This is a genomic window from Mixta tenebrionis (assembly GCF_006517625.1).
Taxonomy (GTDB): domain Bacteria; phylum Pseudomonadota; class Gammaproteobacteria; order Enterobacterales; family Enterobacteriaceae; genus Mixta; species Mixta tenebrionis.
The window spans coordinates 115,344-230,686 of the sequence record NZ_VHQI01000005.1; the positions used below are offsets into that span (position 1 = coordinate 115,344).

General features: G+C 58.1%; 101 protein-coding genes and 1 other RNA gene (2 of these 102 cut by a window edge). 31 read left to right on the plus strand and 71 right to left on the minus strand.

Annotated elements, in window-relative coordinates; translation table 11 throughout:
* The 6 genes from ypfH to dapA form a co-directional block, all read right to left on the minus strand.
* Positions 1-67, minus strand: partial view of an esterase gene (gene ypfH / locus FKM52_RS09610; protein ID WP_141175984.1) — the start only. 629 nt of this gene lie to the left of the window's left edge; only the first 67 of its 696 coding nucleotides appear in the window; the start codon lies at positions 65-67; the stop codon falls past the left edge of the window.
* Between the two features lie 195 nt (positions 68-262).
* The gene (locus tag FKM52_RS09615) at positions 263-2,251 is read right to left on the minus strand and encodes a tRNA(Met) cytidine acetyltransferase TmcA (RefSeq protein WP_141175985.1); all 1,989 of its coding nucleotides are present in this window, start codon (positions 2,249-2,251) and stop codon (positions 263-265) included.
* A 6-nt stretch (positions 2,252-2,257) separates the two neighbouring features.
* Positions 2,258-3,115: a KPN_02809 family neutral zinc metallopeptidase gene (gene ypfJ, locus FKM52_RS09620; protein ID WP_141175986.1), complete on the minus strand. Its 858-nt coding sequence runs from the start codon at positions 3,113-3,115 to the stop codon at positions 2,258-2,260.
* Positions 3,116-3,282: 167 nt separating this feature from the next.
* On the minus strand, positions 3,283-3,996 hold the full coding sequence (gene purC, locus FKM52_RS09625; protein WP_141175987.1) for a phosphoribosylaminoimidazolesuccinocarboxamide synthase: 714 nt from the start codon (positions 3,994-3,996) through the stop codon (positions 3,283-3,285).
* 126 nt (positions 3,997-4,122) lie between these two features.
* Positions 4,123-5,157, minus strand: coding sequence for an outer membrane protein assembly factor BamC (gene bamC, locus FKM52_RS09630; protein WP_141175988.1), 1,035 nt, complete (start codon positions 5,155-5,157; stop codon positions 4,123-4,125).
* A gap of 14 nt (positions 5,158-5,171) precedes the next feature.
* A complete protein-coding gene (dapA, locus tag FKM52_RS09635; protein ID WP_141175989.1) occupies positions 5,172-6,050 on the minus strand; it encodes a 4-hydroxy-tetrahydrodipicolinate synthase in 879 nt (292 codons plus the stop codon).
* A gap of 157 nt (positions 6,051-6,207) precedes the next feature.
* Between dapA and FKM52_RS09640 the strand changes: the two genes are divergently transcribed.
* Entirely contained in the window at positions 6,208-6,801 is a 594-nt protein-coding gene (locus tag FKM52_RS09640; RefSeq protein WP_141175990.1) for a glycine cleavage system transcriptional repressor, read from the plus strand.
* A complete protein-coding gene (gene bcp / locus FKM52_RS09645; protein ID WP_141175991.1) occupies positions 6,779-7,246 on the plus strand; it encodes a thioredoxin-dependent thiol peroxidase in 468 nt (155 codons plus the stop codon). The genes FKM52_RS09640 and bcp overlap by 23 nt, the downstream gene beginning before the upstream one ends.
* A 35-nt stretch (positions 7,247-7,281) precedes the next feature.
* Here the strand turns inward: bcp and FKM52_RS09650 are convergent, their stop codons facing one another.
* The 3 genes from FKM52_RS09650 to FKM52_RS09660 form a co-directional block, all read right to left on the minus strand.
* Positions 7,282-8,343, minus strand: a complete 1,062-nt coding sequence (locus FKM52_RS09650; RefSeq protein WP_141175992.1) for an AI-2E family transporter — start codon at positions 8,341-8,343, stop codon at positions 7,282-7,284.
* 192 nt (positions 8,344-8,535) lie between these two features.
* Positions 8,536-9,141: a DsrE family protein gene (locus FKM52_RS09655; RefSeq protein ID WP_141175993.1), complete on the minus strand. Its 606-nt coding sequence runs from the start codon at positions 9,139-9,141 to the stop codon at positions 8,536-8,538.
* Positions 9,142-9,191: 50 nt separating this feature from the next.
* Positions 9,192-9,467 (minus strand): hypothetical protein, encoded by a 276-nt coding sequence (locus FKM52_RS09660; protein WP_141175994.1) that lies wholly within the window; start codon positions 9,465-9,467, stop codon positions 9,192-9,194.
* A 707-nt stretch (positions 9,468-10,174) separates the two neighbouring features.
* Between FKM52_RS09660 and bepA the strand changes: the two genes are divergently transcribed.
* Both bepA and arsC read left to right on the plus strand, forming a co-directional pair.
* On the plus strand, positions 10,175-11,641 hold the full coding sequence (bepA, locus tag FKM52_RS09665; protein ID WP_141175995.1) for a beta-barrel assembly-enhancing protease: 1,467 nt from the start codon (positions 10,175-10,177) through the stop codon (positions 11,639-11,641).
* Positions 11,642-11,653: 12 nt separating this feature from the next.
* Entirely contained in the window at positions 11,654-12,007 is a 354-nt protein-coding gene (arsC, locus tag FKM52_RS09670) for an arsenate reductase (glutaredoxin) (RefSeq protein ID WP_141175996.1), read from the plus strand.
* 3 nt (positions 12,008-12,010) lie between these two features.
* On the opposite strand, the gene FKM52_RS09675 is transcribed toward arsC, so the two are convergent.
* The 3 genes from FKM52_RS09675 to upp all read right to left on the minus strand — a co-directional run bounded on the left by FKM52_RS09675 (position 12,011) and on the right by upp (position 14,938).
* On the minus strand, positions 12,011-12,712 hold the full coding sequence (locus tag FKM52_RS09675; RefSeq protein WP_220446292.1) for a DnaA inactivator Hda: 702 nt from the start codon (positions 12,710-12,712) through the stop codon (positions 12,011-12,013).
* A 253-nt stretch (positions 12,713-12,965) separates the two neighbouring features.
* A complete protein-coding gene (gene uraA, locus FKM52_RS09680) occupies positions 12,966-14,249 on the minus strand; it encodes a uracil permease (RefSeq protein ID WP_141175998.1) in 1,284 nt (427 codons plus the stop codon).
* A 62-nt stretch (positions 14,250-14,311) separates the two neighbouring features.
* Positions 14,312-14,938, minus strand: coding sequence for a uracil phosphoribosyltransferase (gene upp, locus FKM52_RS09685; RefSeq protein WP_141175999.1), 627 nt, complete (start codon positions 14,936-14,938; stop codon positions 14,312-14,314).
* 233 nt (positions 14,939-15,171) lie between these two features.
* Here upp and purM point away from each other — a divergent pair, with 233 nt between their 5' ends.
* On the plus strand, positions 15,172-16,209 hold the full coding sequence (gene purM, locus FKM52_RS09690) for a phosphoribosylformylglycinamidine cyclo-ligase (RefSeq protein WP_141176000.1): 1,038 nt from the start codon (positions 15,172-15,174) through the stop codon (positions 16,207-16,209).
* Entirely contained in the window at positions 16,206-16,844 is a 639-nt protein-coding gene (gene purN / locus FKM52_RS09695; protein WP_141176001.1) for a phosphoribosylglycinamide formyltransferase, read from the plus strand. Before purM ends, purN begins: the two co-directional genes overlap by 4 nt.
* Before the next feature lie 88 nt (positions 16,845-16,932).
* Here purN and pstB read toward each other — a convergent pair whose 3' ends face one another.
* The 3 genes from pstB to FKM52_RS09710 are packed head-to-tail and all read right to left on the minus strand — an operon-like array spanning position 16,933 to position 21,493.
* Positions 16,933-17,700: a phosphate ABC transporter ATP-binding protein PstB gene (pstB, locus tag FKM52_RS09700; RefSeq protein WP_141176002.1), complete on the minus strand. Its 768-nt coding sequence runs from the start codon at positions 17,698-17,700 to the stop codon at positions 16,933-16,935.
* 11 nt (positions 17,701-17,711) lie between these two features.
* On the minus strand, positions 17,712-19,364 hold the full coding sequence (gene pstA, locus FKM52_RS09705; RefSeq protein ID WP_141176003.1) for a phosphate ABC transporter permease PstA: 1,653 nt from the start codon (positions 19,362-19,364) through the stop codon (positions 17,712-17,714).
* A complete protein-coding gene (locus FKM52_RS09710) occupies positions 19,361-21,493 on the minus strand; it encodes an ABC transporter permease subunit (protein WP_141176004.1) in 2,133 nt (710 codons plus the stop codon). The genes pstA and FKM52_RS09710 overlap by 4 nt, the downstream gene beginning before the upstream one ends.
* 152 nt (positions 21,494-21,645) lie before the next feature.
* On the opposite strand from FKM52_RS09710, the gene ppk1 reads away from it, so the two are divergent.
* From ppk1 to tehB, 3 genes are read left to right on the plus strand one after another with little or no spacing between them, the layout of a single operon-like run.
* The gene (gene ppk1, locus FKM52_RS09715) at positions 21,646-23,706 is read left to right on the plus strand and encodes a polyphosphate kinase 1 (RefSeq protein WP_141176005.1); all 2,061 of its coding nucleotides are present in this window, start codon (positions 21,646-21,648) and stop codon (positions 23,704-23,706) included.
* A gap of 6 nt (positions 23,707-23,712) precedes the next feature.
* Positions 23,713-25,242 (plus strand): exopolyphosphatase, encoded by a 1,530-nt coding sequence (gene ppx, locus FKM52_RS09720; RefSeq protein ID WP_141176006.1) that lies wholly within the window; start codon positions 23,713-23,715, stop codon positions 25,240-25,242.
* Between the two features lie 52 nt (positions 25,243-25,294).
* Entirely contained in the window at positions 25,295-25,903 is a 609-nt protein-coding gene (gene tehB, locus FKM52_RS09725; protein ID WP_141176203.1) for a tellurite resistance methyltransferase TehB, read from the plus strand.
* Here tehB and FKM52_RS09730 read toward each other — a convergent pair whose 3' ends face one another.
* Positions 25,904-28,057 (minus strand): EAL domain-containing protein, encoded by a 2,154-nt coding sequence (locus FKM52_RS09730; protein ID WP_141176007.1) that lies wholly within the window; start codon positions 28,055-28,057, stop codon positions 25,904-25,906. It abuts the gene before it with no gap.
* Positions 28,058-28,421: 364 nt separating this feature from the next.
* Between FKM52_RS09730 and FKM52_RS09735 the strand changes: the two genes are divergently transcribed.
* Entirely contained in the window at positions 28,422-28,562 is a 141-nt protein-coding gene (locus FKM52_RS09735; RefSeq protein ID WP_377090212.1) for a YfgG family protein, read from the plus strand.
* Positions 28,563-28,671: 109 nt separating this feature from the next.
* Entirely contained in the window at positions 28,672-30,099 is a 1,428-nt protein-coding gene (gene mgtE, locus FKM52_RS09740) for a magnesium transporter (protein ID WP_141176009.1), read from the plus strand.
* 252 nt (positions 30,100-30,351) lie between these two features.
* Here the strand turns inward: mgtE and guaA are convergent, their stop codons facing one another.
* Complete coding sequence (gene guaA / locus FKM52_RS09745; protein WP_141176010.1) at positions 30,352-31,932, minus strand: glutamine-hydrolyzing GMP synthase; 1,581 nt, start codon at positions 31,930-31,932, stop codon at positions 30,352-30,354.
* A gap of 73 nt (positions 31,933-32,005) precedes the next feature.
* Positions 32,006-33,472 carry an IMP dehydrogenase gene (gene guaB, locus FKM52_RS09750; protein ID WP_141176011.1) on the minus strand — a complete coding sequence of 489 codons (1,467 nt, stop codon included), beginning with the start codon at positions 33,470-33,472 and terminating at the stop codon, positions 32,006-32,008.
* Between the two features lie 169 nt (positions 33,473-33,641).
* Here guaB and xseA point away from each other — a divergent pair, with 169 nt between their 5' ends.
* The gene (gene xseA, locus FKM52_RS09755; RefSeq protein WP_141176012.1) at positions 33,642-35,012 is read left to right on the plus strand and encodes an exodeoxyribonuclease VII large subunit; all 1,371 of its coding nucleotides are present in this window, start codon (positions 33,642-33,644) and stop codon (positions 35,010-35,012) included.
* A gap of 96 nt (positions 35,013-35,108) precedes the next feature.
* On the opposite strand, the gene FKM52_RS09760 is transcribed toward xseA, so the two are convergent.
* Together FKM52_RS09760 and FKM52_RS09765 are read right to left on the minus strand one after the other, a co-directional pair.
* Positions 35,109-37,481 carry a glycoside hydrolase family 31 protein gene (locus FKM52_RS09760; RefSeq protein WP_141176013.1) on the minus strand — a complete coding sequence of 791 codons (2,373 nt, stop codon included), beginning with the start codon at positions 37,479-37,481 and terminating at the stop codon, positions 35,109-35,111.
* A 14-nt stretch (positions 37,482-37,495) separates the two neighbouring features.
* Positions 37,496-38,794, minus strand: a complete 1,299-nt coding sequence (locus FKM52_RS09765) for an MFS transporter (RefSeq protein WP_141176014.1) — start codon at positions 38,792-38,794, stop codon at positions 37,496-37,498.
* A gap of 362 nt (positions 38,795-39,156) precedes the next feature.
* On the opposite strand from FKM52_RS09765, the gene FKM52_RS09770 reads away from it, so the two are divergent.
* The 3 genes from FKM52_RS09770 (at position 39,157) to FKM52_RS09780 (ending at position 41,723) form a co-directional block, all read left to right on the plus strand.
* On the plus strand, positions 39,157-40,266 hold the full coding sequence (locus tag FKM52_RS09770) for a LacI family DNA-binding transcriptional regulator (RefSeq protein WP_141176015.1): 1,110 nt from the start codon (positions 39,157-39,159) through the stop codon (positions 40,264-40,266).
* A gap of 99 nt (positions 40,267-40,365) precedes the next feature.
* A complete protein-coding gene (locus tag FKM52_RS09775; RefSeq protein WP_141176016.1) occupies positions 40,366-41,394 on the plus strand; it encodes a M4 family metallopeptidase in 1,029 nt (342 codons plus the stop codon).
* The gene (locus FKM52_RS09780) at positions 41,391-41,723 is read left to right on the plus strand and encodes a protealysin inhibitor emfourin (RefSeq protein ID WP_141176017.1); all 333 of its coding nucleotides are present in this window, start codon (positions 41,391-41,393) and stop codon (positions 41,721-41,723) included. Before FKM52_RS09775 ends, FKM52_RS09780 begins: the two co-directional genes overlap by 4 nt.
* A gap of 593 nt (positions 41,724-42,316) precedes the next feature.
* On the opposite strand, the gene FKM52_RS09785 is transcribed toward FKM52_RS09780, so the two are convergent.
* The 13 genes from FKM52_RS09785 to FKM52_RS09850 all read right to left on the minus strand — a co-directional run bounded on the left by FKM52_RS09785 (position 42,317) and on the right by FKM52_RS09850 (position 62,892).
* Positions 42,317-44,764: a glucose/quinate/shikimate family membrane-bound PQQ-dependent dehydrogenase gene (locus FKM52_RS09785; RefSeq protein ID WP_141176018.1), complete on the minus strand. Its 2,448-nt coding sequence runs from the start codon at positions 44,762-44,764 to the stop codon at positions 42,317-42,319.
* A gap of 499 nt (positions 44,765-45,263) precedes the next feature.
* Positions 45,264-45,488 carry a zinc ribbon domain-containing protein gene (locus tag FKM52_RS09795; protein WP_141176020.1) on the minus strand — a complete coding sequence of 75 codons (225 nt, stop codon included), beginning with the start codon at positions 45,486-45,488 and terminating at the stop codon, positions 45,264-45,266.
* Between the two features lie 138 nt (positions 45,489-45,626).
* Positions 45,627-47,123: a ribosome biogenesis GTPase Der gene (der, locus tag FKM52_RS09800; protein WP_141176021.1), complete on the minus strand. Its 1,497-nt coding sequence runs from the start codon at positions 47,121-47,123 to the stop codon at positions 45,627-45,629.
* A gap of 168 nt (positions 47,124-47,291) precedes the next feature.
* On the minus strand, positions 47,292-48,473 hold the full coding sequence (bamB, locus tag FKM52_RS09805) for an outer membrane protein assembly factor BamB (protein ID WP_141176022.1): 1,182 nt from the start codon (positions 48,471-48,473) through the stop codon (positions 47,292-47,294).
* A gap of 19 nt (positions 48,474-48,492) precedes the next feature.
* A complete protein-coding gene (locus tag FKM52_RS09810; RefSeq protein WP_141176023.1) occupies positions 48,493-49,110 on the minus strand; it encodes a YfgM family protein in 618 nt (205 codons plus the stop codon).
* 36 nt (positions 49,111-49,146) lie between these two features.
* Positions 49,147-50,421, minus strand: coding sequence for a histidine--tRNA ligase (gene hisS, locus FKM52_RS09815; protein ID WP_141176024.1), 1,275 nt, complete (start codon positions 50,419-50,421; stop codon positions 49,147-49,149).
* 140 nt (positions 50,422-50,561) lie between these two features.
* On the minus strand, positions 50,562-51,683 hold the full coding sequence (ispG, locus tag FKM52_RS09820) for a flavodoxin-dependent (E)-4-hydroxy-3-methylbut-2-enyl-diphosphate synthase (protein WP_141176025.1): 1,122 nt from the start codon (positions 51,681-51,683) through the stop codon (positions 50,562-50,564).
* Between the two features lie 39 nt (positions 51,684-51,722).
* On the minus strand, positions 51,723-52,778 hold the full coding sequence (gene rodZ / locus FKM52_RS09825; RefSeq protein ID WP_141176026.1) for a cytoskeleton protein RodZ: 1,056 nt from the start codon (positions 52,776-52,778) through the stop codon (positions 51,723-51,725).
* Positions 52,768-53,505, minus strand: a complete 738-nt coding sequence (pilW, locus tag FKM52_RS09830; protein ID WP_141176027.1) for a type IV pilus biogenesis/stability protein PilW — start codon at positions 53,503-53,505, stop codon at positions 52,768-52,770. Before pilW ends, rodZ begins: the two co-directional genes overlap by 11 nt.
* 95 nt (positions 53,506-53,600) lie before the next feature.
* Positions 53,601-54,770 (minus strand): dual-specificity RNA methyltransferase RlmN, encoded by a 1,170-nt coding sequence (gene rlmN, locus FKM52_RS09835; RefSeq protein WP_141176028.1) that lies wholly within the window; start codon positions 54,768-54,770, stop codon positions 53,601-53,603.
* A 184-nt stretch (positions 54,771-54,954) separates the two neighbouring features.
* The gene (gene ndk, locus FKM52_RS09840) at positions 54,955-55,386 is read right to left on the minus strand and encodes a nucleoside-diphosphate kinase (RefSeq protein WP_141176029.1); all 432 of its coding nucleotides are present in this window, start codon (positions 55,384-55,386) and stop codon (positions 54,955-54,957) included.
* A 177-nt stretch (positions 55,387-55,563) separates the two neighbouring features.
* Positions 55,564-57,888, minus strand: coding sequence for a peptidoglycan glycosyltransferase PbpC (pbpC, locus tag FKM52_RS09845; protein WP_141176030.1), 2,325 nt, complete (start codon positions 57,886-57,888; stop codon positions 55,564-55,566).
* Positions 57,889-57,921: 33 nt separating this feature from the next.
* Complete coding sequence (locus FKM52_RS09850) at positions 57,922-62,892, minus strand: alpha-2-macroglobulin family protein (RefSeq protein ID WP_141176031.1); 4,971 nt, start codon at positions 62,890-62,892, stop codon at positions 57,922-57,924.
* A 319-nt stretch (positions 62,893-63,211) separates the two neighbouring features.
* Between FKM52_RS09850 and sseA the strand changes: the two genes are divergently transcribed.
* Entirely contained in the window at positions 63,212-64,054 is an 843-nt protein-coding gene (sseA, locus tag FKM52_RS09855; protein WP_141176032.1) for a 3-mercaptopyruvate sulfurtransferase, read from the plus strand.
* Between the two features lie 226 nt (positions 64,055-64,280).
* Here the strand turns inward: sseA and sseB are convergent, their stop codons facing one another.
* The 11 genes from sseB to trmJ all read right to left on the minus strand — a co-directional run bounded on the left by sseB (position 64,281) and on the right by trmJ (position 72,874).
* A complete protein-coding gene (gene sseB / locus FKM52_RS09860; protein WP_141176033.1) occupies positions 64,281-65,069 on the minus strand; it encodes an enhanced serine sensitivity protein SseB in 789 nt (262 codons plus the stop codon).
* A 49-nt stretch (positions 65,070-65,118) separates the two neighbouring features.
* Complete coding sequence (gene pepB / locus FKM52_RS09865; protein WP_141176034.1) at positions 65,119-66,405, minus strand: aminopeptidase PepB; 1,287 nt, start codon at positions 66,403-66,405, stop codon at positions 65,119-65,121.
* Positions 66,406-66,451: 46 nt separating this feature from the next.
* Entirely contained in the window at positions 66,452-66,652 is a 201-nt protein-coding gene (iscX, locus tag FKM52_RS09870) for a Fe-S cluster assembly protein IscX (protein WP_141176035.1), read from the minus strand.
* A gap of 58 nt (positions 66,653-66,710) precedes the next feature.
* Positions 66,711-67,046: an ISC system 2Fe-2S type ferredoxin gene (gene fdx / locus FKM52_RS09875; RefSeq protein ID WP_141176036.1), complete on the minus strand. Its 336-nt coding sequence runs from the start codon at positions 67,044-67,046 to the stop codon at positions 66,711-66,713.
* A gap of 3 nt (positions 67,047-67,049) precedes the next feature.
* Positions 67,050-68,900, minus strand: a complete 1,851-nt coding sequence (gene hscA / locus FKM52_RS09880) for a Fe-S protein assembly chaperone HscA (RefSeq protein WP_141176037.1) — start codon at positions 68,898-68,900, stop codon at positions 67,050-67,052.
* Positions 68,901-68,914: 14 nt separating this feature from the next.
* Entirely contained in the window at positions 68,915-69,433 is a 519-nt protein-coding gene (gene hscB / locus FKM52_RS09885) for a co-chaperone HscB (protein WP_141176038.1), read from the minus strand.
* Positions 69,434-69,514: 81 nt separating this feature from the next.
* A complete protein-coding gene (gene iscA / locus FKM52_RS09890; protein WP_141176039.1) occupies positions 69,515-69,838 on the minus strand; it encodes an iron-sulfur cluster assembly protein IscA in 324 nt (107 codons plus the stop codon).
* A gap of 10 nt (positions 69,839-69,848) precedes the next feature.
* Complete coding sequence (iscU, locus tag FKM52_RS09895; protein WP_141176040.1) at positions 69,849-70,235, minus strand: Fe-S cluster assembly scaffold IscU; 387 nt, start codon at positions 70,233-70,235, stop codon at positions 69,849-69,851.
* A gap of 24 nt (positions 70,236-70,259) precedes the next feature.
* Entirely contained in the window at positions 70,260-71,474 is a 1,215-nt protein-coding gene (locus FKM52_RS09900) for an IscS subfamily cysteine desulfurase (protein ID WP_141176041.1), read from the minus strand.
* Between the two features lie 37 nt (positions 71,475-71,511).
* Positions 71,512-72,009 (minus strand): Fe-S cluster assembly transcriptional regulator IscR, encoded by a 498-nt coding sequence (gene iscR / locus FKM52_RS09905; protein WP_141176042.1) that lies wholly within the window; start codon positions 72,007-72,009, stop codon positions 71,512-71,514.
* Positions 72,010-72,145: 136 nt separating this feature from the next.
* Positions 72,146-72,874, minus strand: coding sequence for a tRNA (cytosine(32)/uridine(32)-2'-O)-methyltransferase TrmJ (gene trmJ, locus FKM52_RS09910; RefSeq protein WP_141176204.1), 729 nt, complete (start codon positions 72,872-72,874; stop codon positions 72,146-72,148).
* 120 nt (positions 72,875-72,994) lie between these two features.
* On the opposite strand from trmJ, the gene suhB reads away from it, so the two are divergent.
* Positions 72,995-73,798, plus strand: a complete 804-nt coding sequence (suhB, locus tag FKM52_RS09915; RefSeq protein ID WP_141176043.1) for an inositol-1-monophosphatase — start codon at positions 72,995-72,997, stop codon at positions 73,796-73,798.
* 57 nt (positions 73,799-73,855) lie between these two features.
* On the opposite strand, the gene FKM52_RS09920 is transcribed toward suhB, so the two are convergent.
* Together FKM52_RS09920 and FKM52_RS09925 are read right to left on the minus strand one after the other, a co-directional pair.
* Positions 73,856-74,854, minus strand: coding sequence for a nickel/cobalt transporter (locus FKM52_RS09920; RefSeq protein WP_141176044.1), 999 nt, complete (start codon positions 74,852-74,854; stop codon positions 73,856-73,858).
* Positions 74,845-75,504 (minus strand): DUF1007 family protein, encoded by a 660-nt coding sequence (locus FKM52_RS09925; RefSeq protein ID WP_141176045.1) that lies wholly within the window; start codon positions 75,502-75,504, stop codon positions 74,845-74,847. The genes FKM52_RS09920 and FKM52_RS09925 overlap by 10 nt, the downstream gene beginning before the upstream one ends.
* Before the next feature lie 125 nt (positions 75,505-75,629).
* Here FKM52_RS09925 and csiE point away from each other — a divergent pair, with 125 nt between their 5' ends.
* The gene (gene csiE, locus FKM52_RS09930) at positions 75,630-76,898 is read left to right on the plus strand and encodes a stationary phase inducible protein CsiE (RefSeq protein WP_141176205.1); all 1,269 of its coding nucleotides are present in this window, start codon (positions 75,630-75,632) and stop codon (positions 76,896-76,898) included.
* Here the strand turns inward: csiE and FKM52_RS09935 are convergent.
* Both FKM52_RS09935 and glyA read right to left on the minus strand, forming a co-directional pair.
* On the minus strand, positions 76,881-78,041 hold the full coding sequence (locus FKM52_RS09935) for a 3-phenylpropionate MFS transporter (RefSeq protein WP_141176046.1): 1,161 nt from the start codon (positions 78,039-78,041) through the stop codon (positions 76,881-76,883). The genes csiE and FKM52_RS09935 overlap by 18 nt on opposite strands.
* 125 nt (positions 78,042-78,166) lie before the next feature.
* Entirely contained in the window at positions 78,167-79,420 is a 1,254-nt protein-coding gene (gene glyA / locus FKM52_RS09940; protein WP_141176047.1) for a serine hydroxymethyltransferase, read from the minus strand.
* A 323-nt stretch (positions 79,421-79,743) separates the two neighbouring features.
* Here glyA and hmpA point away from each other — a divergent pair, with 323 nt between their 5' ends.
* Positions 79,744-80,928: an NO-inducible flavohemoprotein gene (hmpA, locus tag FKM52_RS09945; protein ID WP_244316912.1), complete on the plus strand. Its 1,185-nt coding sequence runs from the start codon at positions 79,744-79,746 to the stop codon at positions 80,926-80,928.
* A gap of 36 nt (positions 80,929-80,964) precedes the next feature.
* Positions 80,965-81,657 (plus strand): aspartate/glutamate racemase family protein, encoded by a 693-nt coding sequence (locus FKM52_RS09950; protein WP_141176049.1) that lies wholly within the window; start codon positions 80,965-80,967, stop codon positions 81,655-81,657.
* Between the two features lie 94 nt (positions 81,658-81,751).
* Here the strand turns inward: FKM52_RS09950 and glnB are convergent, their stop codons facing one another.
* From glnB to purL, 5 genes are all read right to left on the minus strand, one after another.
* Positions 81,752-82,090: a nitrogen regulatory protein P-II gene (gene glnB / locus FKM52_RS09955; RefSeq protein WP_038624670.1), complete on the minus strand. Its 339-nt coding sequence runs from the start codon at positions 82,088-82,090 to the stop codon at positions 81,752-81,754.
* A gap of 134 nt (positions 82,091-82,224) precedes the next feature.
* A complete protein-coding gene (gene glrR / locus FKM52_RS09960) occupies positions 82,225-83,559 on the minus strand; it encodes a two-component system response regulator GlrR (protein WP_141176050.1) in 1,335 nt (444 codons plus the stop codon).
* Positions 83,559-84,269 (minus strand): two-component system QseEF-associated lipoprotein QseG, encoded by a 711-nt coding sequence (gene qseG / locus FKM52_RS09965; protein ID WP_141176051.1) that lies wholly within the window; start codon positions 84,267-84,269, stop codon positions 83,559-83,561. Before qseG ends, glrR begins: the two co-directional genes overlap by 1 nt.
* A 5-nt stretch (positions 84,270-84,274) precedes the next feature.
* Positions 84,275-85,699, minus strand: coding sequence for a sensor histidine kinase (locus FKM52_RS09970; RefSeq protein WP_141176052.1), 1,425 nt, complete (start codon positions 85,697-85,699; stop codon positions 84,275-84,277).
* A 625-nt stretch (positions 85,700-86,324) separates the two neighbouring features.
* A complete protein-coding gene (gene purL, locus FKM52_RS09975) occupies positions 86,325-90,215 on the minus strand; it encodes a phosphoribosylformylglycinamidine synthase (protein ID WP_141176053.1) in 3,891 nt (1,296 codons plus the stop codon).
* A gap of 269 nt (positions 90,216-90,484) precedes the next feature.
* Here purL and mltF point away from each other — a divergent pair, with 269 nt between their 5' ends.
* Positions 90,485-91,942: a membrane-bound lytic murein transglycosylase MltF gene (gene mltF / locus FKM52_RS09980; protein WP_141176054.1), complete on the plus strand. Its 1,458-nt coding sequence runs from the start codon at positions 90,485-90,487 to the stop codon at positions 91,940-91,942.
* Positions 91,943-91,952: 10 nt separating this feature from the next.
* Here mltF and tadA read toward each other — a convergent pair whose 3' ends face one another.
* Positions 91,953-92,456 (minus strand): tRNA adenosine(34) deaminase TadA, encoded by a 504-nt coding sequence (tadA, locus tag FKM52_RS09985; RefSeq protein ID WP_377090247.1) that lies wholly within the window; start codon positions 92,454-92,456, stop codon positions 91,953-91,955.
* Between the two features lie 70 nt (positions 92,457-92,526).
* Positions 92,527-93,162 carry a phosphatidylglycerophosphatase C gene (yfhb, locus tag FKM52_RS09990; RefSeq protein WP_141176056.1) on the minus strand — a complete coding sequence of 212 codons (636 nt, stop codon included), beginning with the start codon at positions 93,160-93,162 and terminating at the stop codon, positions 92,527-92,529.
* A 240-nt stretch (positions 93,163-93,402) separates the two neighbouring features.
* On the opposite strand from yfhb, the gene FKM52_RS09995 reads away from it, so the two are divergent.
* Both FKM52_RS09995 and FKM52_RS10000 read left to right on the plus strand, forming a co-directional pair.
* Positions 93,403-94,242 carry a MurR/RpiR family transcriptional regulator gene (locus FKM52_RS09995; protein WP_141176057.1) on the plus strand — a complete coding sequence of 280 codons (840 nt, stop codon included), beginning with the start codon at positions 93,403-93,405 and terminating at the stop codon, positions 94,240-94,242.
* A gap of 59 nt (positions 94,243-94,301) precedes the next feature.
* A complete protein-coding gene (locus tag FKM52_RS10000) occupies positions 94,302-94,559 on the plus strand; it encodes a YfhL family 4Fe-4S dicluster ferredoxin (protein WP_141176058.1) in 258 nt (85 codons plus the stop codon).
* A 12-nt stretch (positions 94,560-94,571) separates the two neighbouring features.
* Here the strand turns inward: FKM52_RS10000 and acpS are convergent, their stop codons facing one another.
* The 11 genes from acpS to rpoE all read right to left on the minus strand — a co-directional run bounded on the left by acpS (position 94,572) and on the right by rpoE (position 103,902).
* On the minus strand, positions 94,572-94,952 hold the full coding sequence (acpS, locus tag FKM52_RS10005) for a holo-ACP synthase (protein WP_141176059.1): 381 nt from the start codon (positions 94,950-94,952) through the stop codon (positions 94,572-94,574).
* Positions 94,952-95,683, minus strand: coding sequence for a pyridoxine 5'-phosphate synthase (pdxJ, locus tag FKM52_RS10010; RefSeq protein ID WP_141176060.1), 732 nt, complete (start codon positions 95,681-95,683; stop codon positions 94,952-94,954). Before pdxJ ends, acpS begins: the two co-directional genes overlap by 1 nt.
* Before the next feature lie 61 nt (positions 95,684-95,744).
* Complete coding sequence (recO, locus tag FKM52_RS10015) at positions 95,745-96,482, minus strand: DNA repair protein RecO (protein ID WP_141176061.1); 738 nt, start codon at positions 96,480-96,482, stop codon at positions 95,745-95,747.
* A 7-nt stretch (positions 96,483-96,489) separates the two neighbouring features.
* Positions 96,490-97,395 carry a GTPase Era gene (era, locus tag FKM52_RS10020; RefSeq protein WP_141176062.1) on the minus strand — a complete coding sequence of 302 codons (906 nt, stop codon included), beginning with the start codon at positions 97,393-97,395 and terminating at the stop codon, positions 96,490-96,492.
* Positions 97,392-98,072 carry a ribonuclease III gene (gene rnc, locus FKM52_RS10025; protein ID WP_141176063.1) on the minus strand — a complete coding sequence of 227 codons (681 nt, stop codon included), beginning with the start codon at positions 98,070-98,072 and terminating at the stop codon, positions 97,392-97,394. The genes era and rnc overlap by 4 nt, the downstream gene beginning before the upstream one ends.
* A 131-nt stretch (positions 98,073-98,203) precedes the next feature.
* Positions 98,204-99,178: a signal peptidase I gene (lepB, locus tag FKM52_RS10030; RefSeq protein WP_141176064.1), complete on the minus strand. Its 975-nt coding sequence runs from the start codon at positions 99,176-99,178 to the stop codon at positions 98,204-98,206.
* A gap of 10 nt (positions 99,179-99,188) precedes the next feature.
* Complete coding sequence (lepA, locus tag FKM52_RS10035; RefSeq protein ID WP_141176065.1) at positions 99,189-100,988, minus strand: translation elongation factor 4; 1,800 nt, start codon at positions 100,986-100,988, stop codon at positions 99,189-99,191.
* Between the two features lie 237 nt (positions 100,989-101,225).
* On the minus strand, positions 101,226-101,693 hold the full coding sequence (rseC, locus tag FKM52_RS10040; protein WP_141176066.1) for a SoxR-reducing system protein RseC: 468 nt from the start codon (positions 101,691-101,693) through the stop codon (positions 101,226-101,228).
* Positions 101,690-102,646: a sigma-E factor regulatory protein RseB gene (gene rseB, locus FKM52_RS10045; protein ID WP_141176067.1), complete on the minus strand. Its 957-nt coding sequence runs from the start codon at positions 102,644-102,646 to the stop codon at positions 101,690-101,692. Before rseB ends, rseC begins: the two co-directional genes overlap by 4 nt.
* Positions 102,646-103,296, minus strand: coding sequence for an anti-sigma-E factor RseA (rseA, locus tag FKM52_RS10050; RefSeq protein WP_141176068.1), 651 nt, complete (start codon positions 103,294-103,296; stop codon positions 102,646-102,648). Before rseA ends, rseB begins: the two co-directional genes overlap by 1 nt.
* Positions 103,297-103,326: 30 nt before the next feature.
* A complete protein-coding gene (gene rpoE / locus FKM52_RS10055) occupies positions 103,327-103,902 on the minus strand; it encodes an RNA polymerase sigma factor RpoE (RefSeq protein WP_103060111.1) in 576 nt (191 codons plus the stop codon).
* Positions 103,903-104,344: 442 nt separating this feature from the next.
* On the opposite strand from rpoE, the gene nadB reads away from it, so the two are divergent.
* Entirely contained in the window at positions 104,345-105,964 is a 1,620-nt protein-coding gene (gene nadB, locus FKM52_RS10060; protein WP_141176069.1) for an L-aspartate oxidase, read from the plus strand.
* Here nadB and trmN read toward each other — a convergent pair.
* Complete coding sequence (trmN, locus tag FKM52_RS10065; protein WP_141176070.1) at positions 105,949-106,686, minus strand: tRNA(1)(Val) (adenine(37)-N(6))-methyltransferase TrmN; 738 nt, start codon at positions 106,684-106,686, stop codon at positions 105,949-105,951. The two genes, nadB and trmN, sit on opposite strands and share 16 nt — an antisense overlap.
* 132 nt (positions 106,687-106,818) lie before the next feature.
* Here trmN and srmB point away from each other — a divergent pair, with 132 nt between their 5' ends.
* Positions 106,819-108,168, plus strand: coding sequence for an ATP-dependent RNA helicase SrmB (gene srmB / locus FKM52_RS10070; protein WP_141176071.1), 1,350 nt, complete (start codon positions 106,819-106,821; stop codon positions 108,166-108,168).
* 228 nt (positions 108,169-108,396) lie between these two features.
* Here the strand turns inward: srmB and grcA are convergent, their stop codons facing one another.
* Positions 108,397-108,780, minus strand: a complete 384-nt coding sequence (gene grcA, locus FKM52_RS10075) for an autonomous glycyl radical cofactor GrcA (protein WP_141176072.1) — start codon at positions 108,778-108,780, stop codon at positions 108,397-108,399.
* Positions 108,781-109,055: 275 nt separating this feature from the next.
* Here grcA and ung point away from each other — a divergent pair, with 275 nt between their 5' ends.
* A complete protein-coding gene (ung, locus tag FKM52_RS10080; RefSeq protein ID WP_141176073.1) occupies positions 109,056-109,733 on the plus strand; it encodes a uracil-DNA glycosylase in 678 nt (225 codons plus the stop codon).
* 38 nt (positions 109,734-109,771) lie between these two features.
* Here ung and grpE read toward each other — a convergent pair whose 3' ends face one another.
* Positions 109,772-110,365, minus strand: a complete 594-nt coding sequence (grpE, locus tag FKM52_RS10085) for a nucleotide exchange factor GrpE (protein WP_141176074.1) — start codon at positions 110,363-110,365, stop codon at positions 109,772-109,774.
* Between the two features lie 122 nt (positions 110,366-110,487).
* Between grpE and nadK the strand changes: the two genes are divergently transcribed.
* The 3 genes from nadK (at position 110,488) to bamE (ending at position 113,655) form a co-directional block, all read left to right on the plus strand.
* Positions 110,488-111,366, plus strand: a complete 879-nt coding sequence (gene nadK, locus FKM52_RS10090) for an NAD(+) kinase (protein WP_141176075.1) — start codon at positions 110,488-110,490, stop codon at positions 111,364-111,366.
* A gap of 87 nt (positions 111,367-111,453) precedes the next feature.
* Entirely contained in the window at positions 111,454-113,115 is a 1,662-nt protein-coding gene (gene recN, locus FKM52_RS10095; protein ID WP_141176076.1) for a DNA repair protein RecN, read from the plus strand.
* A gap of 183 nt (positions 113,116-113,298) precedes the next feature.
* Entirely contained in the window at positions 113,299-113,655 is a 357-nt protein-coding gene (gene bamE / locus FKM52_RS10100; RefSeq protein ID WP_141176077.1) for an outer membrane protein assembly factor BamE, read from the plus strand.
* 39 nt (positions 113,656-113,694) lie between these two features.
* On the opposite strand, the gene FKM52_RS10105 is transcribed toward bamE, so the two are convergent.
* Both FKM52_RS10105 and FKM52_RS10110 read right to left on the minus strand, forming a co-directional pair.
* Positions 113,695-113,982: an RnfH family protein gene (locus FKM52_RS10105; protein WP_141176078.1), complete on the minus strand. Its 288-nt coding sequence runs from the start codon at positions 113,980-113,982 to the stop codon at positions 113,695-113,697.
* Positions 113,975-114,409, minus strand: a complete 435-nt coding sequence (locus FKM52_RS10110) for a type II toxin-antitoxin system RatA family toxin (protein WP_141176079.1) — start codon at positions 114,407-114,409, stop codon at positions 113,975-113,977. The genes FKM52_RS10105 and FKM52_RS10110 overlap by 8 nt, the downstream gene beginning before the upstream one ends.
* 158 nt (positions 114,410-114,567) lie before the next feature.
* Between FKM52_RS10110 and smpB the strand changes: the two genes are divergently transcribed.
* Positions 114,568-115,050 carry an SsrA-binding protein SmpB gene (gene smpB / locus FKM52_RS10115; RefSeq protein ID WP_141176080.1) on the plus strand — a complete coding sequence of 161 codons (483 nt, stop codon included), beginning with the start codon at positions 114,568-114,570 and terminating at the stop codon, positions 115,048-115,050.
* A 44-nt stretch (positions 115,051-115,094) separates the two neighbouring features.
* Positions 115,095-115,343: a transfer-messenger RNA gene (gene ssrA, locus FKM52_RS10120) on the plus strand (it continues 115 nt past the right edge of the window).

A 115,343-nucleotide genomic window follows, 5' to 3' on the forward strand; every position in this document is an offset into this window, starting at 1 on the left:
GATAAAGCAGAAACAGCTGCGCCGGCGGCATGGACGGACGCTGTACCACAAAGTGATGCGTTATCATAATTTTTTCCCCCTCGCCTTTAAGCGTAGATGATTAGCCGCAGCCGAGAGTCAGAGGCAATTATCGTTGCCCGCGCGTTAGCATCCCGCAGCCCCGCAGCCCCAGCCGGAGAAAGTAATAACAGATGGATCTAACGACAGGCGTGCGTGGTTAACAGATGCTGAATAATCAAAGGGATAATAGAATATGCTCTTACTATAACAGCGCAGCCAGCGCCTGGCGCCAGCGCTGGCTGCGCGCCTCGTCCAGCTGCTGCATAAGTTTTTGCGCCTCTTCACGCCACTGCGTCAGCAGCGCCTTACGCCCGCTGAGGCCCAGCGCGGCGGCTATCTCGCCCGGCGGCCGGCGTTGGATAACCGCCTGATGCAGCGCCAGCCCGCGGCTTTCCGTCGCCAGCAGCAGCCTGCCCAGCGCGGGCAGGCTTACCTCAAAAGCGCGGTGGAGAAAAGCAAAACCCGCCAGCGCCTGCCAGTCAGCCTCGTTCAGCCGGTAATCCTCATCCGCCGTCAGCGGTATCGTCTCATCGATCAGCGGCTGTAGCCAGCAGAGATCGCGCGCCAGCTGCCGTTCCGCCTGCAGGCTGAGCCGCTGGCCCGCCTGGCTCAGCGGCAGTATCGCCATCGCGCTGTAGCAGCCGCTGCTCGCTTCGCGCTGCGTGGAGAGACGCGCGAGGGTAAAGCCGCAGCGCTGCCAGAAACGCCACAGCTCGTCGGTAAAGCCGAAGCTGACGGAGAGGTAATCCAGCCCCTGCGCCTGCGCGGCGGCGAAGCTAATAAGGCGGCTGCCGACGCGCCGACGCCGCTGGCCTGGCGCCACGGCGATGCGGCTGATGCGGCGGGAGCGCAGCTGCGCCGCCTGCGGCAGACCGGCATGCGCCGCCAGCGACTGAGCGACCAGGCTGCCGCGCGGACGACGCAGCCCGGCCCAGACCTGCTGCGCCAGCAGATCGGACAGGCCGCCCTCCGCTACCAGCCACAGCGCGCCGGCTATGGCGCCGCACTGGCTTTCCGCCGCAATCAGCTGCTGGCCCGGCGCATCCAGCAGGCGGCGGAAATCGAGCGGCGTGGTGCGATAGTGCGCGCTGGTCAACAGTTGATAGAGTTTTAACAGGCGTTCAGGATGACGAGCGCGATCGCACAGGATAAAAGCGAGCGCCTCCTGCGGCAGCGCCGCGCTTTCTCCCTGCGCCTCCGTCAGCAGCAGCGCATCGTCAACCACGCGCTCCAGCGGATCGCCCTGACGCCAGCGCTGCGGCTCATCCAGCTGGTAAAAATGCGCCTGCGGCAGCGCCGCGCAAAACTTCAGCAGGAAGCCGCGGCCGGTGCCTTCGTAGCCCTGCACGGTGGTGGTAAGCAATACGCGCGGAAAACGCCTCAGCAGACGATGCAGCATCGGGGTGGGTATCGCCGCCGCTTCATCGATAATCAGCCAGTCGGCGGCGGGCGGCGCCTCGGCGGCCAGCAGCGCATCGGGGGCGATAAAACTGAAGCGCTCGCCGGCGAAGCGCGCCAGCACCGCGGTAGAGACTTTGGCGGGCGCCGTGACCAGGCAATTTCCCGCCCATTGCTGAATCAGCATTCCAGCCAGCGCCGATTTGCCGCGCCCGCGGGCGGCGGTGAGGATATGTATGCCGGGATGCGCGCTCAACAGCTGCGCCAGCAGCCTGCGCTGCTGCTGCGCGCCGCCTGGCCGCCAGCTGTTCAGCCCCAGCGCGGCAGGCCACCGACACGGCTGATGCTGTAGATGGATAAGCGCCTGCTCATCCGCCAGCAACCGTTGCTGCAGATGGTGAATAAAGTGCGGGGTGGCGATCGGCGTTTCGCTTTCGCTCCAGCGCAGCGAATCATTATCGGGCGCGCGTGGCCATGTGGCCCAGGGCGGCGCCAGCAGCAGCAGCCAGCTTCCGGCGCTCAGCGTACCGGCCAGCGCGGCGAACGCCTCGCTGTGAAACCCATCGCGCGCGTCAAAAATAGCGTGCAGAAATTCCTGCCCCAGCAGGTTGCGCAGGGCGGCCGGCGGCTGCGCAGCCGGCAGATCGTCCCGCTCGCCGAGCGTGATCCAGTCGCCCGGCAGAGTCGCGCGCCAGCGCTGCGCCTGTTCGCAACACCAGCGCGCCTCGCCGCTGATAACCGCCAGCCGCCGGATACCGCTGCGGCGCATCTCAGCGCTGAGGTTTTCCAGCATCAGACTTTAGCGGCTGGCGAAGGTATCGCACTGGCCAGGATCGCCGCCGTCGAAGCCGCGCTTAAACCAGCTGTAGCGCTGCCCGGAGGTGCCGTGGGTAAAGCTGTCGGGCGTAACGCGCCCCTGGCTCTGCTGCTGCAGACGATCGTCGCCAATCGCCTCGGCGGCGTTTAGCGCCTCCTGCAAATCGCCCGGCTCCAGAATCTGCTGCTGCTGCATATAGTGCCCCCAGACGCCGGCAAAGCAGTCCGCCTGCAGCTCCATTTTCACCGACAGCTGATTGACCTGGCGCTGCGACGCGCCCTGCTGCATCTGACGCACCTTCGGCTCAATGCCAAGCAGCTTCTGCACATGATGGCCTACCTCATGCGCGATCACATAGCCCTGGGCAAAATCGCCGTCGGCGCCCAGCTTGTTCTTCAGCTCATCATAAAAAGAGAGATCGATATATACGGTAGCGTCAGCCGGACAGTAGAACGGCCCCATCACCGACTGCCCGGTGCCGCAGCCGGTACGCGTCGCGTTGCGATACATCACCAGGCGCGGCGGCTGATACTGTTTGCCCATCTGGTTAAACAGTTTTTGCCAGGTATCCTCGGTGGTGGCGAGAATTACCGAGGTAAATTTCGCCGCCTCATCATCCTGTGGGCTGATGCTTTGCGAGCGGCTCTGCTGGGTAACCGGCTCGCCGCCGGTGAGCAGCGGCGTTAAATCATAGCCGTAATAGCCGGCGACCATAACGATCGCCAACAGGATAAGTCCGCCCTTGCCGCGCGGAATACGCATACGCCCGCCGCCCATGGAGGGTGACTGTCTGCGACGATCCTCTACATTGTCGCTTTCGCGACGCCCTTGCCAACGCATAACTTTCCCCTGTTGTTCACTGACTGGCGGATACGGCAAATTCTAGTCGCGGCAACGCTGAATAACCAGAGCGCGCTGCGCGGGATGGGAGGGTAACGGAAAAAAGTAGCGGGCACAACGTCAGGAAACCGGTCGACGGCGCCTGCCTGCCGACCGGTACGGAGGAGTTAGTCGAGCTTCACGCCCAGGCGCTGAGCCACCTCTTCATAGGCTTCAATCAGGCCGCCAAGGCTTTGACGGAAACGATCTTTATCCATTTTGTCCATGGTTTTTTTATCCCACAGGCGGGCGCCGTCCGGCGAGAACTCATCGCCCAGCGTCACTTCGCCCTTAAACAGGCCAAACTCCAGTTTGAAATCCACCAGAATCAGACCCGCCTCATCAAACAGCTTGCTCAGTACCTCGTTGGCTTTATAGGTCAGCTCGCGCATGCGCGCCAGATTCTCTTTGCTGACCCAGCCGAAGGTTTCGCAGTAGGATTCGTTTACCATCGGATCGTGTTTGGCGTCATCTTTTAAAAACAGATCGAACAGCGGCGGGTTCAGCACCATTCCCTCTTCCACGCCCAGACGCTTCACCAGCGATCCGGCCGCGCGGTTGCGCACCACGCATTCAACCGGCACCATCTCCAGTTTTTTTACCAGCGCTTCGTTGTCGGAGAGCAGCGCTTCCATCTGCGTTGGAATGCCCGCTTCTTCCAGCTTGCGCATAATGAAATAGTTGAACTTATTGTTCACCATGCCTTTGCGATCGAACTGTTCGATACGCGCTCCATCCCCTGCTGACGTATCGTTGCGGAATTCGAGTACCAACAGATCCGGGTTTTCGGTGCTGTAAACGGTTTTCGCTTTGCCGCGATACAACTCAGCTAGCTTTTGCATCTTGATAAACTCCAAACATGGTAGATAGTGAAGGGCCATAACCGGGTGACGCAATCGTTTACGTCGCTGCACGCTATTATGCCAAAGATAAAATAAAAAAGGCCGGAATTTTCCGGCCTTTTTTTGTTATTTGTTCATCGTGGCCTGAAAGACCGCCACCAGCGCGTCGTTTTGCGACTGCGTCAGAACATGCCCTTTAGGATCGATAAACTGCAGGCTGCTGCGGTTATCCAGATCGCCGACCTGCAGCGTGTAGTCGCCGTTCGGCAGCTGCGGATCTTTAGCGCCAACTTCATCCCAGACGCTGTCGCCCGGCGCTTTGTAAGCGAGCTTCATGCTGCCCTGCGGGCGATTGCTGTCGGTCACTTCCATGCAAATGCGCTGCAGCGCGCCAGGCAGTTTCTGCCAGACGACGTTAAACGGCGCACGCAGGATCAGCGTCGGCAGGCCGGTATCGTCCGCTCCGCTTTGCACATTAATCTGCGAGGCGCTGCGGCTGGCGGCGGCATCGGCGGCGGCGCTTTCCATCTTATCCAGGCCGGTGCTGATATCGTTCAGCATCTGCGCGGTATAGCGCTGGATCTGCGTCGGCGAGGTAACGTCGTTGCCCGCCTGCTGCAGCTGCACCAGCTTCACGGTAAGCGCCTGCTGATAGCCCTGCTGCTGCACGCTGATCTCATAGCGCCCGCGATACTGGTTATCTTCATCTGCGCGATTCCACTCCACCCAGTCGGTGGTCAGCTGCTGGCTGGCGTCCTGACGGCTGGCGATCGGGAAATGATAAGACTGCAGCACGTTCACCACCTGCGGCCAGATGGAGCCGCTGCGGCTGTTTTCCATCATCAATACGCCGCTGTTGCCGTTAAACTGCGCGCGCGCGCCGTTCAACAGCGCCAGCGGCTGCGCTGGCGGACGAATATCCAGCTCTTTGCCAACCGCGCCGTTGCCGGCGACGCGCGGTACGTCATAGTCCCCGTTTTGCAGCGGCAAAATCATGCCTGCCGGCGCGCGCAAATCCTGCAGCTCAGCCGCCTGCAGATAGGATTCATCGCCGCTGACCTGGCGCTTATAGCGCTGATCGCTGGAGCAGCCTGCAAGCAGCATCGCCGTGGATAGCCCTACGATAGTCGCTAGCGTGGACTTGTTTACTGAATAAGCCATCAATTCTCCCTAAATTACAGCAGACCCGCGTTTTTCAGCGCCTGCTCCACAACCGGACTCGCCGCCCCGGATAACGGAACCATTGGCAGACGCAGGGTATCGGTCGCGATTAATCCCAGTTTCTTCGCGGCCCATTTCACCGGAACAGGATTAGGTTCAACAAACAGTTTCTGATGCAGATGCATCAGGCGCTGGTTAAGTCGACGCGCCGCAGCGAATTCGCCCGCGCGCGCCAGCCGGCACAGCTCCGCCATTTCACGCGCGGCGATATTCGCCGTAACGGAAATCACGCCGTGGCCGCCCAGCTGCATAAAATCGAGCGCGGTAGCGTCATCGCCGCTGACCAGTACGAACGTATCATCAACCAGCTCTTGGATCTGGCTAACGCGCGATAAGTTCCCGGTTGCCTCTTTGATTCCGATAATATTTTCGATCTGCGCCAGGCGCGCCACCGTTTCGGGCAGCATATCGCAGCCGGTGCGCGACGGCACGTTATACAGCATCTGCGGCAGGCTGGTGCTTTCCGCGATAGCTTTAAAGTGCTGGTACAGCCCTTCCTGAGTAGGACGGTTGTAGTACGGCGTTACGGTCAGACAGCCGATAACGCCGCTGTTCTCAAAGCGTTTAGTGAGAGAGATGCCTTCGGCGGTAGCATTAGCGCCGGTGCCGGCAATCACCGGAATACGGCCGTCGGCGAGGTCAAGCGTCATCATGACCACGTCGCCGTGTTCGTCATGGCTCAGCGTCGCGGATTCGCCGGTGGTTCCCACAGAAACGATAGCGGAAGTTCCGCTCTCGACATGATAATCAATCAGTTTTTTCAGGCTCGTACGGCAGACATTACCTTTATCATCCATTGGCGTAACGAGCGCAACAATACTTCCCGTGAACATTGGCCATCCCCTCGACAAACAAGTAGTTCATGGTACGTTTGACCGGCGTGGAAAAGCAAGCAAACAGAGGCCGGGAGCGCTTGGCAGAGGGTATTTTTTATGTTTTCCTACGCGTTATAACTATTACTTATCATCTTATCCGACAGGAAAATTAATTTTGCCGCAGTCACCGCAACACTTTCTGGTCATTACGGCGCTGGGCGTTGATCGTCCAGGCATTGTCAATGCCATTACCCGCCATGTCAGCAGCTGCGGCTGTAATATTGAAGATAGCCGCTTGGCGCTATTGGGCGATGAGTTCACCTTTATTATGCTGCTTTCCGGCAGCTGGAACGCCATCACGCAGATCGAATCGACGTTGCCGCTGAAAGGCGCCGAAATGGAGCTGCTGATTGTGATGAAGCGCACAAATGCCGCTATCCGTCCCGCCATGCCGGAAACCGTCTGGGTACAGGTAGAGGTAAATGATTCGCCACACATTATTGAGCGATTTACCGATCTGTTTGATTCACATCAAATGCATATCGCAGAGCTGGTCTCACGTACGCAGCCAGCGCAAGAAAATCGCCCGCCGTTGCTTTATATTCAGATCACCGCCCACAGTCCGGCGCACCGGGACGCAACATTAATTGAGCAGGCGTTTCATGCCCTATGTACAGAACTTGATGCACAGGGCACTATTAGCGTTGTGAATTATCCACAGCATGACGAAAAAATGGAGAGTAGTAATGAATCCACTGAAAGCCGGTGATACCGCACCGAAATTTAGCTTGCCCGATCAGGATGGCGAACAAGTAAATTTGACCGACTTCCAGGGACAGCGCGTACTGGTCTATTTCTACCCCAAAGCGATGACGCCCGGTTGTACCGTGCAGGCATGCGGTCTGCGCGACAATATGGATGAGCTGAAAAAAGCAGGCGTCGATGTGGTGGGAATCAGTACCGATAAGCCGGAAAAGCTGTCGCGCTTCGCTGAAAAAGAGCTGCTGAACTTTACGCTGCTGTCTGATGAGGATCATCAGGTCAGCGAGCAATTCGGCGTCTGGGGAGAAAAAACCTTTATGGGCAAAACCTATGACGGCATCCATCGCATCAGCTTTTTGATCGATGCCGAAGGTAAAATTGAAAAAGTCTTCGATGATTTTAAAACCAGCAACCATTACGACATCGTCATGGATTATCTGAAATCGGCCTGAAGCAACGCGTGGCGTCCCGGACGCCACCACGTCTGTTACTCTTCTACGCGCGGCGTATCCGGCCAGGCGTGCACTACCGCCTTAATTAGCGTCGCCAGCGGAATAGCGAAAAAGACGCCCCAGAAGCCCCACAGGCCGCCGAAAATCACTACCGCCAGGATAATCACCAGCGGATGCAGATTAACCGCTTCGGAAAACAGCACCGGCACCAGCACGTTGCCGTCCAGCGCCTGGATAATCAGGTACACCGCGATCATCGTCCAGAAATCGCTGCCCAGCCCCCACTGAAACAGCCCGACGCAGATAACCGGCAGCGTTGCCGCCAGCGCGCCGATATAGGGGATCAGCACCGAAAACCCTACCAGCACCGACAGCAGCAGCGCATAGTTAAGGCCCAGCACTAAAAAAGCGATCCAGGTCGCGACGCCGACCACCACCATCTCCAGCACCTTGCCGCGGATATAGTTAGTAATTTGCTGATTCATCTCGCTCCAGACCTGCCCCGCCAGCCCACGGTTGCGCGGCAGGATGCGGCGCACCGCATCCAGCATCTGCTGCTTATCCTTCAGCAGAAAGAACAGCATCAGCGGCACAATAACCAGGTAGATCGCCAGCGTAATCAGGCCGACCAGCGAGGCCAGCGAATATTTCACTACCGATTCGCCGACGCCGGAGAGGCGGCTGCGCAGGTTATCGATAACGATATCGACAATGCCGGCGTCGGCCAGCGCCGGAAAGCGCGCCGGCAGCCCGGCGGAAAAGAGATACAGCTTATTCAGCATGTTGGGCATATCGTGCAGCAGATTAATTCCCTGCTGCCAGGCAACCGGCGCCACCACCAGCACAAAAAGCAGCAGCACGCCGACAAAAAGCGCCAGCACGATAGTGGTCGCCCAGCTGCGCGAACAGCCAAGCCGCTCAAGGCGCACCGTCGGCCACTCCAGCAGGTAGGCCAGCACCAGCGCCACCAGCAACGGCGCCAGCAGATCGCTAAAAAAGAATAGTATAAAAAAAGCCGCCAGCAGAATTACCAGCAGAGCAATGGCCTCCGGATCGCTAAAGCGACGGCGATACCACTGAATCAGAAGAGCCAGCATGGCGTTCCCTTCCCTGTTTTAACAAGGCTGATGATTGTACTGAATTGCACGAGAGAAGACAGGATTACCTGAATGCGAACTATTCGCCGGAGCAAATTAATGGATTATTTGCGCAAAAATAACACGCCCGCAGGCGTGTCATTCTCTGGGCGCCGACAGGCAGGCGGCATGAATCAGGGGCGTCGCTGTAACTCAGAGCATCAGCAGCGCGTAGCCCTGGTTTTGCAGCGTCGCTACCGTCGTACCGCTGGAAATGGTATGGGTAACGGATTTATCAATCCACTCACGATCAATATGGTGGAAAGCGACCGACTGATCGCAAACCGATACCTTCACGCCCGCCTTTTCCAGCTCGCTAATCATTTTCAGATTCGGGTTATCAATACCGTAAGCCTTGTGGAACTGCTCGTTATTCAGCGCGGCGATCACCGCATCGCCGTTCATCGACACGACAAAATCAAGCTTCTTCAGCGGAATACCGGCGGCATAGTAAAGATTTACCACGCGCGCGACGCGCTCCAGCCCCAAATGCGGATCTTTAATGTCGCCATCGTTTTTATTCAGCTGAAAAACAATTTTATTGCTGAGATTAGGATCGTTACGCGGATTATAAGCAGGCGTATCGACATAATGAATTTTGCCATAACCGCTAATCGCCGGCGTTGACCAGAAATCAGCTGGCTCCGGTTTTTCACTCAAGTGATGCGTGACTTTATCGTAAAGCTCTGGCGCCTGAAGCACGTTGCCGCCAATAAAACCGGCCAGTGCCGCGACGACGATATAAGAAACGGGACGCATAAAAAAGCACTCCTTTAAAAGAGGGTATTAGTGATAAAAAACTGAACCTGTTACATTTGCCGCAGGGCATGACCCAGGGTTGATACCGTCGCAGGGCGGAACAAGGCATACACGACTGAACGGATCCCGTCATGTTGAAAATTGTGGAAACGGAAATCTATTTTTCCAGCGCCGCTGACGGCGGAAACCGGCCGCAAGCCGGCAGGCTCCCTGACAAAATAAAAATGCGCGGCGGCTTGAGCGATAAACGCCAGACCTGTAGCCAGCCCAACGCCTGTCACGCCGCCAACGACAGCAATGAAAAAACAGCTTACTGCAGCACGCATTTTTACGTCTCTCCGGATGAATATTCAGCAGGCGGCCGGCAGAGGGTTGACTCTGGTTCCTCGCGGCCTTTTTCATCTATATCACAGAGTCGCAGGCGGGAAATACTGCTTACGCAGCGCTCTTAACGCCATCATTACCGGCGGAAATAATGCCGCAAGACAACTGGCGGCTTTTTCTTTAGTAAGCTGTCGTAAAGGCCGATTTATTAATGGCGATAAGCATTAAGAATAAACTGAGAGAAAACGGCCGGCGCCAACGCCAGCCAAAAAAAGAATAACGGCGCCCAACGGCCGTTTTAATCACCTTAACTGCAATCAGAGACGGAACTAATTTAACGAAGCGCTTATTAGAAATAACGTCAGTTCGCGATCCGCCTTCAGCTAAAACCGTCAGGGCAGAAAATAGCGTTAACAGCAATTTCTCTGAAGTTTGTAAAAATAGCGCTGGTTAACCGCCGGCATATTTTCAGAACTTACCTAAACAAATAACGTGCCACTTTCAATTTCTCTGAATAAGTTTACAGAACTTTGAAATTTACCTCACATTTTCGCCGCGGTTTTTACCTGCGTGCGCCCTGCTAAAACAGCCATTCCTTTATGTAGTTCAGACCGCTAAGATAGCGCCCTGAGCGCCCGCATTGCGCCAGCGTCGGAACAATCGCAGCCGCGCACGGTCGAAACTTTACTCTCTGGTCTGGGGAAGAAGTATGTTCAATCGCTTGAAGAAAAATGTCATCGCCTCGCTGATCGTCACGCTGCTGGCGGGCAACGTGCTTCCTTCCCAGGCTGATGTCGCCGATTCGCTGCCGGATATCGGGACTACCGCTGGCGGCACCCTCTCCATCAATCAGGAACTGCAGATGGGCGATTTTTACGTGCGCCAGCTGCGGGCCAGCGCGCCGTTAATCAACGATCCCTTGCTTAACCAGTACATTAATCAGCTGGGAATGCGTCTGGTGGCCCATGCCGATTCGGTGCGCACGCCGTTTCATTTTTATCTGATCCGCAACGACGATATCAACGCCTTTGCCTTCTTCGGCGGCAACGTGGTGCTGCATTCGGCGCTGTTCCGCACCAGCGATGATGAAAGCCAGCTGGCTTCGGTAATGGCGCACGAGATTTCGCACGTTACCCAGCGCCATCTGGCGCGCGCGATGGAAGATCAGCAGCGCAACGCGCCGCTCACCTGGGTAGGCGCGCTCGGTTCGATTCTGCTGGCGATGGCTAACCCGCAGGCAGGCATGGCGGGGCTGACCGGTACGCTGGCCGGAGCGCAGCAGGGTATTATTTCCTTTACCCAGAATAATGAGCAGGAGGCGGACCGCATCGGCATTCAGGTATTGCAGCGCGCCGGTTTCAGCCCGCAGGCGATGTCTGATTTTCTGCAAAAGCTGGCGGATCAGTCGCGCTTCACCTCTAAACTTCCCGAAATTCTGCTGACCCACCCGCTGCCCGACAGCCGCCTTGCCGACGCGCGCAACCGCGCTAACCAGATGCGTCCCGTTGTGGCGCACTCGTCGCTGGACTATTACATGGCGAAGGCGCGCGCGCTGGGCATGTACGCTACCGGAAAAAATCAGCTGGGCGACGATCTGCTGAACGAGTGGTCAAACGGCAACGAGCGCCAGCAGCAGGCGGCGCAGTACGGGCGGGCGCTGCTGTTTCTGGAGGCGAAAAGCTTCGCCAATGCGAAAAAAATCATCGAGCCGCTGCTGGCCAAAACGCCGGGCAACGTCTGGTATCTCGACCTGATGACCGATATCGATATCGGGCTGAATCAGCCGCAGCTGGCGGTGCAGCGGCTGTCGGCGCTCAAAGCCAGCGGCAGCGATCCGGTGATACAGCTCAATCTGGCGAACGCCCTGCTGCAAGCAAAACAGCCCGCCGCCGCCAGCCGCATTCTACATCGCTATACCTGGGCGCACCCGGATGACGGCAACGGCTGGGAACTGCTGGCGCAGGCGTCGGCGGCGCAAAACCTGCGCGATGAAGAGCTTTCAGCGCGGGCCGAAAGTCTGGCGCTGGCTGGGCAGCTCGATCAGGCGATCAGCACGCTGGGCAGCGCCGGCGCGCTGGTGCCGCTCGGCAGCCTGAAGCAGGCGCGCTATGACGCGCGCATCGATCAGCTACGCCAGCTGCAGCAGCGCTTTCGCCAGTATCAGAAAGGACGTTAATAAGGGGAAATTATGAGTAAGGTAACCATCTATCACAACCCGCGCTGCTCCAAAAGCCGCGAAACGCTGGCGCTGCTGCAACAGCACGGCATTGAGCCTGAGGTGGTGCTCTATCTGCAACAGGCGCCCGACGTCGCTACCCTGCGCCATCTACAGCAGGCGCTTGGCATGAGCAGCGCGCGCGAGCTGATGCGCAGCAAAGAGGCGGAATATCTGACGCTGGGGCTGGACGATCCGGCATTAAGCGAGGAGCAGCTGCTGGCGGCGCTGGCGGCGCATCCCAGGCTGCTTGAACGGCCTATTGTGGTGAAGCAGGATCGCGCGCGGCTGGGGCGCCCGCCGCAGCAGGTGCTGGAGATCCTGTAAGCTTTACAGCGCCAGGATCTCTTTAACGAAGGGAATGGTCAACTTACGCTGGGCGGTAATCGAGGCGCGATCGAGCCGATCCAGCGTGGTAAACAAGGTGCGCATTTCACGATCGAGTCGCTTCAGTAAAAAGCGCCCCACATCTTCCGGCAGTTCGAAACCGCGCAGGCTGGCGCGCAGCTGCAGCGCCTGCAGCTTATCTTCATCCGACAGCGGCTGGAGCTTATAGATCTGGCCCCAGTCGAGACGCGACGCGAGATCGGGGAGCTTCAGATTAAGCTGGCGCGGCGGACGATCGCCGGTGATCAGCAGGCGCGCCTTGCCGGTTTCAAGGATGCGGTTATAGAGATCGAAGATCGCCATCTCCCACTCTTCATCGCCGGCGATGCACTCGATATTATCGATGCAAACCAGCGCCAGCTGCTCCATGCCATCCAGCACTTCCGGTACGAACCAGGTACGTTTATCCAGCGGCACATAGCCGACGGCATCGCCGCGGCCGGACATTTCGGCGCAGGCGGCATGAAGCAGGTGGCTGCGTCCGCCGCCCTCACGCGACCAGAAATAAAGGTAGCTGCCGTGTTCCTGCGTCAGCGCGCCCTGGAGCGCGGCCAGCAGGGACGCATTCTCGCCGGGCCAGAAACTGGCGAAGGTTTCATCATCCGGTAAATAGAGTGGCAGTGAAAGTTGTGCCGGCGTGTTCAGAAGCACCTCAAGCGTGAACGGGCTAAAAACGGCGCCAGTTTAACACATCTTTTCACGCGATATGAAATGGCGGCGCTGCGCCGGCTGCCGCTGCCGGACGCCTGTCGCGCATCAGTAAAAGGATGCTTCATCTGTCGTCCGGTTAGCGGATATTTACCGCCAGCGGCTGAAAAATACGCCCCGCAGGCGCCGCTGATAAACCATCAGGGCGTCGACGCCTGGGGGCGCATCGCCACGACGCGCCCCGGCAGGTTTACTCTGCGCGCTCTTCGTCAGGCTCCAGCACCGTCTCTTCCGGGCGCAGCACGTTGATCAGTTTGAAGATCAGGCTTAACGCCACGCCGACGATAGTTGCCAGCGCCATCCCTTTCAGTTCGGCGGCGCCGATATGCACTTTCGCCCCGCTGACGCCGATGATTAGAATCACCGAGGTCAGGATCAGGTTTTGCGCCTTGCTGTAGTCCACTTTTGATTCAATAAGCACGCGGATACCGGAAGCGCCGATCACCCCGTACAGCAGCAGCGAAACGCCGCCCATTACCGGCACCGGAATCGCCTGAATCGCCGCCGCCAGCTTGCCGATGCAGGAGAGCAGGATAGCCAGAATCGCCGCGCCGCCGATAACCCAGGTGCTGTAAACGCGGGTAATCGCCATCACCCCGATGTTTTCACCATAGGTGGTATTCGGCGTAGAGCCGAAGAAGCCGGAGATAATGGTGGAAAAGCCGTTGGCAAACATCGAACGATGCAGGCCCGGCTCGCGGATCAGATCTTTTTTCACGATGTTCGCGGTCACCACCAGATGACCAACGTGCTCGGCGATCACCACCAGCGCGGCGGGCAGAATGGTCAGCATCGCATACCATTCAAAGCGCGGCGAATAGAAGGTTGGCAGCGCGAACCAGTGCGCGCTCTCTACCCCGCTCCAGTCCACAATCCCCATCATCCAGGAGAGCAGGTAGCCCGCCAGCACGCCGATCAAAATAGGGATAATCGCCAGGAACCCGCGAAACAGCACGGAGCTGAACACCGTTACGCCCAGCGTCACCAGCGAAATGGTGATAGTAGTGCTGTCAACCGCCGCGCCATCGGCGGGCAGCAGCCCGGCCATATTGGCCGCCACGCCCGCCAGCTCCAGACCGATAACCGCCACGATCGCCCCCATCGCCGCCGGCGGGAACATTACATCCAGCCATCCGGTACCCGCTTTTTTCACAATCAGCGCCACCAGGCAGAACAGCACGCCGCAGAGAATAAAGCCGCCCAGCGCCAGTTCATAGCCCAGCGGCAGCAGCAGCAGTACCGGCGAAATAAAGGCGAAGCTGGAACCGAGGTAGGCGGGGATTTTGCCCTTGCAGATAAACAGATAGAGCAGCGTACCGAAACCGTTAAACAGCAATACCGTGGCCGGATTGATATGAAACAGGATCGGCACCAGCACCGTCGAGCCAAACATGGCGAACAGGTGCTGCAGGCTAAGCGGAATCGTTTGCAGGAGCGGTGGGCGTTCGTTAACGCCAATCGCGCGACGAGTCATGAAGTATCCCCTTGAGATGTTTTTGGCAAAAAAAAGCCGACTCTGGCGGTCGGCTGAATAGGTTATTTGGTTCCGAAAATCTTGTCGCCGGCGTCGCCCAGGCCGGGAATAATGTAGCCCTTACTGTTCAGGCCCTGATCGATAGAGGCGGTGTACAGCTCCACATCCGGGTGCGCTTTCTCCAGGGCGGCGATGCCTTCCGGCGCCGCTACCAGCACCAGCACCTTAATGGTGCTGCATCCCGCCTTTTTCAGCAGATCGATAGTGGCGATCATCGAGCCGCCGGTCGCCAGCATCGGGTCAACCACCAGCGCCATACGCTCTTCAATATTGGAAACCAGCTTCTGGAAATAGGGCACCGGCTCCAGCGTCTCTTCGTTACGGTAGACGCCGACCACGCTGATGCGCGCGCTTGGCACGTTCTCCAACACTCCTTCCATCATGCCGAGGCCGGCACGCAGAATAGGCACAACGGTAATTTTCTTACCTTTGATCTGGTCAACTTCCACCGGGCCGTTCCAGCCTTCGATGGTGACTTTTTCCGTTTCCAGATCGGCGGTAGCTTCGTAGGTCAGCAAACTTCCCACTTCCGACGCCAGCTCGCGAAAACGCTTGGTGCTTATATCTTGCTCACGCATCAGGCCCAGTTTATGTTTGACGAGCGGGTGTTTGACTTCCACGATCTTCATTGTTGTACTCCCGGAGTGTTGAGCTGAAAAAAAAATCGCGGGATTATACCGCCTTTTCTTAAAAGCGCCATATGCGATCGGGTAAGAAAGCGCAAAAGAGCAGTGCAGTGTAAGCATCAGCCAAAAAGGCGTAATCCGCAACGCCGGCCGCAGATGGCGCTCGCAAACGTTTGCCTGCGCTGTTAGAATTGCCGCGCTTTAATTTAAACAGCAAACCGCGTGGGGAAACCGCTGTGACCGACAAGACCTCTCTCAGCTATAAAGACGCCGGCGTTGATATCGATGCAGGCAATGCGTTAGTCGATCGTATTAAAGGTGTGGTGAAACAGACTCGCCGTCCCGAAGTTATGGGCGGGCTGGGCGGTTTCGGCGCGCTGTGCGCGCTGCCGCAAAAGTACCGCGAGCCGGTGCTGGTGTCCGGCACCGATGGCGTAGGCACCAAGCTGCGTCTGGCGATGGATCTGAAACGCCATGACACTATCGGCATCGATCTGGTAGCGATGTGCGTTAACGATCTGGTAGTTCAGGGCGCTGAGCCGCTTTTCTTTCTCGACTATTACGCTACCGGCAAGCTGGATGTGGATACCGCTTCCGCCGTTATCGCCGGCATTGCTGAAGGGTGCCTGCAGTCAGGCTGCGCGCTGGTCGGCGGCGAAACCGCTGAAATGCCGGGTATGTATCACGGCGAAGATTATGACGTGGCGGGGTTCTGCGTCGGCGTGGTGGAAAAAGCGGAAATTATCGACGGCAGCAAGGTTAAGGATGGCGACGTGCTGATTGCGCTCGCCTCCAGCGGCCCGCACTCCAACGGCTACTCGCTAATACGCAAAATTTTAGCGGTCAGCCAGACCGATGCGCTCAGCGCACAGCTGGAGGGCAAGCCGCTGGCCGATCACCTGCTGGCCCCAACGCGCATCTACGTAAAAAATATTCTCAGCCTGATTGAACAGATCGACGTGCACGCTATCGCCCACCTTACCGGCGGCGGCTTCTGGGAAAATATTCCGCGCGTGCTGCCGGAAAATACCCAGGCGGTGATAGATGAAACAAGCTGGCAGTGGCCCGCTATCTTCAGCTGGCTGCAGCAGGCGGGCAACGTCAGCCGCCACGAGATGTATCGCACCTTCAACTGCGGCGTCGGCATGGTGATCGCCGTCAGCGCCAGCGAAGCGGATAAGGCGGTAGCGCTGATGAACGCCGCAGGCGAGCAGGCGTGGAAAATCGGCGCGATTCACGCTTCCAGCAGCGAAGAGCGTGTGGTTATCCAATGAAGCGGCTGGTAGTGCTGATTTCCGGCAACGGCAGCAACCTGCAGGCGATTCTGGATGCCTGCCGGCAGGGGCGCATTAAGGCCGGCGTGGCGGCGGTGTTCAGCAACCGCGCCGCGGCCTTTGGCCTTGAACGCGCTCGCGCGGCCGGCATTGCGGCGCATGCGCTGTCGGCAACGCACTACGCCAGCCGCGAGGCGTTCGATCGTCAGCTGATGGCTGAGATCGATGAATATCAGCCCGATCTGGTAGTGCTGGCGGGCTATATGCGTATCCTCAGTCCGGCCTTCGTCGCGCACTATCATGACCGTCTGCTCAATATCCACCCTTCCCTGCTGCCGAAATATCCCGGCCTGCATACCCATCGCCAGGCCATTGAAAATGGCGACGGCGAGCATGGCACCTCGGTGCATTTCGTGACGGATGAGCTGGATGGCGGGCCGGTAGTGTTACAGGCTAAAGTGCCGGTGTTCGCCGGCGACAGCGAAGAAGAGGTCGCCGCGCGCGTGCAGCATCAGGAACATGCCATCTACCCGCTGGTCATTAGCTGGTTTATCGACGGGCGGCTGACAATGCGCGACAACGCCGCCTGGCTGGATGGCCGGCGGCTGCCCGCTCAGGGTTACGCAGGCGAGTAACCGATCGGACAGGGCCGCCCGACGCGCTCTTTTTCGCGCGCAGCCCTTTCCTTCCGCTTAGCCGGCAACTCTCGCTGCTTCCCTCCGCCTAACCAAAACGTCCGGTAATATAATCCTCGGTGCGGCGCTGTTTTGGCGTGGTAAACAGCGTATCGGTATCGGCGAACTCCACCAGCCGCCCCTGGTGCATAAAGGCGGTATAGTCGGAGACGCGCGCCGCCTGCTGCATATTGTGCGTCACCAGGATCAGCGTAAAGTGCTGCTTCAGCGTGGCCATCAGCTCCTCAATCACCAGCGTGGAGATTGGATCGAGCGCCGAGGTTGGCTCGTCGAGCAGCAGTACCTCCGGCTCGATCGCAATCGCTCTGGCGATCACCAGCCGCTGCTGCTGGCCGCTGGAGAGCGTCAGGGCGTTTTGTCGCAGGCTGTCTTTCACTTCCGGCCACAGCGCCGCCGCCCGCAATGCCCGTTCTACCGCCTCATTCAAAATGCGCCGGTCGCGCACGCCCTGCAGGCGCAGACCGTAAACCACATTTTCATAGATCGATTTGGGAAAGGGATTAGGACGCTGGAACACCATCCCTATGCGGCGGCGCAGCGCGGAAAGATCGCTCTCTTCCTGCAGAATATTGCGCCGATCCAGCCAGATCTCTCCTTCGGTGCGGCAGTTATCGATCACATCGTTCATACGGTTGCAGCAGCGCAGCAGGGTCGATTTGCCGCAGCCGGAGGGGCCTATCAACGCGGTAATACGATGTTTCGGGATCGGCAGGCTGATGTCGTCAAGCGCCTGCTTGTCGCCATACCAGAGGGAAAGATGATTTATTGTCAGCGCGGTTTCGATATCAGCCGTCATGGTTCTCACCGTTATTGCACCAGCGAGCGATAGCGCTCGCGCAGACGATGGCGTAACCCCATCGCCGTTAAATTCAGCCCAAGAATGATCATCACCAGCAGCAGCGCGGTGGCGTAAACCACCGGGCGATCGGCCTCGGCGTTAGGGCTCTGAAATGCCAGATCGTAAATCTGAAAGCCGAGATGCATAAACTTGCGGTCAAGATGCAGCCAGGGAAAGACGTTGTCTACCGGCAGCTCCGGCGCCATTTTCACCACGCCGACCAGCATCAGCGGCGCCGTTTCGCCCGCGGCGCGCGCCACCGCCAGGATTAGCCCGGTCAGCATCGCCGGCGCCGCCAGCGGCAGCGTAACGTGCCACAGCGTCTCCGCTCGGGTGGCGCCCAGCGCCAGCGAACCGTGGCGCAGCGCGACAGGAATGCGCGCCAGCCCCTCTTCGGTAGCGACGATCACTACCGGCAGCGTCAGCAGCGCCAGCGTCAGCGCGGCCCACAGCAGACCCGGCGTGCCAAAAGTGGGATTCGGCAGCGCGGTGGCGTAAAACAGCTGGTCGAGCGTGCCGCCAATCAGCCAGACAAAAAAGCCCAGCCCGAAAACGCCATACACGATCGACGGCACTCCCGCCAGGTTGACCACCGCAATACGCACCAGCCGGGTAAGCGTGTTCTGCCCGGCATACTCGTGCAGCCAGACAGCGGCGATAACGCCCAGCGGCATTACCACTACCGACATCAGCAATACCATCAGCACCGTGCCGAAAATAGCCGGAAAGGCGCTCTCCTCGCCGTGCGAAGCGTTGCCGGGCGAATCGGCCACGAAGCGCCACAGCTGATGCAGGAAATGACGGAATTTCTGCGCCAGGCTCATCGCGTTGGGATGCCAGGCATCGACGATCTGCACCAGCGGGATCCGGTGCAGCTGTCCGCTGGCATCGCGCAGCGCCAGCGTGCTGCGGGCGCTCTCCTGCAGCAGCGAGGCGCGGCGCTCCGCCTGGATAGCGAACTGCCGCTGTAATTCCGCGCGATTAGCCGCCAGCAGCGAGCGGCTCTGCTCATTCTCTTCGCCGGCAGCCTTGCGCTTCAGCTCCTCTACCTCCAGCGCCTCAAGCTGCGCCGTAATGCGCGCCATCTCATTGCGCCGCACCTGCTCAGCCAGCGCCAGCTGCTGGTGCGTCTGCTGCAAACGCTGCTGCAGCGCGTGCTGCATATCCTGCGCGATCAGCGGCTGTTGATTTTCAAACAGCCCGGCAAACCAGCCCAGCGCCACGCCGCCGACGCGGCGCTGCACCATCAGCACGTCGCGCGGCTGCTCGCGCCGCTGAATATCGCTCTCCAGCAGGGTACGAAAATCGGGCGCGGCGAAATCGCGGTTGCCGGTTTTAATCAGGTAGCGGGTAAGCTGTTCCGGCAGCTGTCGCGCCTGCGGCAGGCCGGCTTCGATCAGCTGCTGACGCGACAGCGATTGCCGGTCGATCACCTCGCCCAGCACGCGCACCTCGCCGGCGGCAGGCTGCGCCAGGGTAAACAGCGTGACCGGCTGCGGCCAGAAATGGCGTAGCCCCTGCCAGGCCAGCAGCCCCAGCAGCAGCAGAAACGCCAGCAGGCTGAAGGCTACCGCGCCCGCCGTCAGCCAGCGCCAGCGATCGTTTTGACGTAATGCGTTCATCCCTGTCCCTCATACTGACCGTAGCGACGGCGCAGACGCTGCCGCACGACTTCCGCCAGCGTGTTGAGCGCCAGCGTAAAGATCAGCAGCACCAGCGCGCTGAGGAACAGGATGCGGTAATGGGCGCTGCCCGCCGCCGCCTCCGGCATTTCCACGGCAATATTGGCGGAGAGCGTCCGCACGCCGTGGAACAGCCCGCCTTCCGTCAGCGGCGTATTGCCGGTCGCCATCAGCACAATCATGGTTTCTCCTACCGCGCGCCCAAAGCCGATCATCACGGCGGCAAAGATACCGGAAGCTGCGCTGGGCAAAATAACGCGCGACAGCGTCTGCCAGGCGGTGGCCCCCAGCGCCAGCGAACCCTGCCCCAGCGCGCCGGGCACGCTGAAAATCGCATCCTCCGCCAGGGTAAAAATCAGCGGCACCAGCGCAAAGCCCATCGCCGCCGCCGCAATCAGCAGATTACGCTGCTCATAGCCGCCGGGCAGCCGATCGGCCAGCGGCGCGCCCCACAACAGGCGATCCGCCAGCGGCGCCAGCCACAGGCAGAGCAGGCTGACCAGCAGCAGCAGCGGGATCAGCAGCCAAATTTCACCTCCCGGCGTCGCCAGCCGTCGCCAGCGCGGCGGCAGGCGACGCAGCAGCGGGCCGCACAGCAGCAGCGTCGCGCCCAGCGCAAAAGGTAACAGCAGCACGCCGGAAAGCATCGAGGCGATGTGCGGCGCCAGCCACAGGCTGGCAAACAGCCCAACCACCACGCTCGGCAGCGCGCCCATCATCTCAATTGCCGGTTTGATCCAGCGGCGCAGCGCGGGCGACATAAACCAGGCGGTATAGATCGCCGCGGCAATCGCCATCGGCGTAGCGAACAGCATCGCCAGCGCCGCCGCCTTCAGGGTTCCGGCCACCATCGGCACCAGGCTGAACTTGGCCTGGAAAGGCTCCTCCACCGCCGTCGATTGCCACACCCAGTCCGGCTGCGGATAGTTCTCATACCATACTTTTTGCCACAGGCTGCGCAGGCTGATATCTGGCCAGGGATTGTCAACGCGCCAGTATTGCCAGCCGTCGCGGCGCTCAATCAGCAGCCCGTCGCCCTGCGGGGCGAAGCTGGCTGCGCGCGCATCCTTTCCGATCGATTTGCGGTAAAAGGCGCCGTCGCGCTTGCTGGCATAGAATTGCATCTCGCCTGCAGCGCTCAGCGTGGCGAAAACGCGGCGCTGCGGTTCAGTAATCAGCAGCGCCTGCGCACGCGCGCCGGCAAAATCGCGAATGCGGTGCAGATGCACCCCTTTTTCGTCGGCGATATCAAACCACTGGCTGATGCCGCTCTCATCGGCGATCAGCAGCGAACGCCCGCCGCTCAGCAGCGCCATCTGCCGCGGCGGATGCGGCAGCGGCAGCGTATCGCGCAGCGTGATCTGTTCGTCCTCAATGCGCCAGACGCGCAGCTGGCCGCCGCCGCTGGCAAACAGCAGCCTGCCGTTCGGCGACAGCAGCAGATGATCTACCGGACCGCTGGCCAGCGTGTCGCTAAGCACCGGCCGCCCCACCTGCAGACGCAGCAGGCGGATATGCCGCCCATCGCTCAGCGCCGCCAGCCAGCTATTCCCGGCAACGGCCGCCAGCGCCGCCTGGGTAAGCTGCCCATTCACGCCGGTAATAAATCCGTCGCCTAACGGAAACGTCCAGCGCGGCGGCTTATCCGGCGCGCTGAAATCAGGTTGGACCAGACGGAAATTGCCATTGGGCTGCAACAGCAGTACGCTGCTGTTATCGGCGCTTGTCGCGCTCACCAGCGGTCCCTGCGCCAGTTTTAGCGCCGGTTCAGGCTGAGCGCCGCTTAACGGGAAGAAACGGCCCGCGCCCTGCGCATCGATACGCCAGCCCCAGCGGCCGTTAACGCCAAGCGCCACCGCGGGCTGAGCGGAAAGCGCAGGCTGAATCGTTCCGGGCTGCATGGATGGCGTGGCGAACAGCGGCATCACTACCCACAGCAGCCAGACAAACAGCAGCATCATGACCAACAGCACGCCGATACCGCAGGCACCAATCGCGCGCGCGGTCAGGCGATCGACAAGGCGCCGGGAGCGATTGCTGTAATGAACGGGGATATGGTTATCGATCATCGTGCCTGCGGATTCCTCTCAGGTGAATCCGCTATGTTGCCCGTAGCTCTCTGATATGACAACTGTTGAGGTTAGACATTGCTGCCATACTCTCGCCATAATGAACACGGAAAATGGATACCCTCGCCTTTAATCAGCACAACGGAGCCATAATGGGTCAGGAAAAACTATATATTGAAAAAGAACTGAGCTGGTTATCCTTTAACGAACGCGTATTGCAGGAAGCGGCGGATAAAAGCAACCCGCTGATTGAGCGGATGCGCTTTCTTGGTATCTATTCCAACAACCTGGATGAGTTTTATAAAGTTCGTTTCGCCGACCTGAAAAGGCGCATCTTAATCGGCGAGGAGCAGGGTTCGCCCAGTACGCCGCGCCACCTGCTGAAGAAAATTCAGCAGCGGGTAATGCGCGCCGACCAGGAGTTTGACGGCCTGTATAACGATCTGCTGCTGGAGATGGCGCGCAACCAGATCTTCCTGATCAACGAGCGCCAGCTGTCGCCAAACCAGCAAAGCTGGCTGCGTCACTACTTTAAGCATCAGCTGCGGCAACACGTGACGCCGATTCTGATCAACCACGACACCGACCTGACCGAATTCCTTAAGGATGACTACACCTACCTGGCGGTAGAAATTATTCGCGGCGAGGAGATTCGCTACGCGCTGCTGGAAATCCCCTCCGATAAGGTGCCGCGTTTCGTCAACTTGCCGGCGGAGTCGCCGCGCCGCCGCAAGCCGATGATCCTGCTGGATAACATCCTGCGCTACTGCCTGGACGATATCTTCAAAGGCTTTTTCGACTACGACGCGCTTAACGCCTATTCAATGAAAATGACGCGCGACGCCGAATACGATCTGGTCACCGAGATGGAATCGAGCCTGCTGGAGCTGATGTCCTCCAGCCTGAAACAGCGCCTGACGGCGGAGCCGGTACGTTTTGTTTATCAGCGCGATATGCCGAATGCGATGGTTGAGCTGCTGCGCGGCAAGCTCAGCATCTCCAACTACGACTCGGTGGTGCCGGGCGGGCGCTATCACAATTTTAAGGATTTTATTAGCTTCCCTAACGTTGGTAAAACCAACCTGGTCAATAAGCCGCTGCCGCAGCTGCGCCATATCTGGTTTGACGGCTTCCGCAACGGTTTCGATGCCATCCGCAATCACGACGTGCTGCTCTACTATCCCTACCATACCTTTGAGCACGTGCTGGAGCTGCTGCGTCAGGCCTCGTTCGATCCCAGCGTGCTGGCGATCAAGATTAATATTTACCGCGTGGCGAAAAACTCGCGCATTATCGATGCGATGATTCATGCCGCCTACAACGGCAAGAAGGTCACGGTGGTGGTGGAGCTGCAGGCGCGCTTTGATGAAGAGGCCAATATCCACTGGGCCAAGCGGCTGACCGAGGCGGGCGTACATGTGATCTTCTCCGCGCCGGGCCTGAAAATCCACGCCAAGCTATTTCTTATCTCGCGGCGCGAAGGCGACGAGGTGGTGCGCTACGCCCATATCGGCACCGGCAACTTTAACGAAAAGACCGCGCGTCTCTATACCGACTACTCACTGCTGACCGCCGATGCGCGCATCACTAACGAGGTGCGGCGGGTATTTAACTTTATTGAAAATCCCTACCGCCCGGTCAGCTTCGACCACCTGATGGTTTCGCCGCAAAACTCGCGCCGTATGCTCTATCAGCTGATTGATGAAGAAATCGCCAATGCGCAGCAGGGGCTGCCGGCGGGCATTACCTTAAAAGTAAATAACCTGGTCGATAAAGGGCTGGTCGATCGGCTCTATACCGCCTCCAGCGTCGGCGTCAAAGTGAATCTGCTGGTGCGCGGCATGTGTTCGCTGATCCCTAATCTGGAAGGAATCAGCGAGAATATTCGCGTTATCAGCATCGTTGACCGCTATCTGGAGCACGATCGGGTCTATATTTTCGACAACGGCGGCGATAAAAAAGTGTTCCTCTCTTCCGCCGACTGGATGACCCGTAATATCGATTATCGAATAGAAGTGGCGGTGGCGATCCTTGATCCTGTTCTGAAACAGCGCATCCTGGATATTATTGCCATCCTGTTCAGTGATACGGTGAAAGCCCGCATTATTGATAAAGAACTCAGTAACCGTTATGTTCCGCGCGGAAATCGCCGTAAGGTGCGGGCGCAGCTGGCCATTTACGATTACATCAAATCTCTGGAACAACCTGAATAATTCACTATGCCGATATCCCATAAAAATATGCCCCGTCCGCAGGAGTTTGCCGCTATTGACCTCGGTTCCAATAGCTTTCATATGGTCATCGCCCGCGTGGTGGATGGGGCGATGCAGGTGCTGGGCCGCCTGAAACAGCGCGTGCATCTGGCCGACGGGCTGGATATGAATAACGTGCTGAGCGAGGAAGCCATCCAGCGCGGCCTCGGCTGCCTGGCGCTGTTCGCCGAGCGCCTGCAGGGCTTCAGCCCCTCGAACGTGACGATTGTCGGCACCCATACGCTGCGTCAGGCGGTGAATGCGGAGGATTTTCTGCGGCGCGCGGCGGAGGTTATCCCCTACCCGATCGAAGTAATTTCCGGTCATGAAGAGGCGCGCCTGATTTTTATGGGCGTGGAGCATACGCAGCCGGAAAAAGGCCGCAAGCTGGTGATCGATATCGGCGGCGGCTCGACCGAACTGGTGATCGGTGAGGATTTTGAGCCGAAGCTGGTAGAAAGCCGCCGCATGGGCTGCGTCAGCTTCGCTAATCTCTACTTCCCCAACGGCGAAATTAGCCGGGAAAATTTTCGCCGCGCCCGTCTCGCCGCGGCGCAAAAGCTGGAAACGCTGGCCTGGCAGTATCGCCTGCTCGGCTGGCAATATGCGCTGGGCGCCTCCGGCACCATTAAGGCCGCCTGCGAAGTGCTGCAGGCGATGGGCGAAAAAGAGAAGCTGATTAGCCCGGAACGGCTGGAGCTGCTGTATGACGAGGTGATAAAGCACAAATCTTTTTCCGCGCTGAGCCTGCCGGGCCTGTCGGAAGAGCGCCAGGCGGTGTTCGTGCCCGGTCTGGCGATTCTCTGCGGCGTATTTGATGCGCTGGCGATCCGCGAGCTGCGGCTGTCGGACGGCGCCCTGCGCGAAGGGGTGCTGTATGAGATGGAGGGGCGCTTCCGCCATCAGGATATTCGCAGCCGTACCGCGCAAAGCCTGGCGAATCACTACAATATCGACAGCGACCAGGCGCGGCGCGTGCTGGAAACCACCGATCAGCTGTGGGAGCAGTGGCGCGATCAGAATCCCCGCCTCGCCAACCCGCAGCTTGCCGCGCTGCTGCGCTGGGCGGCGCTGCTGCACGAGGTAGGCTTAACCATCAACCACAGCGGTATGCAGCGCCACTCCGCCTATATCCTGCAAAATACCAACCTGCCGGGGTTTAACCAGGATCAACAGCTGCTGCTGGCGACCCTGGTACGCTATCACCGGAAAGCGGTGAAAACCGACGATCTGCCGCGCTTTACGCTGTTTAAAAAGAAACAGATCGTGCCGCTGGTGTTTTTACTGCGGCTCGGCACGCTGTTAAACAATCAGCGGCAGGCCACTAATCGTCCGGAGCGGCTCACGCTCACTACCCAGGACGGACACTGGACGCTACGCTTCCCGGCCGGCTACTTCAGCCAGAATACGCTGGTACAGCTCGATCTGGAGCGGGAGCAGACCTACTGGGAGGATGTTTCCGGCTGGAAACTGATGATTGAAGAAGAAGAGGCGTAACCAACGCCAGCGAATCCGGGCGGCGCTTTCTCCGCCCGCTTTAACCAGACAAATAAGCATGACGACACGTTCAGATAACTATTTCACAGAAAAATATCAGCTCACCGCCCCCCATTCCGAAGTGGTTGCGGCGCTGCCGTTACTGAAACCGGGCAAAGCGCTGGATGTCGGCTGCGGCAACGGGCGCAACAGCCTTTTCCTGAATATGAAGGGGTTTGAGGTTACCGCCTGGGATAAAAACCCGCAGAGCATCGCCAACCTGGAACGAATTGTGGCGGCGGAGTCGCTCAGCGGCATTACAACGCAAATCACCGATCTGAACAGCACGCGTTTTAACGGCGAGTACGATTTTGTGCTGTCTACGGTAGTGATGATGTTTCTGCAGCCGGAAACCATTCCCCAGCTGATCGCCGATATGCAGGCCAGTACGGTAAAAAACGGCTATAACCTGATCGTCGCCGCAATGGATACTGAAGATTATCCCTGCAGCCTGCCCTTCCCGTTTACCTTTAAGTCGGGCGAGCTGAGCCACTACTATCGCAACTGGAATATCGTTAAATATAACGAGAATCCGGGCCAGCTGCACAGAACCGATGAGAACGGCAACCGCATCAGCCTGCGCTTCGCTACCCTGCTGGCGCAAAAGGCGCCGGCGGAATAATCAGCTATCCGCCAGCATGGTTAACGGCTGCGGTTCACTAATGGCGTCGCCCTGCAAATAATCAATCCCCAGCGCGCGCAGGGCCGTCGCCACCGCCTGGGACTCTACCGATTCCGCGACAATCTGCATCCGCTTCAGCCGCGCGACGCGGCAGATAGATTCCACAATCTGATAGTTCAGCGGGCTGCTCAGCATATTGTGAACGAAGCTGCCGTCGATTTTGAGCATATCCGCCTGCAGCGTGTTTAATTGCAGATAGCTGGCATAGCCGACGCCAAAATGTTCGATGGCGATGCGGCAGCCCATCTGGCGCAGCCGGTTCACGGTACGCTGGCCCGCCAGCGATTCCACCGCGCCTGAGGCTTCGCTGATCACCAGAATCAGCTGCCAGGGCTCGACCTGATGCTGTTTCAGCAGCCGCTCCAGCTCGCTAAGAAAGAAGGGACGGCACAGATTTACCGCATGGATATTGACCGCAAAGCGGGCGGCAGGCAGGCGCGCGCGGCTGCGATCGATAAAGCCCAGCGCATGGTTCAGCACCCAGCGGTCGATCTCCCACGTCAGGCCGAACTCCTGCACCACCGGCAGAAAACGCTCCGGCAAAACCTGTTCGCCGCGCGCGTCGATCAGCCGCAGCAGCAAATCGTGATAATCATCGCCGCGCAGCCCTTCAATACGCTGCGCCATCATAATAAAGCGTTCATTATCCAGCGCCTGCTGCACCTCATTCAGCAGCGCCAGCTTCTCTTTAATCTGTCGCTGCAGGCCGGTATTGTCCTGCTGCAGGCTTTCCGGCTGATGGCTGTGCAGCGATACTTCCGCCATTTCGCTCAGCTCGCCCAGCAGCCCCGGCAGATGGTTAACCGGCGGCACCACATGGCAATAGCTGATGCCGATATCAGGCTGCAGCGGCAGCCCTTTCCAGCGCAGGCTGTAGCCGTCAAGCCGCGCGCCGATCTGCTGAATGCGCTCTTCATGGGTCGATTTATTCAGCCGCAGCGCCAAATCGAAGCCCGGCAGATGATAAACGGTTTCGTTTGGCTGCAGCAGCGGCTGCAAATGGGCGGCCAGCCGGCGCTTGTACTCAATCCGCAAATCCAGACCCCAGGTGCGGCTGAGACGATCGATATCGGGGATGCGTAAAAAGCAGAGCGTGGAAGAGGCCTGCTGCGCCAGCATATTTTTTAACGCCCGCAGGTTCGGCAAATCGATAATAGGATCGATTAGCGCGGCCTGACGCGATTTTTGTATCAGCTGACGCTGGCGCACTCCGCTAACGGCAATAAAGTAGATAATCAGCGTCCACACCAGCAGGTTGGTGCTGACTACCGCCAGGTGCAGCGAAATATCCGGCTGAACGCGGAACTGATAGAACGCAATCAGCACCAGCGCCCACACCAGCGCGGTAAACAGAAAACCGAAGCGCACCGCTGACCAGAGCATGGTCGGCAGCAGCAACAGCAGCGCGAAATCGCCGACCAGCTGATTTTCCAGCCTGCTGTGCAGCACCATCAGCAGCGTTACCAGCAAAAACAGCCAGATCAGCCAGATTTTTATTTCCGCGGCGCTCACGCTATCGGCAATTTGCTGACGCAGCAGGCCAAACTGGCGTGAAAAATAGCCGGGATGGCGGAAACAGCGAATCAGCATGTAATAAAAAGGCATGATGGCGACGCAGGAAAGCAAAATCGCCTGATAGTTAATTAGCGTACGCAGCGTAAGCGGGTTGCGGTTAAAAATAGAGCTGGAGGCGGGCACCGCGTTCAGCGTAACGGTAATCTGCATCAGAAAAACCAGCAGCGTCGGCAGAAAAAAACCGATCCAGAACAGCCGCATCACGCCCAGCTGCAGTATGCCTGGCTCAGCGCCCCAGTGCCGCCCCGCCCAGATGCGGTAGCCCAGCCAGCAGATGCTCAGCCCACAGATAAATACGGTGCAGGTGAGCAGAGCGTGCCCCGGTGAAAAAAGGGCGATATAGCGCCACAGCAGCGCCAGAGCGATACCGGGCAGCGCCGCCCAGTCAAAGACCATCAGCAGCGCCACCGTTAAGGTAATCGGCAGAAACAGCAGATAGATCGGGCCGTCGGGTAAGCTCAGCTTCACAGAGAGTAAACTGGAAAGCGGCATCAACAGCAGCGCCAGCCATAAAGGCATCCCCCACCATTTACGGCGAAAGCGTGTTAGCGCAGGCAATTTTAACCTGGTAAACAAAACGGCCTCTCCAGTAACTATGAGGCTTGCAAAATAAGCCACATAAAGCTTAAAAACCGCACCATACTAATTTCCAATAAGCATTCCGGCTTGATACAGGTCAAAATTGATCATTAAAAACAGTTCACAGCACATTTCGTCATGCTACCTGCCGCGCCGGGCGTCAGATTAGCGTCAGCAAACGGCAATGCGTCATTGACCTTAAGGTTACGCTGTGCCTAAATTATTCCATCGCCTTTGGGCTTGTTACAGGAATCCCTGAGTGAACAGCGTTACGTCGTTACGAAGACGTCCGAAAACTGGCCGTATGACCCGTATAATCTTGCTGATTAGCTTTTTTTTGCTGCTGGGACGGCTGTTTTACGCCTTGCCCGGCGCCTTTCAGCACTATCAGGACAACAAAGAGAACGCTGTAGTACCGGTAGTTACCCAGCCCGCCGGTCAATAAAGTCATGAAACGAGCGTTAGCCCGCTTTTGCTGAGACAGTTTATGCTTTTCTCATGCCGGCAGAAGCTGAGCCTTTTTAGCCTCAACCTCCAGACACAGGGAATTTTTTATGTCTGTATCTCAGGCGCAGCAGCTGGCCGATATCCGCGGCCGTATTCTCACGCTTCTGCTTGATGGCCCGCAGCTGGTTGAGCAGCTGCTCAATCCCCCCGCCTCTCCCGATGAATCCACTGCGGAAATCCAGGCGCAAATCGCCAGCCTGCGACAGGATTTAACGTTGCTGCATGCGGCTGATATCGCCGATATCCTTGAAGCGTTGCCGGAAGATGAGCGCCAGGCGCTATGGCGCCTGGTGGATAACTCACGTCGGGGGCAGGTGCTGGTAGAAGCCTCGGAAACGGTCTGGGAAAGCCTGACCGAGGGCATGAGCGATAAGGAAATTTTGCAGGCGATCGCACCGCTGGATATTGACGATCAGGCCTATCTGGCGCGTTATCTGCCGCGCGATCTTACCGGCCGGCTGCTGGCCTCCCTCGATCCGGCGCTGCGCGCGCGCGTGCTGAACGTGGTCAACTTCGATCGCGATCTTGTTGGCCGCATTATGGACTTCAACTTTATCACCGTGCGCGCCGATATTACGCTGGCGACGGTGCAGCGTTTTTTACGCCGGCGCCGCGCGATCCCGGAAGGCACCGATAAGCTGTTTATCACCGATAAAGATAACATTCTGCTGGGCGAGCTGCCGCTGACCGATATTCTGCTTAACCAGCCGCAGACGCCGGTTTTCTCGGTGATGAACGATCGCCCCAATACCTTCCGCCTTGACGATAAGGCCGAAGAGGCCGCCGGCGCCTTTGAGCGTTATAACCTGATTTCCGCGGCGGTCATCGACGCGCAGGGCAAGCTGATCGGGCGCGTAACGGTAGAAGACGTTATCGATCTGGTTAATGAAGAGAACGAAAGCAATATTCGTAAGATGGGCGGCCTGAGCCAGGAAGAGGAAGTCTTCGCGCCGGTAAAAAAGGCGGTACGCACCCGCTGGACCTGGCTGGCGATAAATCTCTGCACCGCTTTTATCGCCTCACGGGTGATCGGCCTGTTTGAGGAAACCATTTCTCAGCTGGTGGCGCTGGCGACGCTGATGCCGATCGTCGCGGGCATCGGCGGCAATACCGGCAACCAAACTATTACCATGATCGTGCGCGCGCTGGCGCTGCATCAGGTAGAGCCGGGCAATTTCAGTTTTCTGTTTTTACGCGAGATAGGCGTCGCGCTAATCAACGGCCTGTTCTGGGGCGGCATTATGGGCGCGATTACCTGGCTGATGTATGACAACGCGGCGCTTGGCGGCGTGATGATGCTGGCGATGGTGCTGAACCTGCTGCTGGCGGCGCTGATGGGCGTATTGATTCCGCTGGTGATGACGAAGTTAAAGCGCGATCCGGCCATTGGCAGCAGCGTTATGATTACCGCGCTCACCGACACCGGCGGCTTTTTTATCTTCCTGGGGCTGGCGACGCTGTTTTTATTGCACTGATGGGATATGAAGCGAGCCACTACAATAAATCTTGTTATGTAAACCTGTACTGGCTTAACGAAGCACCCTTATTTGTCATCTCGCTAAGTTAAGCTGCCGACCGAGCGGCGCGCTCTCAGCAACTGCATTACCCCGCCTTCAGGCTGCCGTCCTTATCTGGCGTCCCCAGAAAACAGATGAAAAAAAGCCCGCAATAACGCGGGCTTAGCGGTGTTTTACGGCTTTTAGGCGCGGGCTACTGCCAGAGGCTAATCATTCCCACTCGATGGTCGCCGGCGGCTTACCGGAAATATCATAAACCACGCGCGAAATACCATTAACTTCATTAATAATGCGGTTAGAGACGCGGCCCAGGAACTCATACGGCAGATGCGCCCAGTGCGCGGTCATAAAGTCGATGGTTTCTACCGCTCGCAGCGATACTACCCAGTCATATTTACGACCGTCGCCCATCACGCCGACGGAACGCACCGGCAGGAAGACGGTAAAGGCCTGGCTCACCTTGTTGTAGAGATCCGCTTTACGCAGTTCTTCAATAAAGATGGCGTCGGCGCGACGCAGCAGATCGCAATACTCTTTTTTCACTTCGCCGAGCACGCGCACGCCAAGACCTGGGCCTGGGAACGGATGGCGATAGAGCATATCGTACGGCAGCCCCAGCTCCAGACCAATCTTACGCACCTCGTCCTTAAACAGCTCTTTCAGCGGCTCAACCAGCCCCAGCTTCATCTCTTTCGGCAGGCCGCCGACGTTATGATGCGACTTAATCACATGCGCCTTACCGGTCGCCGAGGCGGCGGATTCAATCACATCCGGGTAGATGGTGCCCTGCGCCAGCCATTTCACATCGGTCAGGCTGGTTGCCTGCTCGTCGAAGACTTCAACAAATACGCGTCCGATTGTTTTACGTTTCGCTTCCGGCTCATCAATACCTGCCAGCGCGTCGAGGAAGCGCGCTTCCGCCGGAACGTGAATAATATTCAGGCCGAAGTGATCGCCGAACATATCCATCACCTGTTCCGCTTCGTTCAGGCGCAGCAGGCCGTTATCAACGAAAACGCAGGTCAGGCGATCGCCGATGGCGCGGTGCAGCAGCATAGCGGTTACCGAAGAGTCAACGCCGCCGGAAAGGCCAAGAATCACTTTATCGTTGCCGACCTGCTCGCGCAGACGCTCAACGATATCTTCAATAATTTTCGCCGGCGTCCACAGCGCTTCGCACTGACAGATATCCAGCACAAAGCGCTCCAGCATACGCAGCCCCTGACGGGTGTGGGTCACTTCCGGGTGGAACTGCACGCCGTAAAAACGTTTCTCTTCGTTCGCCATAATGGCGAACGGGCAGGTTTCGGTGCTGGCGACGGTAACAAAATCAGACGGGATGGCGGTAACCTTATCGCCGTGGCTCATCCAGACGTCCAGCAGCGGCAGGCCGGCGGCGCTTATGGCGTCTTCGATGCCGCGCACCAGCGCGCTGTCGGTTCTGACTTCCACCTGCGCATAGCCGAACTCACGCTCGCTGGAGCCTTCAACCTTGCCGCCCAGCTGCATCGCCATGGTCTGCATACCATAGCAGACGCCCAGTACCGGCACGCCCGCGTTGAAAACATATTCCGGCGCGCGCGGGCTGTTGAGTTCGGTGGTGCTTTCCGGGCCGCCGGAAAGAATAATACCGCTCGGCTTAAATTCGCGGATCTGCGCTTCGGTCACATCCCAGGCCCAAAGTTCACAATAGACGCCCAGCTCGCGCACGCGACGCGCCACCAGCTGAGTGTACTGCGAACCAAAATCGAGGATCAAAATACGATGCTTATGAATATTTTCCGTGGTCATTAAGACAGTTCCAGGGCGATTGAGTGTTCAATAAAAGCGCCCGGCGGATCGCCGGGCGAGGATGTTGCCGGGATCAGGATCCCATACGGTAGTTCGGCGATTCTTTGGTGATGGTCACGTCATGAACGTGGCTTTCCGAAATACCCGCGCCGCTGATGCGCACAAATTCCGCTTTGGTGCGCAGCTCTTCAATGGTGGCGCAGCCGGTCAGGCCCATACAGGAGCGCAGACCGCCCATTTGCTGATGTACGATCTCTTTCAGACGGCCTTTATAAGCCACGCGGCCTTCGATCCCTTCCGGCACCAGCTTGTCCGCCGCGTTATCGCTCTGGAAGTAGCGATCGGAGGAGCCTTTAGACATGGCGCCCAGCGAACCCATACCGCGATAGGATTTAAAGGCGCGGCCCTGATACAGCTCGATTTCGCCGGGAGACTCTTCCGTACCGGCCAGCATCGAGCCGACCATCACGCAGGCGGCGCCTGCGGCGATCGCTTTCGCGATATCGCCGGAGAAGCGGATGCCGCCGTCAGCGATAACCGGCACGCCGGTGCCTTCCAGCGCCGCTACCGCATCGGAAACTGCGGTAATCTGCGGTACGCCCACGCCGGTAACGATACGGGTAGTACAGATAGAGCCAGGGCCGATGCCGACTTTCACCGCGCTTACGCCCGCCTGAGCCAGCGCCAGCGCGCCAGCGCCGGTAGCGACGTTGCCGCCGATAATTTGCAGATCGGGATATTTGGCGCGGGTTTCACGAATACGCTGCAGTACGCCTTCGGAATGACCGTGAGAGGAGTCGATCAGCAGTACGTCAACGCCTGCGGCGACCAGCGCATCAACGCGCTCTTCGTTGCCCGCGCCTGCGCCCACCGCTGCGCCAACGCGCAGGCGACCGTGCTCATCCTTACAGGCCAGCGGCTTACGCTCCGCCTTCTGAAAATCTTTAACGGTAATCATGCCCAGCAGGCGGAAGCTGTCATCTACCACCAGCGCTTTTTCCACGCGTTTTTCGTGCATTCGCTGCAGCACCACTTCGCGCGCTTCACCCTCTTTTACCGTAACCAGCCGCTCTTTCGGCGTCATGACGGCGGTGACCGGCAGGTTGAGATCGGTCACGAAACGCACGTCACGGCCGGTAATGATACCGACCAGCTGATTATCTTCCGTCACTACCGGATAGCCGGCGAAGCCGTTACGCTCGGTCAGCTCTTTCACTTCACGCAGCGTGGTGGTCGGCAGCACGGTCTGCGGATCGGTAACGACGCCGCTTTCATGCTTTTTCACCTTGCGCACTTCTTCCGCCTGGCGCTCGATGGACATATTTTTATGGATAAAGCCCAGCCCGCCTTCCTGCGCCAGCGCGATAGCCAGACCGGCTTCGGTCACGGTATCCATAGCGGCAGAGAGCATTGGAATGTTCAGACGAATGGTTTTGGTCAGTTGGGTACTGAGGTCAGCCGTGTTAGGCAGGACGGTGGAGTGAGCAGGAACGAGCAAAACGTCGTCAAAAGTGAGTGCTTCTTTAGCGATTCGTAGCATGGCAATATCTCAACCTGGGGTGAATGAGAACAGATAAAATATTGCCGCGGCATTATACAGGGCGTAATCGGTTGCCTCCAGCTTTTTTTCAGAAAATGTCTTGATCCCCTGGCTGAGGCATGTAGTATCGACTAATTAACTTGCTGATTTACTATTTGATCCTCATCACATGTCGCTACCGCCTTCCGCTAATATTTTTACCGTCAGCCGCCTTAATACCACGGTGCGTCAGCTGCTGGAAGGCGAGATGGGCCAGATCTGGCTCAGCGCTGAGATCTCCAACTTTAGCCAGCCCGCCTCCGGCCACTGGTATTTTACGCTCAAAGACGATACCGCTCAGGTACGCAGCGCCATGTTCCGCAACAGCAACCGGCGCGTCACCTTTCGCCCGCAGCACGGACAGCAGGTACTGGTACGCGCCACGGTCACGCTTTATGAGCCGCGCGGCGATTACCAGCTGATTGTCGAGAGCATGCATCCGGCGGGCGAAGGTCTGCTGCAGCAGCAGTTTGCACAGCTGAAACAGCGGCTGGCGGCGGAAGGGTTGTTTGAACAGCAGCATAAGCGGCCGCTGCCGGAACCGGCGCGTCAGGTAGGCGTGATCACCTCCGCCACCGGCGCGGCGCTGCATGATGTGCTGCGCGTGCTGCACCGGCGCGATCCCTCGCTGCCGGTGGTTATCTATCCCACGGCGGTACAGGGCAACGAGGCGCCGGCGGCGATTGTCCGCGCGATTGAGCTGGCGAACCTGCGTAATGAATGCGATGTGCTGATCGTTGGGCGCGGCGGCGGCTCGCTGGAGGATCTCTGGAGCTTTAACGATGAGCGCGTAGCGCGCGCCATTTTCGCCAGCCGTATTCCCATCGTCAGCGCCGTCGGCCACGAAACCGATGTCACCATCGCCGACTTTGTCGCCGATTTACGCGCCCCGACCCCTTCCGCCGCCGCGGAGATAGTCAGCCGCAATCAGGTCGAGCTGCAGCGCCAGCTGCTGGCGCAGCAAACGCGGCTGGAAATGGCGATGGATTACTATCTGGCTCAGCAGCAGCGTACCTTTACCCGCCTGCAGCACCGCCTGCAGCAGCAGCACCCGCAGCTACGGCTGGCGCGCCAGCAAACGGCGCTGTTCCGCCTGCAGCGGCGCCTGGACGAAGCGATGCAGCTGCGACTGCGTCACGCCGCGCGCCGGCAGGATCGGCTGACGCAGCGTCTGTCGGCGCAGCAGCCGCAAAACAGAATTAATCATGCGCAGCAGCAGCTGCAACAGTGGCGTTACCGGCTGTCGCAGGCGATGCAGCAGCGCCTGAGCGGAGATAAGCAGCGCTTCGGCGTCCAGGTGGCGCATCTGGAGGGCGTCAGCCCGCTGGCAACCCTGGCGCGCGGCTTTAGCGTCACCCAGACGCCGGCAGGCGAAGTGCTGAAGAAAACGGCCCAGCTCAAACCGGGCGATACGCTGCAAACGCGGCTGGAGGATGGCTGGATAGAAAGCGAAGTCAAAGCCGTCACGCCGCTAAAGAAAACTCGCAAAAAGCGGGCATAAATTACCGTTACGCCGCGGGAAGAGCGCATCGCCCCGCCAGAGCGTTACCGCTGCGCCATGCGCAGCGGCGTCAGCGGTTACAAACAGCGCCGGCTTTTAGTCCGCCTGCCGCAGGCGATACGCGGTCGCCGGCTCGCCGTTGATCCACAGCTCGCGCCGTTCGCCGGACGGCAGCCTAATATCCAGCTGCCGCCACGCGGGCTGATAGCGCCCTTCCTGCGATACTTCCAGCGCAATGCGCGTCGCGCTGCAATCCATCCGCCAGCGCAGCCAGAGCGCATCGCCCTCGCGCCAGCCGTGGCTTTCGCCGTCATCTTCAAAAAGCAGCCCTTCGCTCTGCCCCGCCGATAAGGGAAACAGTCGCAGCTCGCGCCGATCGTCCGCCGCCGCGTCCACGTGCGCCATACGCTGCGACATCGGCAGGCACGCGCCGGCACGCGCCAGCAGCGGCAGCCTCTCCAGCGGCGCGTCCAGCGTAATCCACTGTCCGCCGCCGTACCACTGGTCGCTCCAGAAACAGTACCAGCCCGTACCGTTATCCGGCAGCCACACCCGACGCTGACGCTCTGCCGGCTCCACCACGCTCGCCACCAGCAGGTCGCGGCCGAGAAGAAAATCGTCCGTTTCCTGCCAGGTTTGCGCATCATGCTCGTGGTCAAGGAAAGTGGGCCGCAGCATCGGCTCATCATCGACGCTCGCCTGCCACAGCAGGGTGTAAAAATAGGGCAGCAGGCGATAGCGCAGCCGAATCGCCTCGCGCACGCTATCCGTTACGCCGGGATACATCCAGGGCTCGTTTACCGTACCGTCATCGTTCCATGAGTGAATGGTAAAGCGCGGATGCATGACGCCATTCTGCACCCAGCGCACAAACAGCTCCGCATCCGGCCTGTCGCCGGAGAAACCGCCGACGTCGTGGCCGACGTTATACAATCCTGACAGGCTCATCCCCAGCCCCATGCGGATATTGTAGCGCAGCGTCTGCCAGCTGGTGCGGTTGTCGCCGCTCCAGGTCTGCGCGTAGCGCTGCATACCGGCGCAGCCGGAGCGTGAAATCAGGTAGGGGCGCCGCTGCGGCGCAAATCGCTGCTGCGCCTCCAGCGAGGCGCGCATCATCAACAGCGGCATTACCGGGCGGATGTGCTTAATCGCTACCGGCCGTCCAAAGCCGTGGCAGCGCGCCTCGCCGTCCCAGATCTCATATTCGTTGTTATCGTTCCAGGTGGAATCGATTCCCATCTCCAGCAGCTGGCTGGTGACGCCCTGCTGCCACCAGCGGATCGCATCGGGATTGGTGAAATCAAGGTGCGAACCTTCATCGTCCCAGAAGCAGGATCGCTCCGGCGCATCCGTCTCTGAATCGCGGACAAACAGCCCCTGCGCCGCCGCCTCCTCGTAGCGCGGATGATCCTGCAGCAGACAGGGTTTAATATTGGCCGCCAGCCTCAGCCCCGCCTCATGAAACGCGGCGCTCAGCTGGCGCGGCTGCGGCACTTTTTCATAGTTCCAGTTAAATACGTAGCGCTTATTACCGATGGAGGTGTAGCCGGACGAGAGCTGAAAAGCATCGCAGGGAATGGCGTGCCGGCGACAGAGCTGGATAAACTGCTGCAGCTGATGCTGGGCGTCGGGCGCATCGGTATAGTGCATCGTGGAGCCGCTGTAGCCCAGGCTCCACTTCGGCCCGAAACAGGTTTTGCCGGTAAGCCGCACAAAGGCTTTGGTAACGTCCAGCACGCGCGGGCCTAACAACAGGTAATAATCGAGATCGCCCGCCTCCGCCTGATAGCGTCGGTAAGGCTGATGATAATTGTCCAGTTCGTTGCCGAGATCGAGCCAGCAGCTGCTGAGGTTATCGTAAAACAGACCGAAGCTAACCTGCTCGCGACGGGTAATGGTAAACGGAATATGCTTGTAGAGCGGATCGGTGCTGGCGGCGTTATAGCCCATGGCGTCAAGATTGCGCATTTCAAAACGTCGGCCGCTGCGCTCAAGATCGCCCGCTTTCTCCCCCAGCCCATAGTAGCGCTCATTGGCGAAACGGCGCTGATAGTGCGCCACGCCGTCGCCATGTCCATTCAGCAGATAAGCGCTGGTGCGCCGATCTTCGGCCAGCGGCTGCCACTGGTTAGCGGCATCAAGATATTCCCATGCCAGCCAGAGCGGCTGATGTACCGTGACGCGCAGCTTCTGGCTGCTGATTATCAGCCGGTCATCGCAGGTTTCCAGCTGATAGCCAGGCAGGCTGAACCCCGCCACGCTCAGGCGATCGCGTCCCTCCCAGGGCACATCCTCTTGCGGCGCGATGCTCCAGGTGCGATCCAGCGCCAGCTCGCCGTTGCGTTTGATCAGGATGCGGAACAGCGACGCCTCCAGCACGTAGAGGCAAAACAGATGCCGTCCGTCAACCCGCAATTCGATCCTGTCGGCGTACTTGCCCGCCAGCGTCCAGTTTTTCAATGTCTTCATATCCACTCCAGCATTTAAGGTTTTTTAGCGCGGCGTTCGGCCAGCAGAGCAATCAGGAACAGCGCGCCGATCAGGTCGAAAAAGCCCATCGCCACAAACAGCGGGCCGAAACCGACCGTGTCGGAAACCGCGCCGATCAGCAGGGAAAAAAGAAAGCTGGCGATCCAGGCGCAGGAGCCGCGCATGCCGTTAACCGTCGCCATCTGGTTTTTATCGAACGACTCCACGACCAGCGCGCTCAGCATGCAGGAGATCACCTGGTGGCCAAAGCCGCCAATAGAGATCAGGGCGATCGCCAGCAAGGGATCTTTAGTTACGGCGACCAGCGTCAGCGACAGCATCAGAAAAGCGCCGGTGACGGAGCTGGCGATCACTGAGTTAATGCGCTGAAAGCCGAACCATTTACGATACAGATTTGTGAGATAGCCGCTGGCGACGCTGCCGATATCGGCCGCAAGGAATGGAAGCCAGGCGAATAGCGCGATCTGTTTAAGATCCATCCCGCGCTCGGTGGCGAGATAAAGCGGCACCCAGAAGCTAAAGACCGCCCAGGCCGGCTCGGCGAGAAAGGCGGGAATGGCGATGCCGTAAAATTTCTTATCGCGGCAGAGTCGCGCCAGCGAGGTAAAAAACGGCAGCTTCGGCAGATCCGGTTCGTTATCTTCGCGGATCAGTTCCAGTTCCTGCTGGCTGAGGTTTGGGTGCTGCTGCGGCGCGTGATAGAAACGCCACCACAGTACCACCCAGATCAGCCCCAGCGCGCCGGAAAAGAGAAAGGCGCCCTGCCAGCCCAGCGTCAGATGAGCGACGACGATAATCGGCGGCGCCAGCATCGCGCCGACAGAGAAGCCCACTCCGGCCCAGCCGGCGGCGATGGGACGCTCTTTTTTTGGAAACCAGTCGGCGATAGCGCGGGCGTTAGCGGGCGTGGCGGCCGCCTCGGCGCCGCCCATAAAAAAGCGCAGCAGCGCCAGCTGCATCCAGCTTCCCGCCCCGGCGTGCAGCATACATACCAGCGCCCAGAGGGTAGCGCAGATCAGAAAGCCGGTTTTCAGGCCAATCACATCAATCAGCCAGCCGCAGAGCGGCTGAAACAGGGTATAGGCGAGCTGAAACGCCGCCACCACCCAGGAATATTGCTCGGTGGACATATTCAGGCTGACTTTCAGCTCCGGCGCCAGAATCCCCAGCGAATTACGCGTGATGTAGTTAATAGTGATGCCCAGCAGGAAGAGCGCCAGCATCCACCAGCGCAACGCTTTAAATTTGCGGGCGGAGCGGGCTACGGTTGTCTGTTCGGTTTCAATACTCATCTGTTTTCTCCGTCGCCGTCTGTGTTACGGCACGCCCGCCAGCGGGGCGTTTCAGTGGGGTATCGAAGGCGACAACAGCGGTGCAATGCGACGGCTTTCACAAAACAGTCCTGTCACCTGCTTAACCCTATGATTATCATTTGCTTTTTCCGGCGCGCCATCCACATAGTGAAACGCCGCGCCCGCCCAACAGGGACACCGTTGCAGACTAGCCAGCGGCGCTGGCGGGCGAAACCGTGTTTTTTGCAAAGATTTTCATTCGCGGGCGTGATGACAACGGCGGCATCGTCTGTAGCCACAGCGGCAGGCTGCCCGCTCCTGATGAAAAAATTTTCATCAGCTGATTTGAAGGGGATCACAAAATGAATGGAAAGTTAAAAATCACCCTGATCGCTCATCAAACCGGGCTATCGATTAGTACCGTTTCACGGGTGCTGGCGGGCAAGGCCAACACCAGTGAATCGGCCCGGCAGAAAGTGATGGCCTGCGCGCGTCAGCACGGCATTTTGCAGCAGCTGTCACAGGGCAGGCTGATGCTGAACAATCTGGTAATTTTCGCGCCGCCGCGCGCCTTCTCAGTACGCACCGATATTTTTTACTACCGGGTGATTCAGAGCATCGTTGAAGCGCTCAGCCCTTATGAAGTTCACCTTAGTTCGTGCGGGCTGGAGGAGGAGCGCAGCGACAGCGCGCTGTTCGTCGCAAGGATGAATCATCCGCAAACCCAGGCGGCGCTGATTATCGGTATTGACGATCCGCATATCCATTCGCTGGCGGCGGATCTGAATAAACCCTGCGTGTTGATTAACTGCAGCGACCGTGAAATGCGCCTCGACAGCGTCTCGCCCGATCATCAGCTGATCGGCGAGTTTTCCGCCAGCTATCTGTTTCAGCAAGGGCATCGCAACATTCTCAATCTGCAGTGTCTGCGTCGTACCACCATGGAACGGCGCCTTGCGGGCATCCGCCAGGCGTGGATGCGGCAGAATCTGACCTTTGACGCGGAGCAGCATCTGATCGCCACCGCCGGCTTCAGCGCCGAAGAGGCGGAGCTGGCGATCGCCAGCTGGCTCAGCGCCCTGCCCGATCGCAGCCGCTGGCCGAGTGCGATTCTCGCCGGCAGCGACTTTATGGCGATGGGCGCGGTCGCAGCCATTCACAAGCTGGGCCTGTCGGTGCCGAATGATATTTCCGTAATGAGCACCGACGGCTGGAATCTGGCGGAGATTCACGATGTGCCCCTGACCTCGGTACAGGTGCCGCGCGACGAGCTGGGATTTGAAGCGATTCAACTGCTGCAGCGCCGGCTGCTGCGGCCGGCCGCCCCACCCTGCAACCTGCTGCTGCAGGGAAAACTGACGCTGCGGGAATCGGTGCGCAGCTTCAATGCGCATAAGATGAAACCGGCGCTAAGCACCCATCATCCGCAGCTCTACGACGAGGCACATATCATTAATCTTTTTGATAAATAAACTGTCGAAGCGGGCGATCGGCCGCGGGGAAGATCTGAACTACACTTAGCAGGGTAAGCTTTCATCAATAAGGGTTGTTTTAGCCTAAGGAGAGCCTTAATGCTTCGTCTACCCGTCAGCTCGGTCATCCCTCCCTATATCCTGCGTAAAATTATCGCCAATGGATCGGGACATCAGCAGGACTATGCGCGCCGCACGTTAAATCATGTGCAGCACCTGATGGCGCAAAGCTGGCAGCAGCCAACGGCGCCGAAGAACAGTGCTGTCGGCCATGTCGATCGTGAGATTTACGATGCGCAGAACAGCGAAAGCCTGCCCGGCGTGCTGGTGCGCAAGGAGGGCCAGCCTGATAATCAGGATGTGGCGGCCAGCGAAGCCTGGGAATATCTTGGCGTTACCTGGGATTTTTTCTGGCAGGCTTACCAGCGCAACTCGCTGGATAATCAGGGGCTGACGCTCAAAGGCACCGTTCACTACGGCAAGGAATATCAGAATGCCTTCTGGAACGGTCAGCAGATGGTATTTGGCGACGGCGACGGCGAAATTTTTAATCGCTTCACCATCGCTATCGATGTGGTTGCGCACGAGCTGGCGCACGGCTTGACGGAGACGGAAGCAGGGCTTATCTATTTTGAACAGGACGGCGCGCTAAACGAATCGGTTTCCGACGTTTTCGGAGCGCTGGTCAAGCAGTTTCATCGTCGTCAAACGGCGGATCAGGCCGACTGGCTTATTGGCGAAGGTTTGCTGGCGGAAGGCATTAACGGACGCGGGCTGCGTTCGATGGCCGAGCCGGGCAGCGCCTATAACGATCCGATGCTGGGCAAAGATCCCCAGCCCGGCCATATGCGCGACTATATTAAAACGCGTGAAGATAATGGCGGCGTTCATCTCAACTCCGGCATTCCAAACCGGGCGTTTTATCTGGCGGCCAGGGCGCTGGGCGGCTACGCCTGGGAGCTGGCAGGGCGCGCCTGGTATGATACCGTCTGCGATAAAGAGCTGCCGCAGGATGCGGACTTCGCTACCTTTGCGCAGTTTACCGTGCGCCATGCCCGGCATCGTTTTAACCAGGCGACGGCGCAGGCCATTGAGGATGCCTGGAAAGAAACGGGTGTTTTATCATGAAAACGTTACCGAAACTGACCGACGACGCCGTAATCGATCTGGCGCGCGAAGGCGGTTTTGCCTGGATACCGAAGCTGGCCGGCCAGCGCCGTATTGCGCTGGCGCAGCTCCCCGAACCACAGAAAGAGCGGGTTTGTGAAATCCTGCGCCATTCGCTGCCGCTGGGTGAACCAGCCGATAAGCCGCCGCAGGCGGGGCGCGGCGATCAATACTATTACCGCATCCAGATCAGCTACAGCACGCAGCAGCACAGCGGCGATATCGTTATCGTTATTCCTGACAGCCTGGCGCCGCCGGAGCTGAAGGCGCTGTGGAAAGAAGGCGAGTAGCTTAGAGATAAAGCCATGCCGCCCGCAAGACGCCGATGCCAAAAGCAGGCGGCATGGAGCGAAGAGCAAAGCGTCCCGCGCCAGGGAGGGCGCGGGCCGAGCCGCCAGGGATGCGCCTTTGCGTCTTTGCGAACGGGCCATGCCGCCCGCAAGACGCCGATGCCAAAAGCGGGCGGCATGGAGCGAAGAGCAAAGCGTCCCGCGCCAGGGAGGGCGCGGGCCGAGCCGCCAGGGATGCGCCTTTGCGTCTTTGCGAACGGGCCATGTCGCCCGCAAGACGCCGATGCCAAAAGCGAGCGGCATGGAGCGAAGAGCAAAGCGTCCCGCGCCAGGGAGGGCGCGGGCCGAGCCGCCAGGGATGCGCCTTTGCGTCTTTGCGAACGGGCCATGTCGCCCGCAAGACGCCGATGCCAAAAGCGAGCGGCATGGAGCGAAGAGCAAAGCGTCCCGCGCCAGGGAGGGCGCGGGCCGAGCCGCCAGGGATGCGCCTTTGCGTCTTTGCGAACGGGCCATGCCGCCCGCAAGACGCCGATGCCAAAAGCGGGCGGCATGGAGCGGAATGAAACAAGGCCCCTGCCGGGGCCTTGCTGCTCTTACTTATCTGCCTTATCGTCCAGCGCATAGGCAATAACATAATCACCGCGATCCGGCGACTGCCGCGCGCCGCCGGCGGAAATCAGAATATATTGCTTGCCGGTGGTCGGTGAAACATAGCTCATCGGACCGCCCTGACTACCTACCGGAAGACGCGCTTTCCATACTTCTTTGCCGGTTGAGCTATCGAAGGCGCGCAGATAATAATCCTGCGTACCGGCGATAAACACCAGTCCGCCCTGCGTTGCCAGGGTGCCGCCCAGCGTCGGCATACCGATCGGCATCTTCATGCGCATCTTCACGCCAAACGGGCCGGTATCCTGCACGGTGCCTACCGGCACCTGCCAGACGATTTTGCGCGTTTTCAAATCAATGGCGCTCAGCGTGCCAAATGGCGGAGCCTGGCAGGGAATACCCAACGGCGACATAAAGCGGTTTTTATTCACCGCATACGGCGTCCCTTTCAGCGGCACCGCGCCCATACCGGTATTAACAGATTCACCGCCGTTGCTGCCGCGTGAAATCGCATCGGTATTCGCCGGGATCATCTGCACCCACAGACCGAGACGCATATCATTCACGAAAATATAATGATTGTTCGGATCGGTAGAAAGGCTGCCCCAGTTCATGCCGCCCAGCGAACCGGGGAAGCTCAGAGACTTATCGGTGCCCGGTACGGTAAACAGCCCATCGTAACGCATCGATTTAAAGGCGATACGACAGACCAGCTGATCGAACGGCGTCGCCCCCCACATATCGGACTCTTTCAGCGTCTGCGCGCCGATTTGCGGCATACCTACCGAACGCGGCTGCGTTTTACTGTACTGTTCATTAGGGATATCGCCAGCATTAACCGGCTGCTCTTTCACTTCAGTCAGCGGCTTGCCGGTCAAACGATCCAGCACATACACCTGCCCTGCTTTGGTGCCAAACACCACGGCAGGTTTAGTGCTGCCATCCTGCTGCGGAAAATCGATCAGGCTCGGCTGCATCGGGATATCGAAATCCCACAGATCGTTATGAACCGTTTGATAAACCCACTTCTCTTTACCGGTGGTTGCGTCCAGCGCGAGGATAGAAGCGCCATACTTATGATCCAGCGGCGTACGGTTAGCGCCCCAGAGATCGACGGAAGAGCTGCCCATCGGAATAAAAACGGTATTCATCGCCGGATCCCAGGACATCGGCGCCCAGGAGTTAGGCGTACTGCGCGCCCAGGTCTGACCCGGCTGCAGCGGCGCGTTCGGTTCAGCGTTGCCCGGATCGAAGGCCCAGCGCATCTGGCCGGTGATCACATCGAAGCCTCGCAGCACGCCGCCCGGCATATCGGTCTGAACGTTATCCGCTACGCGCCCGCCTACCACAACGGTAGTGCCCGCCATCGTTGGCGCGGAAGTCAGCTGATATTTTGGATCCTGCGCTTCGCCAAGGCCCGCTTTCAAGTCGACGATGCCGTTCTGACCAAACTGCTGACAGAACTCGCCGTTATCCGCATTAATAGCGATCAGACGCGCATCGATGGTATTCATCAGGATCCGACGCTGACAGCTATCGCCTGCCGGCAGTGAAACTGGCGTAATCGGCGTAGAGCCTGGTACTGTCGACAGCGGCAGCGGCTGGTTAACATCAAAGTAGGCCAGACCGCGACAGCGGTTCCAGACTTCCGACTGCGCGTTGATTTCACGCTTCCAGATCTGCTTGCCGCTGTCGGCGTCTACCGCGATCACATTGTTGTGCGGCGTGCACATATAAATACGATTGCCAATCTGCAGCGGCGTTTGCTGATCCTCCGCGCCGTTGCCGGTCGGGCTTTCCGGAATATCGCCGGTGTGGAATGTCCAGGCCACTTTCAGATCTTTTACGTTATCGCGCGTGATCTGATCTAGCGCCACAAAGCGGCTGCCGCCGGGAGTGTTGCCGTAATTTTCCCAGTTTTTCTGCGCGTGCGCTTTATCCACCGGCACCAGCGGCAGCTGCTCGCCAGCAAAAGCCACGGTGGGATGCGGCTGAAACGTCTGCACCAGTGCGGCAATCATTCCCAGCGCCAGTACGCCGCTGCCGATCCAGGCAGCTTTAGCGGCGGGCGCCTTACCGGCGTGCCGGCGCAGGGCTGGCAGGGTTAACAGCGCAAGGAGCATAAAGCCGGTCGGCACCATCAGGCGCGACAGCAGCGGCCAGAAATCAAAGCCGCCATCCAGCGGCGCCCAGATCAGCGAGCCGATGAACACCAGCGCAAACAGCAGCACGGCAGAAGCCTTGCGGCGGAAAAACTGAATGGCGGACAGGATGGTAACAATACCCGCAATCAGGAAGTACTTGCTACCACCAAGCGCCGCGAGTTTGCCGCCGGCAATAGCAAAGAATAGCCCGGTAGCCAGCAACATCAGCCCCAGCAATACGCACCATATACCCAGGCCTTTCGCTGGCCGGGTGGTTGTTTGAACCATAATCACACTCTCCTGGTGAAACCAAGGCTTAGCAATAAAACAGGAGTCACCTGCCCCGTTTTGCGGGCCAGCGCGGCTTTTATTATCAAGCCATTACATACAGATAAACTTAAACGGAATTGCCCGTCGTCAGCGTCTTGCCTTTTACCGCCAGCGCCTGCTGCGCGGCTCAAAAAGAAGGTAGACCAACGCGGAGAATTGTACCAATCGGTACGTAATCAGATAAACAAAAAATTAACAACAACATAAAAATCCGCACTTTTGCTGCAAAAAATTAAAATTTTGAGAAGCGGTAAGATTGGCAAAGGGTAACGAAACTGAGCAAAGCGGGAGCAAAGGAAGAAGCAGAAGCAGAAGCAGAAGCAGAAGCAGAAGCAGAAGCAGAAGCAGAAGCAGAAGCAGACTAAAGCGCTTTGCGTTACGGGTCAACCAAAGCGCTTCAATGAAATCAGTACGGCCGCGTTAAGCGCTTAACCTGAGATAAAATAACGCCAGTCAGTCACTCCGCCTGGCGCTGCGCTACAAATTCAACGCGCTTTTTCGATATCAGTCCATGTCCGTGCTGGCAGAAATAATCGGTCGCGCCGCATGCTTTCAGCACCTGCAACGGTTGATGGCAGACGGGGCATTGCGCCTGCCTGTCATAACGCGCGCCGCACTGTTGACAGTAAAAATCGCTATCGCCGGAAGCCAGCGGATGCCGGCACTTTTCGCACAGTTGCATAAGAGCCTCCTGAATGGGCGCGGCTAAAGTGAAACTGCCGCGGCGGCAATAATAGAATGACACCAATAAAGAACCATGCACGGTATTATACGCACGCGTCAGCTACGGCAAAAGGCCGCATCTCTGCGGCCCCTGGAGTTAGCGTTTATTCTTTTTCAAATGCGACATCAGGCGCTTACGCTTACGCAGCTGGTTAGGCGTCAGCAGGTTACGCTTGCCGGCGAAGGGGTTGTCCCCCTCTTTAAACTGGATGCGAATCGGCGTACCCATCACGTTCAGCGAACGACGGAAATAGTTCATCAGATAACGCTTGTAAGAATCGGGCAGATCCTTCACCTGGTTGCCGTGAATCACCACAATCGGCGGATTGTAGCCGCCCGCATGCGCATACTTTAGCTTCACGCGGCGTCCGCGTACCAGCGGCGGCTGATGATCTTCAGTAGCCATATTCATAATGCGCGTCAGCATAGAAGTGCCAACGCGACGCGTTGAACAGTCGTAGGCTTCGTTAATGGATTCAAACAGGTTGCCTACGCCGCTACCGTGCAGCGCAGAGATAAAGTGCACACGGGCAAAATCAATAAAGCCCAGACGGAAATCGAGCGTCTCTTTAACTTCGTCTTTTATCTCCTGCGACAAGCCGTCCCACTTGTTGACGACAATCACCAGTGAGCGCCCACTATTCAGGATAAAGCCGAGCAGCGACAGATCCTGATCGGAAATCCCCTGGCGGGCGTCAATCACCAGCAGCACCACGTTCGCATCTTCAATCGCCTGCAGCGTTTTAATTACCGAAAATTTCTCTACCGTATCGGTAACCTTGCCGCGTTTACGCACGCCGGCAGTATCAATGAGAATATATTCGCGATCGTCACGCTCCATTGGGATGTAGATACTGTCGCGCGTAGTGCCGGGCATATCATAGACCACTACGCGGTCTTCACCCAGGATGCGGTTGGTAAGCGTGGACTTACCTACGTTAGGACGCCCTACAATAGCGATTTTTACCGGCAGGCCGGTGGGATCGAACTCTTCCTCTTCCGCTTCGGCGTCAGGATCTTCACCGCGCTCCTTCGCCGCCAGCGCCGCCCAGTAGGCTTCGTTCTCTTCCTCTTCGCTCAGCGGCTCCGCTGGCGCCACAACATCCATCCACGGCAGCAGCGCCGTTTCCAGCAGCGAGGTGACGCCGCGGCCATGGGATGCGGCAATGGCATGAATCTCTCCCAGCCCCAGCGCATAAAAATCAACTACCGCGCTGTCGGCATCCAGGCCATCGGTTTTGTTCGCCACCAGAAAGGTGGCTTTTTCACGGGCGCGCAGATGTTTGGCAATCGCCTGATCCGCCGGCATCAGGCCAGCACGGGCGTCAACCATGAACAGCACCACGTCCGCCTCTTCAATCGCCAGCAGCGACTGCTCCGCCATGCGCGTTTCTACGCCGTCTTCGGTGCCGTCAATACCGCCGGTGTCGATAACGATAAATTCCCGACCTTCCACCTCGGCGCGCCCGTACTTACGATCGCGCGTCAGACCTGGGAAATCTGCCACCAGCGCATCACGGGTACGCGTTAAACGGTTAAACAGGGTGGATTTGCCCACGTTAGGACGCCCAACCAGCGCGACCACAGGTATCATAGATAATGCCTCATTACGAAACGAAAAATCAGAAGCCGGAAGCGGATATATCAAGAGTTACTTATATCCGGTTCAGGCTGAAGGCGCTAAGGATAACACGCCGTCAGAAAAACGAAACGGCCCCTGTAGGCCAGGAGCCGTTAGCAATATTACAGCAGACGCCGACGATTAGCGCGCGATAGAGTAAACCTCGCCGTTTTTCGCCTGGATCAACAGCCTGTCGCTGGCGACTACCGGTTCAGTCTGGAAGCCGGAGCTGTCAACTTTCTGCTGCGCCACGAAACGCCCGTCGTCAGTATTCAGCCAGTGCAGATAGCCTTCGCTGTCGCCAACCACAATGTAGCCGTTGTAGAGCGCCGGCGAAGTCAGATTGCGGTGCAGCAAATCACTCTGACGCCAGATGGCAACGCCGCCGTCGGCATTCAGCGCGACAACGCGATCGTCCTGATCGACCAGGTAGATGCGCCCCGCATCAACGATAAAGTCTTTCACCGAACCAATTTCACGCTTCCATAAAATCTGGCCGGAACGCAGATCCAGCGCCGTCAGGTTGCCGTTATAAGCCAGCGCATAAACTACGCCGTTAACAATAACCGGAGTGGTATCGACATCGCTCAGGCGATCGATTTCCGTCGCGCCGCTCGGCTGGGAGATACGCTGCTGCCAGATAAGCTGACCCTGGTTAAGGATAACCGCGCTGACGCGTCCGTTATCGCCGCCAACGATCGCGCCGCCAAAAGCGGTAGCAGGCGCTGACTCACCACGCAGCGAGAGCGCAGGCATATCCAGGTTAACCGTCCATTTCACCGCGCCGCTGCTTTGATCCAGCCCCTGCAACATACCGTTGCTGGTATGAATCAGCACCAGCCCATCGCTGACTACCGGACGAGAAAGCGCCTCGCCAGCCACGCTGGTTTGCCAGGCAATGGAACCATCTTCGCTGTTCAGCGCATAGACCAGCGCACGCTCGCTGCCGATGTAGATATGCTCGCCCGCCGCGGTTACGCCGCCAGACAACAGCGCCGGCGTTCTTTTCGAGAAGAAGCCGTTATCGGTGGAAAGATTGACCTTCCACTTCTGCTTGCCATCGTTAGCGTTTAGCGCCTTAACGATACCGAAACGATCGGCGGCATAGACGGTATCGGCCTGCCAGGCGGGATGCAGATTGGAGTAGAAGTCGCCAATACCGTCGCCGACGGAGGTGCTCCATATTTCCTGCGGATCAAACTGGTTTTCCACTTTCGGCAACGGGGCCATTTTAACGACATCTTCTTCGCCGCTGAACAGCGAGCAACCGCTAAGTAAGGTGACGGAAATCAGCCCTGGCAGCAGGTATTTACGTAATTCCATGCGCTCTCTCTTGAATGGCTTAGCCTAAGTTATTCATTTTCATCTGCATCATTTCTTTCAGCGCCGGTGACGCTTCGGAAGCGATCCCCTTGCTCCAGGCATCGCGGGCGCCCTGCTTATCGCCCTTGCTTAGCAGCGCTTCGCCGCGAATATCCGCAACGATAGCCGTCCAGCCTTCGCCTTTTACGCCATCCAGCGTTTTCAGCGCGTCGTCAGCCTGTTTCTGCTGCAGCTGAATGCGCGCCAGGCGTAGATTCAACACCGCCAGCAGATTGGCGTCTTGCGTATTTTTAACTCCGTTCTGCAGCTGCGTGGCCGCTTTCGCCAGCTCATTCTTATCGGCATACTGTTTCGCCAGATCGAGCGCGGCAAGCGCGCCGTAGGTGTTGCTGTTTTCGCTGGCGAATTTCGCTACCGCTTCCAGCGTCTGCGGCTTACTGCCGTCCAGCGCGCTGGTCAGCTGCTGGTAGCTGGCCGAAACTTCGCGTGCGGAACTGTCCTGATGGGTATTCCAGTAGCGCCAGCCACCCAGCGCGCCGATACCCAGCACGATACCGATCGCTAATGCCTTGCCGTTATTGGCGAAAAAACGACGGAGCGCATCCACCTGTTCGTTTTCGTTGCTGTAAACTTCCACGCAATCCTTCTCCTTAACTGTTCGCGCCGTAGGGTTTTATGCCAGCAGCGTCACCAGCGCGGCGGCAACATCATCCTGCGCCAGCGTCTGTTGCTCACCGCTGCGCAGATCTTTAACCACCACCTGTCCGGCGTTCATTTCATCTTCACCCAGCACCAGCGCAACGCGTGCACCCCATTTATCGGCGCGGGCAAACTGCTTCTTAAAGTTACCGCCGCCAAAGTTAGTCATCAGCTTCAGCGCCGGCGCGGCATCACGCACCCGCTCCGCCAGCTGCATCGCCGCGGCCTGCACGCCCTGTCCCGAAGCGATAACATAGACATCAACAATGCGGGACGGTTCAAATTCAGGATTCACCGCCTGAACCAGCAGCACCAGCCGCTCCAGCCCCATCGCAAAACCGACGCCTGGCGTCGCGCGTCCGCCCAGCTGTTCAACAAGACCATCATAGCGCCCGCCGGCACAAACGGTACCCTGCGCGCCCAGGCTGTTGGTCACCCATTCAAACACGGTACGGTTATAGTAGTCGAGGCCGCGTACCAGACGCTGATTCACGCTGTAGGCGATGCCAACGCTGTCCAGCAGCGCGCACAGGCCGTCAAAGTGAGCGCGTGACTCTTCATCCAGATAGTCGCCCAGCGTCGGCGCATCGTTTAGCAGCGCCTGAACTTCCGGATTCTTGCTGTCCAGCACGCGCAGCGGATTGCTGTACATGCGGCGCTTGCAATCTTCGTCCAGCTTATCTTTATGCTGTTCCAGGAAGGCCACCAGCGCTTCGCGATAGCGCGCGCGCGCCTGGAGCGAACCAATAGAGTTCAGCTCCAGGCGAACGTGATCGGCGATGCCCAGCGCCTTCCACCAGCGCGCGGTCATCATAATCAGTTCTGCATCGATATCAGGCCCCTGCAGGCCGAAAACTTCCGCGCCGATCTGATGGAACTGACGGTAGCGCCCTTTCTGCGGACGCTCATAGCGGAACATCGGCCCTATATACCACAGGCGCTGCTCCTGGTTATAGAGCAAACCATGTTCAATACCTGCGCGTACGCAGCCGGCGGTGCCTTCAGGACGCAACGTCAGACTTTCGCCGTTGCGATCGTCAAAGGTATACATCTCTTTTTCCACCACGTCGGTGACTTCGCCGATCGCACGCTTAAACAGCGGCGTATGTTCTACCACCGGCAGACGGATTTCGCTGTAGCCGTAGCTGGCCAGTACCTGTTTTAAAATCCCTTCAATACGCTGCCAGACAACGGTGTCGGCCGGCAAATAGTCGTTCATGCCGCGGATGGCCTGGATGTTCTTCGCCACGTCATTTCTCTCTTTATGCAAATTACACCGGACAAACTGCCCGGCCGTTCCAGCGCTGGCGCCAGAACCTGAACAGAAAAAAACCTGCACGGCAACGCCGTTCAGGTTCTGTCAGCGCGCCATTAACAGGACGCCGACGATTATTTTTCCACCTGCTGCACGTTAATGCGGCGGGTTTCATCAAGCATCGCCGCTTTAGCGCGTATGCGCGCCTCAAGCTGATCGATCATATCCTCATTGTCGAGGCGGTCGCGCTGGCGCACGCCATCCTCGTAGAAGCCGCTTTTTTTATTGCTGCCGGTTACGCCCAACGTGGAAACCAGCGCTTCGCCCGGCCCGTTGACGACGCAGCCGATAATCGAAACATCCATCGGCGTAATGATATCTTCCAGACGCTGTTCCAGCGCATTTACCGTACCGATAACGTCAAATTCCTGACGCGAGCAGGTTGGACAGGCAATAAAGTTAATACCGCGGGTGCGAATACGCAGCGACTTCAGGATATCAAAGCCAACCTTAACCTCTTCCACCGGATCGGCCGCCAGCGAAATACGCAGGGTATCGCCGATACCTTCAGAAAGCAGCAGGCCAAGGCCGATAGCTGATTTTACCGCGCCCGCACGCGCGCCGCCCGCCTCGGTGATCCCCAAATGCAGCGGCTGAACGATCTGTTTTGCCAGCAGGCGGTAAGATTCTACGGCAAGAAAAACGTCGGAAGCCTTGACGCTGACCTTAAACTGATCGAAGTTCAGTCGATCGAGATGATCCACATGGCGCATAGCAGATTCCAGCAGCGCCTGCGGCGTCGGCTCGCCATACTTTTCCTGCAGATCTTTTTCCAGCGAGCCGGCATTAACGCCGATACGGATAGGAATATTTTTATCGCGCGCGCACTCCACCACCTGGCGTATACGCTCATTGTTGCCGATGTTGCCGGGATTGATGCGCAGGCAGTCAACGCCATACTCCGCCACTTTTAACGCAATGCGATAGTCAAAGTGAATATCGGCAACCAGCGGAACGTTGACCTGTTGCTTAATAAACCTGAAGGCTTCCGCCGCATCCATAGTCGGAACCGAGACGCGAACAATATCTACGCCCACGCGCTCCAGCGCTTTAATTTGTTTAACCGTCGCTTCCACATCCGTGGTGCGCGTGTTGGTCATGGACTGGACGGCAACAGGCGCGCCGTCGCCCACTGGCACCTTGCCGACGTAAATGCGCGTTGATTTGCGACGGATAATGGGTGCTTCGTTATGCATGTTGTTTCTCCATAATTGCCGCAAAGCAGCGCCAGGGGCTTACTGAGCCCCAAGCGTCAGGCGGGCAACCTGGTTGGTACGAATAAAACGACTTAAATCCACCGGCTGTCCCTGGTAATGAATCTGCACAGCCGCCGGTGCGCCAATTTTCAGACGATAAGGCGCAGTGCCGGAAAGGCTGAGTTTACCACCACTGCGCTGCATTCCGCTGAACAGTTTTTTCCCGGACGCATCGGCCACTTCCAGCCAGCAGTCCGCATTGAAATTCAACACGATGGTATTGGCGTCTGCCGCCGGCTCGCTAACGCTGGCGCTGCCGGTAGGCAGAGGCGTCGCGACATTGGCAGCCGTAGCCGTTGCGCCGTCAACCGGCGCCTGGCTGGGAGAAACCACGCTGTTAGCGTCGCTATTGCCGGCAGCGGGCGCGGCGTTGCCGGCCGTCGCCGCTGCGGCGCTATCGCCTGTCGTATTGCCGGCGCTGCCATTCGTACCGCTGGCGCCGGCATTATTGTTGCCGCCGGCAGCATTATTCAACGATACGCTGGCGCCGTCAGAAGGCGCCGCCTGCTGCTGCGCCTGAGCAGCGCTGCTGCTGGCGTTGCTGTCGGTTAAAGGAATAGACTGGCTGTTATCGCCGCTGGCGTTGCCCTGATCGGCTAATGATACCAGATCCGCCTGGGCTGCCTTATGGTTTTGCCACCACCAGGCGCCGGTGAGGCCAATAACTACAAACACCACCAGCCAGGTGAAAATCATCAGCCAGCCATCGCGTTTTTTACGCCGCTTGCCCAGTGAAAAGCTCTGCATCGGTTCAACTTTCGCCGCCCGTACCGGCGCCTGCTTCGCCATCATCGGCAGCAGATCCTCTTCCGGCACATGCACCAGTCGGGCATAGGAGCGAATATAGCCGCGTAAAAAGGTAGATGCTAAATCCGCTGGCGCGTTGTCCTCTTCAATATCCCGCACGGTTGAAAGTTTCAGGCACAAACGCTCAGCAACATTTTGCTGCGTCAGTCCCATCTGCTCACGGGCGGCACGCAGGCGGGCACCTGTGGAATTTGCTGCTGTTGTATCTTGAGTGGCTTCAGTATTCATTAGCTAGAAAATGCTGGTACTGTATCGATTGTGGAAAATTTTGCGCCAGTTGCTGACCGTAACGTGCTTCATCTACGGCTCGCTGTTCCAGCGCAGCGAAACGAATCTCCAACCACAAGCTCTCCGCTGTCGCAGGCGCGCTGTGATGATATACCTCTAACAAAAGCCGCGTTGGTTCAGGCTCCTGCTGTTCAAGATGCTTTTCAGCTTCCGCCAGCAGCGTATTCGCTTTCTGTCGGTCAATCTGCAGCGCCGCTAATAACGTCTGTCGTGCCGACGCATAGTCGCCCTGCTGCAGATAACAATAGCCGGCGCGCTCCTGACTGTCAGCCCTCGCTACGGAAGAACCGGGCGCCGCAGCCAGAGTAAATTGTTGATGCGCCGCATCATACTGCCCTAAACCGCAAAGAAACGCACCGTAATTGTTAAGCGCATAACTATTTTCCGGGGCCTTTTTCAGCGCCGCCTGATAATAATGCCGCGCTTCAACGATCTGCCCTTCCTGCTGGTTAAGGCGCGCCATCGCCAGCAAAACGCGATAATCCTGCGGCGCATCCTGCAGCGCGCGCTGTAAATTGCGCCGCGCCGCAGGCAAATCGCCCTGAGAAAGATAAATCAGCCCCAGCTGCAGACGAATCTGCGCGCTGGCGCTGGTCTGACGTTCTACGCTACAGCCTGACAGCGTCAGCGCGCACAATAACATTAGCCACTGTACTCCGTTACGCATGCTGCCTCCGTTTGCTATGAAGTCTGGTATGTTACGCCAAACTCAGCAAGGCAGGCAGCCTGTGAAGGCAGGAAAAGCGGATTTCCTGCTGGCTTTCAGAGCGCTCTCACAGATATTTGTTCACCGGCCATTTTTTTACGCAGCGTACGCTTGGTACGGTCAATAACATCTCCCGCCAGCTGCCCGCACGCGGCATCGATATCATCCCCGCGCGTTTTACGCACAATGGTGGTAAACCCATAGCCCATCAACACCTTGGAAAAACGATCGACCCGGCTGTTGGAGCTGCGGCCATAGGGCGCGCCGGGGAAGGGGTTCCAGGGAATCAGGTTGATTTTACACGGCGTATCTTTCAGCAACTCAGCCAGCTGATGCGCATCATCGGTGCTGTCATTAATATGATCCAGCATGACATATTCAATTGTCACGCGTCCCTGATTGGCATTGGATTTTTCCAGATAACGGCGTACCGATTCGAGGAAAGTGGCGATATTGTACTTTTTATTGATCGGCACAATCTCATCACGAATAGTATCGTTCGGCGCATGCAGAGAGATCGCCAGCGCCACGTCGATCATATCGCCCAGCTTATCCAGCGCCGGCACAACGCCGGAAGTGGAAAGCGTTACGCGCCGCTTGGAAAGGCCAAAACCAAAGTCGTCCAGCATAATTTCCATCGCCGGAACTACGTTAGTCAGGTTAAGCAGCGGTTCGCCCATTCCCATCATTACCACATTGGTAATCGGCCGCTGGCCGGTAACTTTAGCCGCGCCGATAATTTTCGCCGCGCGCCAGACCTGACCAATAATTTCAGACACGCGCAGGTTGCGGTTAAAGCCCTGCTGCGCGGTTGAACAGAATTTACACTCCAGCGCGCAGCCTACCTGCGAGGAAACGCACAGCGTAGCGCGATCGTCTTCAGGGATATACACCGTTTCAACCAGCTGATCGCCAACGCGAATCGCCCATTTGATAGTGCCATCGGCAGAGCGTTTTTCCTCGGCCACTTCCGGGGCGCGAATTTCGGATATCTGCTTAAGCTTATTACGCAGCACCTTGTTGATATCAGTCATTTCATCGAAATCATCACTGCAGTAGTGATAGATCCATTTCATTACCTGATCGGCGCGGAAAGGCTTTTCACCCAGCGAAATAAAGAATTCGCGCATTTGCTGACGATTCAAATCGAGCAGGTTAATTTTTTCGTTTTTCGGGGAAACAGCAGCGGGAGATACGGACGGCGGCGTCACAATGTGTTCGGACATAATTTTCTCTGGCCTCGTTATTACACGTTATGGCCCTGGTTAGGGATAAAAAAGAAGCGCCCTCGCTGAGTAAACTCATGAGGGCGCATTATTGTACAAATAACTGGAGCGCGAAGCTATTGCGCGCCCGAATTAGCTGACAATTAAATTGTAACCGTCGTTGTGCAGCCAGGCGTTCCGTTAATTAACGGGTACGCGGGCAAATTTCGTTTTCGCCGAAGAAGAAAGCGATTTCACGCGCCGCGGATTCCAGAGAATCTGAACCGTGAGTCGCGTTTTCGGTAAAGCTGTCAGCGTAGTCCGCACGCAGCGTGCCCGCCAGTGCGTTAGCCGGGTTGGTTGCACCCATCAGATCGCGGTGGCGCTGAACGGCATTTTCGCCTTCCAGCACCGAAACGACGATCGGACCGGAAGTCATAAACTCCACCAGACCGTCAAAGAAAGGTTTGCCGTTATGCTCGGCATAGAAACCTTCCGCCTGCTCTTTGGTCAGGTGCAGCATCTTTGCGGCAACAATTTTGAAACCTGCGGCTTCAAAACGGTTATAGATGGCACCGATTACGTTTTTTGCCACCGCGTTCGGTTTAACGATGGAAAAGGTACGTTCTACTGTCATTTTGACCTCTGTCTTAACTTCCAGGTTAAGTCGGTTGTGAATAGTTTGATACCGACCTGTGAAAACGGCGCCGATTATAGGGGCGCAAAGCCAGCTTGCCTATCGAAGATTCCGCAAAACCCGGAAAAATTATTATCGGCTTTGCATAGCTGCGTTAGCAGCACGCTCAGACGCGGTTTACTCGACGCGAAAAGTTACCGTAGCCACCTGGCCAATCTCATCCAGCACGCTCAGTTGATACTGTCCGCCCCGCTCGAAAACCAGCCGCGGCGTCAGGTGCGTTTGCCCGGCGTTCAGCACTTCGCCATTAAGAAACCACCATCGCTCCTGCCCTTCTCCTCCCTGCGCCGTAACGCTAAGCGTCAGCTGCGTTTTTCCCGGCAGACGATGCAAAATTTGGGCATCACGCACGCCGGTTATCAGCAATGGAGGCGCGCCGCTCCGCAGCGCTGGCGCACAGTCAGACGAAACGGGCGGCAGCCGCTGGGCGCGTCGTTCTCCGGGAACCAGCCAGGGCTCCAGCGGCATGGGCCACAGCACAACCTGCTGCGCCCGTGCGCCGCTGCAGTCGGCGGCAACCCGTTCGCCGCGCTGGTTAGTCCAGATGGTTTGCTGCAGGCCGAACAGCCCTTCCTGGCCGACGGCAAGCAGCGTCGGCGGCGTCGTGCCGTTTAGTACCCAGCTTTGCCGCTGCTGGCGGCAATTAACATCGCCCGCCGGTAGCGGCTGCCCGCCCGGCCAGCAGAGCGTAACCACGCTAACGCTGGCCGGCCGCGGATCGACGGGCAGCGCGCGCCCGCGCAGCTGCGGCGAAGCCATCAACAAATGATGCAGCTGATTCAGTATCGGAACAGCGCTCGCGATCCCATACTGACCGGCAACCGGCGTACCATCGGGACGACCAACCCAAACCCCGATCAAATAGCGAGCGTTGATGCCTATAGCCCAGGCATCGCGGTAGCCATAGCTGGTGCCGGTTTTCCATGCCAGCGGCGCCACAGCTGGCAGCGTACTGTCAGGTTGCGGCTGCGCCTCGCCAGCAAGAATGCGCCGCACAATCCAGGCCGCGCCAGGCGACAGCAGCGGGCGCTCTGCCAGCGCATCCTGCTTCAGCAGCCGCAGCCGCGCCGCCTGGCCGTGACGCGCAAAGGCGCTGTACGCGGCCACAATCTCTGCCATACTCGCGCCGGTGCCGCCCAGAATCAGCGACAGATTAGGCTCCGCCGCCGCGGGAAAACGCAGGGTAAGCCCAACATGACGCAGCGCCGCAGCCATACGCTTTGGACCGTATGCCTCCAGCAGCTGTACCGCCGGGAGATTTAACGAGCGCACCAGCGCCTCGCTGGCGCTGACCGGGCCATGAAATCCAGTATCAAAGTTTCCTGGGCGATAGTCGCCAAAGCGGCGCGGCACATCCTGCAGCAGCGATTCGGCGGCGATCAATCCATCATCAAGCGCCAGCCCATACAGGAATGGCTTTAACACCGAGCCAGGCGATCGCACGCTGCCGATCATATCGACATGACCAAAGCGACCGTCATCGTTTAAATCAACCGATCCCATCCAGGCGCGAACCTGCATAGTAGTGTGATCAACCACCAGCACCGCCATCGAAGTTCGCGGCGGCAGCGCTCCTTTCCAGCCCTGCGCCAGCGCCTCGATCTGCCGCTGTAGCGAAGCATCAATGGTGGTAGTAATTTTGCTCTGGTTTGATAAGGAGAGCGCCCGGCGCGCCAGCAGCGGCGCCAGCTGCGGCATCTGACGCGGCGCCAGCCAGACCGGCTCCTGCATAATTTCATCCACGACGGCACGCGGCCAGACGCCGTAAGCTGCCAGGCGCCGCAGAATCTTATCGCGGGCCGCCCGCGCCCGCTCCGGCCAACGATCGGGACGCAGGCGGCTGGGCGCCTGCGGCAAAACCGCCAGCAGCGCCGCCTCGCCGCGCGTAAGTGACGCTGGCGATTTGCCCAGCCAGCTCCAGCTGGCGGCGCCGACGCCTTCCAGCGTTCCGCCAAAAGGCGCGCGGTTCAGATAAAGCGTTAATATTTCTTGTTTGGAGAGATGCCATTCCAGCTGTAGCGCGCGCCAGCCTTGATGCAGCTTGCCGGTAAAAGTACGCGGTTGCGGATCGATCAGGCGCGCCACCTGCATGGTAAGAGTGCTGCCGCCGGAAATAATCTCACCACCGCGTAAGTTCTGCCAGGCGGCGCGCAGTATCGCCAGCGGATTGATCCCCGGATGATGCCAGAACCAGCGATCTTCATAGCTCAGCAGCGCTTCCAGATACCACGGCGAAACCTCTTCCAGCGTAACCGGGTAGCGCCAGATCCCATTTTTATCAGCGAAGCGCCATAGCGGTGTACCGTCTTCGGCCACTACCACGCGTGCGGGCGCCGCCTCTCGTAACGGCAACGGCGACAGGCGATCCGCCAGCCATAGCAGGGCCGCAAGCGTGATTAAGCTCAGCAGCAGAATTTTTATCGAACGCACAGCAACCGTCATAAAAATAACGTCCGGTTTTATCCGGACGTCAGGTTAGCGAACCGTCAGACGCGTCGGCGTAGTGCCGGTTGCGCGCCACTGCGGTACATACATTGATTCTACCTGCGGCGCCGGTATGCGGTAGCTGCCCGGCGTTACCGCTCGCGCCAGATAAAGCAGCTCGACAGGCCGGTAACCGTCCACATCGATGGCGGCGACAAAACGATCGTCACGGAATTCCATATGTTTGATGCTGGCCTGCTGCATATCATTCATCAGCTCCTGCACCTCGCTGGCGCTCTCTTCCAGGCTGGCGCTGCTGGCGGCAAGATTCTGATTTTCCAGCTCCAGCCCGGCAGGCAGCAGATCGGTAACCAGCGCATCCGGCACGCGCTGTGAAGCTGAAATCGAGAGGTGCACCAGCACCAGTTCCCCGCTTTTCAGCTTATTCAGAGCCGCCGGTTTCCCGTTAAGATCGAGATATTCGCGACGTATAGCAAGCGTATGGCTAACGGGCGACGGCGGCGCTTGCGTATAGCCCACCACATCCAGACGTCCATACACCGGCGCAGCGCTCAGGCTGGACATCGTGATTCCCTGCGCCAGCTGCGCTTCGCTAAGCGACGAAGTGCGGGTGCTGTTACCGCTCAGCGGCTGGGCCTGTCCACTCAGGTTAACCAGCCATTCCGCGCCTTTATCCTGTTCCAGCGCTCGTCCGGCCAGGAATAGCGCATTATTTTCCTGCGTCGATAACCAGCGCTGTGCATTCAGCTGCTGCGCCAGAGTAACAATTAGCTGGTCCTGCGCCTGCGGCAACAGCTGATATTCACGCAGCAGCGTCAGAATTTGCGCGCTGTCGCGCAGCTGGCTGCCATAATCCTCCAGCCAGTAGACACCTGTCGGCCGCGTACCGCTGGCTCCCTGCTCCAGCAGCGTACTGGCGCGCGGCGCATCGCCCATGAGCTTCAGCGCGACGCCCAGCTGTACCAGCGCCAGCCCTGATTTTGCCTGCTGGCGTCGCTCATAGAGCGCGCGCAATGCGCCCAGCGGCGCCTTTTGCTGTCGCGCCAGCACCAGCGCGGCGTAGGCCTGCGCGCTGAAACGCGTGGCGTCGGCGTTGCTGCTGTAATAGGTAGCAATCTGGCTGCCATCCTGCAGATAGCGCAGCAGACGCTCATTCCCCTTATCCAGCATCGTTTTTTCAACGCGGTAGCCCTGTTCGCCAGCTCGCGTCAGAAAATCCATCGCGTAGGCGGTAAGCCAGAACTCTTCGGCGCTCTCTTTGCTCCACAGGCCAAAACCGCCGCTGTAGCGCTGCATCTGCCTGATGCGATCGATGCCGGTATCAATCGCCGCATGACGTTCGCTGTCACTGCCGCTCTTGATGCCCAGCGCCGTAAGTTCGGCATGGTTGGTATAGAGCGAAGGCCACAGGCCGCTGACGGTTTGCTCCAGGCAGCCGTAGGGATAAGCATAGAGTTCACTAATGTAGCGGGCGATATTTAACGGCGGATGCGCGCTGAGCGCCAGCCTGGTTTGTATCGTACCCGGCGCCAGATCGCTAAACGCCTCCGCAGGCAGCTGCCACGGCATCGCGGGACGCATTACGGCGTTGAAGCTGCGCGTTTCCGCAGGCCAGGCGGGACGTACGCCTATCGTCCAGCGTTCTTTACCCGGCGCCAGAGTTTCGCCCGGTATTTTCAGCCCGGTGATGGTGGCGTCAAGGCTGCCTTCGCCATAGCCCATGGCTGCGCTAACGGGAATGAACAGCGTGGTACGCTGGCCCGCCCGCAGCTGAACCTGCCTTGAAGCATCATCCTGCAGCGTTAACAGACCGCCGGCCCGTAAATTAACCGTCAGCGTTTGCGCCTGCTCCGTCAGGTTGGTGATATCCAGCGCCAGGCGGCTGCTGTCGCCTCCTGCAAGGAAGCGCGGCGTCGCCAGCTGCGTTGTTAGCGGCGCGGCGACCACGACGCGGCTTTCTCCTTCGCCAAAATGATCTTCGCTCCAGGCCTGCGCCATCAGACGTATCTCGCCGTTAAACGCCGGAATCGGCAAAGTAAGCGTGCCTTCGCCGTTGGCATCCAGCGTTACCGGCTGCAGCTGCATCGCCAGAATATTAACGTGGCTCACCGGCTGCCGCCCGCCGCGCGCCAGCGGATCCTCATCGTCGCCGTCACCGCCGAAGCGCAAGGTAGCCAGCTGGCCCTGCCCTTCAATAAGCTGACCGTAAACATCGTACTGGTCTGCGTTATAGCGTTTGCGGCCAAAGAAGGCGGCATAAGGATCGGGGGTTTTGTAGTTGGTAATATTCAGCACGCCGCTGTCCACGGCGGACAGCAGTACCTGTACCTGCTTCGGCTGTTCGCCCGCAACAGCGGCGGCTTTTACCTTCACGACCAGGTTCTGTTCAGGACGTATTTTCTGCGGCGCTGTCAGCGTCAGGTTCAGCCGGCGCGCCTCATCCTGCATCGGCAAATGCAGAAGGCCAACCGCACGCTTCGGCGTAGTTCCCTGCGCTTTATCGCCGGGGCGAATAACCAACGCGCTAAAGTAGAGATCGTGACGATGCCACGCGCTATCGACAGGCACTTCTACCTCCAGCCCCCCTTCCGGCACCGCTATACTTTGCCGCCACAGCGGGCCGTCGCTCGATTCTACCAGCAGATAGCCCTTACCCGCCGCAGGCGCTTCAATATGTACCCGCGCTCTGTCGCCAGGGCGATAGCTGGCTTTATCCAGCTTCAGCTTCACCCGATCGGGGCGAACCGCGCCGGTGCCGTCAGTGTTATCCTGCCAGCTGTAGCCAGCCCAGAAGCGTACGCTGCTGCGCACTTCTTCATCTGGCGCCGTTACCTCAATACGGTACGCGCCCCACTCCACCGGGAAAACCACCTTAGCTTCCCCCTGGGCGGAGAGCGTTAACTGCCGCGTTTCTTCAACCAGATCTTTCTGGTCATAGCGCGACTGCCAGCCTTCTCCTTCAGCAAAGCTCCAGTAGTAGTCACGTCGCTCGCGAATCAGACGCACTTCCACATCCTGCCCGCCCTGCTTTTCGCCGCGCGCGTTCGCCAGCACGATACTAAACTCTGCGCTGCCGTTTTCTTCCACTACCGGCTGGCTGGAAGAGGTGCCGCTGCGATAGTCATAGACCGCTTTGCTGGCGAAAAGCGGACGGATGCCGGGCAACACCTCCGCCGGCCAGATGGGCTGGCTTACGCGCCGCGTTACCGGGCGCCCGCCGCTTTCCTGCAGGCTGGCCTGTAGGATCAAACGAGCCGGTGAATTAATATCCTGCCATTCTGGCTCCGCGACGATAAGCGCCTCGCCCTGATTATCCAGCGCCAGCTCGACTTCATCGAGATTACGCTTCAGCTCCTCCTGTTCGGTAATATCACCAAACTGATAGCCCGGCAGAGATGGCACCGCTTCGCGATCGGGGCGTAAAAAGAGCTGACCCTGTAGCTGGTTGCCCGCTGCAGGCGCACCATACAGGTAGCGCCCGTTAACGTGAAAATTAATATCCCAATCCGGCATAACAGGCTGTTCGCTGGCCGACAGGCTTAACGCCATGCGTTCCGGCATAAATTCTTCCACGCTAAACGCCCACTGACGCTGGCGCCCATCGCCTGCATCCACCTGCAGCTTCCAGCGCCCGGTCGGCGCTTCCTGCGGTAACGGATAACGCAGCTGCCACAGACCGTTTTCCGGCCGCCAGGTTAAGGTATGCGCCACATCGCCATCCGGTTTTACCACCTCCAGCCTGAGCGGTTGAGGCGGCAGCGGTTTGCCATCCGCATCGCGCATCAGCGCGTTTGCGATCAGCGTCTCGCCGGGACGATAGAGATTACGCGGTCCAAAGATAAACAGCTGCTTGTCATAGCCCGGCGGTCCGGTTACGGTAAACTCCGCCAGATCCAGGGCCGGACGGCGAAGATCAAGCAGAGTCGTTTGATCGTTTTTCGTTGCCAGGATCAGCCTTGCCTTTGCGTGCAAGGGCAGCGTGACCTGCCCTTGCTCATCGGTGATCGCCTGATTTAGCGTTTGCCCCTTTTCATCCAGCATGGTGAGCGTAACGCCATCCAGTGGCGCGCCATCTTCAAGCCGCTGGCTAAAAAAATCGAGCTGGGAAGGAAACCGATGCAGCGAGAGGCCAATATCGCTGAGCGTAAACAGGGTAGCGGCATTGCTGTAGTGGTAAGTCCCAGCCTGCTTCATTACCGCCAGATAAACGCCCGGCTGTGCCAGCGGTTTAATATCGCCAAGCGGCAGCTGTAGCTGTTCACAGGTGTTACGTGCCGGGTTAAGTTCAAAACGTCCGCTGTAAACCAGATCGGTTTTTTGCAGCAGCGATGCAGACTGCCAGGTTTGCAGGCTATTGCCATATTGCCAGCCGGCGATAAAAGCGGGAAGGGAGGCAGCTTTGATGCGGAAAAAGTCGACGTCCACCTGGCTAACGTTGAGCGCCATTACCGGCAGCCCCTGGGTGACGCGGGTTGGCAACAGCGAACCCCGACTGGCGAAACCCACCATCGGCTGAATATTGCGCGTGGTCAATGTCTGTTCCACCGCCTTTTCCAGCGTGGCGCCGTTAGCGGCCTTTATTCCGCTATCAATCTTCGCCTTTAGCTGACGCGCAGGCTCCAGATGACGGAAACGCAGCACTTTACGATTAGGCGATAACTCCCAGCCGCCTTCTACCGCGCCGCTTTTACTGTCGCTCAGGTGGGCATATTGACTAAAATCCTGCTGCTCATCCAGTGAAATGGAAAAGGTAACCGCCAGCGTACTGGCGCCGTCAAGCTGCACTTCGGAAATATCGATGACCTGCAGCGGCTTGCCCTGCTCCCGCGCCAGCTGCGCGGCTCGCAGTTCAGGGCTTAATCCCGGCTCGCTGACTTTTACCGCCGCGGTTTTACTGGCCGTCGCCGCTGGCGGCGTATCTTTGTCGGCGTTATCGCATCCGCTCAGCGCCAGCACCGACAGCAGCAAGGTAACAGCCGCTTTATTCCTTAACCTGGACATAGTCTCTCCATGGCAACCGCGCCTGATAAAATTTAAGGTGCATTATTACCCGAAAGCGAAAAAAATTTAATAATTCTTATCCGTTTCCCGCAGGGCCAGTTATCCCGCCGCCTGGAGGCGCTGGCAAGCGCTAATGAAGAACATAATGTTTTATTGCGGGCTGTCGCGCAGAATAAATGTAATAACCACCAGGATGACCGCACTTTCTGCGGGCGCTTTTCAGAATCTGCAACCAGCACCACAGCGCCGGCGATTGGGCCTTGAGCTGGGCCGTCAGATCGCCGACACTCTCAGCACAACAGTGAATATTGAGGTTGTTATGACATCCGCTCTCTTTGTAACCGCGCAATGGTTAGCCGAACATCAGAACGATGCCGAGGTGCAGATTATCGATGCCCGCATGGCGCCTGCGGGTCAGGAACATCTGCGTGATATGCATGCTGAATATACAGCCGGCCATCTGCCCAACGCGCCTTTTTTTGATATTGAGCAGCTCTCAGATCGCAATAGTCCCTACCCGCATATGATGCCGCGCCCGGAGTCTTTTGCGGTAGCAATGCGCGAGCTGGGCGTCGATAGCGGAAAGCTGCTGGTGGTTTACGATGAAGGCAACCTGTTTTCCGCGCCGCGCGCCTGGTGGATGCTGCGCGCCTTCGGCGCAGAGCGGGTTACCATTCTCGCCGGCGGCCTGGCGGCCTGGAAACAGGCGGGCTATCAGTTGCAAAGCGGTGAAGTGAAGCTGCCGGAAGCGGAATTTGAAGCGCAGTACGATCCAGGTTTGGTTAAAAGCGTCACTGATGTACTGCTCATCAGCCACGAAGGCGGCGCGCAGCTGATTGACGCTCGACCGGCCAACCGCTTTAACGGCGAAGTCGATGAGCCGCGTCCGGGCCTGCGCCGCGGTCATATTCCCGGTAGCATGAATGTTCCGTGGGGAGAGCTGGTAAGCGAAGGACGGCTGAAGCCGGAAGCGGAGCTGGCGGCGATTTTTAAACGTCAGGGCGTTGATTTAGACCAGCCGATTGTTGCCAGCTGCGGTTCCGGCGTAACGGCGGTAGTTGCCATTCTGGCGTTGACGGCGCTTGGCGTTAAAGGGGTAACGCTCTACGACGGCTCCTGGGGCGAATGGGGTAGCCGTGACGATCTGCCAATCGCTACGTGACGCTAAAAACCGCCCGCCTGCGGCAGTAATTCAGTCGACAGCCGGTATGCCAGCGCAGTAAGGGCAGCCGATAAGCGGTTCGTCAGTCAGCGGATGAAGCGATAAAAATTGGCTACGGCTAATATTTTACACCGGAAACAGAAGCGGCGCGGCCCCGGCTGCAAAAGCAAGGGCCGGCCTGGCTGGCCCAGGAAACCAGAGAGCGTAGCAACGTCGGCGCTCTGGCTCAGATAATACGCTGGCCGCCTTTAAATTCGCGCAGGAAACTGCCCCAGCGGCGTTCATAAAAAGGCGTGATATGCGCGGTGAAGAAATGGCTGATGCCCTCTTCGCCCGTGACAATCTGGCAGATGTCCACCGGTTCATCGTCCAGCAGCGTATCGGTCGCCACCGCGCCGGCAGCGCGAATGATAGTATCAATATCGCCGTCCGCCTCAATACCGATTAACAAATTGGGGCGATCGTCCGCATGCTCTTTAATATGGGCGATAAATGCCCGACGCACCTGCTTATGCTTGCTGAAGAGCTGCGTGAGGGAATCAACCACCTGCGCAGGAGGCTCGGCAATTTCAGAAAGCAGCAGCGGCGCGCCGCCTTCTATTATTGTCTGCTGGCTTAACGCATCGCCCTCTTCGCCCAGCAGATGAGCGATTTCGCGCGCGGTGAACTCTTTGCCGCTGGGCAGTTTAGGGTTCAGAAACAGAGTTTCACCCAGCGTCATCGCAAACAGCGTTCGTACCGGCAGCATAACGTACGGTTGTTCCCCCTGCGTTGCCTCTGCCATCGCCGCTTCTGAAGTAAAAAAGGGAATGACGCTGGTGCCGTCTTCTTTTTCCCAGTGCTGTAGCTCCAGCGGCGTGCTGGCATCCAGCTGCTCGCCGTCGCTGGTGCCCGGCACCCAGACGCTCGCCTCCATCAACAGGGTAAAAAATTCCGGACGATGGGCCGGCTCGGTGGCAGCCAGCGCCAGCACCGCTTCCAGGCGCTCATTGAGATTATGTTTATCGTGATTCATGCTCGTTTTGTCTTGTTGATCGGAGCCAGCGCCGGCTGGCCCCAGACGCTTATTTCAGCAGAAGGTTGGCGATAGTGCGTACGCCCAGACCGGTCGCGCCCGCAGACCATTGCTCAACGGCGCCCTTACGATAGGTTGCTGAGCAGTCGATATGCAGCCAGCCATGCTGATAATCGCTGACGAAATGCGACAGAAAGGCGGCTGCGGTACTGGCGCCCGCGGTGTGCGCCGCGCCGGCGATATTGTTTAAGTCAGCAAAATTAGAAGAAAGGTGATTGCGATGGAATTCCGCCAGCGGCAAGCGCCAGAAGGCTTCGTTTTCGCTGGCGGCGCTGCTGAGCAGCTGCTGTGCCAGCGCATCGTCAAAGGTGAACAGCGCATGATAGTCGTTGCCCAGCGCGGTTTTGGCGGCGCCGGTCAGAGTGGCAGCGTCGATTAACAGCTGCGGCTGCTGCTGGCTGGCGTCAATCAGGCCATCCGCCAGCACCAGACGCCCTTCGGCATCGGTATTCATCACCTCAACGGTTTTTCCGTTGCGATAGCGGATAATATCGCCCAGGCGGAAAGCGTTGCCGCTGACCATATTGTCAGCGCAGCAGAGGTAAAGTTTGACGCGCTTATTCAACCCGCGCGCAATTGCCAGCCCCAGCGCGCCGGTAACGGTAGCGGCGCCGCCCATATCTGATTTCATGGAATCCATAAAGCCGCTGGGCTTCAGGCTGTAGCCGCCGCTATCGAAAGTGATGCCTTTCCCTACCAGGCAGGCGTAAACCGGCGTATTTTCATCGCCGCCGGGATTGTAATCCAGCGCCAGCAGCACCGGGCTGCGAGAAGATCCGCGCCCAACGGTATGCAGCCCCGTATAGTTCTGTTCGCGCAAATCTTCGCCTTTGGTGATGCGGTAGCTGACCGCGTCGCCGGCATATTTGCTGATAAGGTCGACCGCGCGGCGCGCCAGCTGTTCCGGGCCCAGCTCTTCGGCAGGCTGGTTAATCACATCACGCACCCAGTCAATAATGCTCAGACGTCGCTCCAGCTCGGCGCGATCGTCATCGCCAAGCGGCGCCCACTCCACGCTGCGTTTACCCTTCGGGCCGCGATAGCCCTGCCAGAAGGCCCAGCTGTTTTCCAGATCCCAGCCGTCGCCGCTGAGTACCACCTGACGAATACCCTGACCGTCGATTTTACGTGCCGCGCGCTGGATGGTTGCCAGAACATCGTTGCCGGTCAGATGAATCGTCATGCCTTCTTCGCCGCTGCTGAGGATGGCATTTTCGCCCCAGCGAGCCTCCGCTGGCGTTTGCGCCAGTAGAATATTCATTTTTTCAGTCGCCATTAACCTGATCCTTTATCGTTATCTGAACGGAAATAAACCTGACGGATTATGCAAATTCATCCAGCCATACCAGCAGGATCGCTTCAAGGATCTTTTCGCTGGAGGCCTCAGGATTATCGTCAAAATCCTCAAGCTCACAGATCCAGCGGTGCATGTCGGTAAAGCGCACCGTTTTTGGATCGGTATCCGGATAAGCATCATACAAAGCTTCGCCGATTTCACGGCTGTCAGACCATTTCAGTCCCATCTTTTTCCCTCAGACAAAAACGGGCCGGCTTTTCAGGGCCGGCCCGCTGTCAATGTAATTAATGCTCGCGAGCGTGATTGATGGTATAGCGTGGGATCTCCACAACCAGATCTTCATCCGTTACCCGCGCCTGGCAGCTGAGACGGCTTTCCGGCTCCAGCCCCCAGGCCTTATCCAACATATCATCTTCATCCTCGCTGCTTTCCGGCAGCGAGTCAAAACCTTCACGCACGATACAGTGGCAGGTGGTGCAGGCGCATGATTTTTCGCAGGCGTGCTCCAGCTCAATGCCGTTGCGCAGCGCAACGTCAAGAATGGTTTCGCCCTGCTCGGCATCAAATACGCCGCCTTCCGGCAGCAGATCATGATGGGGTAAAAAGACAATTTTAGGCATTAATCAAACCTCATCCACAGAATGCCCGGCCAGCGCGCGACGAACAGAGTTGTCCATACGACGGGCGGCAAAATCCTGGGTTACTTTATCAAGTTGTTTTACCGCCGCGCTGATGGTGTTAGCCTCATCGCCGCGAATGGCGTCCTGCAGCTGGCGCTGCGCCTGTTGTATGCTTTGCAGCTCTTCCGCGTTCAACAGCGCGGCATCTTCCGCCAGCGCGCCCTCAAGGCTTTCCAGCACGCGCAAGCCTTCCACCTTCTGTTCCGCCAGCTTGCGCGCCGCGACGTCCTGCTGCGCATAGTCCATCGAATCGGTGATCATGCTGGCGATTTCGCTTTCCGTCAGCCCGTAAGAAGGTTTGACCTGGATCGAGGCTTCGACGCCGGTCGATTTTTCCATCGCCGTCACGCTCAGCAGGCCATCGGCATCCACCTGGAAAGTTACGCGAATATGCGCGCCGCCCGCGGGCAGCGGCGGAATGCCGCGCAGCGTAAAGCGCGCCAGCGAACGACTGTCGGCGACCATTTCACGCTCGCCCTGCAGTACGTGGATGCTCATCGCCGTCTGACCATCTTTAAAGGTAGTGAAGTCCTGGGCGCGCGCTACCGGAATCGTGGTATTACGCGGAATAACCTTTTCAACCAGCCCGCCCATAGTTTCCAGCCCCAGCGAGAGCGGAATGACGTCCAGCAGCAGCATTTCGCTGTCGGGTTTATTACCGACAAGGATATCCGCCTGAATGGCGGCGCCGATCGCCACCACTTTATCAGGATCGATGGTAGTTAACGGCTGGCGGCCAAAAAACTCGCCGACTTTTTCGCGCACCAGCGGCACGCGCGTAGAACCGCCGACCATCACCACTTCCAGCACCTCTTCCGGCGTCACGCCGGCGTCTTTCAGCGCGCGGCGGCAGGCCAGCAGCGTGCGTTTGACCAGGCCGGCGATAAGCTGTTCAAAGTCGGCGCGCGTGACCACGCCCTGCCAGTCGCCCAGCGTTACCGTAACGCTGTCGCTATCGCTCAGCGCAATCTTGGCGGCAATAGCGCAATCCAGCAGCTGACGCTGTACGCCATGATCGCCATGCTGCGGCAATCCAGCCTGCTCACGCAGCCAGTCAGCCAGCAGATGATCGAAGTCGTCGCCGCCCAGCGCTGAGTCGCCGCCGGTCGCCAGTACCTCAAAAACGCCGCGGCTCAGGCGCAGTACGGAGATATCAAAGGTGCCGCCGCCCAGATCGTAAACGGCAATCACCCCTTCCTGACCCGAATCCAGGCCATAGGCAATGGCCGCCGCCGTCGGCTCATTCAGCAGACGCAGCACATGCAGACCGGCCAGGCGTGCGGCATCGCGCGTTCCCTGACGCTGAGCATCATCGAAATAGGCGGGAACGGTGATCACTACGCCGTCCAGCTCGCCCTGCAGGCTTTCGCGCGCGCGCGCCGCCAGCGCCTGTAAAATATCGCCTGATACGCGCACCGGGTTAACGGTTCCTGCGGCGGTTTCGATCAGCGGCAGACCGTTTTCACTGGGACGCAGCCGATAAGGAAGGTGGGGATAGCGCTGTTGAATATCGGTAAGCGAGCGCCCCATCAGTCGCTTAACCGAACTGATGGTATTGACCGGATCGGCCGCCGCCTGCTGGCGCGCCTGCCATCCAACGGAGCTCTGCTGCGCCTGATAATGCACCACTGAGGGTAAAAGATGACGACCCTGCGCATCGGGCAGGGTTTCTGCCTGGCCGCTGCGCACGGTAGCGACTAAAGAGTTGGTAGTGCCCAGATCGATGCCAACGGCCAAACGACGTTGATGCGGCGCGGCGCTAAGGCCCGGCTCGCTAATTTGTAATAACGCCATAATTATTTTCCCGATTAAAAATCAAGCAGCTTCTCTTCCAGTTCTTCTGTCTGGTTGCGCAACTTAACAAGAAAACGCAGCTTGCGCACCGTATCCGCCGCCGCTTCCCACTGCGATGCGGCCAGCTCCTGTCGCATCTGCTGACTACGCTGCTGCTGCATCGCGTCGAGACGCTGAATAAATTTTTGTAGCTTTGCTTCAGCATCAGACGCGCTTTCAATCGCATCCAGCTCTTCACGCAGCTCCAGCTGCTCCATCAGAAAAGCGGTATCGCGCATAGTGTGCTGTTCGTTATTGATATCGAAACCGTGCAGCGTCAGCAGATATTCGGCGCGCGACAGCGGCTGGCGCAGCGCCTGATAACCCTGATTGATGGTGGCGGCCTGCTGCAGCGCGCACAGGCGCTCCGGCTCCGGCTGCAGAGCGAAACGATCGGGATGGAACTGACGCTGCAGCTCCTGAAAACGGGCGGTAAGCTGGGCTGCATCAATATCGAAGGATTGCGGCAGGCCAAAGAGGGTGAAGTAATCCATAGCAGACTCGGTTAATCCCAGAAGAGCGCGTAAAAAGAATCGCTCCGTGAACGGAGCGATTAACCTGCTACTGCGATCGCGTTATACGTTAAAGCTTTCGCCGCAGCCGCATTCGTCTTTCATATTCGGATTATTGAACTTAAAGCCTTCGTTCAGGCCTTCTTTGACGAAATCAAGCTCGGTGCCGTCGAGGTAAATCAGGCTTTTCGGATCGATAACCACGTTAACGCCTTTGTCCGCGAAGACAGTGTCTTCCGGCTGAGGCGCATCGACAAATTCCAGCACGTAAGCCATACCGGAGCAGCCGGAGGTGCGAACGCCAAGGCGCAGGCCAAAGCCTTTGCCGCGGTTATGCAGAAAGTTGCTGACGCGCGTCGCGGCGCTTTCACTCAGGGTAATAGACATAATTTCCCCCTTACTGGACGTCTTTTTTGCTCTTGTAATCCGCAATCGCGGCCTTGATCGCATCTTCCGCCAGAATCGAACAGTGAATTTTCACCGGCGGCAATTCCAGCTCTTCAGCGATCTGAGTGTTTTTGATCGCGGCCGCTTCATCCAGCGATTTACCCTTTACCCACTCGGTAATCAGGGAGCTGGAGGCGATGGCGGAACCACAGCCGTAGGTTTTAAAACGCGCGTCTTCAATAATGCCGCTGTCGCTAACCTTAATCTGCAGTTTCATCACGTCGCCGCAGGCCGGCGCGCCGACCATGCCGCTGCCGACGGAGGCGTCATTATTATCGAATGAGCCGACGTTGCGTGGATTTTCGTAATGATCGATTACTTTTTCGCTGTAAGCCATGATCTGTTCTCCTGAAACCTGAAATTAATGATGCGCCCATTCGATGCTGTTGATATCCACGCCCGCTTTAAACATTTCCCACAGAGGAGAAAGTTCGCGCAGTCGGCCAATGGATTTACGCACCAGTGCGATGGTGTAATCAATCTCTTCTTCGGTGGTAAAGCGGCCGAGGGAGAAGCGAATGGAACTGTGCGCCAGTTCGTCGCTCATGCCCAGCGCGCGCAGTACGTAAGAAGGTTCCAGGCTGGCGGAGGTACAGGCGGAGCCGGAGGAAACCGCCAGGTCTTTCAGCGCCATAATCAGCGATTCGCCCTCAACATAGTTAAAGCTGACGTTGAGGATGTTCGGCGCGCCCTGCTCCAGATCGCCGTTGAGGTAAACCTCTTCGAGATCTTTCAGGCCGTCCCACAGGCGGTTGCGCAGCATACGCAGGCGGGCCATTTCGCCAGCCATCTCTTCTTTAGCGATACGGTAGGCTTCGCCCATGCCGACAATCTGGTGTACCGGCAGCGTACCTGAACGCATACCGCGCTCGTGGCCGCCGCCGTGGATCTGCGCTTCCAGACGAATACGCGGTTTGCGTCGAACATAAAGCGCGCCGATCCCTTTCGGGCCATAAATTTTGTGCGCGGAGAAGGACATCAGATCAACTTTCAGCTGGCTGAGATCGATCGGCAGCTTGCCTACGCTCTGGGTGGCGTCAACGTGGTAGATGATACCGCGCGCGCGGCACATTTCGCCGATAGTCGCGATATCCTGCACCACGCCGATTTCGTTGTTAACGTGCATGATGGATACGAGGATGGTGTCGTCACGCATCGCCGCTTCCAGCTCGTTTAAATCGATGATGCCGTTGCTCTGCGGCGCCAGGTAGGTGACGTCAAAGCCTTCGCGTTCCAGCTGACGGCAGGTGTCCAGCACCGCTTTATGCTCGGTTTTGCTGGTAATAATGTGCTTGCCCTTTTTCTGATAGAACTGGGCTGCGCCTTTAATCGCCAGGTTGTCCGCTTCCGTCGCGCCAGAGGTAAAGACGATTTCACGCGGATCGGCGCCAACCAGCTCGGCGATCTGATTACGAGCGATATCGACCGCCTCTTCAGACTGCCAGCCAAAACGGTGCGAACGTGAGGCGGGGTTACCGAATGTCCCGTCCAGGGTAAGATACTGCATCATTTTTTCCGCCACGCGCGGATCGGCTGGCGTCGTGGCGGAATAATCCAGATAAATCGGTAATTTCATTGCTCTTAAGCTCCGTACATCGCTTCAAATCTAAATATCAGGCCCGCAGATTAATATTGATGGTGTCCTGCGAGCGACCGGTCGTCGCCATCCGGCGCGTTTCATTATTTTGACGGTCTGCGATATCCAGGATCTCTTTATTATTTACCAGCTCGGCCAGCGTAATGTTGTTAAGGAAATCACTAATGCGCTCGCTCAGGTCATGCCAGAGCACGTGCGTCAGACAGCGATCGCCGCCCTGACAGCCCTCTTTCCCCTGGCAGCGCGTCGCATCTACCGACTCGTCAACGGCGGTAATCACCGCGCCAACGGCGATCTCAGCAGCGCTTTTACCCAGCAAATATCCACCGCCCGGCCCGCGCACGCTGGCAACCAGGCCATTTTTACGCAGGCGGGAAAACAGCTGCTCAAGATAAGAAAGCGAGATACCCTGGCGCTCTGAGATATCAGCCAGCGGCACCGGCCCTTCATGTGAGTGCAGTGCAACATCGAGCATCGCGGTAACGGCGTAACGGCCTTTTGATGTCAGTCTCATAGCTTGCGACCCTGTGATATATCCGCTAATCGGATTTGTCTTGTGTTGGCTGCAAGTCTGACATTCCTGAGTGTTTTGGTCAACTATTTAACCAGGTAAAACACTCAAGTATTACCGTTACGCATTACCTGACGGCTTAATCGCTGCCGCGCTTTTTCTCAAAAGATGACAGCATCCCGCGTAAAATATTCAGCTCATCCCGCTCCGGGCGCGCGCGCGTGTAAAGGCGGCGCAGCTTGCTCATTACCTGGCCCGGATTGGCCTGACGAATAAAACCGCTGCCGATCATCATCTGTTCAAGATGCTGATAGAAGCGCTCCAGATCGTCTACCAGCGGATACGGACTTTCTTCATACTGCGGCTGTTCGGCGCGATCGCTTTGCAGGAACGCCATACGCACTTCATAAGCCAGGATCTGCACCGCCATTGCCAGATTAAGCGAGCTGTAATCCGGGTTGGCGGGAATAGCGACGTGATAATGGCACTTTTGCAGCTCGTCATTGGTCAGGCCAACGCGCTCGCGGCCAAACACAATAGCTACCGGCGCCTGCATGCCCTCTTCCACGCATTTCACGCCGCATTCGCGCGCGTCGAGCATCGGCCACGGCAGGGTGCGCGAGCGAGCGCTGGTGCCAACTACCAGACTACAGCCGGCAATCGCCTCATCCAGCGAATCGACAATTTTCGCCGCGCCAATCACATCGCTGGCGCCGGCGGCCAGAGAGATTGCCTGGGAATCAGGCTTAACCAGCGGATTAACCAGATAGAGATTGGTCAGCCCCATGGTTTTCATCGCGCGGGCGACGGAGCCCATATTACCGGTGTGAGAAGTTTCCACCAGCACGATACGAATATTTTGCAGCATACGACCCGACAGTCTGTGAGATAATTCGTGCATGCTAACATAAATGCAGGACATTTTCCGATCCCCCTGCTATACTCCGCGCCGTTTTCCCCGTTCTTTAACATCCAGCGAGAGATACTGATGCATCCGATGCTCAACATCGCCGTGCGCGCTGCGCGCAAGGCCGGCAACTTAATTGCCAAGAATTACGAAACTCCAGACGCCGTTGAAGCCAGCCAAAAAGGCAGCAACGATTTCGTGACCAATGTTGACCGCGACGCCGAGCGCCTGATTATTGAGGTGATTCGCAAATCTTATCCGCAGCACACCATTATCGGCGAAGAGAGTGGCGAGCTGTCGGCAGAAGACCAGGATGTACAATGGATTATCGATCCGCTGGATGGCACCACCAACTTTATTAAACGTCTGCCGCACTTTGCCGTTTCCATCGCCGTTCGGGTTAAAGGCCGCACCGAAGTTGCGGTGGTTTACGATCCGATGCGCAACGAACTCTTTACCGCCGTACGCGGTCAGGGCGCGCAGCTGAACGGCTATCGCCTGCGCGGCAGCAATGCGCGCGATCTGGACGGCACCATTCTGGCGACCGGCTTCCCGTTCAAACAGAAACAGCACGCCGCTACCTATATGAAATTGGTTGGCAAGCTCTTTACCCAGTGCGCCGATTTCCGCCGTACCGGCTCCGCCGCGCTCGATCTCTGCTATGTCGCCGCCGGACGCGTGGACGGCTATTTTGAGATCGGCCTGAAGCCGTGGGATTTTGCCGCCGGCGAGCTGATTGCCCGTGAAGCCGGCGCGCTGGTGACCGATTTTACCGGCGGCCACGGCTTTATGCACTCCGGCAACCTGGTATCCGGCAATCCGCGCGTGGTTAAAGCGCTGTTGGCCGCTATGCGTGACGAGCTGAGCGACGCGCTGAAGCGTTAATTACCGGCAGCTATAATGCCGCGCCTTCCAGCGGGAGGCGCGGCATTTTTTTCGCCGCTATCCCAGCGCGCGCAGGCCGCCGGAAACGACCGGCTGGGCGCTGAGCCATAAAATGACGCCGCCGACCATCAGCAGCGTGCCGCCCGCCAGCGCCAGGCTGTGCAGCGCCACCCGCTGCCAGAGCGCAGGCGCCGCCCGACGATTTAAGCGCAGCGCCAGCGCGCGCGAGCTTTGCACCAGCAGCGCCATCGCCGAAACCGTCAGCGCGGTGCCCAACGCCATCGCCAGCGCGCTCGCTACGCCCCAGCCATAAACGCCAATCACGCGCGCAAACAGCAGCATCATAATGGCGCCGGAGCAGGGGCGCATTCCCATCGACAGCACCAGCAGCAGCGAGGTTTTCCAGCCGGTTGCGCGCGCCAGCTGCCGGTTATCGGGCAGGTGCTGATGGCCGCAGCCGCAGTGAGCGTGATGTTGATGTCCTGCCGAATGCAGCTGATAACCAGGCGGCGCGGCGCCGTCAGCCGGACGCAAACGCATCAGCTGGCGCAGCGCGCGCCAGCAAAGCCAGCCGCCCAGTCCGATCACCAGCAGGTAGCTGCCTTTCTCCAGCCAGAAGCTGCTGAGGTGCAGCTGGCGTGAAGTGGTTTGCAGAACCACCAGCATCAGGGTAACCAGGGCGACTGCGACCAATCCCTGAACTACCGCCGCCGCCAGCGTTAGCTGCAGGCTGGTTTTCAGCCGCGTGGGATGCGTAGCCAGAAAGGTCGCGATCACCACTTTGCCATGTCCCGGCCCCAGCGCATGCAGGATGCCGTACAGCAGGCTAAAGCCGAGCAGCGCTATTCCCGCCTGACGCGGCTGTTCGGCCACGCGCTGCAGAATACCTACCAGCTCCTGATGTAAGCTGCGCTGCCAGTTGACGCTGTGCCATAACAGCTGCGGCCAGTACCACCAGACGGCGCCGGCGCCAGCCAGCAACAGCACCAGCAGCGCCCACAGCGGCCAGAGGCTTTTCCAGCCGGCGCGCGAGGTTTGCACTCCTTCTACTGACATACGAGCGTCACCGTCTGTGCGAACTGGCGGCCAAGATCCATATCCTCCGGGGGCGCATCAGCCTTATCCAGCGACAGGGCGAAATCCTTCAGCGCGGCATCCGGCTGCGGCGTATGCAGCGACAGCCTGCACTTTTCTTTCAGCTCATCCGGCAGGCTCAGCGCCTGCTCATCCGGCCAGGTCATATCGACATAATAGGTGGGATCGAAAGTGCTGAAAGTATAGGTCTGGCCCGTCAGCAGCTGCGGCTGCGCCAGCGGCAGGATAAAGGTCAGTACCGCTTTAGCGCCGTTGCGCGACAGCTGGTAAGCCGGCGGCAGATTGGTAAATTTTACCGCTTTGCCCTGATGACGAAACTCAGTGAAGTAGTGCTGCGCCAGCACGTTCGCCATCACCTCCGCCGCCAGCTTTTTCCACACCGGCGAATCGGGCGCCGCGTTGCCGGCATCGTAAAGCAGATCGGCAGAGGTTATTTCATCCATGGTCCAGATCATTTGCAGGCCGGTTAACCTTTGTTGATCGACCACCGGCGTGGTTTGCAAACTGATAAAGCTGTGCGGGTGAGACCAGGCAAAAGGCGATAAAAACAGGGCGATTACGCCCCAGCTGATACGCTTGCCGCACTTATAAGTTAACGATTTCACTGACATTCATGATTCCCGTTCGGCTATTTTGTGAGCCAGGTTAACATCTGGATAAAAAAGTGCCAGCGCTCGCCTGTCGTCATTGCGGTTGGCTATGCTTATTTTTGGTATGACTGACCGGAAAATATATGATGAGTTCTGCTACATCCGCGGCACCACTCTTCTCTCGTTCCCAGCGTCGTTGTCATCTCCTGCTGATGCTTTATCTGCCCGATCCCTTGCTGACTCTGGATAGCCTCTGCCGCCTGAACGGCGTGGACCTGGCTCTGGCCCGGCAAGATATAGCGGAGGTTGATGAAGAAATCCAGCGTTATCATCGCCTTGGCATTCATCAACGGCAGGATGGCAGCCTGCTGCTGCAGGGCGACGAACTGGATCGGCGCCTGTGCCTGCTGCACTGGCTGCGTCGCGCGCTGCGCGTTTCTCCGGTTTTTATCGAAAATACCTTTACGCCGGCGCTGCGCCAGCATCTGCAAACGCGCCGCATCGAAAAGCTATTGTATGACGAGCGCAATCTGCAGGCGTTGATCCAACACTGCGCCGGGCATCTGCAGCGCGATTTTAGTCCGCGCGATCGTCTGTTTCTACAGCTGTTTATGCAGTATTCGCTCTGCCATACGCGCCTTGCCGCCTTTACCCCGCAGCAGAAGCGCTGGCTGGAACATAAAGCCGAGCGGCTGGCGGCGCAGGCGGTAATTCAGCACTGGCGGCGTCGCTGCCGCATTACGCCCGACGCCAGCGAGATCGATTTCTATACCCTGCTGTTCAGCATGATCCACGCGCCTTCCGCCGGACGACTGCATCAGCCGTGGGAGCAGCAGCTGATGCAGCAAACCCGACTGCTGATGGCGCGTTTTCAGTCGCTGTCAGGGCTGCGCTTCAGCGATGAGCGCGGCCTGTGCAGTCAGCTTTATACCCATCTGGCGCAGGCGCTGGATCGCTGCCACTTCGCCGTCGGCATCGATAACAGCCTGTCGCAGGAAGTGATACGCCTCTATCCGCGACTGCTGCGTACCACCCACGCCGCAATCGAACCCTTTGAACATCACTATGACATCCGCTTTTCTGCCGAAGAGATGGGGCTGATTGCCGTGATTTTCGGCGCATGGTTAATGCAGGAGAGCGCCCTGCAGGAAAAGCAGGTGCTGTTGTTAACCGGGGAAAACCGGGCGCGCGAGCAGGAGCTGGAGGAGGCGCTGCGCGAACTGACGCTGCTGCCGCTGAATATTAAATATCTGTCGATCGACGACTTTCAGCGCGACGGCGCGCCAAAAGGGGTGACGCTGGTGATTTCCCCCTACGCCACCCCGCTGCCGCTCTATTCGCCGCCGCTTATCCACGTCGAGCCGCCGTTAAGCATGCAGCAGCAGCAGCGCATCCGGCTACTGCTGGAGTCCTGACGCGGCGGGCCGCACGCGCGGGCGTAAAAACAGCGCAGGCAGCACCAGCAGCGCCATCACCCAGAAAATGCCGCCCTGCAGCGGAACGAACAGTACGCCGCACACCATGGTCATTACCGCGATGCCGCCGCCCATCGCCAGCGCGGAGTAAACCGACTGCAGGCGAATTACCTCGCCGCCCTGGCGCGCGGCGATAAAACGCATCGCGGCCAGATGACAAACGGTAAAACTGCCGCAGTGCAGAATTTGCGCGACAATCAGCCACGGCAGCTGCGTGGTGCCGGCCATTATGCACCAGCGCGCCAGCGCGCAGATACCGGAGAGCAGCAGCAGATCGCGAGCGCCCCAGCGGCGAAACAGCCGGTTGCTGAGCGCGAAAACGATAATTTCCGCCACCACGCCCAGCGACCAGAGATAGCCCACCACGCTGGCGGAGTAGCCCGCCTGCTGCCACCAGATAGCGCTGAAACCGTAATAGGCGGCATGAGCGCCCTGCATCAGCGTTACGCACAGTAAAAAGCGCCAGACGCTGCTTTCCCGCAGCATCGCTCGCCACTCCGCCCATCCGGCGCTCGGCGTTTCACGCGCATCGCCCAGCGGCATTACCGCCGGACGCAGCAGCATACCGCCCAGCATCAATATGAGTCCCGCGCTCAGCAGCGCCAGCACCGCCTGGCTATCCCAGGCGCTGACCAGCATGCCGGTTAATGCCGAGCTGATAACAAACGCCAGCGATCCCCACAGCCTGACCGGCCCGTAGGGCAGCGCGATCTGCCGGGTCCAGGTGGCGGCCAGCGCATCGCTTAGCGGCACCAGCGGCGAGAAAAACAGGTTAAAGCCGATCATTACCAGCAGCAGCCACAGCCACTGCTGCCCCAGCCAGAATCCGGCGGCGCACAGCAGGGTCAGCAACGCCAGCAGGCGCAGCGCCATAACCAGCTGGGAAGGATCGCGCACGCGCGAGGCGATCAGCAAGCTGCCGACGAAGCGGGCGATCATCCCTGCCCCCAGCAGCAGGCCAATTTTTTCCGCGTCCAGGCCGGTGCCTTTCAGCCATACCGCCCAGAACGGCAGATAGACGCCATAACAAAAAAAGTAAGTGAAGTAGCCGAGTGCCAGCCAGTAAGTTGAACGGATCGTCATAGTTCCCCCGACAATAAGGCGACTGGTTTAACAAATCCGTAAAAGATAAGCAATTTTTCTGCGCCGGACAGATAAAAAAACGCCCCGTTCACCGAACGGGGCGCAGGTTTAACCGCAGGGATAAATCAGGCGTAAACCGGGAAACGCGCGCAAATTTCCAGCACTTTCTGCTGCACGCGTTTGATATTGGCTTCGTCATGAATATTGTCGAGCACGTCGACAATCCAGCCGGCCAGCTCACGCACTTCCGCTTCTTTAAAGCCGCGACGGGTAACCGCAGGCGTACCGATGCGGATACCGGAGGTAACAAACGGGCTTTTCGGATCGTTCGGCACACTGTTTTTGTTGACGGTAATATTGGCGCGCCCCAGCGCCGCATCCGCTTCTTTACCGGTGAGGTTTTTATCTACCAAATCCAGCAGAAACAGGTGGTTATGGGTGCCGCCGGAAACTACTTTGTAGCCGCGCTCCAGGAAGACTTCCACCATCGCCTTAGCGTTTTTCGCCACCTGCTGCTGGTAAACTTTAAACTCCGGCTCCATCGCCTCTTTCAGCGCGACCGCCTTACCGGCGATAACGTGCATCAGCGGGCCGCCCTGACCGCCGGGGAAAACGGCAGAGTTCAGTTTTTTGTAGAGCTCTTCATCGCCGCCCTGCGCCAGAATCAGGCCGCCGCGCGGGCCAGCCAGCGTTTTATGGGTGGTAGTGGTGACGATATGCGCATGCGGAACCGGGTTCGGATAAACGCCAGCGGCGATCAGGCCCGCCACGTGCGCCATATCAACAAACAGATAAGCGCCGACGCTATCGGCGATTTCGCGCATTTTCGCCCAGTCGCAGATGCCGGAATAAGCGGAGAAGCCGCCGACGATCATTTTCGGCTGATGCTGCTGCGCCAGCGAAGCGAGTTCGTCATAGTTAATCTGGCCGGTTTCGTCGATGCCGTAAGGCACCACGTTATACAGCTTGCCGGAGAGGTTGACCGGCGATCCGTGCGTCAGGTGCCCGCCGTGAGCGAGATTCATACCCAGAATGGTGTCGCCCGGCTGCAGCAGCGCGGTATAGACCGCAAAGTTAGCCTGGGAACCAGAGTGCGGCTGGACGTTAGCGTAATCGGCGCCGAACAGCGCCTTCGCGCGATCGATCGCCAGCTGCTCAACGATATCCACATATTCGCAGCCGCCGTAGTAGCGTTTGCCCGGATAGCCTTCGGCATATTTATTGGTCAGCTGTGAACCTTGCGCCTGCATGACGCGCGGGCTGGTGTAGTTTTCCGAAGCAATCAGCTCAATGTGCTCTTCCTGACGCACTTTTTCTTGCTCCATCGCCTGCCACAACTCGGCATCATAATCGGCAATGTTCATCTCTCGCTTTAACATCCGCATCTCCTGACTCAGCTAACTTTTAACGGCACTATAGTTGCCCTGACGGGCGAAGGCCCACAGTGTAAACCCTTTTACCGGCTGAAGCATAGGGGCGGACACGGCTTTTTACGCAAACGATTGGCTTAAGCGCTGACAAGGTTTTACCGGCAATAAATCGCACCCGCTGAACGCGAAATTTGTTCAACGCAAACTTGCAGTTTATTCATTATTATTAACCGTAACGCCCTTTAGTCTTATAAGGTTATTTACAACCGTTAAGCGCAACGGTTAACATGCAAATAATATGCATGTTATATTCTTATTACTGGAGATTCACCATGCTTGATGCCCAGACTATCGCTATCGTTAAATCCACCCTGCCCGCCATCGCCGAAACCGGCCCAGCCCTGACCGCTAAATTCTATGACCGGATGTTTACTTATAACCCGGAAATGAAAGATGTATTTAATATGAGCAACCAGCGCAACGGCGCCCAGCGGCAGGCGCTGTTTGACGCCATCTGCGCCTACGGCGCCAATATTGAAAACCTGGAGGCGCTGCTGCCTGCGGTGGAGCGCATAGCTCAGAAGCACACCAGCTTCTCGGTAAAACCTGAGCAGTATCAAATCGTTGGTAAACATCTGCTGGCGACGATCGATGAGATGCTTCATCCGGGCAATGAGGTGCTGGAAGCCTGGGCGCAGGCGTATGGCGTCCTGGCGAACGTCTTTATCCAGCGCGAAGAGGCGATTTACCATGAGCATGAAGCGCAGCCGGGCGGCTGGCGCGGCGTGCGCCCTTTCCGCATTAGCGCGATTCAACAACAGAGCGAAGTCATTAAAAGTTTTACCCTGACGCCGGTCGACGGTAAACCGGTAGCCGCTTTTCATCCGGGACAGTATCTGGGCGTACACGTACAGGATGCTGAATTCGCTAATCATGAGATTCGCCAGTATTCGCTGACCCAGGCGCCGAACGGCCATGACTATCGCATCGCGGTAAAACATGAACCGCTCGGCACCGTTTCCGGCTGGCTGCATGCGAAGGCGAAAGTGGGCGATATCGTTAACCTGGCGGCGCCCGCCGGTGATTTTTTCCTGCAGGTAACGCCTGAGATGCCGGTTACGCTGATCTCTGCCGGCGTAGGGCTGACGCCGATGCTGGCGATGCTGCATGGGCTGGCGGCGGAGAAACATCCGGCGCCGGTTACCTGGCTGCATGCGGCGGATAACGGCTCACGTCAGGCTTTTGCCGACGAAGTGGCGCAAACCGGCGCGCAGCTGCCGCATTTCAAAAGCTATGTCTGGTACAGCCACCCGCGCACCGAAGATGCCGGACGCTTTAACGCGCAGGGCCTGATGGATCTTTCGGTTTTTGCCGATGAACTGGGCGATAAGCATCGCCAATTCTATCTCTGCGGGCCGATAGGTTTTATGCAGTTTATCGCCCGTCAGCTGCTGGATGCGGGCGTGCCAAACCAGCATATCCACTATGAGGTGTTTGGTCCGCATAAAGTGGTTTAAACTGTTCAGCCTGAACAACTGTTGCACGGGCGAAGCATGAAAACCATTGGATTGCTGGGCGGAATGAGCTGGGAGTCAACCGCGCTCTATTACAAAATAATTAACGAAGGCGTACAGGCGCAGCTCGGCGGTTTGCATTCCGCCAGGCTGGTGATGTACAGCGTGGATTTTTATGAAATAGAGCGTTTACAGGCGGCCGGAGAGTGGCGGCAGGCTGCCGCGCTGCTCGCTGATGCCGCACGCGCGCTGCAGGCCGCCGGCGCTGATTTTCTCGTGCTTTGTACCAATACCATGCATAAAGTCGCGCCTGAAATCAGCGCGGCGACCTCGCTTCCGCTGCTGCATATTGCCGATGCCACGGCGGAGGCGGTGAAAGCGGCGGGAATAAGCAAAGTCGGCCTGTTAGGCACCCGCTTCACGATGGAGCAGGCTTTTTACCGGGCGCGCCTGGAGCAGCAGTTCGGCATTGAGGTGTTGGTGCCGGATGAGGCCGGGCGCGAAACCGTTCACCACATTATCTATCAGGAACTTTGCCTCGGTCACATTCATCCCGCCTCGCGCGAAAAATATCGCGCGGTGATTGCCGGACTGGTCGCGCGCGGCGCCGAGGCGATAGTTATGGGCTGTACCGAAATTACGCTGCTGATCGATCAACAGGATGCGGCGGTGCCGCTGTTCGACACCACCCGGCTACATGCCGAAGCCGCCGTTGCGCTGGCGCTGGCGTAAAACGCCCTGCCGCCATATGTTGGCTCTGCGTCGCGCATAGCACGCAACAAACCGGCAGGTCGCTCCTGCCGCCGGGACTGCGTCGCGCCGAGAGTCAGATCGCCTCTTCGTCCTCTTCGCCGGTACGAATACGCACCACGCGCGCCACATCATAGACAAAGATTTTACCGTCGCCGATTTTACCGGTCTGCGCGGTCTGCATGATGGTATCAACGCAGGTATCGACGATATCGTCAGCCACCACGATCTCAATTTTTACCTTCGGTAAAAAATCGACCATATACTCAGCGCCGCGGTAGAGTTCCGTATGCCCTTTCTGGCGGCCAAAGCCCTTTACCTCGGTCACGGTCATACCGGTAATGCCGACTTCAGCCAGCGCTTCACGGACATCATCGAGCTTGAACGGTTTGATAATTGCGTCAATCTTTTTCATAACGAACCCTTTTTCTCTCCCTCCGTGGCCGGACGGGTAATACTCAGTATACGTACGATGGACAGCCAGCGAAGTATGTCCTGTCTTTTCGCCGGCTAAGCTACCATATCTGGCGGCGCAGGCGGCAGTAAAAACTACTCTTTAAAATCGTTGGCATCCAGCTCGTGACGCGCCAGCAGCTTATAAAACTCCGTGCGATTGCGCCCTGCCAGCCGTGCGGCGTTGGTTACGTTGCCTTTGGTCATCTGCAGCAGCTTGCGCAGATAGTTCAGCTCAAACTGATTGCGCGCCTCGGCGAAGGTCGGCAGCGCGGTATTTTCTCCGGCCAGCGCCTGCTCTACCAACGCCTCGCCAATAACCGGCGTGGAGGTCAGCGCCACGCACTGCTCAATCACGTTTACCAGCTGACGCACGTTGCCGGGCCAGCTGGCCGCCATCAGGCGCTTCATCGCATCGGTTGAGAAGCTGCGCACAAAAGGCTTATGGCGCTCGGCCGACTGGCGCAGCAGATGATTCGCCAGCAGCGGAATATCCTCTGCGCGCTCCTGCAGCGCCGGAATTTTCAGGCTGACCACGTTCAGGCGGTAAAACAGATCCTCGCGAAACTCCTGTTTTTCCATCGCCTTCGGCAAATCGCGGTGGGTGGCGGAAAGGATACGCACATTAATATCCAGATCGCGGTTGCTGCCCAGCGGTCGCACCTTACGCTCCTGCAATACGCGCAGCAGCTTTACCTGCAGCGTTGTCGGCATATCGCCGATTTCATCCAGAAACAGCGTGCCGCCTTCCGCCGCCTGAAACAGCCCTTCGCGCGCGCTGACCGCGCCGGTGAAGGCGCCTCTGGCATGCCCGAATAGCTCCGATTCCAGCAGCTGCTCCGGCAGCGCGCCGCAGTTAATGGCGATAAACGGCTTGCTGGCGCGCGGGCTGGCGGCATGAATCGCTTTAGCCAGCACCTCTTTGCCGGTGCCGCTCTGCCCGTTAATCAATACGCTGACGTCCGACTGCGCCACCATATGCGCCTGCTCCAGCAGCCGCTGCATAAGCGGGCTGCGGGTAACGATCGCGCCGCGCCAGGCATCGTCGCTGGCCGGGGCGCTGTGCGCCAGCGCCTCGTCGATCGCCTTATACAACGCATCGCGATCCACCGGCTTGGTCAGAAAACTGAACACGCCCTGACGGGTGGCGGAAACCGCTTCAGGAATAGAGCCGTGCGCCGTCAGGATAATGACCGGCAGGCCGGGATGGAGCCGCTGAATTTCACCAAACAGCGCCAGACCATCCATTTCATCCATACGCAAATCGCTAATCACCAGATCAACTTTTTCTTTGCTGAGCTGGCGCAGCGCCGTCGGCCCGCTGTCGGCGGTGGTTATCTGAAATCCTTCGCTGGTTAAGCGCATTCCCAGCAGCTTCAGCAGCGCGGGATCGTCATCAACCAGCAGCAGACGGGCAGAGTTACGTGGCATTATTGCGCCTCTTTTTGATTATTGTTCTCAGCGGACGGCGCCAGGGCATCGCCGTGACTGCCATCGGAAACGTCTGATGACTTACGCGAGGAGAGCTGACGCTCGATATCGGTCAGCGTCGCCAGCTTACGGCGCGTCTCCGCCAGCTCATGCGTCAGCCTGCCCTGCTTCTGGCGCAGCGCATCCAGCTGGCTGTCGCTGGTCTGCTGCAGGTGATGATAGCGCGTACGCGTTTCCGATAAATTGAGCTGGGCCGCCTGATTAGCGCGCCAGAGCTGCAGCAAAGGCCGTACCGAGGCGGGAAAATCGACGCTGAAGCCATCGAGCCGGGCGACATATTTGCGCCGCTCTACCGGCGTTACCCTGGCATTGTCCAGCAGAATGCCCTGCTTAAAGCTGTTTTGCCAGCGGGTGGGCGGCCAGTTACGCGCCTCCGCACGCGCCGTAACCGGCGACAGCCGCGCGGCGCAGTCCATCGCGCGCAGCCAGTAAAGCGGATTTTTTATACTTTTATCGTCATCAATTTGCCAGACGCGCTCGCAGTCCACCGCCAGATAATCAATCAGTTTGATCTCCGGTTCCGGAAGCGCAGCCGCCTGACGCGGCAGAACGCTGCGCGTCGGCGACTGACAGGCGCCGATCAGCAGCGCGGAAAGCAACATCAGCCCGCGACCAACGCGTTGTGCGACAGAAAAAGTAGAGATTATCATCGCGATTATTTCCCGACGCTCAGATTAAGTTCAATACGGAAGCAGACATCCGCTCCTTCCATTGTAATAAGGCGCAGATCGCCCTGCATGCGTCGCAGGCAATCTTTAGCAATGCTTAGCCCCAGCCCGCTGCCTTTTACCGCGCCTTTGCGCTGCTGACTGCCCTGGAAAAACGGCTCAAAAATCATCGCCTGCTCCGCTTCCGGGATCGGCGTACCGGTGTTCGCCACGTCAATCCAGATGCGATCGCCGTGCAGCTGGCTGCGCAGCCAGATGGTAGCGGATTCTCCGCCGTAATAGACCGCGTTGGAATAGAGATTATCAATCACCCGCGTCAACAGCACCGGCTCGGCGCGACAGCGGGTAACCTGCAGATCAAGCACGGTGTGCATATGCTTGGCCCGCGCCGGCAGCGCATGCGCATCCACCACGCTGCGTACAATCTCCTGTAAATCTACCGTTTCCAGCGTCTGCGGACTGTCGGCCAGCTTGCGGTTGTAGTCCAGCAGCTGTTCAATCAGCCGCTGTAAATGGCGGCTGCTGCCGTCGAGAATGCTGACCACCTCTTTTTGATCGGCGGTCAGCGGACCCGCCACCTCGTCCGCCAGCAGCTCGGTTCCTTCACGCATGCTGGCCAGCGGCGTCTTCAGCTCGTGAGAAATATGGCGCAAAAATTCATGGCGCTGCGATTCCAGCCACGCCAGGCGTTCACTGAGCCATAATATACGCTGCCCCAGGGCGCGGATCTCGCGCGGCCCCTTAAAGCTTACCATTTTCCCCAGCGGCTTCCCTTCGCCAAGCCGGTTAATCATTCGTTCCACCCCTTTAACCGGGCCGATAATCATGCCGGTAAACAGCAGCACCAGCGCCAGCGTCACCATAAACAGCAGCAGCGCCTGCCAGCCGAAAAACTGACCGCGTTCGGCAATCTCCCTTTGCAGCTGTAGCCCGCGTGAAAAGGCGGATTCACGCGTCGCCTGCAGCATCGCGGTATTGGCGCTGGAAAATTGTTCCAGGCTCGCCGCCGCCGCGCTGATGGGATTGCTGTTCATGCAGTGCGGCTGTTCCAGCTGGGCCAGCGCCTGACGCAGACTTTGCCACTGGCGCAGGTCGGGCAGCACCTGCGCATGCGCGTCCAGCATCTGCAAATAGCGCGTACGCTGCGTCTGATAAAGCCGCGCCAGCATTGGATCGCCAAGCACGCAATACTGACGATAGCTACGCTCCAGCTCCAGCGCGGTGCGCGCCATCGCCTCGCTGCGGCGCACGTCGGTCAGAGTGGTGCGGTTAGTATCCGCCGCCTGCTGGCTCAGCGCCGAAAGGCTTTCCCAGGCCTGCCATGCCAGCACCAGCAGCGGCAACAGCACCAGCAAGAAAGCCATCAGCACCAGCTGGCGCAGGGAGCGGGGAAAAAATCGCCAGTTTTTCACGCATATTATCCTTTTCCTGAGTGGGGATGATGCTAGCGGACAACGAGGCGGGAGGAAAGTCCGATAAAAGAAGAACCGGTGAAAGAATAAGAGAGAAAGCAAAACGGCAGAGCCGAAGCCCTGCCGTTTTAAACGCGACGGTTTACCATCGCATCAGGAATAGGTGGTGCCTAACTCAACGTTGCGCCCGGTGTTTGATAAAGCTCGCTGAGCTGTTATCGGTACGTGGACGACAGGCACCGTTTTGTGCGTCATTCGGGGATTTTATGAAGCGCTTGACCGCGTAAGCAGGGCTGTCATAAACAGGTGAATGAGCCACTGCGGTTATAATAGCAAATAGTGTGCCAATTTGAAAATAATCATATAACCTGTTAATTTAAGGTAATTTTTTTATTTTTAGCGCATCGCACAGGGTAAAAAAACTCATACGGCGGCGAAATATGTCGTCAAACGGCAACGCCATTCACGGCTCCTGATATATCGTCTAATTATCAAATGGTTAAATGTCTCCATTTAGCGACACCCGCTTCCCGTCACTGTCGTAATTTCACTACAAAAAAACGCACCGGAAGCCGGTGCGTGTTCAGATACAGCGATTATGCCATTACGCTTCGCGTAAACGGGGTTAGCCCAGCTGCTTACGCGCGTTGCGGAACAGACGCATCCACGGGCCGTCTTCGCCCCACTCCGCCGGATGCCACGAGTTGCTGACGGTACGGAACACTCGCTCAGGATGCGGCATCATAATCGTCACCCGCCCATTTTCGCTGGTGACGGCGGTAATACCGTTCGGCGAACCGTTCGGGTTGGCCGGATAGCGCTCCGTCACCTTGCCGTAGTTGTCCACATAGCGCAGCGCCACTACCCCTTTTGCCTCCAGCGCCGCCAGATGCGCGCCGTCGCGCACTTCCACAAAGCCTTCGCCGTGCGAGACTGCGATCGGCATACGCGATCCCGCCATGCCCTCCAGCAGCAGCGACGGGCTGGCGGCCACCTCAACCAGACTAAAGCGCGCTTCAAAACGCTCAGACTGGTTGCGTACAAAGCGCGGCCACAGGTCGCTGCCCGGAATCAGTTCGCGCAGGTTGGACATCATCTGACAGCCGTTACACACGCCCAGCGCCAGCGTTTGCGGACGATGGAAGAAGGTTTCGAACTGGTCGCGCACGCGGCTGTTGAAGAGAATCGATTTCGCCCAGCCTTCGCCTGCGCCCAGCACGTCGCCGTAGGAGAAGCCGCCGCAGGCCACCAGCGCCTGCATCTGCTCCAGTCCGATACGTCCGGCCAGCAGATCGCTCATATGCACATCTACCGCATCAAAACCGGCGCGATGGAAAGCCGCCGCCATCTCAACGTGGGAGTTAACCCCCTGTTCGCGCAGCACCGCCACTTTGGGGCGTGCGCCACGGGCGATAAAGGGCGCGGCGACATCCTCTTCAGGAGTAAAGGTCAGCTGGACATTGAGGCCCGGATCGTTATCCGCTTTTTTCGCTTCATGTTCGCTGTCGGCGCACGCCGGGTTATCGCGCAGGCGCTGCATCTGCCAGGTCGTTTCCGCCCACCAGACGCGCAGCGTGGTGCGGCTTTCGCTGTAGACAGCCTTTTCGCCCGCGCGCAGCGTAAAGCGATCGCCCGGCAGCGCCTGGCCAAGGTAGTGTACGCAGTCGCTCAGCCCATGCTCGCCGAGCAGCGCCTCCACGGCGCTGCGATCTTCCGCCGCTACCTGGATCACCGCGCCCAGCTCTTCATTGAACAGCGCCGCCAGCGGATCCGCGCCCAGCGCGGCGATATCCGCGTCGATGCCGCAGTGCCCGGCGAACGCCATCTCCGCCAGGGTTACCAGCAGGCCGCCGTCGGAACGGTCATGATAAGCCAGCAGTTTACCCGCCTTCACCAGCGCCTGCATGGCGTTAAAGAAGCCCGCCAGCTGCTGTACGTCGCGCACATCGGCAGGCTTATCGCCCAGCTGACGAAACACCTGCGCCAGCGCGGTAGCGCCGAGCGCATTATGCCCTTTGCCCAGATCGATCAGCAGCAGCGCATTCTGCCGATCCGCCAGTAGCTGCGGCGTGATAGTGCGACGCACATCTTCCACGCGCGCAAAGGCGGTGATCACCAGCGACAGCGGCGCGGTAATTTCACGCTGCTCGTTGCCTTGCCGCCAGCGGGTTTTCATCGACATGGAATCTTTACCCACCGGAATAGCCAGCCCCAGCGCCGGGCATAGCTCTTCGCCTACCGCTTTAACCGCCTCATACAGACCTGCATCTTCGCCCGGATGACCCGCCGCAGCCATCCAGTTAGCGGAAAGTTTAACGCGCTGTAGCGCGCCGATATCGGTTGCCGCCAGGTTAGTCAGCGCCTCGCCTACCGCCAGGCGCGCCGAGGCGGCGAAATCCAGCAGCGCCACTGGCGCACGTTCGCCGATGGCGAACGCTTCGCCATGATAGCTGTCAAGGCTGGCGGTGGTCACGGCGCAGTTAGCTACCGGCACCTGCCACGGCCCCACCATCTGATCGCGCGCCACCATGCCGGTTACGCTACGGTCGCCAATGGTGATCAGAAAGGTTTTTTCCGCTACGGTCGGCAGATGCAGCACGCGCTTTACCGCTTCCGCCAGCGTGATACCGTCACGCTGCAGCGGCGCGCCCTGCGCCTGCTGGCGACGCACGTCGCGGGTCATCTTCGGCGTTTTGCCCAGCAGTACGTCGAGCGGCATATCAATCGGCTGGTTAGCGAAGTGGCTGTCGGAAAGCGTCAGATGCTGTTCTTCCGTCGCCTCGCCAATCACCGCCCAGGGCGCGCGCTCGCGCTGGCAAAGGCTGGCAAACAACTCCAGCTTATCCGGCGCGACTGCCAGTACATAGCGCTCCTGCGATTCGTTACACCAGACTTCCAGCGGACTCATGCCCGGCTCATCGCTCAGAATGTCGCGCAGGTTGAAACGGCCGCCGCGGCCGCCGTCGCTTACCAGCTCCGGCATGGCGTTCGACAGCCCGCCGGCGCCCACGTCATGAATAAACAGAATCGGGTTATCTTCGCCCAGCTGCCAGCAGCGATCGATCACCTCCTGGCAGCGCCGTTCCATCTCTGGATTATCACGCTGCACCGAGGCGAAATCGAGATCGGCATCGGACTGACCAGAGGTCATAGAGGAAGCCGCGCCGCCGCCGAGGCCGATATTCATCGCCGGGCCGCCCAGCACAATCAGCTGCGCGCCGACGCTGATTTCGCCTTTTTGTACGTGATCGGCGCGAATATTGCCGATGCCGCCCGCCAGCATAATCGGCTTATGGTAGCCGCGCAGCTCGCTGCCGTTATGGCTGCTGACGCGCTCTTCATAGGTACGGAAATAGCCGTTCAGCGCCGGGCGGCCAAATTCGTTGTTGAACGCCGCGCCGCCCAGCGGGCCGTCGGTCATAATATCCAGCGCGCTGACGATGCGCTCCGGCTTGCCGAAATCCTCTTCCCACGGCTGTTCGAAGCCGGGAATGCGCAGGTTGGAGACGGAGAAGCCCACCAGCCCCGCTTTCGGCTTCGCGCCGCGTCCGGTTGCCCCTTCATCGCGGATTTCGCCGCCGGAGCCGGTGGCCGCGCCCGGCCACGGCGAGATCGCCGTCGGGTGGTTGTGGGTTTCCACCTTCATCAGAATATGGGCAGTTTCCTGATGGAAGTCGTAGACGCCCTGCGGTGCATCCGCATAGAAGCGCCCCACTTCAGAACCTTCCATTACCGCCGCGTTATCTTTATAGGCGGACAGCACGTAATCCGGCGTCTGCGCAAAGGTATTTTTAATCATCTTAAACAGCGATTTGGGCTGCGCTACGCCATCGATCACCCAGTCGGCGTTAAAGATTTTATGACGGCAGTGCTCCGAATTCGCCTGGGCGAACATATACAGCTCAATATCGTTCGGGTTGCGCCCCAGTTGGTTAAACGCCGCCAGCAGGTAATCGATCTCATCATCCGCCAGCGCCAGACCCAGCTTCCGGTTCGCCTCTTCCAGCGCGCTACGCCCCCGCGTCAGGATATCGACGCTTTGCAGCGGCTGCGGCTGATGGCGGGCGAACAGTTTTTCCGCCTCGGCCAGATCGCTGAAGACGCTTTCCATCATGCGATCGTGCAACAGCGCGGCCAGCTGCGCCCACTGCGCTTCGCTAAGCTGCGGCGCCTGAATATAGAACGCCAGCCCGCGCTCCAGACGACGTACCTGCGGCAGATCGCAGTTATGGGCGATATCGGTCGCTTTGGAAGACCAGGGAGAGATAGTGCCCGGCCGGGGCGTAACCAGCAGCAAACGCCCCTGCGGAGTATGTTCGGCGAGAGAGGGGCCATATTTCAGCAGGCGCTGCAGGCGGGATTTCTCCTCCGCATTCAGCGGCGCGCTGACATCGGCGAAATGGACGTACTCGGCGTAAATATCACTCACCGGCAGGTGAGCGTCCTGAAAACGGGCCAGCAGTTTGTTTACACGAAATGCCGACAGAGCGGGCGAACCACGCAGGATTTCCATCATTTAAGATCTCTCGTCTTCGAAGCGCCGGAGGACGCTTCTTTGGGCGCAACAGGGAAAACGGGCGATATTATAGAGAAACGGCCCGCCTAACGAAACCGTTTGCGTGGAAATTTCCATCCTGCGAAATAGCCTGAAAAGTGCGCAATTTCTGCTATTAGAGTTGCTCTGTACCGCTTTGTTGCGCAAAATGCCCCACGCTCTGGGATTTTAAAAGATAACAAATGCTGCCCGCCGAGACAGAGGCCTGAGAGCCGCCGAGAGATAACCATTTGAAACGCCTGAAAATTAATTATTTGCTGATCGGACTGATCACCGTGCTGCTGGCCATGGCGCTTTGGCCTACCATCCCGTGGCGCGGCGGAGAGCAGGACAAGATCGCGCAGATAAAATCGCGGGGGGTGCTAAGAATTAGCACCATCAATTCTCCGCTGACTTACTACACCATCAATAATGCTCCGGCCGGAATGGATTATGAGCTGGCGAAGCGCTTCGCCGATTATTTAGGCGTTGAGCTACAGGTCAACGTGCGTCAGAGCCTCAACGATCTGTTTGACGATCTGGATGACGGCAAGGCCGACCTGCTGGCCGCCGGACTGATCTATAACAGCGAGCGGCTGACGCGCTTTCGCACCGGCCCCAGCTACTATTCGGTTTCACAGCAGCTGGTTTACCGCATCGGCACGCCGCGTCCGCGCAACCTGGGCAACCTGAAAGGACGGCTGACGGTGGCTTCCGGCTCGGCCTATATGTCGACGCTGCGTAATATTAAAGAGAACCAGTATCCGGAGCTGGACTGGGCGATCTCTACCGATCAGGGGCCGAAAGCGCTGCTGGAGGCGGTAGCGGACGGCGAGCTCGATTACACCGTGGGCGATTCGGTGACCATCGGCCTGATGCAGCGCATTCATCCGCAGCTGGCGGTGGCGTTCGATATTACCGATGAGGAGCCGGTCACCTGGTATACGCAGCGGGAAGATGACGACAGCCTGAATGCGGCGATGCTCGACTTTTTCAGCCAGATGGAAGAAGAAGGCGCGATGGCGCGGCTGGAAGAGAAATATCTTGGTCACGTTGGCGCTTTCGATTATGTGGATGCCCGCACTTTTCTGCGCGCTATCGACGATACGCTGCCCGATATCCGCCCGCTGTTTGAACGCTACGCGACGAAAATTGACTGGCGTCTGCTGGCCGCCATCTCTTACCAGGAATCGCACTGGAATCCGCAGGCTACCTCGCCTACCGGAGTGCGCGGCCTGATGATGCTGACGCGCAATACCGCCGACAGCCTGCGGGTAGCGGATCGCCTCGATCCCGAACAGAGCATTCGCGGCGGCAGTGAATATCTGCTGCGCATGATGGAAAAAGTGCCGTCTTCGGTGCCGGAAGATGAGCGCATCTGGTTTGCGCTGGCGGCCTACAATATGGGCTATGCCCATATGCTGGATGCGCGCAGGCTGACGGAAAAACAGGGCGCCAATCCCGACAGCTGGGCAGACGTTAAGCTGCGCCTGCCGATGCTGAGCCAGCGGCGTTACTACAGCCAGACCACCTACGGCTACGCGCGCGGCCATGAAGCCTATAATTACGTGGAAAATATCCGTAAATATCAGCTCAGCCTGGTGGGCTACCTGCAGGAGCAGGAGAGGAAGCTGGCCCAGCGCAAAGCGCTGGAGGCCACCCTGGGTGAAGGCTATCCGGCGGTAGCTCCCGAAATCGCCATGAACTAACGCCGGCGGTTCAGGAGGAGTGCGTTTGCTGCGCTTCCCGCTGCGCCTGACGCAGCGCCCGCTTCTGTTCGCGCCGCATGCGGAAAAAATCGCTGAGCATGGCGGCGCACTCGTCGGCCAGCACGCCGTGCTCTACCCTTACCTGATGGTTCATGCCGGGGTGCCCCAGTATATCCAGCAGCGATCCGGCGGCGCCGGTTTTTCCGTCGCGCGCGCCGAATACCAGCCGTCCGATACGACCGTGGACAATCGCGCCCGCGCACATAATGCACGGCTCCAGCGTAACGTAGAGCGTGGTATCAAGCAGACGATAATTCTCCAGCGCCTTGCCGCCCTGACGCAGCGCCATCATCTCCGCATGCGCGGTAGGATCGTGCTGCCCTATCGGGCGATTCCAGCCTTCGCCAATCACCTTATCGCCCTGCACCAGTACCGCTCCTACCGGAACCTCGCCCTGCTCGCGCGCCCGATGCGCCAGCCGTAGCGCATAGCGCATCCAGTATTCATCACTCATTTCGCTCACGGTACTCTCCAGCGGGGAAAAATGCGGCTGGCATTATAACCAAACCCGCCTGCGGCCCCAATTATTCCAGCTGCTGTAGCTCGCCCTGCGGCGTAACGCGCCAGCGGTGCTGGCAGAAGAACAGCAGCGGATTATCCTGCTTGCTGTCGCTATAGCCGCTGTAAAGCTGCAGCGGCGTGCCGATTTTCTCTTCCAGCTGCGCCACTTTTTCATGACCGAGGCAGCGCAGGCTGAGAATGCGCCCGCCCCAGGCGCGCTCCATCTGGCTGGCGATCAGCTTTACCCGCGGCAAAAAGGCGGAATCGTAATAAACCTGCTCCACCAGCGGCTGCGGCGAGCCGGTAATCAACCAGACATCGGCATCGCTGCTGCTGAGGTAGTCGGTCAGCCGCTGCTGCACCACCGGAAACGCCACCACGCGCTGGCGGAACCAGCGGGCGAAGCTGGCCTCGCGCCGCTGTAGCGCCGCTTCGCTATGCCCGAAGGTGATCGACCAGAGCAGCAGGCTCATCGGCCAGCGCGCCGCCCTCCCCTTCACCAGCAGACCAATGCCGACCACCGGCAGCAACGGCAGCAGCAGCAGCAGATTCAGCGGCTGGCGCCACAGCAGGTAACGCATAAAGGTGCCGAACATATCCTGTTGATGTAAAGTGCCGTCCAGATCGAAGAACACCACTCGTCGTTGCGAATCCGCCATTAAACCGTTCCCCTTCGATAACCTTTCGCCTCAGCAATTGATAGTGTAGACAGTGTCGCCAGCGGCTGGCTAACGGCGGCGTCAATACAATGTAAGTTGGCATCCGCTTTGATCCGCGTTATAAAATTACATAATCAAGGGTTTATGCTTATTCTTTAGCAGACAGCCTGTTTACTCTGTCCATAAAGCGGCAAGCATTGCGCTTCTGTTCCCCGCTAATTCTGTTGCAAGGAGTCAGCCATGAGTGCCCTGTTACGCATCCGTCAGCTCTACCCTGGGCTGGCGCTGAATGAGCGTCGGCTGGCCGATTATCTTCTGGCGCAGCCTGCTCATGCCTGCCAGCTCAGTTCGCCGCGCCTGGCGCTGGAGGCGGGCGTCAGCCAGTCCAGCGTGGTGAAATTCGCCCAGAAACTGGGCTATAAAGGTTTTCCGGCGTTAAAGCTGGCGCTGAGCGAATCGCTACGGGCGAAAGAAGCCATTACCGTACACAACCATATTCTCAGCGGCGACCCGCTTAAGGTAGTGGGAGAGAAGCTGTTTACCGAGAAAGTTTCCGCAATTCGCGCCACGCTGGATATTAACAGCGAAGATAAGCTGCTGGAGACGCTCGATTTAATTAAGCGGGCCGGGCGTATCGTGCTGGTGGGTATCGGCGCTTCCGGGCTGGTGGCGAAAGATTTCTCCTGGAAGCTGATGAAGATCGGCATCAGCGCGGTGGCCGAACAGGATATGCACGCGCTGTTAGCCAGCGTGCAGGCGCTACGCGCTGGCGATCTGCTGCTGGCTATCTCTTACAGCGGCGAACGCCGGGAGATCAACCTGGCCGCGCAGGAGGCGGCGCGCGTCGGCGCCTGGGTGCTGGCCTTTACCGGCTTTACGCCCAATACGCTACAGCAGTGCGCCACCCACTGTCTCTATACCGTTGCGGAAGAACAGAGCACCCGCAGCGCGGCGATCTCCTCTACTTCCGCCCAGCTGGCGCTAACCGATTTGCTGTTTATGGCGCTGGTGCAGCAGGATGCGGAGCGCGCCTCCAGCTATATTCGCCACAGCGAGGCGCTGGTAAAAAAACTGGTATGATCTGTCGCCGGGCGTATAATGGCCGCGCTTTACGTTATTCAGGCGGGACCGGAAACATTATGGCGTTACTGATTACCAAAAAATGTATTAACTGCGATATGTGCGAGCCGGAGTGCCCGAACCAGGCGATATCGATGGGCGATGAGATCTATATGATCGATCCCTGGCTGTGTACCGAATGCGTAGGCCATTATGACACCCCGACCTGCGTCAGCGTCTGCCCGATCGATAATACTATCCTGCCCGATCCGGCCCATAATGAAACCCGCGAACACCTGTGGGAAAAATTTGTGCTGATCCACCATGACGCGGTGTGAGGCGTCGCCGCCTCATCCTTCGATAATCACCGTTGCACAGGCGTAGTGGCGCTCGTCCGCCAGCGTAACGTGTACGCTGCGCACTCCCATTTTTTCCGCCTGCTCCGCCGCCTGCTGAAAGAAACGCAGCTCCGGCTTGCCGAGCGCATCGTTATAGACCTCAAACTGATTGAACGCCAGCCCGCCGCGGATGCCGGTGCCGAACGCCTTCGCCGCCGCTTCTTTAACGGCGAAGCGTTTCGCCAGAAAGCGCACCGGCTGCTGATGCGCCTGATACTGCCGCCACTCGTTTTCGCTGAGCACGCGACGCGCCAGCCGATCGCCCGAACGGGAGATCACCCCTTCGATACGTTCGATCTCAACGATATCGGTGCCCAGCCCCAGAATGGCCATTAGCGACGCGCTTCCCGCAGCAGCAGCTTCATCTCTTTTACCGCATCAGCCAGCCCGCTCATCAGCGCGCGTCCGATAATCGCGTGACCGATATTCAGCTCATGCATTTCCGGCAGCACGGCGATGGGCAGCACGTTGTGGTAGGTCAGGCCGTGCCCGGCATTGACCTTCAACCCTTTCGCCGCCGCGTAGCGGGCCGCATGCGCGATGCGCGCCAGCTCGGCCGCGCGCGCGCTGCCCTCTTGCGCATCGGCGTAGGCGCCGGTATGGATTTCAATAAAGGGCGCGCCTGCAGCTACGGCGGCATCAATTTGCCGCTCATCGGCGTCAATAAACAGCGATACCTGAATGCCCGCCGCGCTCAGGCGCGTTACCGCCGCGCTGACTTTCTCCAGCTGCCCCGCCACGTCCAGCCCGCCTTCGGTGGTCACTTCCTGACGTTTTTCCGGCACCAGGCAACAGAAGTGCGGCTTCAGCTCGCAGGCGATATCGACCATCTCGTCGGTTACCGCCATTTCCAGATTCATGCGCGTCTCAATAGTCTGACGCAGCAGACGCACGTCGCGATCGGTGATATGACGGCGATCTTCACGCAGATGCACGGTGATGCCGTCCGCGCCCGCCTGCTCGGCAACGAAAGCGGCCTGTACCGGATCGGGATAGTGGGTGCCGCGCGCGTTACGCACCGTGGCGATATGATCGATGTTGACGCCTAATAACAGTTCAGCCATGACAAAACCTCAAATGTAGCAATAATTCAGGCAGCGCCGCCGCCCCTGCGGCGCGCTGGGTTCACGCCTGGTTATCTTCCGCCGCGTCAGCACGTTTTTTCGGTATGAACTGACGAAACAGCTCCTGGCTTTTTAACGGCTTACCGCCCAGCCAGGGCTTCAGCGCCATACGGGTAAAGCGTTTCGCGGCGCGTAATGTATCGCCGTCGGGAAACTCTCGCTCATAAAGCGCCCGCAGCTGTCGTCCGGTAAAGCTGCGCTGGTTGACGACCAGGCTGGCAATAAAGCCTTTTTCTTCACGATAGCTATAGGTCATGTTATCTGCAATCTCTTCGCCGGTTCCCGCGCAGTGAAGAAAGTCAACGCCATAGCCCATATGCCCAAGCAGCGCCAGCTCGAAGCGGCGCAGCGCCGGTTCCGGGCTGCCGTTGGCCTGCGCCAGCGCCTGAATGCAGTGAAGATAATCGAAGAAGAGTTCGGGAAAGGGAGTTTCATGCTGCAGCACGCGCGCCAGCAGCTCGTTGACGTAGAGGCCGCAGTAAAGAGCGGTGCCGCCTAGCGGCAGCGCCAGCGACACCGCCTCAACGTTGCGCAGCGTTTTAACCTCGCCGCGCCCGCTCCAGCGCACCAGCAACGGCGTAAAGGGCTGAAGCGCCCCCTTAAGATGGGAGCGTTTGGAACGCGCGCCCTTAGAGATAACGCGCACTCGTCCCAGGCTCTCCGTGAAGAGATCCAGCATCAGGCTGGTTTCGCTCCACGGACGCCCGTGCAGAACAAAAGCGCGCTGCCAGCCTTCCATTCAGCAATCAGAGATCGTCAACGTAGCCCAGGCTACGCAGCGCACGCTCGTCATCTGCCCAGCCGGACTTCACTTTAACCCAAAGTTCAAGATGCACTTTCACCTCGAACAGCTCTTCCATATCTTTGCGCGCTTCGATGCCGATGGTTTTGATCTTGGCGCCTTTGTTGCCGATCACCATCTTTTTCTGGCCTTCGCGCTCAACCAGAATCAGGCCGTGGATATCATAGCCGCCGCGCTCATTGGTGACGAAGCGCTCAATTTCCACCGTTACCGAATAGGGCAGCTCGGCACCGAGAAAGCGCATCAGCTTCTCGCGGATAATCTCCGAGGCCATAAAACGCTGCGAGCGGTCGGTAATATAATCTTCCGGGAAGTGATGATCCGCCGCCGGCAGGCGCTTGCGCACGATCGCCGCGATGGTATCGACATTTTTTCCGCTTTCGGCGGAGATCGGCACCACATCCATAAAATCCATCTGCTGGCTGAGGAACTGCATATGCGGCAGCAGAATCGATTTATCGGTGATGTTGTCGACCTTGTTGATCGCCAACAGCACCGGCACCTTGTTCTCTTTCAGCTTGTTGAGCACCATCTCATCATCGGCGGTCCAGCGCGTGCCTTCCACCACAAAGATAATCAGCTCCACGTCGCCGATGGAGCTGCTGGCGGCGCGGTTCATCAAACGGTTGATGGCGCGTTTCTCTTCAATATGCAGGCCGGGGGTATCAACATAAATCGCCTGATACGCGCCTTCGGTATGGATGCCCATAATGCGGTGGCGCGTGGTTTGCGGTTTACGCGAGGTAATGGAAACCTTCTGCCCCAGCAGCTGGTTCAGCAGCGTTGATTTCCCTACGTTCGGGCGGCCGACAATGGCAATAAAGCCGCAGTGCATCTCTTGTTCGCTCATTCGAGTCCCAGCTTAATCAGCGCCTGTTCAGCGGCTGCCTGTTCAGCTTTGCGACGGCTCGATCCGGTGCCCACCACCGGTTCCGCCATGCCGCTCACCTGACAGTGAATGGTAAATTCCTGGTCATGCGCTTCGCCACGCACCTGCACCACCAGATAGGAGGGCAGCGGCAGATGGCGACCCTGCAGATACTCCTGCAGACGCGTTTTTGGATCTTTCTGTTTATCGCCCGGACTGATCTGATCGAGGCGGCTTTGATACCAGCTGAGGATCAGCTTTTCTACCGTCTGAATATCGCTGTCGAGAAACACGCCGCCGATCAGCGCCTCAACAGTGTCCGCGAGGATCGATTCACGACGAAAACCGCCGCTTTTCAGCTCGCCCGGTCCCAGACGCAAACATTCGCCTAAATCAAATTCACGCGCCATTTCCGCCAGCGTATTGCCGCGCACCAGCGTAGCGCGCATCCGGCTCATATCGCCCTCATCCACCCGCGGAAAGCGGTGGTAAAGCGCATTAGCGATAACGAAGCTCAGGATAGAATCGCCGAGAAACTCAAGGCGCTCGTTGTGTTTGCTGCTGGCGCTGCGGTGGGTTAACGCCTGCTGCAGTAGTTCCTGATGAGTAAAAGTGTAGCCCAGCTTTCGCTGCAGCTTATTCGTGAGGATGGGATTCATGCGATACCAATTTCAATAATGCGTCAATTATGCTGCATACGAAACAGGGCTGAGGCTAATCAACGCTAAACAGTTTCGTTTGCAGTGGCTTCCCGAACAGAGGAAGCCACCCGTTTTACAGACGGCCCGGATTAGTGGATGCCGCCAATACGACTCAGGCGAACGCCCGTAGGCCACTGCCCTTCCTGCTTCTCAAAGCTCATCCAGATACCGGTAGCTTTGCCGACGATATTTTTTTCCGGTACAAAACCCCAGTAACGGCTGTCAGCGCTGTTATCACGGTTATCGCCCATCATAAAATAGTGCCCTTCCGGTACCAGCCAGCTGGACTGCGGACTGCCCGCCTGCTGATAATAGTTTCTGCTGTCATTCGACGCATCTTCCCGCAGTAAAATATTGTGGGTAACGTCGCCCAGCGTCTCCTTGCGCATATCCAGACGAATACCGTCAGGCATGCTTTCGTTCAGCGGCACCGGCCAGAAGCCGCCGCTGGTGACCCTGCCGCCATAGCCGCCGAAGGTCTGAATAAACGGACTCGGCTCCACATCAGAGTAGGTAACCGGCAACGCTTTCGTACACGGCTCATCGCCTGCGCACGCCGGCATTACCGTCAGGGTTTTATTCAGCGCATCATAGGTGACCCGATCGCCCGGCACGCCGATTACGCGCTTGATATAGTCGAGGCTGGTATCGCGCGGATATTTAAACACCACGATATCGCCGCGCTGCGGATGCCCGGTAGGAATGAGCGTCGTCTGGGTGATGGGATCTTTCAGGCCGTAGGCAAACTTCTCTACCACAATAAAATCGCCGATCAGCAGCGTAGGCATCATCGAACCGGAGGGGATCTGAAACGGCTCATAGACGAACGAACGTACTATAAACACCACAGCCAGCACCGGAAATATTGACGCCAGCGTCTCTACCCAGCCTGAGCGGGGCGTGACGTTAAGCTGCGCTTTTTCATCCGGCGTACCTGCGGTCTGCGCCAGAACCTGCGCGCGTAACGCCCGACGCGCGGGCGCAAATTTAACCTTATCGATACACCAGATGATTCCGGTTATCAGCGTTGCTATCGCCAGAATCAGGGCGAACATATTAGCCATTAAATATCCCTTATTTGCTGTCTTTGCCTACGTGCAGAATAGCGAGGAATGCTTCCTGCGGCAGCTCGACGTTACCTACCTGTTTCATCCTTTTTTTACCTTCTTTCTGCTTCTGCAGCAGCTTTTTCTTACGGCTGACGTCGCCGCCGTAGCATTTAGCCAGCACGTTTTTACGCAGCTGTTTGACCGTCGAGCGCGCAATAATGTGGTTGCCAATCGCCGCCTGGATAGCAATATCGAACTGCTGACGCGGGATCAGATCTTTCATCTTTTCCACCAGCTCGCGCCCGCGATACTGCGAGTTATCGCGGTGGGTAATCAGCGCCAGCGCATCGACGCGCTCGGTGTTGATCAGCACATCCACGCGCACCATGTCGGAGGCCTGGAAGCGTTTGAAATTATAATCCAGCGAGGCATAGCCGCGCGACGTCGATTTCAGCCGGTCAAAGAAGTCCAGCACCACTTCCGCCATGGGAATTTCGTAAGTCAGCGCCACCTGGTTGCCGTGATAAACCATATTGGTCTGCACGCCGCGTTTCTCTACGCACAGCGTGATCACGTTGCCCAGATACTCCTGCGGCAGCAGCATATGACATTCGGCGATCGGCTCGCGCAGCTCGCTGATATTATTCAACGGCGGCAGCTTGGAGGGGCTGTCGACATAGATTACCTCGCCGCCGGTGGTTTCCACTTCATATACGACGGTCGGCGCGGTGGTGATCAGATCGAGATCGTATTCCCGCTCCAGGCGCTCCTGAATGATCTCCATATGCAGCAGGCCGAGGAAGCCGCAGCGGAAGCCAAAGCCGAGCGCCGTCGAGCTTTCCGGCTCGTAGAACAGCGAGGCGTCATTCAGGCTCAGCTTGCCCAGCGCATCGCGGAAGGCTTCGTAATCATCGGAGCTGATTGGGAACAGGCCGGCATAAACCTGCGGCTTCACTTTTTTAAAGCCCGGCAGCGCCTTATCCGCCGGCAGCTTAGCGCCGGTCAGGGTATCGCCTACCGGCGCGCCGAGGATATCTTTGATGGCGCACACCAGCCAGCCTACCTCGCCGCAGTGCAGCGCATCGCGATCCACCTGCTTCGGCGTAAAGATGCCCAGGCGATCGGCGTTGTACTGCTGACCGGTACTCATCACCTTAATCTTTTCGCCCTTGCGCAGCGTGCCGTTTTTAATCCGCACCAGCGAAACCACGCCCAGGTAGTTATCAAACCAGGAATCGATGATCAGCGCCTGCAGCGGACCGTCCGGGTCGCCTTCCGGCGGCGGAATATCGCGAACCAGACGCTCCAGCACTTCAGGGACGCCGACGCCGGTTTTCGCCGAACAGCGCACCGCATCCGTCGCGTCGATGCCGACGATATCTTCGATCTCCTGGGAGACGCGATCGGGCTCGGCCGCCGGCAAATCGATTTTGTTCAGTACCGGCACCACTTCCAGATCCATTTCCATGGCGGTGTAGCAGTTAGCCAGCGTCTGCGCTTCCACGCCCTGACCTGCATCCACCACCAGCAGCGCGCCTTCGCAGGCGGCCAGCGAACGCGATACTTCGTAAGAGAAGTCAACGTGGCCTGGGGTATCGATAAAATTGAGCTGGTAAGTTTCGCCGTTCTGCGCCTTGTAATCGAGCGTAACGCTCTGCGCCTTAATCGTGATGCCGCGCTCGCGCTCCAGATCCATAGAGTCCAGAACCTGCGCCGCCATTTCGCGCTCGGTTAAACCGCCGCAGATCTGGATCAGACGATCGGATAAGGTGGATTTACCGTGGTCAATGTGCGCGATGATCGAAAAGTTTCTTATATGCTTCATTATGGAGGTTTTTCTGCCTTACAAATGCTGAAACTCTCGCGATACAACCTCAGGAGAGCGTGTAATATCACAGGCGGAGACGGCCCGAATGGCGCATTGTACACGACATATCAGGGTGGTGGAATCATCGCGCCGGGAGATAAAGCAAGGAAAACGGGATGATAGCTTATTTGACGTAAAGACGCGCCAAAAAAGCGCTGGCGCTATGCCAGGCGAGTTGAATCGCCCGGCGAAAAATCACAGCGATTCTTGTTCAACGCGGATCGCGTCGGCAGGCAGCATAATGTTAAGAATAACCGGCTGGAAGGCTTCGCGATCGCCAAAACGCGCGGAAACCCCTTTGGCAACGATAAAACCGCCGATGCCGCCCAGCAGCGCGCCGCAGGCCGCCGCCAGATCGCTGTGAAACAGCATCTGAAACAGCCCGGAGAGAAGAAACAGCCCTGCCAGCGGCGTCATATAGACCAGCAGCGCCGAACTCAGCAGGCTGCTCTCACGAATGCCCAGCTCAACGCGCTGGCCCGGCTGCAGCGGCTTTTCGCTGGCAATCTGCATCACGTGCGCATCTTTCGGCCCCAGCTTGTTGAGCATGGCGCTGCCGCACCCTTTGCGGGCCGAGCAGCCGCTACAGCTGGTTTTAATTTCTGAATGCAGCGTGGCGATGCCGTCCTGCCACGCGACTACCGTGGCCCATTCTCTCATCATCGTGGCGTACCTAAGTTAATACTGTCGGCGATCCGCTTCGCGGTTGCGGGCGGCAGCTCGCCGACAATGGTAATTTCAGCGTTATTGCGCGACGCAGTTTGCACCGTTCGACGGCCGGTACGCAACAGCTGCGTGACGCTGCTTTTATCCGCCGGACTGACGTTAATCGAGAAACTAAACAGCCCGTCCGAGTAAAACCTTGATTCTACCGGCTTATTGATTGCCGGCAGCGCACGACGGCTTTGAGCGATTTCTTTCATGCCGGCAGGAAGCCAGCCAGGGCGCCAGCTAAATGACACTTTCTGGTTCTTCGGCACCGACAGCGAAGGCGGCAGATTAGCGTTTTTCAGCCCCTGCATCAGGTTGCGTACGCCATCATCGACGGCAAAGCTGACCACGCGATACTGCTCCAGCGTTTCGCCGTCGCGATCGAGCAGATCGATACGCAGCGGCAATTTAGTTTCGCTGTCGAGCCAGATGATGTAGCTGTAGCGCGTACCGTCGCGCGCCACGATGCGCACCACCTCGCACAGCTGATCGGCAATGCGCGTACGGCCTACCGGTACAAAATCGTAGCTGGAAGTCAGGCGTTGGAAATCGGCGTAGACCACCGCCGGCAGCGCATCGACAATATGCGATCCGGGTAAAGAAAACGGCTCAAGCCCCGGCTCAAAATAGCTGACATCGTTTCCGCGCTGAATAACCTCCCGGCGCGGGCCGTCCATCTGCAGCAGCTGGGCGTAGATTTTGTTATCAATCACCGCATGACGATAGCGCAGCGATTCAATACCCAGCCGCGAGACGTTGATATAAGCGAGTTCGTAGTTGAGGGACTGGCTGGCCTGTTCCATCTGTTGCAACAACGCCCCGGATGCAGTTTCCTGCGCCGGGGCGACGGATGAATAAAACAGGCCGCCAGCCAGAAGGCTAACGGCACACCAGAGCTGCTTCATTACTGCTGCTGTATTCCTAACGACTGATTTCCTGGAACCTGAACCTGCGCCTGCTGCGGACCATGCGGATCAAACTGCATCTGTTCAGTATGCAAACGACGCTGCAGCTCGTAATCCTGCAGCATGGCGTTTACCCGACGGCGCTGCTCCTGCACCTGACGGCTTGAGCTATTGGTATCAAAGCTGTCAGAGGGAACGCCCAGGCTTACCGGCGACGCTTTGCCCATCATCGGCAGGGTGTTGAACACCGGCGCTTCTGGCGATTCGCCCGTTTCCTGCGGTTGATTGTAGTGCTGAACGCCGACAATCACCGCCAGCGACACGCAGGCGGCAACGCCGACCTGGGTAATTTGCGCCGCCCAGGGACGCAGCTTCTTCCAGAAGGGCATTTTTTCCCAGCGGTCGGGCTGCGGCTGCGCTTCCGGGATCAGCGTAGCGACGCCGTGCGCAGGCTCCTGTTCAATGGCGGCGGCTACGCGTGCGGCAATATCAATATGCACGGTTTCGCCGATGTCGCCACGCAGCGTATCGCGGATAAGATGATAGCTTTCCCAGCTTTGTTGCAGTTTAGCGTCTTTAGACAATGCGGAGATCACTTCGTTGTCCAAAGTTTCGCCATCCATTAAAGCGGAAAGTTTTTCTTTCTGCATGCCTTAGTACCCTTCCTGTATCCGTTATCGCTAACGTTGGATAAGCGGTTGAACTTTGTTATCGATGGCCTCTCGCGCGCGAAAAATGCGCGAGCGCACGGTGCCTACCGGACAATCCATAATGGCAGCTATCTCTTCATAGCTTAAACCATCCAACTCCCGCAGGGTAATTGCCATGCGCAAATCCTCCGGAAGCGACTCAATGGTACGGAACACTATCTGTTTCAACTCATCAGACAACATTAAGTTCTCTGGGTTCGATATTTCTTTCAGCGCGCCGGCGCTTTCGAAGTTTTCCGCCTCCATCGCGTCTACATCGCTGGACGGCGGGCGACGTCCCTGAGCAACCAGATAGTTCTTCGCGGTATTAACGGCAATTCGGTATAGCCAGGTGTAAAATGCGCTATCGCCGCGGAAAGAATCCAGCGCGCGATACGCTTTGATAAAAGATTCCTGTACCACATCCGGTACGTCGCCTGACGGAACGTAACGTGAAACCAGGCTCGCCACTTTATGCTGGTAACGAACAACCAGTAAATTGAATGACTTCTGATCTCCTTTCTGTACCCGCTCAACGAGAATCTGATCCGTTAATTGCTCGCTCATCCGAGGTAATGTCTCCCCAAATCATTCTCCACGCGTAAATGAACCACCAGCAATCACTCAACTTTATGAGCAAGCCCTCATTAGAGCCAGCCATAAGACAATAGTTCAGTTACGCCACTTTTTTGTTACGTCACCGGGTTTTACACGTCAGGATTATTGAGCATGCCAGAAATAGTGTACGCCGCTGCTGTGTTTGTTCATAGTAAACCGGATACCGGGCGTAAGCCGCAGAGTACCTGATGCGCATGACATTTTCATCACTAAAGCGCACTTATTGCGCTTTGTTAATCATAGTAAACAAGAAGGCAACGGACAGTAGCCTGTCATAACCTAAAGCCGGTTTGCATTGCGCTGGATCGCACCTTCACTTTCTTTTAGCGCTTTTTTAAACGCTGTTTTTTACTTATGCTCTCAGCACCACTTGTTTAGTAAATTAAACATCATGAGCGAAAAATCCGATTATCAGTGTGACGTTTTGATTATTGGCAGCGGCGCGGCGGGCCTCTCTCTGGCGCTACGTCTGGCAGCGACGCAGCAGGTCACCGTACTTAGCAAAGGGCCGGTCAGCGAAGGATCCAGCTTCTATGCGCAGGGCGGCATTGCGGCCGTTTTCGATGAAATGGACAGCATTGAAGCGCACGTGGAAGATACGCTGATTGCCGGCGGCGGGCTGTGCGAACGCGACGCGGTTGATTTTATCGCCCGTAACGCCCGCCACTGCGTCGAGTGGCTAATCGAGCATGGCGTCGACTTCGATAAAGAGACGCAGCCCGACGGCGAGCAGCGCTATCACCTGACGCGCGAAGGCGGCCACAGCCATCGCCGCATTCTGCACAGCGCCGACGCTACCGGACGCGAGGTCGTTACCACGCTGGTAGCGCAGGCGTTAAGTCACCCAAACATCCGCATCCTTGAGCGCACCAACGCGGTCGATCTTATCCTCTCTGACCGACTCGGCCTGTGCGGCCCCCGTCGCGTACTGGGCGCATGGATCTGGAACCGCAATCTGGAGCGGGTGGAAACCTGCAGCGCGCGCGCCGTGGTGCTGGCTACCGGCGGCGCGGCGAAGGTGTACCAGTACACCACGAACCCTGACGTCGCCTCCGGCGATGGTATCGCCATGGCGTGGCGCGCAGGCTGCCGCGTGGCGAACCTGGAGTTTAACCAGTTCCATCCCACCTGCCTGTATCATCCCCAGGCGCGTAATTTTCTGCTCACCGAGGCGCTGCGCGGCGAAGGCGCGCTGCTGCGTCGCCCGGACGGCAGCCGCTTTATGCCCGACTTCGATTCACGCGCCGAGCTGGCGCCGCGCGATATCGTCGCCCGCGCTATCGATCACGAGATGAAGCGGCTGGGCGCCGACTGTATGTATCTGGATATCAGCCACCAGCCCGCCGGGTTTATTCGCGCCCATTTCCCGATGATTGATGAAAAGCTGCGCTCGCTGGGCTTTGATTTAACGCGCGAGCCGATCCCGGTAGTGCCGGCGGCGCACTACACCTGCGGCGGCGTCATGGTCGATCGCCACGGGCGCACCGACGTCGACGGGCTGTACGCTATTGGCGAGGTCAGCTATACCGGCCTGCATGGCGCCAACCGCATGGCTTCCAACTCGCTGCTGGAGTGCCTGGTGTATGGCTGGTCGGCGGCGGAGGATATGCTGGCGACGCTGGCGCAAACTGAGCGCGTCGATCGGCTGCCCGCCTGGGATGAGAGCCAGGTGGATGATTCCGACGAACGGGTGGTAATTCAGCATAACTGGCACGAACTGCGGCTGTTTATGTGGGACTATGTCGGCATCGTACGCACCAGCAAACGCCTGCAGCGCGCCAGCCGCCGCATCGCTCTGCTCCAGCAGGAGATTGAGGAGTATTACCGCCATTTCCGCATTTCCAATAACCTGCTGGAGCTGCGCAATCTGGCGCAGGTGGCGGAGCTGATCGTCCGCTGCGCCATGCAGCGCAAGGAGAGCCGCGGGCTACATTACACCCTTGACTACCCTGCGGCGCTGCCGCAGTCCGGCCCAACTATCCTGACGCCGCCGGGCTACATAAACAGATAGAAATCCTGGGTCAGACTGCAAAAGGCAGGCGAGTAGCTGCGGTCTGGCCCGCGAATCACAGTGCGCTCCTGCAGCAGTTCGCCTGAGGCGGGCGAGAATGCCAGCAGCACGCGATGCGGCGGCCGCGCCTCAATTTCCGCCACGTCATTGCGAAAGCGTAAATGCCAGCCGTGCGCCAGCGCCAGCGAGATAAAGCTCTTCCCCTCCTCCTCCGGCAGCACCACGCAGAAAAAGCCATCTTCGCTAATCAGCGCCTCCGCGCTGCGCAGCAGGTCGTCGTGGGTCAGGCTGTGGGTAGCACGAGCGCGATCGCGCGCGGCGCTTGAGCAGGCAGCTCCGGGCGCATAATAGGGCGGATTGCTGACGATCAGCGCGTAGCGCCGCTCCTGCTGCTGCGCCCAGCTAACAATATCAGCCTGATGGATATGAATACGCGCCGCCCAGGGCGACTGCGCCGCATTGTCCGCCGCCTGCGACGCCGCCGCGCCATCCAGCTCGACGGCATCGATCTCCACCCTCTCTGCGGTACGCTGCGCCAGCATCAGCGCCAGCAGGCCGCTGCCGGTGCCGATATCGAGAATACGGCTCGCCTGCGCGACCGGCGCCCACGCGCCCAGTAAAATACTGTCCGTACCCACTTTCATCGCACAGCGATCGTGAGCGATAAAAAAACGTTTAAAAGTAAAGCCGTTGCCACGTAATGGCGGTTTTGATTGCGACATAATCGGGACCAGAAACAAAAACGCAGCCAGCATAGGGGAAATAAGAATGGGTTAAAAGCCATAAACTGCCGACAAACAGATGAAGATCGCCGCCAATCTGTCTATAATCAGCGCCCCAAACTGAGGTAGACCATGACCGCAACCACATTTTCCGAACTCGAACTTGATGAAAGCCTGCTGGACGCTCTGCAGGATAAAGGCTTTTCCCGCCCCACCGCTATTCAGGCCGAAGCGATCCCCGCCGCGCTGGATGGACGCGACGTGCTGGGTTCAGCACCAACCGGGACCGGGAAAACGGCTGCCTACCTGTTGCCGGCGCTACAGCATCTGCTGGACTTTCCGCGTAAAAAATCAGGGCCGCCGCGCGTGCTGATTCTGACGCCGACGCGCGAGCTGGCAATGCAGGTAGCCGATCAGGCGCAGGAGCTGGCAAAACATACTCAGCTGGATATCGCAACGATCACCGGCGGCGTGGCCTATATGAACCATGCCGAAGTGTTCAGTGAAAACCAGGATGTGGTGGTCGCCACCACGGGGCGCCTGTTGCAGTACATCAAAGAAGAAAACTTCGACTGCCGGGCCGTAGAAATTTTGATCCTCGACGAAGCGGATCGCATGCTGGATATGGGCTTTGCCCAGGATATCGAAACCATCGCCGCCGAGACGCGCTGGCGTAAACAGACGCTGCTCTTCTCCGCCACGCTGGAAGGCGAAGGCATTAAAGATTTTGCCGAACGTCTGCTGAACGAACCGGTAGAGATTGATTCCGATCCCTCGCGCCGCGAGCGTAAAAAAATCCAGCAGTGGTACTATCGCGCGGATGATATCGTCCATAAAACCAAACTGCTGGTGCATCTGCTGAAGCAGCCGGAAGCAACCCGCTCGATCGTATTCGTGCGCAAACGTGAGCGCGTGCATGAGCTGGTCGGCTGGCTGCGCGAAGCCGGCATCCAGGCAAGCTACCTGGAAGGCGAAATGGTACAGGCGAAGCGTAACGAAGCGCTGAAGCGCCTGATGGACGGACGCGTTAATGTGCTGGTAGCGACCGACGTTGCCGCGCGCGGCATCGACGTTGATGATGTCAGCCACGTATTCAACTTCGATCTACCGCGTACCGCAGACGTTTATCTGCACCGTATCGGACGTACCGGACGCGCCGGACGCAAAGGCACCGCGCTGTCGCTGGTGGAGGCGCATGATACCTTGCTGCTGGAAAAAATCAGCCGCTATATCAGCGAGCCGCTTAAGGCGCGCACCATTGATGAACTGCGCCCGGTCACGCGCGCGCCCAGTCAGAAGCTAAAAGGCAAACCGTCGAAAAAGGTACTGGCGAAACGTAAAGAAAAAGAGAAGAAAAAAGAAGAAGAGAAAAAACCGCGCGTTAAGGTGCGCCATCGCGACCGGAAAAATATCGGTAAGCGACGTAAGCCTTCCGCAGCAGGCAACGGCGCCAGCGAAAACAAGAACGAGAACGCTGAATAATTATCCCGCCCATAAAAAAACCGCCGTTTAACGGCGGTTTTTTCGCAAATAAGAAGCAATATAATAGCTATTGTCAGGCCAGGCTGCGCTCAGGCGGCCTGAAAAGGCAATTTCCCGCCCGTCATGCCGCAGATAAACACTATAATTATTTGTTTTATATAAATTTACCCTGGTGACATCGACGGCTGTTTTTTCAACGCGCCGTCGTTCAGGAAACCGCTTTTTACCTTACAGGCTTTCTGTAAAGGTACGGGTAATCACGTCTCGCTGCTGTTCCGGCGTCAGTGAGTTAAAACGTACGGCATAGCCTGATACGCGGATAGTCAGCTGCGGATAATTTTCCGGATGCTTAACGGCATCTTCCAGCGTTTCACGACGCAGCACGTTAACGTTCAGGTGCTGACCGCCTTCCACGCGTACCTGCGGTTTCATTTCCAGCGGAACTTCACGATACTCGAACTGTCCCAGATCGCTGACCGCCACAATCTGATCTTCGCTGTAATCACCTTTTGCACAAACACAGCGCGCTTCGTCTTTTTCGTCGTCCAGCAACCAGAATGAGTTGAGCAGCGCGTTATTATCGGTTTTTGTAATTTGAATACCTGTAATCATAATTGCCTCCCAGGCGTACTGATACCTACGCCGTTGTTGGCGTCAGGCTTGCGTTTAAACAACATCCGACTCTTTATATACCAACGCCCGCTTGCGCCAACTTTGACCCAGGTCAATAAAATCCTCCAAAGCAAATTGGCGCCGAAGCTAAATTTTTGTTTTAAATCAAATTTTACCTTTGAATTTTTTTGTAAATTTTCAATTTTTTTTAAAGGCTTGCTCGCTGGCGCAGAGTCGCTACTCTGATGTTTTATTTATAAGAAAGGGAGAGTGTCATGGGCAAAGCAATAACCTGGCATGACGTACTGGCGACGGAAAAAGAACAGCCTTACTTTGTTGAAACGCTAAAGACGGTAGCGCAGGAGCGTGCCGCCGGCGTGACTATCTATCCGCCAAAAGAAGATGTTTTTAACGCTTTTCGTTTAACCGAGCTGAGCGACGTAAAAGTGGTGATGCTGGGTCAGGATCCTTATCACGGGCCGAATCAGGCGCACGGACTGGCATTTAGCGTCAGACCGGGCGTGGCGATCCCGCCTTCATTAATGAATATGTACAAAGAGCTGGAAAGCGATATTCCCGGCTTTCAACGTCCGAATCACGGTTATCTGGAGAGCTGGGCGAAACAGGGCATTCTGCTGTTGAATACGGTGCTAACCGTGGAGGCGGGTAAAGCGCACTCCCATGCCCGCTTAGGCTGGGAAACCTTTACCGATCGGGTGATCGCCGCGGTAAACGAGCAGCGCGATAACGTAGTGTTTTTACTGTGGGGTTCGCACGCGCAGAAAAAGGGCAGCATTATCGATACGCAGCGCCATCATGTGCTCAAGGCGCCGCACCCTTCTCCGCTTTCAGCGCACCGGGGATTTTTTGGCTGCCGACATTTTTCCCGCACCAACGAAATTCTGCTACAGCAGGGTGAGACGCCGATCGACTGGACGCCGCGTCTCCCCTGACGCTTTAACGCCGTGACCATGCCACGGCGTTAACAAAATCAGCCTTTAGCTTTCGCTACGGCAACCATCGCCGGACGCAACAGACGCCCGTTAAGCGTATAGCCGCGCTGCATCACCATCATTACGTGGTTCGGCGCTATCTCATCAGATTCCATCATCGACATCGCCTGATGAACATCCGGGTTAAAAGGTACGTTAATTTCGCCCACCACTTCCACGCCGAACTTACGTACCGCCGCCAGCAGCGACTTCAGCGTCAGCTCGATGCCTTCAATCATCGCGCTCAGTTCCGGGTTGCTTTTATCAGCCACTTCCAGCGCGCGCTCCAGGCTATCGATCACCGGCAGCAGCTCATTGGCGAATTTTTCCAGAGCGAACTTATGCGCTTTCTCAACATCCTGCTCGGTGCGGCGGCGGATATTCTCAATTTCCGCCTGCGCGCGCAGCTGAGCGTCACGCACGCCGTTTTGCAGGCCAGCCAGCTGTTCTTCAAGCTGAGCGATGCGTTCATCGCGCGGATCCGCCACCTCTGCTTCAGCCTCCGGCGTCTCTGCGCTATCGTTCTGCTGCTGTTCCATTTCAATCTCGTCTGAGACTTGCTCGTTTGGTGCGTTCTGATCTTTACTACTCATGAATTTCTCCGCGTTTTGCACATTCATCTCGCTGGTTCGCTTATTATGGGGATCAGATTTATGGTTTCAAGGGAACCGGTCACAATGTCAGGGCGATTTGCCTAATAGAGGAATCCAGCATAATGAACAAACCTTTCCAGTGCATCGGCATCGTCGGCCACCCGCGCCATCCCACCGCTTTAACCACTCATGAAATGCTCTGGCGCTGGCTTAGCGAGAAAGGTTATGAAGTCATTATCGAACAGCAAATCGCGCGCGAGCTGGCGCTGGAACAGGTACAAACCGGCTCGCTGGCGGATATCGGGCAGCGGGCCGATCTGGCCGTGGTGGTGGGCGGCGACGGCAATATGCTGGGCGCGGCGCGCGTGCTGGCGCGCTACGACATTAAAGTTATCGGTATTAACCGCGGCAACCTGGGTTTCCTTACCGATCTCGATCCGGATAACGCGCAGCAGCAGCTGGATGACGTGCTGCGGGGCGACTATATCAGCGAGAAACGCTTTCTGCTGGAGGCGCGGGTCTGCCGCGGCGACGGCGCGCCGCGCATCGGCACCGCAATTAACGAGGTGGTGCTGCATCCTGGCAAGGTAGCGCATATGATTGAATTTGAAGTATATATAGATGAGAGCTTTGCCTTCTCTCAGCGTTCTGACGGCCTGATTATCTCTACGCCCACCGGCTCCACCGCCTATTCGCTTTCGGCGGGCGGCCCGATCTTAACGCCCTCGCTTGATGCCATCGCGCTGGTGCCGATGTTCCCGCATACGCTTTCCGCCCGCCCGCTGGTGATAAACAGCAGCAGCACTATCCGCCTGCGTTTTTCCCATATGCGCAATGATCTGGAAATCAGCTGCGACAGCCAGATCGCGCTGCCTATTCAGGAGGGCGAAGATGTGCTGATAAAACGCAGCGACTACCACCTGAGCCTGATTCATCCCAGGAATTACAGTTACTTCAATACGCTCAGCTCTAAGCTGGGCTGGTCAAAAAAATTATTCTAAAAAGCGCGGCGCGCTACTTTACTGGATAAAAAACCAGTTTATACTGTACGAAAAACCATGTCTGTGTTTATGTACAGGAAGGCGCATATGCTGGCCCAACTCACTATCAGTAATTTTGCTATTGTTCGCGAGCTGGAAATTGATTTTCAACGTGGCATGACCGCGATTACCGGCGAAACCGGCGCCGGTAAATCTATCGCTATTGATGCGTTGGGCCTCTGCCTGGGCGGGCGGGCCGAAGCGGATATGGTACGCCAGGGCGCAGCTCGCGCCGACCTCTGCGCCCGCTTTAATCTGAAAGATACCCCTTCCGCCCAGCGCTGGCTGGAAGAAAACCAGCTGGACGACGGCCAGGAGTGCTTGCTGCGCCGGGTGATCAGCAGCGACGGGCGTTCGCGCGGCTTTATTAACGGTACGGCGGTGCCGCTTTCACAGCTGCGCGATCTGGGCCAGCTGCTGATCCAGATTCACGGCCAGCATGCTCACCAGCTGCTGCTGAAGCCGGAACATCAAAAATCCCTGCTTGATGCCTACGCCGATCTTCCGCTGCTGATGCAAAGCATGGCGGCTAACTATCGCCAGTGGAACCAGAGCTGCCGCGCGCTGGCGCAGCATCAGCAACAGATGCAGGAGCGCGAAGCGCGCCGCGAACTGCTGCAATACCAGCTGAAAGAGCTGAACGAGTTCGCTCCGCAGGCGGGCGAGTTTGAGCAAATTGATGAAGAGTACAAACGCCTCGCCAACAGCGGTCAGTTATTATCAACCAGCCAACAGGCGCTGCATCTGCTGGCGGACGGCGACGACAGCAACCTGCAAAGCCTGCTCTATACCGCACGCCAGATGATGGGCGAGCTGGTGAGCATGGATGAAAAGCTGGGCGGCGTGCTGAATATGCTGGAAGAAGCGGCGATTCAGATCAGCGAGGCAAGCGATGAGCTGCGTCACTATTGCGATCGTCTCGATCTCGATCCAAACCGTCTGTATGAACTGGAGCAGCGCCTGTCACGTCAAATCAGCCTGGCGCGTAAGCATCATGTCGCGCCGGAAGCGCTGCCAGCCTTTTATCAGCAGCTGCTGGAGGAAGAGCAGCTGCTCTCGCAGCAGGAGAGCGATCAGGAAGCGCTGAGCATGGCGGTTGCGCAGCATCATCAGGCCGCGCTGGCCAGCGCGCAGAAGCTACACGAGCAGCGCGCGCACTTTGCGCAGGAGCTTACCCAGCTGATTACCGAAAGCATGCACGCGCTTTCGATGCCGCACGGCCAGTTTATGATTAACGTACAGTTCAACCCCGATCAGCTGACCGCCGAAGGCGCCGATCGGATCGATTTCCGGGTAAGCACCAATCCCGGCCAGCCGTTGCAGCCGCTGGCGAAAGTGGCTTCCGGCGGCGAGCTGTCTCGTATCGCTTTAGCTATTCAGGTAATTACCGCGCGTAAGATGGATACGCCGGCGCTGATTTTCGATGAGGTAGACGTGGGGATTAGCGGCCCGACGGCGGCGGTGGTCGGCAAGCTGCTGCGTCAGCTGGGCGAATCTACCCAGGTCATGTGCGTCACTCACCTACCGCAGGTGGCAGGCTGTGGTCATCACCATTTCTTCGTCAGCAAAGAGACGGATGGCGCGATGACCGAAACCCATATGCAGCCGCTGGACAAGCGGGCGCGCCTGCAGGAACTGGCGCGTTTGCTGGGCGGCAGCGAGGTAACGCGTAACACGCTGGCGAATGCTAAAGAGCTTTTGGCCGCCTGATATGCACTTTTTTACATTCCTGCGGTCATATGCTTGCTCTGTAAAGGTTTCCAACTGCGGTCAGGTTTATTATTATCGACAGCTTGTCGCCTGAATGAATACCATGACCGCAGGCTGAGTTCAGACCGTGCTGGCACCCGACTCGCCTGAGAAAGGCGTTGAGCCCAAAAAAGGAATGTATAGATGCGCTGTAAAACGCTGACTGCTGCTGCAGTGTTACTTCTCATGATGACTGCTGGCTGTTCCACTCTGGAGCGCGTGGTTTATCGCCCTGATATCAATCAGGGTAACTACCTGACCTCTACCGACGTCGCTAAGCTGCGCGTTGGCATGACCAAACAGCAGGTCGCTTATACGCTGGGTACGCCGTTGATGAGCGATCCTTTCGGCAGTAGCACCTGGTATTACGTATTCCGCCAGCAGCCTGGCCATGAAAAAGTTTCTCAACAGACGCTGACGCTGACTTTCGACAGCAGCGACGTGCTGACTAATATCGATAATAAACCGAACCTGAGCGGCAACAACCTTAACGATCGTTAAGCTGTCGACAGATAAAGCAAAAAAGGCGCCGAAGCGCCTTTATTTTTTCGCTGAGCGCTCGGCTCGCTGCCGGCGTAGCTCTTTAGGATCGGCAATCAGCGGACGGTAGATCTCAACGCGGTCGCCCTCATTTACCTCATCCTGCAACTTTACCGGACGGCTATAAATGCCGATTTTATTCTGTGTCAGATCGATATCGTGACGCAGCTCCAGTAAACCTGATGCGCGTATCGCCTGCTCTACGCTGCTTCCTTCCGCCAGTTTAACCTGGCGCAGATACTGCTTCTCAGGCAGCGCATAAACCACTTCAACCGTAATATCAGGCACGATAAACCTCTTTAGCCCGATGCGTGAAAGCCTGAACCATGCTGTTTGCCAGTTCTTTGAATATACGACCGAAGGCCAGCTCAACCAACATATTGGTAAATTCAAACTCCAGATTGAGCTCAACCTTACAGGCATCGTCACCCAGTGAAGTAAACGTCCAGCCGCCGGTTAGCTTACGAAACGGACCCTCTACCAGCTGCATGCGAATACTCTGATTATCCGTCAGCGTATTACGGGTAACGAATGTTTTGCTGATACCAGCCTTAGAGACGTCAACCGACGCCGTCATCTCGCCGTCAGCAGCAGACAGCACGCGGCTCCCTGTACAGCCCGGCAGAAACTCCGGGTACGCATCGACATCGTTAACTAACTGGTACATCTGCTTCGCGCTGTAAGGCACGAGCGCAGAACGGCTAATCTGGGCCATAGTGTTTCCTGTCATTCATAAACGTACAAATAATAGCATTTTCAACAGTCAAACAAAAATTCTCTCCGGCGCAAGGCGTGCTAGAATAGCTTTTTTTCCCGGCGGCTATGGGGTCGGGGATGCGATTAACCCTGGTCTGATGTAAACTAAGTTGCACTATGACAAAGAAAAAATCACATAAACCCGGTTCTGCCACCATTGCCCTTAATAAACGCGCCCGCCATGAATATTTCATTGAAGAAGAGTTCGAAGCGGGGCTGGCGCTACAGGGATGGGAAGTAAAATCACTCCGTGCCGGTAAGGCGAACATTAGCGACAGTTATATTCTGCTGCGCGATGGCGAAGCCTATCTGTTCGGCTCAACCTTTCAGCCGTTGGCGGTCGCCTCCAGCCATGTAGTGTGCGATCCCACACGCAACCGTAAACTGCTGCTCAACCAGCGCGAGCTGGACAGCCTCTACGGACGCGTTAACCGCGAAGGCTATACGGTAGTCGCCCTGTCGCTCTACTGGAAAAATGCCTGGTGTAAGCTTAAGATCGGCGTCGCGCGCGGTAAGAAACAGCATGACAAACGCGAGGATGTGAAAAATCGCGAATGGCAGCTGGATAAAGCGCGCATTATGAAGAACGCTCATCGCTAAACGCTGGATTCGGCAATTGATTTTTGTTATACTTGTTCGTTCTTGGGGCTGATTCTGGATTCGACGGGATTCGCGAAACCCAAGGTGCATGCCGAGGGGCGGTTGGCCTCGTAAAAAGCCGCAAAAAAATAGTCGCAAACGACGAAAACTACGCACTAGCAGCTTAATAACCTGCTTAGAGCCCTCTCTCCCTAGCCTCCGCTCTTAGGACGGGGATCAAGAGAGGTCAAACCCAAAAGAGATCGCGTGGATGCCCTGCCTGGGGTTGAAGCGTTAAATCCAATCAGGCTAGT

What these genes read in the sequence shown, in the direction of transcription:
- FKM52_RS09615 (WP_141175985.1), bottom strand. Translation starts at nt 2,251, where the DNA reads ATGCTGGAAAACCTCAGCGCTGAGATGCGCCGCAGCGGTATCCGGCGG.
- ypfJ (WP_141175986.1), bottom strand. Translation starts at nt 3,115, where the DNA reads ATGCGTTGGCAAGGGCGTCGCGAAAGCGACAATGTAGAGGATCGTCGC.
- purC (WP_141175987.1), bottom strand. Translation starts at nt 3,996, where the DNA reads ATGCAAAAGCTAGCTGAGTTGTATCGCGGCAAAGCGAAAACCGTTTAC.
- bamC (WP_141175988.1), bottom strand. Translation starts at nt 5,157, where the DNA reads ATGGCTTATTCAGTAAACAAGTCCACGCTAGCGACTATCGTAGGGCTA.
- dapA (WP_141175989.1), bottom strand. Translation starts at nt 6,050, where the DNA reads ATGTTCACGGGAAGTATTGTTGCGCTCGTTACGCCAATGGATGATAAA.
- bcp (WP_141175991.1), top strand. Translation starts at nt 6,779, where the DNA reads ATGAATCCACTGAAAGCCGGTGATACCGCACCGAAATTTAGCTTGCCC.
- FKM52_RS09650 (WP_141175992.1), bottom strand. Translation starts at nt 8,343, where the DNA reads ATGCTGGCTCTTCTGATTCAGTGGTATCGCCGTCGCTTTAGCGATCCG.
- FKM52_RS09655 (WP_141175993.1), bottom strand. Translation starts at nt 9,141, where the DNA reads ATGCGTCCCGTTTCTTATATCGTCGTCGCGGCACTGGCCGGTTTTATT.
- FKM52_RS09660 (WP_141175994.1), bottom strand. Translation starts at nt 9,467, where the DNA reads ATGCGTGCTGCAGTAAGCTGTTTTTTCATTGCTGTCGTTGGCGGCGTG.
- bepA (WP_141175995.1), top strand. Translation starts at nt 10,175, where the DNA reads ATGTTCAATCGCTTGAAGAAAAATGTCATCGCCTCGCTGATCGTCACG.
- arsC (WP_141175996.1), top strand. Translation starts at nt 11,654, where the DNA reads ATGAGTAAGGTAACCATCTATCACAACCCGCGCTGCTCCAAAAGCCGC.
- uraA (WP_141175998.1), bottom strand. Translation starts at nt 14,249, where the DNA reads ATGACTCGTCGCGCGATTGGCGTTAACGAACGCCCACCGCTCCTGCAA.
- upp (WP_141175999.1), bottom strand. Translation starts at nt 14,938, where the DNA reads ATGAAGATCGTGGAAGTCAAACACCCGCTCGTCAAACATAAACTGGGC.
- purN (WP_141176001.1), top strand. Translation starts at nt 16,206, where the DNA reads ATGAAGCGGCTGGTAGTGCTGATTTCCGGCAACGGCAGCAACCTGCAG.
- pstB (WP_141176002.1), bottom strand. Translation starts at nt 17,700, where the DNA reads ATGACGGCTGATATCGAAACCGCGCTGACAATAAATCATCTTTCCCTC.
- pstA (WP_141176003.1), bottom strand. Translation starts at nt 19,364, where the DNA reads ATGAACGCATTACGTCAAAACGATCGCTGGCGCTGGCTGACGGCGGGC.
- FKM52_RS09710 (WP_141176004.1), bottom strand. Translation starts at nt 21,493, where the DNA reads ATGATCGATAACCATATCCCCGTTCATTACAGCAATCGCTCCCGGCGC.
- ppk1 (WP_141176005.1), top strand. Translation starts at nt 21,646, where the DNA reads ATGGGTCAGGAAAAACTATATATTGAAAAAGAACTGAGCTGGTTATCC.
- ppx (WP_141176006.1), top strand. Translation starts at nt 23,713, where the DNA reads ATGCCGATATCCCATAAAAATATGCCCCGTCCGCAGGAGTTTGCCGCT.
- FKM52_RS09730 (WP_141176007.1), bottom strand. Translation starts at nt 28,057, where the DNA reads ATGCCTTTATGGCTGGCGCTGCTGTTGATGCCGCTTTCCAGTTTACTC.
- FKM52_RS09735 (WP_377090212.1), top strand. Translation starts at nt 28,422, where the DNA reads ATGACCCGTATAATCTTGCTGATTAGCTTTTTTTTGCTGCTGGGACGG.
- mgtE (WP_141176009.1), top strand. Translation starts at nt 28,672, where the DNA reads ATGTCTGTATCTCAGGCGCAGCAGCTGGCCGATATCCGCGGCCGTATT.
- guaA (WP_141176010.1), bottom strand. Translation starts at nt 31,932, where the DNA reads ATGACCACGGAAAATATTCATAAGCATCGTATTTTGATCCTCGATTTT.
- guaB (WP_141176011.1), bottom strand. Translation starts at nt 33,472, where the DNA reads ATGCTACGAATCGCTAAAGAAGCACTCACTTTTGACGACGTTTTGCTC.
- xseA (WP_141176012.1), top strand. Translation starts at nt 33,642, where the DNA reads ATGTCGCTACCGCCTTCCGCTAATATTTTTACCGTCAGCCGCCTTAAT.
- FKM52_RS09760 (WP_141176013.1), bottom strand. Translation starts at nt 37,481, where the DNA reads ATGAAGACATTGAAAAACTGGACGCTGGCGGGCAAGTACGCCGACAGG.
- FKM52_RS09765 (WP_141176014.1), bottom strand. Translation starts at nt 38,794, where the DNA reads ATGAGTATTGAAACCGAACAGACAACCGTAGCCCGCTCCGCCCGCAAA.
- FKM52_RS09770 (WP_141176015.1), top strand. Translation starts at nt 39,157, where the DNA reads ATGAATGGAAAGTTAAAAATCACCCTGATCGCTCATCAAACCGGGCTA.
- FKM52_RS09775 (WP_141176016.1), top strand. Translation starts at nt 40,366, where the DNA reads ATGCTTCGTCTACCCGTCAGCTCGGTCATCCCTCCCTATATCCTGCGT.
- FKM52_RS09780 (WP_141176017.1), top strand. Translation starts at nt 41,391, where the DNA reads ATGAAAACGTTACCGAAACTGACCGACGACGCCGTAATCGATCTGGCG.
- FKM52_RS09785 (WP_141176018.1), bottom strand. Translation starts at nt 44,764, where the DNA reads ATGGTTCAAACAACCACCCGGCCAGCGAAAGGCCTGGGTATATGGTGC.
- FKM52_RS09795 (WP_141176020.1), bottom strand. Translation starts at nt 45,488, where the DNA reads ATGCAACTGTGCGAAAAGTGCCGGCATCCGCTGGCTTCCGGCGATAGC.
- der (WP_141176021.1), bottom strand. Translation starts at nt 47,123, where the DNA reads ATGATACCTGTGGTCGCGCTGGTTGGGCGTCCTAACGTGGGCAAATCC.
- bamB (WP_141176022.1), bottom strand. Translation starts at nt 48,473, where the DNA reads ATGGAATTACGTAAATACCTGCTGCCAGGGCTGATTTCCGTCACCTTA.
- ispG (WP_141176025.1), bottom strand. Translation starts at nt 51,683, where the DNA reads ATGCATAACGAAGCACCCATTATCCGTCGCAAATCAACGCGCATTTAC.
- rodZ (WP_141176026.1), bottom strand. Translation starts at nt 52,778, where the DNA reads ATGAATACTGAAGCCACTCAAGATACAACAGCAGCAAATTCCACAGGT.
- pilW (WP_141176027.1), bottom strand. Translation starts at nt 53,505, where the DNA reads ATGCGTAACGGAGTACAGTGGCTAATGTTATTGTGCGCGCTGACGCTG.
- rlmN (WP_141176028.1), bottom strand. Translation starts at nt 54,770, where the DNA reads ATGTCCGAACACATTGTGACGCCGCCGTCCGTATCTCCCGCTGCTGTT.
- ndk (WP_141176029.1), bottom strand. Translation starts at nt 55,386, where the DNA reads ATGACAGTAGAACGTACCTTTTCCATCGTTAAACCGAACGCGGTGGCA.
- pbpC (WP_141176030.1), bottom strand. Translation starts at nt 57,888, where the DNA reads ATGACGGTTGCTGTGCGTTCGATAAAAATTCTGCTGCTGAGCTTAATC.
- FKM52_RS09850 (WP_141176031.1), bottom strand. Translation starts at nt 62,892, where the DNA reads ATGTCCAGGTTAAGGAATAAAGCGGCTGTTACCTTGCTGCTGTCGGTG.
- sseA (WP_141176032.1), top strand. Translation starts at nt 63,212, where the DNA reads ATGACATCCGCTCTCTTTGTAACCGCGCAATGGTTAGCCGAACATCAG.
- sseB (WP_141176033.1), bottom strand. Translation starts at nt 65,069, where the DNA reads ATGAATCACGATAAACATAATCTCAATGAGCGCCTGGAAGCGGTGCTG.
- pepB (WP_141176034.1), bottom strand. Translation starts at nt 66,405, where the DNA reads ATGGCGACTGAAAAAATGAATATTCTACTGGCGCAAACGCCAGCGGAG.
- iscX (WP_141176035.1), bottom strand. Translation starts at nt 66,652, where the DNA reads ATGGGACTGAAATGGTCTGACAGCCGTGAAATCGGCGAAGCTTTGTAT.
- fdx (WP_141176036.1), bottom strand. Translation starts at nt 67,046, where the DNA reads ATGCCTAAAATTGTCTTTTTACCCCATCATGATCTGCTGCCGGAAGGC.
- hscA (WP_141176037.1), bottom strand. Translation starts at nt 68,900, where the DNA reads ATGGCGTTATTACAAATTAGCGAGCCGGGCCTTAGCGCCGCGCCGCAT.
- hscB (WP_141176038.1), bottom strand. Translation starts at nt 69,433, where the DNA reads ATGGATTACTTCACCCTCTTTGGCCTGCCGCAATCCTTCGATATTGAT.
- iscA (WP_141176039.1), bottom strand. Translation starts at nt 69,838, where the DNA reads ATGTCTATTACCCTGAGTGAAAGCGCCGCGACGCGCGTCAGCAACTTT.
- iscU (WP_141176040.1), bottom strand. Translation starts at nt 70,235, where the DNA reads ATGGCTTACAGCGAAAAAGTAATCGATCATTACGAAAATCCACGCAAC.
- FKM52_RS09900 (WP_141176041.1), bottom strand. Translation starts at nt 71,474, where the DNA reads ATGAAATTACCGATTTATCTGGATTATTCCGCCACGACGCCAGCCGAT.
- iscR (WP_141176042.1), bottom strand. Translation starts at nt 72,009, where the DNA reads ATGAGACTGACATCAAAAGGCCGTTACGCCGTTACCGCGATGCTCGAT.
- trmJ (WP_141176204.1), bottom strand. Translation starts at nt 72,874, where the DNA reads ATGCTGCAAAATATTCGTATCGTGCTGGTGGAAACTTCTCACACCGGT.
- suhB (WP_141176043.1), top strand. Translation starts at nt 72,995, where the DNA reads ATGCATCCGATGCTCAACATCGCCGTGCGCGCTGCGCGCAAGGCCGGC.
- FKM52_RS09920 (WP_141176044.1), bottom strand. Translation starts at nt 74,854, where the DNA reads ATGTCAGTAGAAGGAGTGCAAACCTCGCGCGCCGGCTGGAAAAGCCTC.
- FKM52_RS09925 (WP_141176045.1), bottom strand. Translation starts at nt 75,504, where the DNA reads ATGTCAGTGAAATCGTTAACTTATAAGTGCGGCAAGCGTATCAGCTGG.
- csiE (WP_141176205.1), top strand. Translation starts at nt 75,630, where the DNA reads ATGAGTTCTGCTACATCCGCGGCACCACTCTTCTCTCGTTCCCAGCGT.
- FKM52_RS09935 (WP_141176046.1), bottom strand. Translation starts at nt 78,041, where the DNA reads ATGACGATCCGTTCAACTTACTGGCTGGCACTCGGCTACTTCACTTAC.
- glyA (WP_141176047.1), bottom strand. Translation starts at nt 79,420, where the DNA reads ATGTTAAAGCGAGAGATGAACATTGCCGATTATGATGCCGAGTTGTGG.
- hmpA (WP_244316912.1), top strand. Translation starts at nt 79,744, where the DNA reads ATGCTTGATGCCCAGACTATCGCTATCGTTAAATCCACCCTGCCCGCC.
- FKM52_RS09950 (WP_141176049.1), top strand. Translation starts at nt 80,965, where the DNA reads ATGAAAACCATTGGATTGCTGGGCGGAATGAGCTGGGAGTCAACCGCG.
- glnB (WP_038624670.1), bottom strand. Translation starts at nt 82,090, where the DNA reads ATGAAAAAGATTGACGCAATTATCAAACCGTTCAAGCTCGATGATGTC.
- glrR (WP_141176050.1), bottom strand. Translation starts at nt 83,559, where the DNA reads ATGCCACGTAACTCTGCCCGTCTGCTGCTGGTTGATGACGATCCCGCG.
- qseG (WP_141176051.1), bottom strand. Translation starts at nt 84,269, where the DNA reads ATGATAATCTCTACTTTTTCTGTCGCACAACGCGTTGGTCGCGGGCTG.
- purL (WP_141176053.1), bottom strand. Translation starts at nt 90,215, where the DNA reads ATGATGGAAATCCTGCGTGGTTCGCCCGCTCTGTCGGCATTTCGTGTA.
- tadA (WP_377090247.1), bottom strand. Translation starts at nt 92,456, where the DNA reads ATGAGTGATGAATACTGGATGCGCTATGCGCTACGGCTGGCGCATCGG.
- yfhb (WP_141176056.1), bottom strand. Translation starts at nt 93,162, where the DNA reads ATGGCGGATTCGCAACGACGAGTGGTGTTCTTCGATCTGGACGGCACT.
- FKM52_RS09995 (WP_141176057.1), top strand. Translation starts at nt 93,403, where the DNA reads ATGAGTGCCCTGTTACGCATCCGTCAGCTCTACCCTGGGCTGGCGCTG.
- FKM52_RS10000 (WP_141176058.1), top strand. Translation starts at nt 94,302, where the DNA reads ATGGCGTTACTGATTACCAAAAAATGTATTAACTGCGATATGTGCGAG.
- acpS (WP_141176059.1), bottom strand. Translation starts at nt 94,952, where the DNA reads ATGGCCATTCTGGGGCTGGGCACCGATATCGTTGAGATCGAACGTATC.
- pdxJ (WP_141176060.1), bottom strand. Translation starts at nt 95,683, where the DNA reads ATGGCTGAACTGTTATTAGGCGTCAACATCGATCATATCGCCACGGTG.
- recO (WP_141176061.1), bottom strand. Translation starts at nt 96,482, where the DNA reads ATGGAAGGCTGGCAGCGCGCTTTTGTTCTGCACGGGCGTCCGTGGAGC.
- era (WP_141176062.1), bottom strand. Translation starts at nt 97,395, where the DNA reads ATGAGCGAACAAGAGATGCACTGCGGCTTTATTGCCATTGTCGGCCGC.
- rnc (WP_141176063.1), bottom strand. Translation starts at nt 98,072, where the DNA reads ATGAATCCCATCCTCACGAATAAGCTGCAGCGAAAGCTGGGCTACACT.
- lepB (WP_141176064.1), bottom strand. Translation starts at nt 99,178, where the DNA reads ATGGCTAATATGTTCGCCCTGATTCTGGCGATAGCAACGCTGATAACC.
- lepA (WP_141176065.1), bottom strand. Translation starts at nt 100,988, where the DNA reads ATGAAGCATATAAGAAACTTTTCGATCATCGCGCACATTGACCACGGT.
- rseC (WP_141176066.1), bottom strand. Translation starts at nt 101,693, where the DNA reads ATGATGAGAGAATGGGCCACGGTAGTCGCGTGGCAGGACGGCATCGCC.
- rseB (WP_141176067.1), bottom strand. Translation starts at nt 102,646, where the DNA reads ATGAAGCAGCTCTGGTGTGCCGTTAGCCTTCTGGCTGGCGGCCTGTTT.
- rseA (WP_141176068.1), bottom strand. Translation starts at nt 103,296, where the DNA reads ATGCAGAAAGAAAAACTTTCCGCTTTAATGGATGGCGAAACTTTGGAC.
- rpoE (WP_103060111.1), bottom strand. Translation starts at nt 103,902, where the DNA reads ATGAGCGAGCAATTAACGGATCAGATTCTCGTTGAGCGGGTACAGAAA.
- nadB (WP_141176069.1), top strand. Translation starts at nt 104,345, where the DNA reads ATGAGCGAAAAATCCGATTATCAGTGTGACGTTTTGATTATTGGCAGC.
- trmN (WP_141176070.1), bottom strand. Translation starts at nt 106,686, where the DNA reads ATGTCGCAATCAAAACCGCCATTACGTGGCAACGGCTTTACTTTTAAA.
- srmB (WP_141176071.1), top strand. Translation starts at nt 106,819, where the DNA reads ATGACCGCAACCACATTTTCCGAACTCGAACTTGATGAAAGCCTGCTG.
- grcA (WP_141176072.1), bottom strand. Translation starts at nt 108,780, where the DNA reads ATGATTACAGGTATTCAAATTACAAAAACCGATAATAACGCGCTGCTC.
- ung (WP_141176073.1), top strand. Translation starts at nt 109,056, where the DNA reads ATGGGCAAAGCAATAACCTGGCATGACGTACTGGCGACGGAAAAAGAA.
- grpE (WP_141176074.1), bottom strand. Translation starts at nt 110,365, where the DNA reads ATGAGTAGTAAAGATCAGAACGCACCAAACGAGCAAGTCTCAGACGAG.
- nadK (WP_141176075.1), top strand. Translation starts at nt 110,488, where the DNA reads ATGAACAAACCTTTCCAGTGCATCGGCATCGTCGGCCACCCGCGCCAT.
- recN (WP_141176076.1), top strand. Translation starts at nt 111,454, where the DNA reads ATGCTGGCCCAACTCACTATCAGTAATTTTGCTATTGTTCGCGAGCTG.
- bamE (WP_141176077.1), top strand. Translation starts at nt 113,299, where the DNA reads ATGCGCTGTAAAACGCTGACTGCTGCTGCAGTGTTACTTCTCATGATG.
- FKM52_RS10110 (WP_141176079.1), bottom strand. Translation starts at nt 114,409, where the DNA reads ATGGCCCAGATTAGCCGTTCTGCGCTCGTGCCTTACAGCGCGAAGCAG.
- smpB (WP_141176080.1), top strand. Translation starts at nt 114,568, where the DNA reads ATGACAAAGAAAAAATCACATAAACCCGGTTCTGCCACCATTGCCCTT.